This window comes from Corynebacterium sp. MC3 (assembly GCF_900099485.1).
Taxonomy (GTDB): Bacteria; Actinomycetota; Actinomycetes; order Mycobacteriales; family Mycobacteriaceae; genus Corynebacterium; species Corynebacterium pseudogenitalium.
On the sequence record NZ_LT622814.1, the window covers coordinates 55,860 to 166,281 of the forward strand.

Sequence of the window (110,422 nt, forward strand, 5' to 3'; positions counted from 1 at the left end):
TAGGTGATCTCCCGCAGTGGGGCAGCGACGAGTGGGACAGTAAGGCTGGCGAACTCGTCACCAACACGCTCAACTCATTTCCACAGTTCAAGGCGGGTGGGGTAGCACCCCGCACCAGCGGAACCCCCGCCCCACGAACAACAACGATGGCCGAATCCTCACCGCCGATGACCTCGACCGCCTGTACGCACAGGGCAAGTTTGAGGAAATCAACAATGCAGTGGAGGAAGGCCGTATCAGCCGCTAAAAGTTTCCACTAGGAGGAACACACTATGGCAACTCCACAGTCCCACAAGAACTGGGATCCGGTAATCGGCCCGATTGTCGCGTCTGAGCTCATGCAGCCGCTCCGTCAGACCTGGGCATTCGCGCAGGAAGGCGTGACGAACCGCGACTTTGAGGGCGAAATCCGCGGTAAGGGTGACGAGGTTGTTGTCACCAACCTTAGCCGTCCCACCATCCGTAAGTACGACGAGTCCGAAGACACGGTTGTTGAAGACCTTGAGTTCGGCGACCGCAAGTTCAAGATCGACTAGGGCGATTACTTTAACTTCAAGATTCCGCTGGTATCTTCCGTCCAGTCTGCTCTGGACGTGAAGCCGGAGGCAGTCAGCGAGGCAGAGGAAGGCATGTCCGAGCAGGTCGATACCTACATCGGCAAACTCATGAAGGACGGCGTTCGTAAGCAGAACCAGGTGGGCAAGCTTCCGTTGGATATTGATTCCAAGGATTCTTTCTCCGTGCTAGTGAAGTTGCGTAAGAAGTTGAATGCTACCCACGTTCCGAAGACTGACCGTTTCGTGATGGTTGGCCCCGAGATGGAAGCGGCGCTGCTGCACGACGAGCGCCTGGACAAGGCAGTGAACAACAGCAATCTCTTGAACGGTGAGATTGGTCGCCTGCTCGGGTTTCGCATCATTTCCGCGCCGACGGTGCCGACGGTGGCGGGCCGTGAGGTGGTCATTGCGGGCCACCCGATGGCTACCCCGTTCGGCTACCAGATCACGGAGGTGGAGGAATCGTCCATGCTGCCGTTCCGTTTCACCCGTGCGATTACGGGCCTCCAGGTGTACGGCGGTTCCGTGATCCGCCCGGAGGCGCTGGCGACGGCTGAACAGGATGTGGTGGAGCCGACCACGGCGGGTGCTACCGAGTAGACGCTAGCCCGTAGCAGACAGCGAAGGGGGTCAGGGTGTGTGCCTTGGCCCCCTTTACCCATACCTGGATGAAGGGCACACCATGAATAATCCGTATCAGGAAGAACTACTTAACCGTCTCCGTGACCATGAGAACGCGGGGGTGAACGTGAACTGACCCGGCTTATCAACTGGGGTACATCCGCTGTGTTGAAGTACACAGCTGTGCGGGCGCTCACTAAGACGATGATTGAGAAGTGGGTCAGAGTTAAGGCAGCAGGGTGTGTTCGATGCCGTCTAGGATCACATCGATGACGAGGTCGTAGTATTCCTCGGACATCGCTTCTTCTTCATCAGGGTGTGAGAGAGGCTCCAGGTAAGAGTTGACAATACTGGTCAGTCCAACAGATTGAGCCATCATAGGCTCAAGCCTGACAAGCATTTCGTGCAGGTTGTGGCGAGGCTGGATTTGATTGGATGCGCGCAGGTTTCTCGCTCCGATCGTGTGGATGATCGAGTTCGCGATAATTGTGTAGGCCACAGGCGAATTGTCACCAAACCCAGCTTCTTGTAGTTTGGCCCAGGCTCCATCGATCATCGGCAAAAACTGTTCGGTGAACTTGCCCCGCGCGAACCTGTCGGTAATCCCCGGATATGCTAACAATGCGGGGCGTAGATTGTGAGCCATAGCTCGAAACCAGGCTTTCCATTCAAGGTCCGGGTCGGGAACTTCAATCCCGACACATACCCGGTCTACAACAGCATCACAAATGGCTTCCTTGTTTGGAAAATAATGATAAATCACTGAGGGAACCACGCCCAGTTCACGGGCAATGTCCCGTACTGACCATCCCTCAACGCCACTGATCGCGCTTAACTGTACAGCTTGTTTGACAATCAGCTCGCGTGATAGCCCAGCCCTTCGCCCCGTTGGCACAGTGTTCATAAGGTGACCCTAACTTATTCCTTGACCCTTACTAGAACACCATTCTACAATATCCCTAAGTGAAACAGTGTTCTAGTAATGGAGTGTAGTGATGCCCGACCCTCGTAGTAATAAGCCGACACAGAGCTCTATTGATCCAGGAGCGCAAGCGAACCTGGTAGTGGGAATCGTTTTTCTCGCCTTTATGGGGCAAATGATTCTCAATCCGATCATCGCGCCACTGTCACGACAGATGGGATTGCGGGAATGGCATATTGGCGCCACTATCTCTTTGGCAGCGATTGTACTAGCGAGCTTGAGTGCTTATTGGGGGCGAGCTTCCCAACGTGTCGGCGCTAAACGTGTACTCGCTGCCGGGCTTGTGATCGCGATCATCGCTTTGAGCGCCTTCGGTATTGTCTCCTACCTGGGGATGAACCAGGTAGTTGGCGGTGTCGGACTAGTTTTTGGTGTTGTGATCACTCGTGGTTTGCTCTATGGTGGAGGGATTTCAGCGATCGCCCCGACCGCGCAAGCCCACCTGGTCACGCATGCTGCCAGCGAGAACGGGCGGGTAAAAGCACTGGGCATGATTGGAGCGGCTCAAGGGATGGCCTCCATTGTTGGAGGTGTTACTGGAGGTGTGTTAGCCGCTGCTGGTGGCCTGCTCTTGCCCTTGGTGGTCATGCCCGTTGTGATGGTGATTGGTCTGGTTGTTCTCTTGGTGAGTTTCGCACCTCAAAGCCGAGGGCAACTTTTTGCAAAGCCTCAACGGATTCGCTTCACTGATCCGCGTGTAGCTCCCTGGCTAGCAACTGGTCTGGTGATGTTTCTTGTGTTTTCTTCTGTTGCTACGATTTTTGGATTCACTGTCCAAGACCGCTTCGCCCTGTCGGCAACTGCGACCGCAGGTATTTCCGCGATTTACCTGACCATCATGGGCGTGACCATGATCATTGCCCAAGCGGTGATTGCTCCAAAGACAGGGTGGGGAGCAGCGAAGCTTTTACGTACTGGTCTGGCCATTACACTAGTTGCAACTGTGCTCATTTGGCCTACCTCCTCGCACGCTTTACTGGTTGTCGGGTGTATCGTGCTGGGGGTAGGTATGGGACTGGCGATGCCCGGGTATAACACTGGCCCAACCTTGAAGATGAGTGCAGATGAGCAAGGCGCAGTGGCTGGCATCATCAACGCTAATAATGGGTTGGCGTACGCGATTGCCCCGCTGGCTTCGACCGCCCTTTACGGGTGGAACCCGCTGGCACCCTTCGCCGTCTGTATCGCCTTGATTGCAGTGGTCGTCATCTACGCCCACACCGCACCCGCACTACGCCAATAACTATGAGCGTGCCTGAAGTAGCCGTTCCATCACGTTATCCGCAGGAGTCGGCCCCGAGTAGTCCACCAGCGAGTTGGCTTTGACGACGCTCTATGTCAAGTGGTTGTGAGTCAGATTTATGGTTAACAATGCATCATCAATGCACACGGCGTCGGTGCCGTTTTACTTGTCGTGCGGATAACGTGATCGTGACTTTTGCAGGCAACCCAGTCGGTGTTTTTGGTCGCGCGGTAATGAACCGCAAGGATTAGACGCGCCAGAGAGGCAACTCACGCCGGTTGTCAGGTGCGCCTGTGCGAGAAATCGGCACGATGGGATTGTGCGGGTAAGTGTCGAACAGCTTCGGCATCCGGTCGGCTGGGGACAAGCCCAGTTGGCGGTGCAAGTATTGGATAAGGGAGAGCTGCCCGAACACGCGATTCATTCCTTCAGCTACCGGAGCCAGCCTGACGTCATTGTTCAGTTTCGGTTTGATGTCGTAAACGCGGTTGAGCATCCTCGCATGATGAGCTGCGTAGTTGCGCAGAATATTCAAGGATTTCAGCCACGATTCAAGCTGAGGACCGGTTAGGCCGCAGGGTTGGGCAATCCGTTTGCGCACGATATTGGGCGACATGCCGTACAGGTATGACAGCATTCCCCAATCCATGATTTCGACGGCCGCCCAGATGGGTAGAGTCCCGCCATATTTGGATTTGTGGTGGGTGACGAAGTCCTCCTTCGACGCTTTCAATGCCGACTGGTACTTTCTCACCCATACCTCATGCACGCTACGCCCGTCTTTGTTTCGCTGCCGTGCCCGGGCGTTCAAACGTTGAGGATCCAAATAGATCAGCGGGTCAAGGCGGCCCAGTTCGTGACCGAGCTTGGTTCGAATAGCCAACTCCACGCGATCAAGCTCGATGAACACGCTGTGGCGCAATTGTTCGTCAAACCCATAGAGGGCTACCACCAGGTCAAACGATGCTCCGTCAACGAATTCATCTCGGGCGGTGCCGTCGCCTTGGGAGAAACGGCGCATCAGTAGTTCAATCGCGCCAGCAGCAGCTCGGCATGCTCGGGATAAAAAACGAAGACCGGCCCTGGACTCCCACCGAGGCGGGCAGCGGAACCGGTCATGTTGCTTGCAAAGCTACCTAGTTGACGACGGCGAAGCAAGAACACGGGGCACGGAGCCATCGGTACGTTCACACACCAGTGGGCTCTCTGATCCGTCCGGATTCGTCGGTCCTCGGGGGCGTATGTGCGAGAGCCTTCCTCACGCTGTGTCCGGTTTCCCCAATCACCCAGGTGACAGAGTCTGAGGCGTATGCGGGGTCGAAGCGCTGCCTGGCGGCCAGGTTCGAGTTCTTTGACCAACAGGCGTTCGATGCTGGCAGGTTCATCTACGGCACCACCAACCTCGAGACCACCATCCACGACGGCACGAAGCTGCTGGGCGCCTGGCTGGACGAGGCCGACGGGATTGATATGTTCGCTGCGTTGCCATCCTCTCCAGGTTCGCCGGGCGTGTCCTGAAGAATCGTGTGTCGATTTGGAAAAGCCCAGTTCGTGTAGGTCGTGTGAGGGAATGTGGTGTCTTGTGTGAGGGGCGAGTGACAAAGGACGCAATTCTTGGTGGGGGAGGGAGTAAAAGCCCAGTTCGCGAAAAGGGGGTTGCGTCTTTTGTCACTAGCGCGGCGAACGAGGACACTAAATTCCTAGATTTTCGCACGCCGGTTTGGAAAAGCCCGGGTCACGCAAACTGTGTGAGGGAATTTGGTGCGTAGACCCCGCAAAACCACAAAGAACCAGCCCTACGCGTACGGGACGACCATCCCGCCGAACGCCAGCGCAACGGCCGTGAGCACGGCCCAGGCCAGCATCGCCTTGCCGTTGAGCCCGAGGACCGGGATGAGCGCGGTGCCGGTCGCGCCGCTGCGGACCTTCATGATGGCGGCGATCGCCAGGGGGAGCGCTACCAGCCCGACCAGGGCCGGCGCGTACACCAGGGCCAGCAGCACGCTGACTACGAACGGGACGCAGGTCAGGACGGTGAACAGGGTGCGGGCGCGGCTGTCGCCGAGGCGGACCGCGATGGTCTGCTTGCCGGAGGCGGAGTCGGTGGGGATGTCGCGGATGTTGTTGACTAGGTTCACGGATGCGGAGATTGCGCCGATCGCCACGGCGACGAGCAGGCCCTCCCAGGACAGGAAGCCGGTCTGGACGAACTCGGTGCCCATCACGGCGACGAGGCCGAAGAAGATGAAGACGCTGACCTCGCCAAGTCCGATGTATCCGTAGGGGTTGTTGCCGCCGGTGTAGAACCAGGCGGCGGCGATACAGGCCGCGCCGACCAGGATCAGCCACCACGCCCCGGCCAGCACGGACAGGACGATGCCGAGCAGCCCGGCGACTCCGAACGCGACGAAGGCGGCCAGCTTCACGTCTTTCGGCTGGGCAAGCCCGCTGGCGGTGATGCGGAGGGGGCCGGAGCGGTCGTCGTCGGTGCCGCGGATGCCGTCGGAGTAGTCGTTGGCGAAGTTCACGCCGATGATCAGCGCCCACGCCACGAGCAGCGCCAACAGTGCCCGGCCGAGGTTGGCGTGCGCGGTAAAGGCCGCGACGCCGGTGCCGGCGGTGACGGGCGCGAAGGCGTTTGGCCAGGTGTGGGGGCGGGAGGCTTCCCACCACGCGTGCAGGTTGGGTTGTGCGTTCATGCTTTCCATCATGCCCCGTGTCGGGCCTGTCGGCTAAAGTGGTGCGCCATGTGGGTTGATTACGCGGCGCGGCAGGCGGTGGCGCAGATAGGCGCGGCGCTGCGTCTGCCGTCGTTGCAGATGGCGGTACGCTCCGGGCGCCTGGAGTTCCCGGCCACGGGCCACACTGTCATCAGCCTGACTTCGCACGGCACCCGCTTATCGACGGTCCACCACACCCTCGCATCGCTGTTGGTGGGGACTCGCCGCGTGCCCACCATTCTGTGGCTGGACGCGGAGGACTTCGATGCACCCTGGCCCGAGCCGCTGCGGGAGCTCGTGGAGCGCGGCCTGCAGGTGCGACGTTCCGACGGCCACTACGGCCCGCACACCAAGTACTACGGCACGTTCCGGCAGCTCGCGGGCACGGGGACGAGCGTGATCACGGTGGATGATGACGTGTTGTACCCGAGGTGGTTCGTCGAGAAGCTGGTGGTGGATCCGCTGGCAGTCACGGCGTATCGCGCCCACGAGATCGCCCTGCGTGGCGGACAGTTCGCGCCGTATACGCAGTGGCGCAGCGTGCGCACCACCGCGCCGAGCCCACGGCACTTCGCCACCGGCGTATCCGGTGTGGCGTACCCACCCGCGATGGTGGACTTCGTCGCCGCCCAGGGCGACGCATTCCAACGCGCCGCACCCAGCGCAGACGACGTGTGGCTCAACATGTGCGCGGTGCGCTCCGGGCACTTCGTGCGCCAAGTCTTTGACAAACCGAAGGAGTTTCCGCTGGTACCAGGCTCGCAGTCGGTGGCGCTGGTGCGCACAAACCTGCGCGGGGGCAACGACGCCCAGCTCGCCGCAAGCTACAGTGCCGAGGACATCCGTGCCGTGGTCGGGGCGCGCTAGAACAGGTCGCGCACCGCGGACCGGTCCACCTTGCCCGGCCCCAGCAGTGGCAACGCCGCGACGCGCTTGAGCTCCTTCGGCACCTGCCACCGCGGCAGGTCTTGCAGGGCATCCATCACGTCCGGCACCTGTGCCTCGCCCGCAAAAGCGGCGCAAATGCGCTGGCCGAAGCGCTCGTCCGGCACGCCGACCACGCACGCGTCCGCCACGCCGGGCACGCGCAGCAGGAAGCGCTCGAGTACCTCCGGCTGCAGCTTCAGGCCACCCGAATCAATCACATTATCGACGCGCCCTTCGACCGTCAGGTGGCTGTCGACAAGCTGGCCTGCATCTGAGGTGCGGAACCACCCTGGCTCGGCGAAGTCGGGGTGCTCCGGCTGGTTGCGGTAGCCGCGCGCGACCATGGGGCCGCCGAGCCAGATGCGGCCGTCGCGGATGCCCCATCGCGGAGGCGTGTAGGGGGCCGGGGCGACGGGTGGTGGGCGCCCCACAGGAACCGCCGCGGCCGGCAGCGCCGTTCTCTTATACACACCGCCGAGCCAGATGCGGCCGTCGCGGATGCGCACGTTGGCGCCGGCGATGGGCACCCCGTCGTAGACGCAGCCGCCGGAGGTTTCCGAGGAACCGTAGGTGGTGACCACGTTGATGCGCAGCTTGGTCGCCGAGTCCAGCAGTGCCGGATTCGTGGCGGCCCCGCCGACGAGCACCGCGTCGAAGCTGCGCAGCGCGTCGATGCCGGTGAGCGTGGACATCGCCTTGTCCAGCTGCAGCGGGGTCAGCGCTGTGTAGCAGCGGTCCCCAGTCGCCGCGATCTCCGCGGTGCGCGCCGCGAACTCATCCACGAGGAACCCGTGGGTCAGGTCCACAAAGGCGGGCTCGACACCCGCGACCATGCTGCGCACCAACACCTGGATACCCGCGATGAACGCGGCAGGCATCGCTAACAGCCACTGCCCCGGCCCGCCGAGCGCCTGGTGGGTGGCGTCCGCGCTGGCAATCAGGTTCGTCGGGGTCAACAGCGCACCCTTCGGGGTGCCTGTGGACCCGGAGGTCGCCACCACGAGGGCTACGTCGTCCGCGATCGGCTCGCCCACACCCTGCGTGTTACGCAGCAGGTTCGCGCGCGCCGGGTCGTTCGTCGGCACGGGCAGCAGGGCGCGCTGGCCGGTCAGGGCCTCCTCGAGGGCGGGCAGGATCGCGAGCGGGTCGGCGGGGTCAACGGGGAGGAGTTCCAGGAGCTTCGTCACGAAGCGTTAGTCTAGCGCCCCGCCCGCGAGGACCTCGATGGCGTCGTGCCACGCGACGTTGCCGGTGTCGGGGGCGAAGCGGTCCGTCGTCAAGAGGATGCAGCGGGACCCGACGGGAAGGGCGTCGAACGGCGCGAGCTCGCGCGCGAGCGTTGCAGGCTCGGTAACCGTGAGCGCCACCTGGATGTAGAGTGTGCGCTGGCCGTCGTTGGCGATGAAATCAATCTCCCCACCGGGAACCTTACCGGTGGCAACCTGGTACCCACGGCGGCGAAGCTCAAGGTAAACCATGTTTTCCAAGTCGTGGCCGAAGTTGAAAGGGCGAGAGCCCAGCAGCGAGGTGCGCAGGCCCGGGTCGACGAAGTAGAACTTGCCGTTTGTACTCAGCCACCGCTTGCCCTTCGTGTCGTAATCCCGGCACTGATAGATAAGGTGCGCGTCCGCCATCAGTCCGAGGTAGCGGTCCACCGTTTCACTCGACGCCTTGAGCCCCTCGTGCTTGAGGTGGCCCACGATGCGGTGCGTGGACACCGGGTTTCCGGCGTTGTCGAAGAGGAAGCGGGCCACGCGCAGGAAAGCGTCGGTGTCGCGGATCTGGCCACGCAGGGAAATGTCGCGAGTGAAGATGGAATCGAACAGGGAGGAGTTCGCCTGACGAATCACCACCGGGTCCGCGAGCTGTACCGTGGCGGGGAAGCCGCCGATGGTGACCCACTCCTGAAACGCACTGTCAAGGTCAGGGCGCGCATCCGCCGGGTAGCGGAACTCTATGAACTCCGCCAGGGAAAGAGGCAGCATCGGGATCTCGATGTAGCGCCCCGCCAAATACGTCAGCGACTCGCCAACGAAGAGGGAGGCGTTGGAGCCGGTCACACAGATCTCCAGTTGCTCGTTGAGCCGCAGCGAGTTGATCACGCGTGCCCAGTCCTTGAGCTCCTGCACCTCATCGACGTGCAGGTAGCGCAGCCCTTGTGCGAGCCGTTGTGTCACGGCGTCGTGGAAGGCAGCCGGGTCCCGCAGGATGGCGTTGGCCTGGTCCTCGAAGTTGATCACCATGATGGCTTCGTCCGGGGTGCCATGCTCGCGCAGGTGGCGGCGGTATAACTCGAGGAGGGTCGATTTCCCGCAGCGTCGAACGCCGGTGATGATGCGCACGAAGTCGTTATCGGTGACTGCCAGCAGGTTGTCCAGGTACTGCTGTCGCGGGTACAGAGCTCTCATGTGTTTCGAGTATACCTGAAACTATCGCTAAAACCGGCAAGAGTTTCAGGTATACCTGAAACGCGCCGCTACCTTCCCAGCTCGTGGCTGAGCGCCTCGAGTTCCCCGCCACCAGCCATCTGGTGGGTCAGCTCCTCCAGGGTCACGTTCTCCCGGGGCTCGTCGAGTTCCTGGCGGCCCAGCTTCAGGATGGTGAAGTGGTCACCGACCAGGAACGCGTGGTGCGGGTTGTGGGTGACCAGGACGACGGCGATGCCGCGGTCGCGGGCAGCTGCGACGAAGCGCAGGACCACGCCGGACTGCTTCACGCCAAGCGCCGCGGTCGGCTCGTCCAGGATGAGCACGCGGGCGCCGAAGTACACCGCGCGTGCGATGGCCACGACCTGGCGCTGGCCGCCGGAAAGGTTCCCGGCGTCCACCTCGACGTCGGGGATGTCGATGCCCATCTCGAGGAGCTGCTTGGCACAGATCTGCTTCATCTCGGTGTCGCGAAGGACGCCGAAGCGGCCGGTGAGCTCCTGGCCGAGGAAGAAGTTGCGCCACACGCTGAGCTCATCCACGATCGCTAGCGTCTGGTGCACCGTTGCGATGCCGGTGTCGATCGAGTCTCGGGGAGAGGTGAATGTGGTTGGCTGGCCGTCGATAAGCACTTCGCCCGAGGTCGGCTGGTGCAGACCAGCGAGAATCTTGATCAGCGTGGACTTGCCGGCGCCGTTGTCGCCGAGCACGCACGTGACCTCGCCCTCGTTGACGGCGAGGTTCACCCCGCGCAGCGCGTCGAAGCTGCCGTAGGACTTGGTGATGTTTTTCAGTTCAATGACAGCCACTTAGCGCCCCTTGGTGTACTTAGCGAAGGACATGTTCGTAAACACGGCGACCAGCAGTGTTGCGCCGAGGAAGAACTTGAACCAGTCAGGGTTCCAGCCGGCGTAGACGATGCCCTGGTTCGTCAGGCCGAAAATCAGCGCGCCGATCGCGGTGCCCACCGCGGTGCCGCGGCCGCCTGTCATGGCGCAGCCGCCGATGACGGCGGCGATGATGTAGAGGAACTCGTTGCCCACGCCCTGGCCTGCCTGGATGGAGTCGAAGGCGAACAGGGTGTGCATGCCCACGAACCAGGCCGCGAAGCCCACGCCCATGAACAGCAGGATCTTCACGCGGCGCACCGGCACGCCGACGGCGCGCGCGGCGTTCTGGTCCCCGCCGACCGCGGTGATCCAGTTGCCGAACTTCGTGCGGAACAGCACAAACGAGGCAATCGCGACGAGCAGCAGCCACCACAGCACCGTCACGTTCAGCGTCACATTGCCGACGTCAAACGTGCCAGCGAACACCACGTGCGCCGAAGGGAATCCCTCCATGTCGGAGATGATCGGCGTTGCCACCTGGCCGGTGACCAGCTTGGTCACCGCTAGGTTGAGGCCCTGCAGCATCAAAAACGCCGCCAGCGTAATCAGGAAGCTATCGATGCCGGTGCGGGTGACCAGGTAGCCGTTCAGCGCGCCGATCGCCAGCGAGATCCCGAGCGCCATGAACGCGCCAACCCACGAGTTGAGGTGCAGGTTGTAGTTCAGCATCGTCGCGGCCAGCGCGGCCGTGGTCACGGCGACGCCCGAGGAAAGGTCGAACTCGCCGCCGATCATCAGCAGCCCCACCGCGAGCGCCACGATGCCCAGCGTCGAGGACGCGTACAGGGTGGTCGCGAGCGCCTCAAAGGAGCGGAACGCGGGGGCGACGGTCAGGAAGAACGCAAAGATCGCGATGAAGCCCAGCATCGAAGCGAACTCGGGGCGCCGGATGAGCTTGGAAAAGCCAGTGTGCGTTCGTAGCCGGTCATCGCTTGTCGACGCCCCTTCGCTCACTGCCGCGCTCATCGCATGCCCGCCTTCGCTGCCTCGGCGACCTTGTCCACGTTGTCCTTATCTACGAAGCTCGGGCCTGTGTAGACGGGGCGGCCGCCGCCTAGGGTGCCGCCGTTGCGCTTCGCGATCCACAGTGAGTCGACGGCCAGGTAGCCCTGCAGGTACGGCTGCTGGTCGACGGCGAAGGCGACACGGCCGTCGGCGATGGCGTCGACAAGCTCGGCGTTGGTGTCAAACGTGGCGACCTGCGCCTTGGACCCGGACTGCTTCACGGACTCCGTCGCGCGCATCGCCACCGGCGCCTGGAGGGCGAAGACGGTGTCGAAGCTCTTGTCCTGCGACAGTTTCGAGGTGATGGTGGACTGCACGGATGTCAGATCCTGGCCGTTGACGTAGAGCAGTTCGACGTTGCCGTTGAGGCCCTTGCGGACGCCGTCGCAGCGCGCTTCCTGGGAGGAGTTGCCCTGCTCGTGGATGACGCACAGGACGTTCGACTTGCCTTCCTCCTTGAGGCGCTCGCCGGCGGCGTTGCCCGCCACCGACTCGTCCTGGCCGAAGAAGCCGGTCATCCCGTAGTCCTGGTACTTGCCCATACCGGCGTTCAGGCCGACGACGGGGATGCCACGGTCGACAGCGTTGCGCGCTGCGGGGCCGATTGCCTCGGCGTTCGGCATGGTCACGGCGATGCCGTCGACGCCAGCGTCCACCGCCGAGCGCACCAGGTTCGCCTGGTTCGGCGCCTGCGGGTCGGAGGAGTAGCGCAGCTCGATGTTGTCCTTCTTCGCCGCGTCCTCCGCGCCCTTGCGCACGAGGTCCCAGTAGGTGTCGCCCGGCGCACCGTGCGTGACCATGGCCACCACGTACCTCGGCGTATCGACGCCACCAGCGGTCCCTTCAGTGTTCTCGGAGCGGGGTGCGCCGCCTGTTGAGGAGCACCCAACAAGCAACGCCGCAGCCATCAGCGCTGCGGCAAAAAATGTAGTCCGTGTCTTAGCCATTTTATGAGTGTGATCCACCGCACCATGTTTGTCAAGGCTAGAACACCCCCGCGATCAATAACATCGCAGGCAGTGACAGGAACGTGGTGAGGAAGACGGTGTCCCGGCAGATCACCTCCCCCGAGCGGTACGTCGCCGCGTAGTTGTACACGTTCTGCGCCGTCGGCAGCGCGCACAGGATGAGGGCCGCGTACATATCGGAGCCGGTCAGGCCCAGAAGCGACGCCACTACCCACGCTACGGCCGGCATGCCGATCAGCTTGAGGATGGTAGCGGTGGTCGTCGCCAAGCGCTGGCTCTGCAGCACCTTCTCCCCGGTGAGCGAGGCGCCGAAGCTCATCAGAATCATGGGGATGGACGCGCCACCCAGAATCTGCAGCGGGGCGAGCACCGGCTCCGGCACCGTCCACGACGACGCCGACACCGCAAACCCCGCAAACGCCGCAACCACCACCGGCGCCTTCAACCCCGCGATGACCGACTTCAGTAGCCCCGACGCCCCACGGTCCAAGCCAGCGATCACGATGGGGGAGAGCACCGCCATCTGCAACACCAGCGCCGGAATCACGTACGTCGGATCCCCCAGCACATAGGTGGCGATGGGCAATCCGATATTGACCGAGTTGTAATAACTCGACGACGCCGCCCCCGCCATCGTCTCCGCAGCATCCTGCTTGAACCACACCGCACTGATCGCCCAATAAATCAGCATCGTGGTCACCGTCGCGATCGCGATCACCAGGATCACCGGGGAGAAGAACGCATCCGTGTCCGAGACCGCCACCGACGAAAAAATCAACGACGGCGTTGCCACATGAAACGCGATGCGGTTGAGCTGCAGCCGCTGCTCACCCGGGCCGATCACCTTCTTCTGGGCAAGCCACCAGCCCGCCGCGATCACGGTGAAGATGATGGCGAAACCAGTCAGAACGTCAAGCATGCCGACTGAGTGTAGTGGCTACGCGCCTGTGAAACTGGCGCCTAGTCCATCTGAAGGACGGTGCGCAGTTCCGCGAAGGGAGCCGGGCAGATTTCGTGCGTGACGGTTCGGCCTGTTCGGGACTTTTTGAGTAGTCCGGCTTCGGCAAGCTTCTTGAGGTGGTGGGAGACCGTCGGTTGGCTGAGCCCGGAATACTCGGTAAGCGCGGTCACGCTCATCGGCTCGCACCCTTCTGCGGCGAGGCGGGAGAGGAGGCGCAGCCGGGCGGGATCTGCCAGCACTTTGAACAGGGCCGCGTAGCGCTCGGCGTCTTCTGGGGGGAGTGGGCCGGAGCCGAGTGAGCAGCAGTCTGGGGCGGGGGATTGTTCGTGCATGACTTCTACCTTCTCATATTGACAGCGGTCTATGCGGCCCTCTATTTTCACATATTGATAATTATCGATATGTGAGGTGATTAGATGACCAACCCAGAGCCGACCCCCGTTCGAATGTCGTTCCTCGACAGATTTCTACCAGTGTGGATCATCTTGGCGATGGCATTCGGTCTGCTGCTGGGCCGCGCCGTTCCAGGACTCCGCAGCACGCTTGAGCGTTTTGAAGTCGGCGGTATTTCGCTGCCGATCGCGCTGGGCCTTTTGGTGATGATGTACCCGCCGCTGGCCAAAGTCCGCTACGACAAGACCCGCGAGATCGCCACCGACAAACGGCTCATGACCGTCTCCATCATCTTGAACTGGATCGTCGGCCCCGCGTTCATGTTCGCCCTGGCCTGGCTGTTTCTGCCGGACCAGCCAGAGCTACGCACAGGCCTCATCATCGTCGGACTGGCGCGCTGCATCGCCATGGTGCTGGTGTGGTCCGACCTGTCCTGCGCCGACCGGGAAGCCACGGCCGTCCTGGTCGCCATCAACTCAGTATTCCAGGTGCTCATGTTCGGCGTGCTCGGATGGTTCTACCTGCAGATCCTGCCGAGCTGGCTGGGCCTGGAGACCACCTCTGTGGAGTTCTCCTTCTTCTCCATCGTCACCGCGGTACTGGTGTTTCTCGGTATCCCGCTACTTGCCGGAGTGCTCTCCCGCATCATCGGTGAGCGAGTGAAGGGCCGTGCGTGGTACGAAGAGACTTTCCTGCCAGCGGTTTCCCCGCTTGCGCTCGTGGGGTTGCTGTACACGATCGTGCTGCTGTTCTCCCTGCAAGGCGATCAGATTACATCCCAACCGTGGACCGTTGCTCGAGTCGCCCTGCCACTGCTGGGGTACTTCGTGGGCATGTTCCTGATCGCCCTGGTGGTGTCGAAGGCGTCGGGGATGGGCTACGCCCAATCCGCCTCCGTGTCCTTTACCGCCGCGGGCAACAACTTCGAGTTGGCCATCGCGGTGGCGATCGGCACGTTTGGCGCCACCTCGGCTCAAGCGCTGGCAGGTACGATCGGTCCGCTCATCGAAATCCCCGTCCTCGTCGGACTTGTCTACCTCATGCGCGGCATCGGGCAGAGACTCTTCCCAGGCGATCCCACCCTGCCAGCTGCAAGGAGCCGTTCATGAACCCCAGTGTCTTGTTCGTCTGCGTCAGCAACGGCGGTAAATCACAAATGGCGGCGGCGCTTGCGCGACACTACGCAGGCGACCAGGTCAGCGTCTTCTCCGCTGGCACGAAACCGGGCACGAAGCTGAACCAAGAATCCGTCGCCGCAATTGCAGAACTCGGTGCCGACATGTCGCGCGGCACACCAAAACCCATCGACCCAGAACTGCTGCGCACAGTCGACCGAGTAGTAATAATTGGCGACGCCGCCCAGCTCAGCATGCCAGCCGACGCCGCCGGCACCCTGGAACGCTGGCACACCGACGAGCCGTCCACCCGTGGCATCGAAGGCATGGAACGGATGCGCCTCGTACGCGACGATATCGACGCCCGCGTGCGCGCCCTCCTGCGCGAGCTGCATCGCACGCTTTGAATCCCACGCTTTGAGCGGTTTGGGGCGCTACGCGCGGGCCCGGCGGGCGAGTGTATTACCTAGCGACTGGATGGCCTGCACCACGATGATCAGGATGATCACGGTGGTGAGCATTGCTACGGAGTCGAACTGCTGGTAGCCGTAGGCAATCGCAAGGTCGCCCACGCCGCCACCGCCAATCGTTCCGGCCATCGCGGTCGCGGAGATGAGACCCACGGTTGCCGTCGTGATCGCGAGGATGATGGAGGATTTCGCCTCCGGCAGGAGGAAGTGGCGGATGGTCTGCCACATGTTCGCCCCCATCGATTCGGCGGCCTCGGTGATACCGGGGTTGACCTCGAGCAGGGACTGCTCGATGAGGCGGGCGATGAACGGGGCGATGTACAGGGTGAGCGGTACCAGCGCGGCCGTCGTGCCTATTGAGGTGCCCACAATAGAGCGGGTGAACGGCGAAATCGCGACGAGCAAGATGATGAACGGCAGGGAACGGATGATGTTGACCACCACGTTGAGCACCCCGTACACCAGCCGGTTCGGGCGCAGACCGCCCGGGCGGGTGATTACCAGCGCCAGCGCCAGCGGAATGCCAACCAGAGCGCCAATGAACAGCGCGACCCCCACCATGTACACGGTCTCCCCGAAGGAGTCGAGGTACATCGACGGAGTCACGCGCGAGCCCGTGAGGTCGCGCCACCAGGAGTTCAGCGGTTCCATTTACGCCTCCACCTCATTCACAGTCACACCTTCCAGGCTCGACAGCCACGCCACCGCGCCGTCCGTCTCGCCGCCACGCAGGCCGACGATGGTGGTGCCCACGGTGGTTGCCGCAAGCTCAGTACTTGACGACGCCAGCAGCCGCGCATCCACACCAAACTTGCCAACGAGCTGCGTGAACACCTCTTGAGCAGCCCCGCCCGTGTGGACGAGCTGCACCACGCGGTCAAACCTTCCTTCGCGGATAGTCTCGCGCACATGCTCAGGGACCTCGCGCTGGATGACCGTCTCCACGAACCGTTGCGTCAACGGGTGCTGCGGGTCGGCGAACACCTCGGCGACGGGGCCCGACTCCACCAGGTGCCCCTCGGACAGCACCGCGACCTCGTCCGCGAGGCGTGCCACCACGTCCATCTGGTGCGTGATCAGGAGGATTGTCACGCCCAGCTCCGAGTTGATCTTGCGGAGCAGCTCCAGGATTTGTGTTGTGGTGAGCGGATCCAGGGCGGACGTGGGCTCGTCGCAAAGCAAAATACTCGGATTGGTCACAAGCGCACGAGCGATGCCGACGCGCTGCCGCTGACCGCCCGAAAGCTGGCGCGGCTTGTGACTTGCGCGGTCGGCCAGCCCCACCATTTCGAGGGCCTCCGCGACACGGCGCTGGATCTCCGCCTTCGGCGTCTTCGATAGCAACAGGGGCGTGGCTACATTCTCCGCAACCGTCTTGGTCTCCAGAAGGTTGTAGTTCTGGAACACCATCGACACCTTGCGCCGCAGGTCACGCAGCTGCTTAGCGTTCAGCTTCGCGGGCTCCTCGCCGAGTACCGACACCGAGCCCGACGTCGGCACCTCCAGCCCATTGACGGTACGAATCAGCGTGGACTTGCCAGCACCAGACGTCCCCACCACGCCGGAAATCCCGCCCGCGGGTACCGCGAACGAGATGTCCTCGAGTGCAGTAAAGCTTGTGTCCCCGGTGTCGAACACCTTGGTCACACCGTCGAATATGACGGCGTTGCCGCTGCCGGTTGCGATGGTCATGCGAGCCTTTCTAGCGCTTTGTCTACTTCAGAGAATCCGGAAGGAACCAGTAGTTGTTCTCGTTGTGCTCGTCGAAGTACTGCTTGAACTCCTCCGAGCGGTACGCGTCCGCGACCGCCTTCGCCCACGGCTGATCCTTCTTGTCCTCGGTGGTCACCGCTACAAGAATCAGCTCCGGACGCAGCGTCTCCTGGAACACCTGCAACTTCGGGTCCAACCCGGCGGAATACGACATGGAGCCAGGAATCACCGCCCAGTCAAAGTCCGGCAGCGTGCGCGACAGGTTGCCCGAATCAATGGAGATAATCTCCAGGTTGTGGGGGTTGTCCTTAATATCCGACTCCGCGACCAGCGTCGCATCCGGGTCCTGCAATGTGATCCAGCCAGCATCCACTAGCAGGTGCAGCGCGCGGGACTTGTTCGACCCATCCAGCGGGATGCCAACCTTGTGGCCGTCGGCAACCTCGGTGAGCTGCGTGTACTTATCGGAGTACAAGCCGGCCGGTACCGTCGGCACCTCAGTAATGGAGGCGAGGTTGCCGCCCTTCTCCTCATTAAAGACGTTCAGCCAGGCAGTGTGCTGGTCAACGTTCAAGTCCGCGGACCCCTCGTTGAGCGCAGTATCTGCCTGGGTCAGGTCAGTAAACGACTGGTACTCCACCTCGTAGCCCTGTCCCTCCAAGATGGGGCCGACCGCATCCGTGAACAGCTCCGAATACGGGCCAGGCGAAGTAGCGACGCGGATGGTGTCCAGGTCCCCGTCCGGGGCTGCGGTGGTGTCGGTGGAATCGCCGGAGCAGGCAGTCAGACCCAGGGCGAGGGCGGCTGCCGCGGTGATGGCAGTGAGTTTCTTCAGCACGATGTTTCCTTTCAAGTTGTTTTAAGCTGTACCGAAGAATAAACCAATCGGTTTGTGATTGCAAGACTGGTCGGTCTAGTTTGTTAGGGTGTTGTGTGGTCAGGGTGGTCTGGTTCGGGTTTGCGCTGCGTTGGGTGAGGTGGGGTTGGGGTGCGGGGTGGTTGGCTGCTGTGGGTTGGCTGGTGGCTGCAGGTTGGCCAAGCGCCTAAAAGTGAGCAATAGGATTGTAGTAATCCCCGTTTCGCTCAAATTTTCGAGGATTACTACAATCCACCTACTACAGTTTGGAACTTCGGAGGTCTGCGCCGCTGTTTTCGGGCGCGCGGCATGGTGGCGAGCGCGTTCCTAGAGCTGCGGTAAACGTGCAGCTCACGGGTGGCGTACCCGTTTCTGCAACGATTTCGCACCCGCTTTTGCAACGGTTTTATACCCGCTTTTGCAATTTGCGGACTGTGAGTGGCGGCGCGGACGCGCTTCTTTGTGGAAGCGGCTGGTCTCGACCGTAAGGAAGGGGGTGAGATGAATGCCTCAAGCTGATTTCGGTCACCAGCCGGACAAGCCTAACTGAATATCAGACACGCACAAGGCCTGGCGCTCTATCCCCGCAACTTGCTGATTAGCGCCATCACACCCGAGACCCCCGCCGTCAGCATTCCAACCAATGTTGCCAGAGCGAGCATCCCGGCGATGAGGGACTCGGCCTCCGGGTCGAACGTTTCCATGCACAGCCCGAAGAGTACAAACGACACCACGGTGATGATCACCGACCGCTTGAATACCTTCCCGGACTTGGAGCGTCGCTTCGGGGCAGCAGCAGGCGTGACTAGCGCGGGATCGTACGGTGCCGATTGAGCGGGGACCGGTGCGTGCAGCGGGGCATACGCTGCGGCAAGCAGCTCCTCCGGTGTCAGTTCATTGGTGGCAGGCCGAGGCTTGGCGGCTGCAGGGCGTGGCTCCGGGGCAGGCTGCGCGGGCAGCTCAGCGGGTTCCGGAGTGACCTCCTCAACAACCGCCGCCTCCACCTCAACCGGTTCCTCGAGTCCGTCGACGGCGAGGTCCACCACCATCTCCACGAGCTGGCTGCACCGCTTCGGGCCGACCCCGTGCAGGTCAAGTAGGTCGTAGGCGCTGGCGTTGAGCATCTCCGGGTGCTCGAGGCTCCACATGGCGAGGTAGCGGTCGATGCCGCGTCCGGTCGCTTCGGGGACGTGGTGGGGTTTGAGGTTGTCAGCGATCTCGTGCAGTGGGCGGTCCGGGTGTTGTTCGATCCACGCGGCGGCGATGCGCGCACTCGACGCGCCAACAGCGTGCGACTGCTCGGCGGTCAGCCAAGAGAACTGCTCCGGGGCTGAAACAGGCGCAGCGGCATCAGGGGCAGCAACCGGTGCGTCCTCGGTCGAATCCTCCATGGCCTTCAGTAACTGGGCGAAGTGGGTCTCGCTGATGATCGGCACGTTGTTCTCGCGTGCTTGCTTCGCCTTCCCGCTCATCGAGTCCGGATTCGCCGCAACAAGGACGGCGCACGTGCGGGTCACGCCGCCGACGTCGAGGCCGGCGGCGGTGGCGCGGTCGGTCCATACGTCGCGCGGGATGTCGAGGGCCCCGGTGAACGCGACGCGGTCGCCTGGGCGCAGGCTGAAGGTGGCGGGGGTGGGGCCGGAGGTGGGCTCGTCGAGAAGCGAGCGCACGAGCTGCGCATCGACGTTGAGCGCCTCGGCGATGTCGAGCAGCGTGGCGCGTTCCTCGTCGGTGATGACGCCGTCGGCCCAGGCTTCGACGGCGAGCTGGCGCGTGAACTCCTCGTTGATGGCGTCGACGTCGTCGGCGCTGAGGCCCGCGGCGATGGCGGTGGATTCGAGGCGGCGCATCTCGGTGCGGGAGATGGAACGGTCCACAAGTGCGCAGGTCAGCTCGGTGCGGTAGTCGGCTTCGTTCTTGGTGGTGGCCGTCGGCAAGGTGCGCGAAAGCTGCCCCGCCCAGGAGGGCTCGCCGCCGCGGGGGAGGCACGGGGCCTCGGCTGCGGGGGAGGTGAACGTCGCCGACGGATACTTCTCGACGTCCACTCCGTTGCCCACGCACAAGTAACGGAGGAGCTCGGCGGTCGCCTCGGCGTCCGCGAGCGCCGAGTGCGCAAACCGGTTCCGAATCCTCGCGATATCCAGCGCTTCACTTAACTTGCCCACGCCCATGTACTGCTTCGTCAACCGCATCGTGTCCAGCCACTCGCACAAGCCGTCCTCCGCGCCGGCGCGCGCGAACTCGTTGGTCAGGAAGCGGTGCTCAAACGACGCATTGTGCGCCACCAGCGTGCGGCCATTGAGCAGCGAGCCCAGGTACGGAGCGACGTCGCAAAATAATGGTGCATCCACCGCATCGGTCGCCGTGATCTTATGGATGTAACTATTCGGAATGTCGCGCTCCGGCTGGATCAGGGTCTCCCACGTGCGCTCTACCGTGAAATCGGGGCGCAGCAGCACCACGCCGATCTCCACAATGCGGTCCTGGTTGCTCAGCCCTGTCGTCTCCAAATCGACGACCGCAAACCCATTCCGGCCCATTCCTGCTCCTTTGTCCATCCGTGTTGGGGGCGTCATTCAATATAAGGCACGCCTCCGACACCGCGGGGCGGAGTCGGTCGGATGTTCGATGGAACCGGCGGGGGAGTTGTGGTCGCCGCGTAACGCCCGGCACCGTCTGTGCCGATTACATGGGCATGAAGAAGATCATCGCATCGGCCGTCGCTGCGGCGACCGCCTTCACCGCCCTCGCCACGACCCCGGCCCACGCCGCCCACCTCGCCCGCACTGACAGTGGCCAGTGCCGCGTCGTCCTCAACGACGCCGAGCGCGGCCCTGCCTGGCAGGCCGAACGCATCGCAAAAACGCTCACGCACGGCATGTACGCCACGGCCGTCGCTGAAGCATTCGAGGCAACCTTCGAGGGGCTCAAACCACTTGGCGACGCCCACCTCGACCAACCAGCCATCATCTCCTACCAGCAACTCCGCTTGGAAGGGCAGGAGCCCGGCGAGCGTCCCGACTACGACGCCGCCCGCGCCGCCACTAAGGAAAAGCTGGCCAAGCTGGGCCTGGTTTCCACCGACGCCGACTTCTACCTGGACATGAAGCAGGGCGCCCAGATCCCGTTTTCGCCAGCGGGCAAGGCGCTGCAGGGATCGGCGCGCTGGTACATCGGTATCGACGGCTCCGTGCCGGAGGTGACCAGCCTCGGGGAGGACTACGTATTTGGCCGCACCGGCGACAACACTGCTCGGTTCCTGAACCACGTCCAGGACTGGAAGCGCGCTGCGCTTGCCTCGAACATGTCCGACACTTACTTTGCCAAGGCCACCGACTCACTCGAGTCCCGGTACTACTACCTGCTTAAGCAGGCGCAACAGTGCAGCGACAACCCACCGCTCATCTTCAGCACCCAGAACGCAGACCTGCCAGCCCCGCCGGTACTGAAGAACACCCTGCCGGGCCAACCAGCCGACCCTTCCGCGCCGGAAACGCCAACCCCGGAGCAGCCCACGCCGAAGCAGGAGCAGACTCAGAACTTTGACGCCAAGCTCGGCCAGATCATCGGCATCATCGCTGCGGTTCTGGCAGCTCTGGGCGGGTTGTTCGCGCTGCTCAAGAACGCCGGCATCAATGTGCCGGAGCTTCCGAAGATTCCCGGGCTGACAAAGTAGATCTCCTCCCCTGGGAGGAGGCGCGTGTTCGGTGTTGCCGATAGGCTTACGGCCATGCGCTACAAACCGGGTGACCTTGTGCTCGCGGTCGCCGTTGCCATCTTGGCGGCGGTGTACACCGCGAGTGCGTTTACCCAACCCACACATGCGGCCAGTTGGGGCCAAGCCGTACTGTCGTGGGGCTTCGTCGCGGTGTGCGTGGTGCTCACGAGCAAACCCAAGTTCTCCTCGATTGCCCTTATCACGCTGAATGTTGCCTGGTCTGTGATGTGGCTGGCCGCGCCGGTCAACCTTGGCTTTTCCCCGTGGGTGTTGGCGGTCCCGGTGGTGACCTTTATTGCCGGGCGGTTTACAGGGAAGCGCTTCGCGCTAGTTGTTCTCGCTGCCGCGTGCGGGTGGGCGCTGCTGTCACCGTTCATGTGGACGTGGGACGACAACTTCGTGTTGTTCTACCGGCATGGGGCTGATCTGGGGATCACGCTTGCACTGCATTGGGGCGCGTGCACGGTGGGGTACTTGCTCGGGGCGAATTTGGCGGCTGAGGAGGCGGAGCGGCGTCGAGAAGCGAACGCGAAAGAGCAGCGCCTCGCGGCAGCGCGCGAGGAGGAACGCCGCGCCATTGCCCGCGATATCCATGACCTGCTCGGCCACTCCCTGACCCTGATCAAGGCGCAGGCCAATGCCGGGTTGGCGGCCGGGCAGGAGCGGGAGGCGCTGCAGCAGATCAACGAGGCCGCCGGGCAGTCGTTGTCGGAGATTCGCCTGCTTGTGCGCGGCCTGCGTGAGAGCGATCATGCGTTTTCGCCGAGGGCGGGGATCCCTGACCTGCCGTCGTTGGTGCAGCGCTACCGCGACGCCGGCCTGGAAGTGTCGCTGGAAGCACCAGCAGTGGATGTCTCCCCGGTGACCTCGCTTGCTACATATCGCATCGTGGCGGAGGCACTGGCAAACGCGGCGCGCCACCAAGTCGATCCTGCTGTGACGGTTCGGATCGCACCGGGCGAGACCGTGGTGGTAGAAGTCGTTTCTACAGGCCAGATTCGACCCCAACCAGGCACCGGCGTCGGGCTGGAGGGGCTGCGTGAACGCGCGGCGAGCGCCGGTGGCACGCTGAAGACATGGCAGTCAGGGGAGACATTTACCGTACGGGCGGAGTTGGCAGCATGATCCGCCTGCTCCTTGCCGACGACCAACCGCTCCTCCTCAGCGCCCTCCGCACCATCTTGGACGCCCAGGACGACATCACCGTCGTCGCCACCGCCGCCGACGGCGCCGAGGCCGTGGAGCAAACCCGCGCCCACCGCATCGACGTGGCGGTGCTGGACATCCGCATGCCAGTACTCGACGGCATCACCGCCGCCCGCACCATCATGGAAATGGGCCCACGCGTGATCATGCTGACCACCTTCGACGACGACACCTTGATCCATGCGGCTATCGACGCCGGCGTGCACGGCTTTCTTCTCAAAGACGCCGAACCCGACGTCCTGGCCAACGCCGTGCGCGCTGTCGCCCGCGGCGAATCGGTTCTGGCCCCCGGGGTCACAGGCCGCGTGATGGAATGGGTCCGCGACGGTGCGGGCACCCAAGAATCCGCCGCCGCGCTGGAGGCGCTGACGCAACGCGAACACGACGTGCTCGCAGAAATTGGCCGCGGCGCCACGAACGCTGAAATCGCCGCCACACTGTTTATTGCAGAGACCACGGTGAAAACGCACGTCTCCAACCTGCTTGCCAAACTCGGCGCGCGCGACAGGGTGGCGCTTGCCTTGATCGCCCAGCGCGCCGAGATCTCCTCCTAGAGGAGGAGGCAGTGTGGTCCCGTCGGCCGATGTGGTGGCCTTGCTCAGCGACGACCATGAATGCCATGACTGATACGCAACTCGCTTGCCGCGGCGTGGCTGTGTCCTTCGGGGACCACCACGTACTTCGCGACGTGTCGTTGACCACCACCCCGGGCCGAGTCCACGCGCTGCTCGGCCCCAACGGCGCGGGTAAATCGACGCTGATGTCGGTGATGCTCGGCCTGATCAAACCTGATGCCGGCGAGGTGACACTGATGGGGCAGCCGTTCGCCCGCGAGGCGCTGCGCCATGTCGGCGCCTCCATCAACGACCCTGCTTTTTACAGCCACCTCAGCGCCCGCAACAACCTCCGCGTCCACACCACGCTGCTGGGCCTTCCCGACAGCGAAGCCGACCGGGTTCTCGAACTGGTTGGCCTCCAAACCGCGGGAAAGAAGAAAGCCGGCAGTTTCTCCACCGGCATGAAGGGACGCCTCGCCCTCGCTCAGGCGCTGCTCGGCGAGCCAGAGGTGCTCATTCTCGACGAACCACAAAACGGTCTCGACCCCGAAGGCATTGCCCACCTGCGCGACTACCTCCGCGAATACGCACGTGCCGGGCGCACCGTCCTGGTCAGTTCCCACCAACTCGGCGAAGTGCTGCACATGGCCGACGACGCCACAGTCATCGCAGGCGGCAGCGTCCGCTTCGCAGGCGAGCTCGCGGAACTGGGTCCAAACCTAGAAGAGTCGTTCTTTCGGCTCACCTCCGGTGGTGAACGATGAACCTCCTACACGCCGAATGGATCCGTGCTCGCGGCTCCATACTGTGGTGGCTCGCTGGGGCAGGTTTGCTGGTCGGTGTGCTGCTGACGTTGTTCGCCCTGGCCGGAAATGTGGAAACCGCCACGAACCTGCTCTACCCGCAAGGCCTGTTGGTCACCGGCATGGCTGCGCCTGCCGCCGCACTGTTCGCAGGCTTGGCCGAGACCCGCGAGCGTGACGCCCGAGGCGGGGGCACTTGGTGGCGGCCGGTCTCACGGGTGCGAACGCGAGCCGCCCGCATCGCCGTGGTGTGGCTGGCGCTGGCCGTGTTCGTTGCCCTTGACTTTGTCGTACCGGTTGCCGCCGGCCTCGTATTCAACCTGGACAACACAGCCCCGATCGCACTCGTCGGCCTATTTGTGTGGCTGGGCATGCTCGGCCCCGCAGGCCTTGCCGCCGCTGCCACGCGACGCATCGGGATGCTGCCGACCATCATCCTCGGCTTTTTCTTCACCATCGAGCTTGGCTACTTCGCCGAACGCGACTGGTGGTGGGCCAACCCCGGCGCCTGGCCAATTCGGTTGGTGCTGCCGACCATGGGCCTGCACTTCAACCTGCTGCCCCTCGACGCCACGGATCCGATGGCGGGGGAGTCTCCTGTGCTTGCCCTCATCCTCACGCTGGTGCTCGCAGCAATTGGCTTTGTAGTGGCCGCCCTCGTACCACCGCGCACCCGACCTATATTGCGCCGCCGCCGAGTCCACCACGTCACCGCACCGCTGGCCACTTCTCCGGCGACGCCACGCACCGAAGCCACCGGATACGTGGCTGCGGTGAAGGGGGTTGCGATGGCGGCGAGGGTGTCGTCGATACGCGTCTTGCTCCTGCTCACCGCCCTGGTGCTGCTGTTCTCGCTGGCATATCCGGTGGATGTGCGTGAGGCGATGTTCACCTACATCATCCTGCCGATAGGGGCGGGCGTGCTTCCCACACTGGTGTGGCCGAAACTGCGTCCCGCCTGGGCGCTCATGCAGGTCGAACACCCACACGTCCGCGCCGCATTGGCCACGTGGTGCGTTGGAATCGTCGCCCTCGTGTGCGCGTTCGGAGCGGCCGTGGTTGGCGACGCACGCTTCGGACTCCTCGCGTTCCTCGCAGGCAGCGTATTGGCCCTCACCGCACTTGCCATCACCGTCCGCTTCGGCGTGGCGTGGACGCTGGCCACGACGATCCTGGTCACAATCGTCTCCGTCACGATCGGCGGGGATGTCCTCGCGCAATCTGCGTTATGGATCCTCGCCGTCCCCGCATGGCCAGCTACGGCCACCGGTGCACGAGTGTGGGTTGCGGCTGCGGTGGGGCTGGTGCTGCTGGCGGTGGTTGTAGTGCTGCTGATGCGGACGCTGCGCGGGATGCGCCCAGTACGACGCTAACGCGCCGGGGTGAGGCGTCCGTCGGCCGTGTAGCGACCATCGGGGGAGTTGTAGAAGGCGTGGGCGTGGTTGTCGTCGATAAGCAAGTGCCACGTGCCGCCGTTATCGCAGGTGCCCGGTACGTGACGTTTCATGGCACCACGCTACTGAAAACCCAGAAGCCGATATCGTCTTTTAGGCTGTCCGGCACGGGTTGGCAGGGGTCGGCAGGGTGGCGGCATGGATCGGCAAGGTGCGTTCCTGACAGATCACGGCGGAATCTGTCAGCGCTCCAGGTGGCCAGAGGGGCGACGACAAAATAGTTCCCGGGGCCGGGCGGGGAACTATTTTCGGGTGGAGGGCGGCCGGGCCGAGCCGGCAGCCGAGCCGGCAACCGACCCGCTGACCCGCCGACCCGCCGGCCCGGCAAAGAACCGCCAAAACCTAGTAGTAGAACGGGAAGTCGTCCCAACGGGGCTCGCGTTTTTCCAGGAAGGAGTCGCGGCCTTCGACGGCCTCGTCGGTCATGTAGGCGAGGCGGGTTGCTTCACCGGCGAAGACTTGTTGGCCCATGAGGCCGTCGTCGACAAGGTTGAAGGCGAATTTGAGCATGCGCTGTGCGGTGGGGGACTTGCCGTTGATTTCGCGGGCGACCTGGATGGCCTCCTCTTCCAAGGAAGCGTGCGGGGCGACGATGTTGACGGCGCCCATGCGCTGCATCTCCTCGGCAGAGTAGGTGCGGCCGAGGAAGAAGATCTCGCGGGCGAACTTTTGACCCACCATCTTGGCCAGGTAGGCGGAGCCGTAGCCGGCGTCGAAGGAGCCGACGTCGGCGTCGGTTTGTTTGAACCTGGCCTCCTCGCGGGAGGCGATGGTCAGGTCGCACACGACGTGGAGTGAGTGGCCGCCGCCGGCTGCCCAGCCGCTCACCACCGCGATGACCACCTTGGGCATGGTGCGGATGAGGCGCTGGACCTCAAGGATGTGCAGGCGTCCGCCCTCGGCTTTCACACGTGCGGTATCGACGGTGTCGGCGGTGTCGCCGCCCGCGTACTGGTAGCCGGAGCGGCCACGGATGCGCTGGTCGCCGCCGGAGCAGAACGCCCAGCCGCCGTCCTTCTCAGAAGGCCCGTTGCCGGTTAGCAGCACCACGCCGACAGAAGGGTCGCGCCGGGCGTGGTCGAGTGCTCGGTAGAGTTCGTCGACGGTGTGGGGGCGGAACGCGTTGCGTACTTCGGGGCGGTCGAAGGCGATGCGGACGATGCCGTCGGCGCGCGTGGTCCCTACGTGTCGGTGATAGGTGATGTCGGTGAAGTCAAAACCTTCGACCTCGCGCCATTGGGTTGGGTCGAATGGTTGCGCAGTGGAATAGCTCATGGCTTTGTAGTCTACGGTGCCGACGGCAGCTCGGGGCACCCCCACAAGGAGGCAACCTCTGTGTAAGGCATTGCTTACCTAATGGGCTCGGAGTTAAATCAAACGTATGAGTCTGATAACGAAAACTGCCGAGGGCACCCTTGCCCGCACCCCCGTCGGCGACAGCGCCGTTATCGCGGCGCTTGACACTACCCCTACCGTCGCGCGTCGCCTGCAGGAGCTTGGTCTTCGCCCAGGCCAGCGCGTGAGCATTATGCAGTCCACGGCTGGTGGTGGCCGCGTGATCAAGGTGGCAACCTCCCGCTACGCCCTCAGCGCTGACGCGCTGCGTGGCATCAAGGTGAGCGTGGCATAGCCATGGCCGATTTCACCCAGGTTCCGTCGTGTTGCGGGCCGCACGCAGATACCGCCGTCAAGGGCGAGCCCACCATCGCGCTGATCGGAGCTCCGAACGCCGGCAAGTCCACCTTGTTTAATGCGCTGACTGGCGCGAACGTGAAGATGGGCAACTGGCCTGGCACCTCCGTGGAGATTTCTCGCGGCGTGTGGGCGGGTTCCTATAACGTGATTGATTTTCCTGGCGCCTACTCGCTGGATCCGCAGAGCCCTGACGAGGAGCTCACTCGCGAGCTGCTGCTGGAGCGTTGCCCGGCGGAGCGTCCGGATGCGGTGGTGGTCGTCGTTGATGCGGCGAACCTTGCGCGTGGTTTGTATATGGTGGCGCAGCTCGCGGAGACGCCGTACCGCATCGTGGTTGCGTTGACCAAGATGGATGTGGCCCGCGCGGAGGGCATTGCGGTGGATGCGGCGGCGCTGCAGAACGCGCTTGGGTTGCCCGTGGTCGCGGTCGATCCGCGTAAGAGGGATGTGCGCGGTCTGCGCGAAGTTATCGACGCCCAGCTCGCCGAACCAGCGGGCACCCTGCGCCCAGTGGCTACCACTGACGACTTCGAGCTTGCCGACGCCCGCTTCGCCTGGGTCGACGCCGCCGTCGAAGTTGCTGCGACCGACACCGGCCACCAGCAAACCTTCACCGAGCGCCTGGACCGTTTCGCGCTGCACCCGGTGCTTGGCCCCTTGATGTTCTTGGTGGCGATGTGGCTGGTCTTCGAGATCACAACCACGGTGGCGAAGCCGCTACAGGATGGCCTGGAGGCATTCTTCGGCGGCCCGGTCTCTGATGCGGCGCTCGCGGTGCTGCCGGATATCGGCTGGCTGCGAGGGCTGGTCGTCGACGGCCTCATTAACGGCGTGGGCATGGTGCTCACGTTCGCGCCGCTGATGGCGCTGATGTTCCTGTGTCTCGCTGTGCTGGAGGATTCTGGTTATATGGCGCGCGCGGCCGTCGTCGCGGATCGTGTGATGCGTGCGATGGGCTTGCCTGGTAAAGCGTTCATCCCGCTCATTGTTGGCTTCGGCTGTAACGTGCCGGCGATTTCGGCGACGCGCGTGATGGGGGATCCGCGCCACCGCCTGATGACGGCCCTCTTGGTGCCGTTCGCGTCCTGCAGTGCGCGCCTGACGGTGTACGTCATGCTGGCTGCGACGTTCTTCCCGGATCACGCGGGCACCGTCGTCTTCGCGATGTACGTCATTTCTATCCTGCTTGTCGTGCTGACGGGCTTCGCGTTGCGCAAGGTGTTGTGGTCCACGATGGGCACCGAGCCCCTGGTCATCGACCTGCCGGTGTACCAGCTGCCGGGCGCGCGCCTGGCGCTGTCGGTGATGTGGGCGCGCTTGCGTGGCTTCCTTGAGACCGCGGGCAAGATCATCGTGGCGACCGTCGTCGTGGTGTGGGCGCTGCAGTCCACCCCGGTGACCTCCGAGGCAGAGTTCGGCGAGGTTGCCCCGCAGGAGTCGGTGTACGGCACTGTCTCTGACGCGATCGCCCCTGTCTTCGCGCCTGCAGGCTTCGACTCCTGGTCCCTGGCTGGCCCGCTGATCACCGGCTTCGTGGCCAAGGAGGCCGTCATTTCCAGCTGGGCGCAGACCTACGCGCTGGAGGAGCCCGAGGAGGGCGACGGCAACTCGCCGTTGAGTCAGGCGATCCGCGAAGACTTCAACCAGGCCTCCGGCGGGCACACGATACCTGCAGTGTGGGCGTACATGCTCTTCCTGCTGGCGTACACCCCGTGCGTGGCCACGCTTGCTGCGCAGCGCCGGGAGATCGGCCTGAAGTGGACGCTGTTCGGCGTCATGTTGCAGATGGCGATGGCGTGGGGCCTGGCCGTCGTGGCGTTCCAGCTGTTGAAGGTGTTCTTCTAATGAGCGGCGGGCCGATGTCGGCGGTGCTCGGCGCGCTGCGCGAAGGCTGCGTGAGCCGCGAGGAAATTGCGCGCTGCACCAACCTGTCACCCATGACTATCGACGCCGTCATGGCCCACCTCGAGGCCACCGGCGAAGTGCAGCGCCGCGCCCTCAACGACTCCTGCGCAGGCGGCTGCGGTGGCTGTTCCTCGCGGGGTGCGTGCTCGATCCAGCAGGGGCCCGTCGCGCTGGTGCTCGGCCGGCGCTAGCCTGGCCCTATGCCTTCTTTATTGCCTTCCGTTGACGAGATCCTTGAGCGCTCCCACGTTGTAGCCCTGCCCATGGTAGTGAAGTTCCGCGGGATCACCACCCGTGAGGCCCTGCTTATCGACGGCCCCTCCGGCTGGGGCGAGTTTTCTCCCTTTGTGGAGTACGGCCCTGAGGAGTCCGCGCAGTGGCTGCGCTCCGGTTTGGAGGCCGCGTTCGATGGTCTGCCGGAGGCTTCCGGCCCGGTGCCGGTGAACGGCACGGTGCCCGCGGTGGACGCCGCCCAGGTGGAGGAGGTGTTGGAGCGTTTCCCGGGGATCGGGACGTTCAAGATTAAGGTGGCCGAGGCTGGCCAGACGCTCGCCGACGATGTTGCGCGCGTCGAGCGGGTGCGCGAGCTGCGTCCCGACGCGACCCTGCGCGTGGACGCGAACCGGGGGTGGAGCGTCGAGGAGGCGGTGCGCGCCGCCGACGCGTTGGGGGAGCTGGAGTACATCGAGCAGCCCTGCGGGAGCGCGGAGGAGCTCGCGGAGGTGCGTGCGCGGGTGCGTACGCCGATCGCGGCGGACGAATCGATACGCCGGGCGGCTGACCCGCTGCGTGTCGCCGAGCTGGGCGCGGCGGATGTTGCCGTGTTGAAGGTTGCGCCGCTCGGGGGAGTGCGCCGCCTGCTGGCGCTGAAGCGGGACCTGGGGATGGATGTGACGGTGGCCAGCGCCCTGGACACCGCGGTGGGGATGTACGCGGGGCTGGTAGCGGCGCAGTGCGCGGATTCGCGTGCAGCGGGATTGGCTACGCAGCGGCTGTTCGTAGAGGACGTCGCGAAGCCGCGGCCGCTTGTAGACGGCTGCCTCGAAGCCACCCCTGTTACCCCCGATCCGGCGCGTCTGCACGAGTTGCGGGCTCCCGCGGAACGTCGCGACTGGTGGTTTCAGCGCGTTCGGGACTGCATGGACACCATGCGGGGGTAAAAACGTGCCCGGGCGGGGGTGGAAATGTTTGATTAATCTGTGCATTCTTGCGACATTTGATGTGTGAGGGCGTAACGTCTCCCACGCGAGGGTGTGAAAGATCACCTTTTTAGCTGTTGTGTGAATCCTGTTCGAAAGGATCGAAAATGTCGACTCCCGTGATGCACGAATCGTCCGCGCTCTCCGACGGCGAGCTTGCCAAGTCGCCCGAACCGGGTGAGTGGCGTCGCCAACTCATTGGTTTGATCGCAGGTGTGCTGCTTGCGCTGCTGGTGTACTACATCTTCCCGGGCAGCGCTGCCGAAACAGTGCAGCAGTCCTCGGGCGCCGACCCTGAAACGACCTACGACGCCGACGTAATGCGCGTCGTCGCCGCTACCACCGTGCTCATGGCGGCGTGGTGGATGACGGAGGCGATCCCGCTGGCGGCAACCGCCTTGCTACCGATAGCGATCTTCCCGGTGATGGGCGTGGCAAAGTTCAGCGCGGTCTCCGGGCCGTACGCGTCGTCCACGATTTTCCTCTTCATGGGTGGCTTCCTGATGGCCCTCGGGTTGCAGCGTTGGAATCTGCACCGCAGGCTCGCGCTGGTGGTCGTGCGCATTGTGGGTACCAGCCCGAAGCGCATCATCTTGGGCTTCATGCTGGCCACTGGCTTCATGTCCATGTGGGTATCCAACACCGCGACCGCGGTGGTCATGCTCCCGATTGGTGTTTCCGTGTTGACCCTGACCGCTGACTCCGTTGGCGGCATGCAGAACCAGAAGAAGTTCGCTACCTCGCTCATGCTGGCAATCGCGTACTCCGCGTCGACTGGCTCGCTCGGCACTCTGATCGGTACCCCGCCGAACGCCCTGCTGGCTGGCTACATGAAGGAAGCACACGACATCACGATCGGCTTCGGCCAGTGGATGCTCGTCGGTATGCCGATGGCGATCCTGCTGACCGTGATCGCCTGGTTTGTCCTGATTAACGTGTTCAAGCCTGAGATCGACCGGATCCCCGGTGGCAAGGAGCTCATCGATGAGGAGTACCGCAAGCTGGGCGCATGGACCTTCCCGCAGGTGGCCGTCGGCATCATCTTCCTGATCGCGGCACTCGCTTGGATCTTCATCCCGCTTGGTATCAAGCAGTTCGGTTGGGAGTTCCCGTACAACGACGCCATCGTCGGCATCATTGCCGGCCTGCTGATGTTCATCGTGCCGGGCACGAAGGAAGGCAAGCGCCTGATGGACTGGGAGACCGCGAACGAGATGCCGTGGGACGTCCTGCTGCTGTTCGGTGGTGGCCTGTCCCTGTCCGCGATGTTCACCTCCACCGGCCTGTCCCTCTGGATCGGTGAAGCCGCAAAGGGCCTCGCTGTGCTGCCGACGATCCTGCTCATCATGGCTGTCGCCGCACTGGTGCTGGGCCTGACCGAGCTGACCTCGAACACGGCGACCGCCGCCACCTTCCTCCCGATCATGGGCGGTGTCGCGGTTGGTATCGGCCTGACCGAGGCGACCGAGATGAACATCTTGCTGCTGGCCATCCCGGTGGCGCTGTCCGCAACCTGTGCGTTCATGCTCCCGGTGGCAACGCCGCCGAACGCGATCGCGTACTCCTCGGGCTACGTCACTATGAGCGAGATGCTCAAGGGCGGCCTGTGGCTGAACATCATCTCCCTCGGCCTGATCACCGTGGTGACCTACTTCCTGGCGGTGCCGGTGTTTGGTTTGGTGCTCTAGCGGTACGCTAGCAGCATGGATAACCAGCAACGTCCAAAGCAGTACTTCCCGGACCCGGAGCATCAAACGCAGTACTACGAGCCGGAAGCCTATTACGAACCCCAGTCCTATTACGAGCCGGAGCCGCAGCGCTCCAACGGGCTCGCAATTGGGCTGGGCATTGCCCTTGCTATCGCACTGTGCGCTGGCACGGTGCTGTTCTTCCTGTGGCGCAGCGCCGCAGCCGAGGCGGACAAGCCGCCGGTGACCTCCACGGTGACCGAGACTGCCGTGTCTACGGAGACGGTCACGGAGACCACGACGAAGCGGCCGAAGTTGCTGCCGGACCGGGGGCGCGGGGAGAGCGGGGAGACCGTGGCACCGACCGAGCCAGCCGTCGAGGTGCCGACCGAGCTTCGCGGCCTTTTCGACGACATCGTCTCCGGTGCAGAGAGCGCCCTGCAAGGACAGTAAGGTAGGTGGCCATGAACTCGATGGATATTGCCCGCCAGGTCGCCGAGTCGCTCTCGCAGCACGTCACGGACGTGGTGATGTGCCCAGGTTCGCGCAACTCGCCGCTGGCGTACGCGCTGCTCGCACGCAGGGACATCACCGTCCACATGCGTATCGACGAACGCTCCGCCTCCTTCACCGCCCTCGGCCTGGCGCGCGTGCAGCGCCGCCACGTTGGCGTAGTGATGACGTCCGGCACCGCGGTTGCCAACACGCTTCCGGCCATGGTGGAGGCGCACATGGCGCACGTGCCGTTGGCCGTTATCAGCGCCGACCGGCCCGAGTGGATGGTCGGCACTGGGGCCTCCCAGACGATTTGGCAGCAGGGCATCTTCGGCCACTACGCCAAGACGCAGCAGGTCACCAGTGTGGAGGAGGCCCGCGCGCTGGACTTCGGCGCAGCCCAGGTGCACGTCAACGTGGCCCTGGACACCCCGCTGGTGCCCGACGCCCTGCCGGAGCCGGTGGGGAAGTCGCGCCGGGTTGGTCCGGGTCGCCTGGCCACGAAGCCCGCGTGGAGTGACCACGGCGCCGTCGACGTCGACCTGACGAAGGACACGCTGGTTATCGCCGGCGACGAGGCCTGGGACGTTCCCGGGCTGGAGCACGTGCCCACCATCGCGGAGCCCACCGCGCCGACACCGTTCCACCAGGTGCACCCGCTGGCCGCGCGCTTCTTTGCGCAGAGCGAGGTCTCGATTAGCCACGACGGCGGCGATTTCGCAGCGTCGACGAAGCCGGAGCAGGTCATCGTGGTGGGACACCCGACCCTGCACCGCGACGTGATGGCGTTGCTCGCCGACCCGGACATCACCGTGATCGGCATTTCGCGCACGGAGACGTTCACGGGCAATCCGCAGCTGCGCGGTTCGCGAGTCAACGCGACCGGCCAGCCGCGCCAGCAGTGGATCACTATCTGCGAGGCCGCGGGCGGCGTCGGCGCGAACACGGTGCGCGACGCTCTCGCCGACGCCGACTACGGGTTCACCGGCATGCACGTCGCCGCCGCCGTGTGCGACACCCTCGGGGTCGGGGACACGCTGGTGTTGGGGGCCTCCAACCCGGTCCGGGACGCCTCCTTCGTCGGCATGCCGTTCGACGGCGTGCCGACCTTCTCCCCGCGCGGCGCCGCGGGCATCGACGGCACGGTCTCCCAGGCAATCGGCATTGCCCTTGCCACGCAGCGCCTGCACCCGGACGAGATCCGCGCCCCGCGCACCGTCGCGCTCATGGGGGACCTCACCTTCCTCCACGACGCCGGCGGGCTGCTCATCGGGCCCGACGAGCCACGCCCCGGCAACCTCACCATCGTGGTCGCCAACGACGACGGCGGTGGCATCTTCGAAACGCTCGAGGTCGGGGCGGAGTCCGTCCGGGACGACTTTGAGAAGGCGTTTGGTACGAGGCACGAAGTGGACGTCGAAAAGCTGGCGGAGGCCTACGGAGCCGACTACCGCCGTGCCGAAACCCTTGCCGAGCTGCACGAGGTGCTGCTTGAGCTGGAGGCGCAGCCCAGCCCGATCACCGTCGTGGAAGCGCGCACCACACGGGCCACCCGGCGAGCGCTCGCGCAGCGGCTGCAAAAGTGATCCGCTGGAAGCGTCGAGCCCAGCAGCTCGTGCTGGCGCTGTACACGTGCGCGATGCTCGGCTGCCTCGCGATGGTCGCAGGGCCCGCCATCAACGACTGGCGCATCGCCCGCGACCCCGGCCGCGGCCTCGCCACCGTGACTGGCGTGAGCAAGATCCGCACCGCCGTGGAGTATCAGGATGACCGCGGGCGCACCCACTCGCCGGCGACCGGTCTGCTGTACCCAACCGGGCTCAGCGAGGGTCAGCAGGTGTGGGTGACGTACTCGCGCACCGACCCCGACCTGGTCAAGGTTGAGGGCCGCGGTTGGACGCTGTCGCTGATCCCTGCGCTGTCCGTCGCCGTGGTGGCAACGCTTGTGGCTGCCGCGGCCTGGAAGGGCGTGGGGCGCTTCGTGCGCGAGGACAGCGAGGGGGTGGCGTAGCGGATGCGCGTGGCCATCGTTGCCGAGTCCTTCCTGCCGAACGTCAACGGGGTGACCAATTCCGTGTTGCGCGTGCTCGACCACCTTCGCGAGTACGGCCACGACGCCCTCGTGATCGCCCCCGGGGCGCGCGAACACCAGGAGGAAATCCCCGACTACCGGGGCTTCCGCGTGGTGCGCGTGCCTACCGTGCGCGTGCCGATGGTTAACTCGCTGCCCATCGGGGTTCCCACCAGTGCCGTGCGTGCCGCGCTCACTTCCTTTCAGCCGGATGTGGTGCACCTGGCCAGCCCGTTCGTGCTCGGGGCGGCCGGCGCGTTCGCCGCGCGCCAGCTGAAGGTACCCGCGGTAGCGCTCTACCAAACCGATGTGGCCGGGTTCGCCACGAAGTACCACCTCCCGGCGCTGGCGAAGCTTTCGTGGGACTGGACGCGGCGCCTCCACAACGCCTGCCAGCTCACGCTCGCGCCGTCGTCGGCAGCGGTGGAGCAGCTGCGCAGGCACGGCATCGAGCGCGTCCACACGTGGGGCCGAGGTGTCGACGCCACCCTCTACCACCCCCGCCGCCGCAGCGAGGAGCTGCGCCGCACTTGGGACCCGAGCGGGCGCAAACGCATCGTCGGGTTCGTCGGCCGCCTCGCCGCCGAGAAGAGCGTGCACCGCCTCGCACCACTCTGTGGCCGCGAGGACCTGCAAGTGGTGATCGTCGGCGGCGGCCCCGAGGCCGACGAGCTGCGCGCCGTATTGCCGGGCACGGTGTTCTGCGGCCCGCTCACCGGCGAGGAGCTCGCCCGCGCCTACGCCAGCTTCGACGTCTTCGTGCACCCCGGCGAGTTTGAAACCTTCTGCCAAACCATCCAAGAAGCCCAGGCCAGCGGGGTGCCCACCATCGCGCCGCGCGCCGGCGGGCCCATCGATCTCATCGCCGAGGGCACCAACGGCCTCCTTCTCGACGTCCCCACGTTCACCACCGAACTGCCCCACGCCGTCGCGTGGTGCCTCGACGAGACCAGGTGGCAGGACCTTCGGGTCGCGGCCCGCGAGTCCACTTCCGGCAAAACGTGGGAGGCGCTGTGCCAGCAACTCGTCGAGTATTACGAACAGGCACAGCGCGCGCTACAGTAGAGCGTTATGGCCAAGGCAGATCTGGAGAAGAAGCCCTTCGACGTAGCGGGCATGTTTGACGGCGTCGGCGAGAAGTACGACATCACCAACACCGTGTTGTCCTTTGGGCTGGACAAGTACTGGCGCAGGCGCGCCCGCGAGCGCCTCAACCTAAAGCCGGGGGAGAAGGTGCTCGACCTCGCCGCAGGCACCGCCGTGTCCACCGTGGAGTTGGCGAAGTCCGGCGCGTGGGTCGTCGCCTGCGACTTCTCCCAGGGAATGCTGGCCGCCGGCCGCGACCGCGACGTGCCCAAGGTCGTCGGCGACGCGATGCACCTGCCGTTCGCCGACAACACCTTCGACGCCGTGACCATCTCCTACGGCCTGCGCAACGTCTACGACTTCGAGGCGGGCCTGCGCGAAATGGCGCGCGTGACCAAGCCCGGCGGGCGCCTTCTGGTCAACGAATTTTCGACGCCCATCGTCCCCGGCTTCCGCACCCTGTACAAGCAGTACCTGCCGGTGGCGCTGCCGCTGCTGGCGAAGGTGTTCTCCTCCAACGCAGAAGCCTACGAGTACCTCGCCGAGTCCATCCGGGCGTGGCCGCACCAAGAAGAGCTGGCCGCCGCCATCAACCACAACGGGTGGGCAGGCGCCGGCTGGCAGGACCTCTCGCTCGGCATTGTGGCGCTGCACAGCGCCGTGAAACCTACAACGTAGCGTCCCACAGCGGCGCGTTCACCGGCACCGCGCGTCCGGCCGCGCGCCACGCACGCGAAATCAGGTCCGTGTCTTCTTCGGTGACCAGGTTGCCCATCAGGCGTGCCGCCGCCGGCATCAGGTGGCGTCCTGCCACCCCGCGCAGCGCCAGCGGGCGTGTAAAAGAGACCGGCATCAGGTGGCGTCCTGCCACCCCGCGCAGCGCCAGCGGGCCCGCCACCGGCAAGAACTGCGGGTAGGTAAGCAGGCGGGCCGCCGTGCGCGCCAACGCGAACGCCCGGCCATACGCCTCCCGCAGGATGAGCGGCCACGCCAGCGTGCAGTCCTTGCCCTCCTGCAGCAGTTCCACCGCCATGACGGCGGTCTCCATGCCGTAGTCGATGCCCTCGCCATTGAGCGGGTTCACGCACGCCGCCGCATCCCCGATGAGCACCCAGTTCGGACCCGCCACGTTCGAGACTGCCCCGCCCATCGGGAGCAGGGCGCTGGTGACCTGCTGCGGCTCGCCCAAGGCCCAGGTGTCACGCTGCTGGTCCGCGTACTGGTGGAGCAGCTTCTTCGTGTTCACGCGCGCCGGGCGGGCATCCGTGGACAGGGCGCCGCAGCCGAGGTTCACCGTGCCGTCGCCGAGCGGAAAGATCCAGCCGTAGCCGGGCTGGATGGTGCCGGTGTCGTCGCGAAGCTCCACGTGCGAGTGTATCCACGGCTCCCCGGACAGGGGGGAGGTGCAGTAGGAACGCGCCGCGATACCGAAGACCTCGCCCTTGTGCCACGTACGGCCCAACAGCTTGCCGAACGTCGAACGAACCCCATCCGCCACGATCACCCAGCGGGTGCGCACCTCGCCGCGCGCGGTGTGCACGGACTCGATCAGGCCGTCCGCTCCGAACGCCACGTCCGTTGCTGGGCAGTCCTGCCACACAGTGGCACCCGCGGCCTCGGCCTCCGCGACCAGCGCGGCATCGAAGGTTGCGCGCGGGCTCGCGGAGCCCTCCGTGCCGTAGACGCCGTCCGGCCACGGAGCCGTCACGTCACCCCCGTACCCGTGCAGTCGAAGGCCCTTGTTGCGGTAGGCGGGCAGCACGTGGTCCAGGCCCAGGCGGCGCAGCGTATGTACCGCGCGTGGGGTCAGGCCGTCGCCGCAGGTTTTGTCGCGGCCGGGCGAAGCGGCGTCGAGAAGCAGAGTAGAAAACCCAGCTCTCTGGGCGGCAATGGCCGCCGTGGCCCCCGACGGGCCCGCGCCCACAACTACGCAATCAACAAACTCAGTCACGAGTCCACATTGTGCCAGATAGCGCAGACACACCCCATTACTGCAAAAAATGGAGGGTGTGGACTACGGTTAGTGATGTTAACCGCGCGCAGCACATGCCCCGGGCATGGCGCAATGAGTACTTTAACCTGCAAGGACATCATCGATGACCAACGGCATAACACCGTCACCACGCCATGGATTTCGCATGGACCTAGGCGACGACGCCCTCACCGAGCGTGTTACGAAGGGCATGGGCGACGTTGAAACGCTGCTCAGGGAACGCCTCCAACAAGGTGAAGCGTTCATTACCGACAAAGTGATGCACCTAGCAGTCGCTGGCGGCAAACGCTTCCGTCCCCTCGTGGCGCTGCTCTGCAGCGAGTTCGGCCCCAACCCGGGCGCCACTAACGTCATCAAAGGCGCCACCACCACCGAGATGGTGCACCTGGCCACCCTCTACCACGACGACGTCATGGACGAAGCCGAGAAGCGCCGCGGCGTCGACTCCGCCAACATGCGGTGGAACAACACCGTCGCCATCCTTGCTGGCGACATCCTGTTCGCACACGCCTCCCGCCTCATGAGCGAAATCGATACCGACACCGTCGCCCACTTCGCCGACACCTTCCAGGGCCTGGTCACCGGCCAAATGCGCGAGACCGTCGGCGCCCAGGGGGAGGACCCAGTCGAGCACTACCTCAAAGTTATCGACGGCAAAACCGCCGTCCTCATCGCGTCCGCGGCCTACCTCGGCTCGCTGCACTCCGGGGCGTCGCGCGACATCGTCGAGAGCTGCTCCCGAATGGGCAGCGCCATCGGCATGATCTTCCAGATCGTCGACGACATCATCGACATCTACTCCGACAGCGCCCAGTCCGGGAAAACCCCAGGCACCGACCTTCGCGAAGGCGTGTTTACCCTGCCCGTGCTGTACGCGCTCGAAGAGGACTCGCCCGCGGCAGAGGAGCTTCGTAGCCTCCTCACTGGCCCACTCGAAAACGACGCCGACGTCGAACGGGCCATCACTCTGCTCGGCCAGACGCAAGGGCGCCAACGCTCCCTCGCCACCGTGCGCGAGTACCTCGACATCGTCGAGCGCGAACTCGACTTCCTTCCCGACGGCCCCGCAAACCAAGCACTGCGGCAGGTCTCCGTGTACGCTATCGAACGCGTCGGATAGCGGTGGGATATGCCCTCTGTGCACGCGATTTGCCTTATCGCGGGTGCGTTGATGTAAAGTAGTCCACGCACTTACGGTGCATGCCAGGTTGTCCGAGTGGCCAAAGGAAGCGGACTGTAAATCCGCCGGCGTACGCCTTCAGAAGTTCGAATCTTCTACCTGGCACCGCAAGCCCGTCTCTCACAGAACGTGAGGGGCGGGCATTTTTCATGTTGTAGTGACGCGTTATAGCGTGCACGAAGAAGGCGTCGAAAAGCTATTGCTACCTGGCGATTTGCGTTCAATGATAGAACCGGGTTAGTCTTTCAAAGGCTTCAACGGAGCGGACACACCAAAACGGTGAGTTCACAACATAGAGGCTGTGCCCCCTTAGCTCAGTCGGCAGAGCGTTTCCATGGTAAGGAAAAGGTCGTCAGTTCGATTCTGACAGGGGGCTCTGTTGTTTGTACAGTCCTTGTGGCGGCAAGCACATGGCGGTGTAGCTCAGTGGTAGAGCAAGCGACTCATAATCGCTGTGTCGCGAGTTCAATTCTCGCCATCGCTACTCACCTCAAAACGGGAAACGCGTTTCCCGTGGTAGGGTTAGGAGCACTGTTCACAGTGTCCTAGGGGCGTGGCGCAATTGGTAGCGCAACGGTCTCCAAAACCGTAGGTTGCAGGTTCGAGTCCTGTCGCCCCTGCCAAAACTTGTAGTTAGAGGAGTTCTTTTGACTAATCCGCAAGAACACAACCCAGCACAGCCCACTGGCAAGCGCCAGCTGCGCGGGGTCTCCTCTGTTTCATCCGCTTCCTACGAAGCGAAGCACACCCCTGCAAAGCCTGAAGAGGACCGCGAAGAGTCCCTCGGCGGCGGCCCAGGCGCGTTCCCGGGCGAAGTCGTCCAGGAAATGCGCAAAGTCATCTGGCCAACCGGAAACCAGATGCTCAACTACACCCTCGTGGTATTCGCGTTCCTCATCGTGCTCACCGCACTCGTGTGGGGGACCGACCGCCTCGGCACCATGTTGATGCAATGGGTATTCATCCGCTAACATGAACAACAAGTGATTGTCCCGCCACCTCAACACCGAGGTACGGCGGGATTAGTTTTTGCCACACCAAGGAGAAACACCATGACCACCGAGCCGGAAAACCTGGAAAACCTGGAAAACGCCGACATCGAAGCAACTGAGCAGGAAACCGAACTGCAAGCCGAAGAGGAAATGGTCGCCGAAGGCGGCGCCGTCACCGAGGCCACCGATCCGGAGTTAGAAGAGGCCACTGCAGAGGCAGAAGAGGCCGTTGAGGCCGTCGAGGAGCCGGTGCAGGAGGGCGACCTCACCGCGGCCGAGTCGCCGCTCGCTGAGGGCGCTGAGGGCGCCGAGGTTTCGCAGGCTTCGGGTGCTTCGGAGGCTGACGATGACTCCGAGTACCGCGCGCGCCTGCGCAAGTACGTCCGTGAGCTGAAGAAGCTGCCGGGCCAGTGGTACATCATCCAGTCCTACTCCGGCTACGAAAACAAGGTGAAGACCAACCTCGACATGCGTATCCAGACGCTCGAGGTGGAGGACTCCATTTACGACGTGGTCGTGCCGATCGAGCAGGCTATCGAGAACAAGGACGGCAAGAAGAAGCTCGTCAAGCGCAAGCTGCTGCCGGGCTACGTCCTGGTCCGCATGGACATGAACGACGCTGCGTGGTCCGTCGTGCGCGAGACCCCGGGCGTAACCAGCTTCGTGGGCAACGAGGGCAATGCTACTCCGGTCAAGCACCGCGACGTGGCGAAGTTCCTGATGCCGAAGGCTGAGCCAGCCACCGGCGAGGACACCAAGCCGAACGCAGAGGGCGAGACCGTCGTCGCGATGCCGGAGGAAGCAGCGCCGAAGAAGATCGACCACGATTACAAGGTCGGCGAAGCCGTCACCATCCTGTCCGGTGCCCTGGCGTCCGTATCCGCCACGATTTCGGAGATCGACGAGGAGACCGGCAAGATCCAGGCGCTCGTGTCCATCTTCGGCCGCGAAACACCAGTCGAGCTCACCGCTGACCAGATCGAACGCATCATGTAACCGTTTGCGTTTGAGCCTAGTGGGGGCGTAAGGTTGAACGTCGCGTGTGCCGTAAGGCCCGCGACGTTTTTTCGTTCTCCCCGGTGGCTCCGTCAAGCGGGGCATCCGGAAGTGTTCCTGCCGTCATCGTGGCAGGTGGCACTGTACCAAGGAATTGAGGTAATTCGATGGCTAAGAAGAAGGTCACTGGCCTGATCAAACTGCAGATCGAGGCTGGCATGGCAAACCCGGCTCCGCCGGTTGGTCCTGCGCTGGGTGCACACGGCGTGAACATCGTTGAGTTCACCAAGGCATACAACGCTGCAACCGAGTCCATGCGCGGCAACATCATCCCGGTTGAAATCACCGTGTATGAAGACCGCTCCTTTGACTTCATCCTGAAGTCCCCACCGGCTGCGTCCCTGCTGTTGAAGGCAGCTGGTCTGAAGAAGGGCTCCGGCGTCCCGCACACCCAGAAGGTTGGCTCTGTCACCTGGGATCAGTGCAAGGAAATCGCCGAGACCAAGAAGAAGGATCTCAACGCCCGCGACATCGAGGCTGGCGCCGCGATCATCGCTGGTACCGCCCGCTCGATGGGCATCACGGTCGAGAAGTAATTCTCACCGTCTGTGGGAGCGCCGGCCAGGCGCGTACCACATTTCCTGACAACACCATTTTCTGAAAGGAAATCAACATGGCTAAGAAGTCCAAGCGCTACAACGAGACGCTGGCAAAGGTCGACCGCGACGCGTTCTACCACCCGCTCGACGCCGTCAAGCTGGCACAGGAGACCTCCTCCAAGAACTACGACGCCACCATCGACGTCGCAATGCGTCTGTCCGTCGACCCTCGCAAGGCTGACCAGCTGGTCCGCGGCACTGTCAACCTGCCACACGGCACCGGTAAGACCGTCCGCGTCGCTGTGTTCGCAGAGGGCGAGAACGCAACCAAGGCTGAGGCTGCAGGCGCTGACATCGTCGGAACCGACGCACTGATCGAGCAGATCAACGCCGGCAACATCGACTTCGACGTCGCAATCGCGACCCCGGACCAGATGGCGAAGGTTGGCCGCGTCGCTCGCGTCCTGGGCCCACGTGGCCTCATGCCGAACCCGAAGACCGGCACCGTCACCACCGACGTCGCGAAGGCGATCGAGGAGACCAAGGGCGGCAAGATCGCGTTCCGCGTGGACAAGGCTTCGAACCTGCACGCGCTGATCGGTAAGGCTTCCTTCACCGCTGAGCAGCTCGCTGAGAACTATGGCGCTCTGCTCGACGAGGTGCTGCGCCTCAAGCCGGCATCCGCGAAGGGTATCTACATCAAGAAGATCACCGTCTCCGCAACGCAGGGCCCTGGCGTCCCAGTGGACACCAACGTTGTGAAGGACTTCGCTAAGAAGGCGTAAGCTTCGGCGTTTTACTACGCAAAACACCCCAGTCGATTCGTCGACTGGGGTGTTTTCTACTCTTGCGTCTTGGTTACTGTTTGGGGCGCGGCACCGAGTAGGTGAAGGTGAACTTCGACAGAATGGCGCCTGTGACCTCAGAGTGTGTCTCCACGTCCGCAACGATGATGGTGCGACCCGCCCTCACGATGGAGGCGGTAGCGATTGCGTCACCCTCCTTGGTGTTGGACACCACGTTGCCAGCTACCGAGACAGCGAGCGGGAATACGCCTTCTGGTACCTGCTGCATCGCCAGCCAGGTGCCGCACAAGTCGGCTTGGCCGAACAGCGCCGGGGCAGAGAACATGCCGGCCGGCTGGGCGATCGCCTTGTGCAGCGGCATACCGAGCTTGACCTGGTCCTTGTTGCCGTCGATGGCGTAAACGCGCAAGGTTTGTGCCACGTCTTGGACGCCGCCGTCCTCGCGGTAGAAGTGCGCCCAGCGCTTCTGGAACTCGTTAAGTTCGGCCATTTATTTCAACTCCAGTCCGTCGATATCCATGGATTGGTTGGTGACCCAGTCGGGTTCAGCAACCAGGAGGGAGAACTCTTGGCCATCACGCTGGGTGACGTCCAAGACGTACCGCAGCCCGGCCTCCTCCGCAGCGATGACGCCGTCGGTGTCGCCGACAGGCACAGGCACAATGACGCGCCGGCACTCCGGCTGCTGTTTGAACACCTCAGCCACGGTCTCTTTGATTTCCGCGGTAGTCCCGAGGTCCACCACGGTGTCCGTGGTGCCGTACGGGTACGTGTGCTTCAGCGGCGATTTGGTGATGTTGCGGTAGTCGAGCATCGTTTCCGCCTCCTTACTTCTGCGCGTCGGGCTGATTTTGCGATGATACGACGGACTGGCTGGCAGTCTCGGGATTCTCGCCGAACATCGCGCGCACTTCCTGGCGTAGCTGGATCTTGTTGATCTTGCCTGCCGGGTTGCGTGGGATTTCATCTACGTGCACAACGCGGGTTGGCAGCTTGTAACGTGCCAGGTAGTTCGCACAGTGGTCGCGGACTTCTTCCAAAGTGAGTTCCTTGCCGTCCTTGACCTGCAGGACGGCGACGACGGCTTCACCCCAGCGCTCGTCGGGGATACCGATGACGGAGTTAGCCAGGATGTCGTCGTGTTCGGCGAGGACGCGCTCCACCTCGGCGGGGTAGACGTTCTCTCCGCCGGAAATGATCAGGTCCTTGAGGCGGTCGACGATGAAGAAGTATCCGTCCTCGTCGAAGTAGCCAATGTCACCGGAGTGGAACCAGCCACCGGTGTACGCCTTCTGGGTTGCTTCAGGGTTGTTCCAGTAGCCGACGGCAACGTTTGGGCCCTTCACCCACATCTCGCCGGGAACGCCTGGTTCCTTGATGTGCTGCCCGGTTTCGGTGTCCATCAGTTTGACTTCGGTGTGCGCCATGGGGATGCCACAGGAGCCGAGCTTTTCCATGGTCCTGGCCGGTGGGAGGTAGGTGGCAAATGGGGAGGTCTCGGTGAGGCCCCACGCCTGCTGGACGACGGAGTCCTTCTGCTCCCAGTACGTGCGGATCAGCCGTGGTGGCACCGGGGCGCCTGCGCAGATGATGACGCGGAGGCTAGAAAGGTCGGAGTCGGCGAACTCGTCGTGCTGTGCCATTGCCTCGAGCTGTGCCGGCACGAGGAACGCCGAACCGATCTTGTACTGGGCGACGTCCTTGAAGATGCGGGCTGGGTCGAAGGTACGGTGCACCACAACCGAGTTGCCGCGGCCGAAGGCGCGCACCGCGAAGGAGTTCAGCGCGCCGACGTGGAACAGCGGGGCGGACGCGAGCGTCGCGTCGCCGATGCGGCTGTCGATCGCTGTGTCCACGTTGATCTGGTTCCACCACAGGTTGCCGAACGTGATCTGGGCGCCCTTCGGCAGGCCAGTCGTGCCGGATGTGAACAGCAGCAGCGCCAAGTCAGACATGGTGCGTGGCGTCGGCTTTTCCACCGCCACGGTTTCGTACTCGGAGCTTTGCGAGGTCCGCGACCAGTACAGCGGGATATCGCTCTCTGGTGGGGCGGCTTCGTCGTCATCGACAACGAGGACATGGTGGCGCTCCACGCCGTAGATGCGCTTTGCCTCGTCGAGGAACGTGCCCTCCACGATGATGCTGTTCGGGCTGCCCATCGCCAGCAGCTGCGAGACTTCGCCCGCAGCCAGGCGGAAGTTCACAGGCATGAACACTGCGCCGATCCACCAGGACGCGAACATGCCATACATGAAGGAGCTGGAGTTCATACCGAAGTAAGCGACGCGATCGCCCGGATTCACGCCAGCTTCCTTCAGCTGGGCCGCCCAGCGGACTACGGTGTCACGGAACTCACCGTAATTGATTTCTTGGCCTTCGTAGGCCATCGCCAAGCGTTCTGGCTGCCAGTCAGCGTGGCGCTGTACTTGGAAGCAAGGGCTGACGTCGAGAGTGTTTGCGTCGTGCTCAACACCGCGAATTAACATAGGTTGTCGCCTCCGGCAGTCTTAGCGAAACCGCGAGCCGCGATTCCGCCATCAATCTTGATCACTTCGCCGGTGATGTTCGCGCCGTCTTTCCTGGACGCCAACAGCACGTACGGCCCGGTGAATGCATAGGGGTCAGTAGAAATGTCGTGGAGTGGTAGGTATGGGTTGCCGCCGTCGCCGCGCTTGTCCATGATGTCGGAGAACTTCCGGTCATCCAGGCCAGCGGACGCGGGGCCGGATAGGTTCGTGCGCATGCCGCCAACGCCGACACCGTTGACACGGATTTTCGGGGCGAGCTCGTACGCCAGCTCAAGCATCATGCCTTCGGCACCGTGCTTGCTTGCGGTGTAGACCGGCCCGCCGCCGGCCGCGTAGGTCGATGCGTTGGACAGCGTGAAGATCAGCGAACCGTTCGACGCTAGCAAGTGACGCCACGTAGCTTCCGCGGTGAGCAGGTAGCCCTTGAGGTTGACGTTCATGACGTCGTCAAAAATGGCGCTCATCTCTTCGCCGTTGAGACGGGTGATGGAACGGTTGTAGTCCCAGATGCCAGCGTTTGCGATGACGGTGTCCAGGGATCCGAACTCCGCCACGGCAGCGTCGACGGCTTTGTGCAGCGAGTGTGTGTCGGTCACGTCCGCCTCGAGCGGCAGGACGTGCTCGCGGCCGATCTCGTCGGCGACGCTTTCGCATCGCTCGAGCGAGATGTCCACAACTGCTACGCGCGCACCTTCTTCAACGAAGCGCTTCGCCAGCGCTGCCCCAAGTCCGGAGCCACCACCAGTAATAAGTACGTGTTGTCCTTGTAGCATGTCGGCCCTTAGAAGAAGGTAGAGATGTTCTTGGAGTTCAGAACGTTGATGTCGAGCAGGATGCGGCGGTCAAAGACCTTCCACTTCGGGCCGTCCTCACCGTCCTTCGCGGGGCGAAGCAGGTCGGTGCGGGTGCCCACAAACTGGTCCTGCTCGCGCTCGAGGCGAGTGCGCCAGACGTAGAAGTTGGTGCGGACCTCGAGCGCCTCGACGGCGTCGGCGCCTTCACCGACGGTGACGTGCCGTGCGATCAGGTTCGTGATCAGGTGGCGCGTACGTGACGGCGGGTCTTCAGCCCACGCCATGCCGGAGTCGAAGCGACGGATGCGCCACGCTAGCGAGTCGTAGGTTTCGTCGTAGAAGGCCGGGCCGTCCTCGTCCGAAATGGAGAGGGCCTGCTCGCGGCGGAGGCGGTTCGTGCGGGTTGGTGCCCAGTAGAAGAGGTCTTCGTCGAAGTGGGTCAGCCAGTCGACGTAGCGTCCCTCATCGAGGAGGGCGGCTTCGTCGTAGTACATGTTTTGGAGATCGAAGTAGGTGGTTTGGTCCACTCGCTCCCCGGGGGTCACGTCGTCGCGACGTAGAAAGTCAGTCACGAGTCCATTCCTTTCTTGTAGCTATCGAGCAAGTTTCTTCAGAGGAATCGATGCGTCAGCCAGCTTGTCCTTATCGACGGCAATACCGCGGTCGATGATGCGACGTGCCGCACGAACAGCCATCGAATCTTCGATTGCTGCCGCGCCAACCAGGGCGCCGTTCTCGTCGAGGCGCAACGCGACGGCCGGGCGACCCTCCGCGTCATTGCGGATGATGGTTTCGCCAGGGATAGTCATATCGCCGGTACCCTCAACGTGGACGCCGTAGCGGTCGGACCAGAACCAGGACGCGGAAAGTTTCGGAGACGGGCCGTCGATAATTGAGGCGGCGGCTGTCTTTGCTTCCTGGATTGCGGAGTCCCAGTGCTCGTGGCGGCGAAGTAGCGTGCCATCCTCGAGGCGGGTGCGGGCGCAGTCGCCCACAGCCCAGATGGAGGAGTTCGACGTGCGCTGCTGCTCATCCACCAGGATGCCGTTATCGGTCTCCAGACCAGCGGATTCGGCGAGGACCGTCTCCGGGATGATGCCGATACACAGCAACACAGCGTCAACCGTGACGGCGTCGTGGCCGTCGAGGCCGATGTGGAACCTGCCGTCAGACTCCTCGATGCTGGAGGTCATCGCGTTGATGAACTCCACGCCGTTTTCCGCGTGCATGTCGTGGAGGCGCTGCGCCAGCTCAGGACCGACAGCAGGGACCAGGGATACCGGCGCAGGGTCGATGAGTACCACGTCCGCGCCCAGCTTGCGTGCAGAGGACGCGACCTCTGCACCAACAAGGCCAGCGCCAATGATGCCGAGTTTCTTGCCTGGGCCGATCAGCGAACGCAGCTTATCCGCGTCCTCAGTAGTGCGCAGCACCACGACGTTGTCGCTATCGAAGCCCGGCGCACTGCCGCGGCGAGCAGTACCACCAGTGGCGATCACGAGGTTGTCGTACGCAACCTCCTCACCGCCCTCCAGCACCAGCTTCTTCGATTGCGCCTCAACGCGCTCAACGGTGGCTTGCTTCAGCACAATGTTGTTTTCCTCGAGCCATTCCGCCGGGCGGAACTCAATCTCAGCGCGCGTCTTCTCGTTGGTCAGGTAGTCCTTGGACAGCGGTGGGCGGTCGTACGGAACACCAAGCGGATCAATGATCGTGATCTCGCCGGTGTAGCCGTTCCTGCGCAGCTCATCAGCGACGGTAAAGCCGCCGATTCCGCCGCCTACGATCGTCGTGCTGCTCACTTGTCGGCTCCTTCAGCAGGCACGCCTGGGTAGAGCCAGACTTCTTCGCCACGCAGCTCAACCTTGTGCGTGTTGGTGTCTTCGGTCGCTGGCATGCACTGCACCGCGCCAGTCTTCATGCAGAACTGGCTGGAGTGCACCGGGCACTCAACCATTGTGCCGTCGACCCAGCCGTCAGACAGGTGAGCGATTTCGTGGGTACAAATATCGTCGAGGGCGTACACTTCATCGTCTTCGGTGCGGAAGAGTGCAATCGGCTTGTCGTATCCCGACATTTCCTCCGTGACCAGGAAGCCTTCCTCCTGCTCGAGATCGTCCAGGTCAGCAACTTTTACTGGTTCAGCCATGGTAATTCGGTTCCTTTCGAGGGTGTGTTTGGTTTACTTCTCGTGCCAAGCTGGGGTCGACATCAGTTCGCGCCAACGGCGGTATAGCGCGCGACCAGCAGCGTCTGAATACAGTTCGGATGTAGTGCCGGGGAACCCTTCGCGTTCGCCGACCGTGGCCATACCCATCTGGTAGTTCAGCGGGGTGTTGCCAACCATGAAGCCATGCGCGATGGACTGGCACTCAGACCAGTTCTCGCCGTCGTCCTGCTCGAAGATGCCCGACGGGCCAAAAGTGCGCAGGTTGTACAGGCGCTGCGCGCGAGCCACATCCTCCGGCATCGAACGGTCCAGGACAGTCCACGCCCAAACTTCCATCTTGTTTGGGCCCTTCGGATGCCAGACGCGGATCGAGCCATTGACCGGAAGGTAGGAGAAGTTCGGGAACACGGTTGCGTGGCCGTTCGTCATCGGGCCCATCACCTGCTCAGGGGAGAGGCGCTCGCGCAGGAAGTCGTAGTCGTAGTACTCGTGGACCGGCTGGGCGTCGAAACGGTTCTTCGGGTGGACTGGGAAGCCCGCGCCGTTGCCGTGGTCGTCGTGGTACTGCACACCGGTGCGCTCCGCGATCTCCTTCTTCGGGCCCTTGCCCGACGGGGACATCACCATCAGCGCAGAGGCATGCGACATGTTGACGTGGTACCAGTCAGTAGCGAACTGCTCCGCTGCCAACTTCCAGTTGCCGTCGAGCACCCACTTAGTGACGCCACCAACGACATAGGTGCCTTCAGGGTCGCGATCCATGAACGCGTCGATGTACCAGCGCATATCACCAAGCACATCCTCGAGCGGCTCGGCGTTCTCGTCCCAGTTCGCGAAGATGAGGCCCTTGTAGGACTCCACGCGAGGCACCGTGACCAGCGGCCAGTCGTCCTGGGAGAAGTTCTCGTCGTACTGCTCCTTGCCAGGAAGGTTGACGAGGTTACCGTCGAGGTCGTACGCCCAGCCGTGGTACGTACAGGTAAACATCTTCGTGCGGCCCTGGTCGGCGCGGCACACGCGGGCACCGCGGTGACGGCAGCTGTTGAGCAGCACGCGGATTTCGCGCTTCTTGTTCATCGTCGCGATGACCGGGTCTTCGCCCATGTACGTCTGGAAGAAATCGCCCGGTTTCTGGAACTGCGACTCGTGGGCGATAAACAGCCAGGAACGGGCAAAAATACGCGACATTTCCTGCTTGTAGACGGCCTCGTCCGTAAAGACTCGACGATCTACCAGGCCACCTTCAGGGTCGACCATGCCACTGACGTCGATGCACTGATCCAATTCTGGCGGCCGCTGTAAGCCGGACTTTGGTGGCGTTGCCATAGGTAACTCCTTCGCACCTAGTGATAGAAAGCACAATTACTTCTGAAGCGTTCTTTGCTTCACACAATTCTTAAGCTACATGGGGGCAGTTATGTTCGCGTATGTGTTCCAGTGAATAGAACAGAATCTGTGGAACGGGGTAGGGAACGAGGGTAGTCCAGGCATTCTTGCTTTTGAGTATGTGGTTTAGTGTTCCAAAACCCGGAACGAGGGTGCGGAGTGTGATGCGCTACTTCTACAGTCAGATGTGACAGCTGATAAACCCAGCCCCGGAGGAGGCCACCATGAGCGTAAAACTTATTGCGCTGTCCCACAGCCCGCTGCTCGGCATCAACGAGCCAAAACCAGAGGTGAACGAGGCGCTGCAAGACGCATTCGCAAAAGCCCGCAAAGCCGCGGAAGAATATGACCCAGATCTGGTCATCGTCTTCACGCCGGACCACTTCAACGGGTTCTTCTACACCCTGATGCCCCCGTTCTGTGTAGGCCTACAAGCAGAATCGATGGGTGACTACCTCACTACGCCTGGCCCATTCGACGTGCCCGAGTCAGCCGCAGAAGAGCTCGCGCAATTCGTTATCGACCAGGACGTCGACATGGCCATCTCCCGTCAGATGGTTCTCGACCACGGCGGCGCACAGCCTGTCGAGCTGCTCTTCGGCTCCCTGACCGCCAAGCCAGTCATCCCGATCTTCGTCAACGGAGTCGCCCGACCGTTCACCGCGATGCAGCGCATCCGTGTGATGGGGGAGGCCGTCGGCAAGTGGGCGAAGGCCCAGGACAAGAAGGTGCTGATGGTTGCCTCCGGTGGCCTGTCCCACGACCCGCCGCTTCCACGCTGGGCATCCGCAACCGACGCACAGAAGCACTTCATGCTCCACGGCCACCCGGACCAGGCCGACCGCGACGCTCGTGAAGCTCGCGTCATCGCCGCCGGCAAAGAAGGTGCCGCAAACGCAGGAATCATCGACATCAACCCAGAGTGGGACGAAAAGTTCATGGCGGACTGCATCTCCGGCGAATCGACGCGATTCGACGCCTACGACGCCGACACCATGGACGACGAAGCCGGTCACTCCTCGCACGAGGTGCGTACCTGGGTTGCGGCGTTTTCCGCGCTGACCGCCGCCAACGGTGGAGTCAACGCCGAGTTCACGTTCTACCGCCCAATCCCAGAGTTCGTCGCAGGCTTCGGCCTGGTCATCGCATCATAGGAGAGACAGATAGATGAGTAGCCGTGAGGACTCCCTGCGTACCATCGCAAACGACCTGCTCGCCGCGTACCCGTCCTGCGAGCCGATCGCGCCACCGCGCACCGTCGTCGCCGACCTTGATATCGCCGACGCCTACGCAATCCAACAGATCCAGGAAAAAGACTTCGTTGCCCGCGGACACAAAGTTATCGGGCGCAAGGTTGGTCTGACCTCACTCGCAATGCAGCAGCAGCTGGGGGTCGATAGCCCAGACTTCGGGTTTTTTACCGACGCCGACCTCTACGAAGCCGGCACCGACATTGCAGTCGACCGCTTCATCTCCCCGAAGGTCGAACCGGAACTCGCGTTCGTGCTCGGGAAGGACCTTGAACCGGGCGCGACACTCGAAGAGGCCCGCAAGGCTGTCAAGTCCGCGCACCTTGCCGTCGAAATCATCGACTCACGAGTCCGTGACTGGGACATCCGCCTTGTCGACACCATCGCCGACAACGCTTCGTTCGGCGCCATCGTGTGGGACCCGACCCCGCTCGATCTCGACCTGGAGGAAGCTGCAACAGTCCACGCGACGATGACGCTCGACGGCGAAGTTGTCGGAGAGGGCGTCGGCAAGGATGTGATGGGCGACCCGTTGCTCCCACTGCCGTGGCTCGCAGGCATTCTCGACGAGCAAGGCACCGCCCTGCGCGCCGGTGACATCGTGCTTACCGGTAGCTTCTGCGGCGCAGTCGCTTTCAAAGCAGGCCAACACCTCGCAGTATCCTACGGCCCATACGGGGCCATCGACGTCCGGTTTAAATAGGTTTGGAGCACCACAATGCAAAAGAAAATGACAGCAGCCATCGTCGGATCGGGCAACATCGGCTCCGACCTGATGATGAAGCTTTTGAACAACGAATCCAACATTGATCTGCGCTACATGGTCGGCGTCGATCCCGAATCGGAAGGCCTCAAGCGTGCGCGCGAAAACGGCATCGCGGCCTCCCACGAAGGCGTCGACTGGCTCCTGCAACAGGATCCGCTTCCAGACCTCGTCTTTGAAGCAACCTCGGCGGGCGCACACGCAGCAAACGCACCGCGCTACCGCGAAGCAGGCATCCGCGCCATCGACCTCACCCCGGCGGCCGTCGGCCCATTCTTCTGCCCATCGGTCAACCTGGATGAGCTCGAAACCGTCGACAATGTGAACATGATTACCTGTGGCGGTCAGGCCACCACCCCGATTGTCGCGGCAGTATCCCGCATCGTAGACGTCGAATACGCGGAGATCGTTGCGTCGATCTCCTCGAAGTCTGCGGGTCCCGGCACTCGCGCTAACGTCGACGAGTTCCTCGAAACCACTGCCGCCGCCCTCGAACAACTCGCTGGCGCGAAACACGCAAAAGCCATCATCATCCTCAACCCCGTCGAGCCACCAATGATGATGCGCAACACCGTCTACTGTGCCCTTCCTCCAGAAGCCGCGGCTCCTGGCGAACTGCAAGACCAGATCGCCGCGTCCATCAAAGAAATGGCAGCGAAGGTGCAGCAGTATGTACCGGGCTACCGCCTCACCGCGGATCCACAGTTCGAAGAAGCCCGCGACGACTGGAACGGACTCGGTCGTGTTTCCGTCCTCATCGAAGTAGAAGGGGCAGGCGACTTCTTGCCGGACTACGCCGGCAACCTCGACATCATCACATCGGCAGCAATTGCCACCGCAAACAAGTACGCCGAGCTCGTGTCGGCGCAGAAGCAAGGAGCATAGTATGAACACGGTTGCGAGCGATGTCATCGATGGCATCCCGACACACAAAATCCGCCTCAACGACACGACCCTGCGTGACGGATCCCACGCCGTACGCCACCAGTACACCAAAGACCAGGTGAAAAAGATCGCCCGCGCGCTTGACGACGCCGGCGTCGAAATGATCGAGGTCACTCACGGCGACGGGCTTGGCGGGTCTTCCTTCAACTACGGCTTCTCCCACACCCGCGACATCGAACTCATCGAAGCCGCAGTCGAAGAAGTCAAGAATGCGAAGATTGCCGCACTGATGCTTCCAGGCCTGGGTACCGTAAAGGACCTCAAAGAAGCAAAGAGTGCGGGCGCATCCATCGTGCGCGTTGCCACTCACTGCACCGAGGCAGATATTTCGATCCAGCACTTCCAGGCAGCACGGGAGCTTGGTTTTGAGACCGGTGGCTTCCTGATGCTTTCACACCGCATCCCACCAGCAGAGCTTGCGAAGCAGGCCCGCATCATGGTCGATGCCGGCTGTCAGTGCGTCTTCGTGGTCGACTCCGCCGGCTACCTGGTGATGAACCAGGCCGCGGACCGCGTCAAGGCAGTCGTTGAAGAGATTGGCGACGACGCACAGGTCGGCTTCCACGGACACCAGAACCTCGGTTTCGGGGTTGCAAACTCGTTGCTCGCTGTAGTCAATGGTGCTCGCCAAATTGACGGCACCCTGTATGGGCTTGGTGCTGGCGCCGGTAACGCACCGATCGAGGTGTTAGCCACGGTGTTCAACCGCACCGGCATTGACATCGGCAATGTTGATCAAGCCAAGCTTCGTGACGCCGCTGAAGACGTCCTGAAGCCAATGGTCGAGCGTCTCCCAATGATGGACCGCGGCTCCATCGTCCAGGGTGAGTTTGGCGTTTACAACTCCTTCTTGCTCCACGCGCAGCGCGCCGCGGAACGCTATGGTGTGCCTGCAGCGACCATCCTGGAAGAAGTCGGTCGCCGTGGTTACGTCGGTGGTCAGGAAGACATGATTATCGACGTCGCAATCGACCTGGCAAAGCAGAAGTAGCGAAGTAGAGCGCGTATGCGGGTTTATCCCGCGTGCTTCGCTCTCCACGCACGAGTCCCGGATCCACAAATCTTTTTGAGGACCGGGATTACTGTTTTGGGCCGAAAGTCTTCTGCGGGAAAGGAAACGCTCATCGCGGCAATCGGTACGCCCTCGGTGCCGAAAATCGGGCAGGCGACGCAGCATAGACCTTCCGAAATTTCCTCAAGGTCGTAGGCGATACCTTCATCGCGGATCTTTTTCAACGTTTCACGCAGCTCATCCGGGTCTGAGATCGTGTGCGGAGTCCATGGTGCGAGCCCCTCACGGATGATGCGCTCGGTCAGCGTTTCGTCGTACGCCATAATTGCTTTGCCAATGCCAGTCGCGTAAGCGGGAATGAGGCCGCCAATGCGCGACGGCGCTGTCACACCACGGACGGAAAAGAGCTTGTTCGCGTAACGAACGTTCGTCCCTTCAACATGTCCAAGGTGGACGGTGTGTCGAGTGCGCTCAAAAAGCGCTGCCAAAAATGGTGTGAGCAACTCTGATACCTGAGCGGTTTGCTCGGAATACACCTCCGGTGTTGACGCCATTCCGAGCGCCGGGTTGAGCCGATAGAGCTCGTTCGCTTTGAGGACGGCATCATTTTCCACCAGCTTGTTAAGGAGGCGGTGCGTCGTCGACTTTGGAAGATCGACGCGCCGGGCTAACTCTGAAACGCCAACCCCGTTGACGTCTTCGCTCTTGAACGCTTTCAGAATGCCGAATGCCTTGTCGATGGAGTTTGGTTTTGCGTCTTGAACCATAGGATCAGTGTAACCGGATAGTGTCTATCGTGTGCCACGGACTGGAACACTCCGGCGTGTGTGTGTGGGTTCGTCGCTATGTTGGCTGTATGACTGAAATTTCCATTCCTGATTACAAGACTGACGAATTCTTCGGGCTCGAGGACAAGTGGCTGGAGACGGCACCCGGCGAGCTCACTCACTACCACGATCTCGGCGAGGGCGAACCAGTACTGTTCCTCCACGGCTCCGGCACGGGCGTGACTGCAGCCGCGAACTGGTGGCTGAACCTTCCGACCATCTCCGAGAACGCACGATGCATCGCGATTGACTCCATTGGTTACGGCCAGACTGTCGTAGCTGAGGGCACCAAGTACGGTATCCGCGAGTGGGTTGAGCACGCAATCCGTGTGCTGGATGCCCTGGGAATTGAAAAGACCTGGATTGTTGGTAACTCGCTCGGTGGCTGGGTTGGCTTCCAGATGATCATCGACCACCCGGAGCGTGTGAAGGGCATCATCTCCATGGGCACCGGTGGGGCGAAGTTGACCGGCGCGCTGAAGGGTCATTCGAACCCGAAGCTGACCGAAGAAGGTATCCGCAACACGCTCGAGCAGTTCGTGGTGGATAAGTCGCTGATCACCGATGAGCTCGTGTCGCTGCGCTACCAGTCCGCGCTGAACGATACGGCGTCTGATCGCCTACAGGAGGTTGTGCAGGCGCGTGACCGTGACCGTACCGAGCTTCCACTCGACTTCGACGTGCTGTCGAAGGTCGAGATCCCGGTTCTGCTAGTGCACGGCATGCAAGACGTCGTGATTACGCCGCAGCGCACGTGGGACCTGGTGAACACAATTCCGTCCGCTGACGCTCACCTTTTCGCACAGTGTGGCCACTGGTCGCAGGTTGAGAAGGCTGATGAGTTCAATGAGGTCATCGTGAACTGGATTAAGCGTCAGTTCTAGTCAGCAGCTTTTCGACGCCCACTTCGGCCCCGTCGTGGTGGGCGTTTTGCTATGTGTACAACATTTTCATCGCACCAGGTCGGTGGACTGGGTTTGGGGCGGAGTAGCCGCGTGGTGAGTGCCAGAGCGGTTGTGCGTCCACAATTTCGATGCGACCTCGGCGTGCTCGTTGGGGGTCGTCGTCGTTGACGCGATTGTGGTAGCGGCACAATGGCGACAGGTTGTTGATGTTCGTTTCCCCGCCGTGTTGCCATGCAGTGATGTGGTGGATTTCGCAGGCGTCGGCTGCATGGCGGCATCCAGGCACTGGGCAGCCGGGGGTAACGGCGCGGGCCAGAGCGCGCTGCTTGTCATTTGCGAGGCGTTGTGTCCGGTAGAGGTTGACTGCCCCGTGCTGTGGGTGGAAGACGGCGGCTTCGAGCTCGTTCTCGGTGGTGGCGACGTGGCTGTTTAGGTATTCGGCGCCTGTCATGGTGGTGCCATCGGTCAGGGTGAGGGTGGTCTCGTCGCCGTGGCCGCGCTGTATTTGGATCCACTGGGGGAGTGGAATGAGCAAGAGAGGTCGGGGGACTGCGTGGGGGACGGAACGGCCGTCGCCACGTATGATGTCGAGGAATCTGCGCAGCATGTGTTTCGTGGGTGGCGTCTTGGGGTCCATGTCTTGGGTGAGGGCGTGTTCAAGGTCGGCGAGGTCGCGCTCGTTGGTGGTGAGCGTCATGGTGCGGCGCCCATTGCGGGAAGGCGAAAATGTGAGGCGGTCGTTTTGGTGCTTGGTGTTGTTCGGAAGAAGTGCTTTTGCGCGTTCGCTGAGCTTTTTGTATGTGCCCTTGGTATCGAGGAGTACGAGGCGCAGTTTGGTGCGTGTTCGCGCGGACTTGATGGGGCGTAAGCGCCGTTCGATCATAGCGAGTTGGTCGAGTGAGAAGCCGTAGCGTCGAGCCTTTTCGGTAGCGAGTCGCTGTTTTTGTCGGGATTTTGTGGGCCCGAAGTAGATGTCGTGGAGCTGGCGCCAGGCGCGGGCTCGTGTTGGATCGACGCCTGCTTCGATGGCGGCTTCGTAATCGAAGCCGTCCAGTACGTCGAGTGCCTGCGTGGACATGGATTCTAGGAATGTCTTGAAGTTCATAACCTGAACATATGTGGTTGCAGAACGCCTGGGAAAGGCTTTTCACGCTACCTGTGGATAACTTCTTCTTGTGTGGCGTTTTCTGAAGTGCCCTGTGGATAACGTATGACTTGCATGCGAACGCTAATGATAATAATGTTCATTAGGTGAAATTTTCTGTCATCAAGATTCTGCGAGCGCTCGCCGCGACATTACTGCTCCTTTCCATGTCGACGCCTGCTTTCGCGGCGGAATGCCACCCGACACTGCACCCGATGGTGAAAGACGACCGCACTGTTCCGGCCGAGTGGCGCGATCCCGCAGAGCTCGTTTTTGGGCTGGGTGATGCAGCAAAGCAGCAGCTCTCCAATCCAGTTGGGCCAATTCCGGCCGGTACCGCGTGGATGATCGGTGCAACTCAGCAAGCCGGTGTGCCATGGCTTGGAGCGAATACGCAGCATCCGTCGCTGCTTGAGCACACTTCTGGGGATGTGGCCTGGGAGATTACAAATTTTGATGGACCTGGTGCCATGTTTGTGTTCACGCAGGGTGGGCTCGGTCAGGTCGTGGGCGAGGAGTGGTTCCGTGGCGTGGATGGGCAGGCGCAGGGCAGCCATACCATTCCTGCGAATTCACATGTGCATCCAAACTGGATGTTCAGTGCTCCGGGGACTTACACGGTGACAGTTCGTCAAAGCGCGACGACGAGTAATGGCGAGCCGGTGAGCGGGGAGGCGACGCTCACCTTTGACATTGGCGGCGCCGGTAACGCGAACGATGGTCACTTCGACTTTGGCTCCGTCTTTGACGGGGAGGGCGAGTGCGCGCAGCCAGTGGCGGCGAGCAACGCGAATCCAGCGCCTGATCAGGGAGAGACTCAGTTGCAATCACAAGATCACCAGCAGCAGGATGTTGCTCCCGCGCAACGCGGTGGGGCCCTTGCAGAAACGGGTACGACAGTGATGACGTTGCCGGTGGCTGTGCTCGGCTTGGGCGTGTTTGTCTTTGGTGCGGGTTGGTTGTGTTTGGATGCGTCGTTGCGCCGTCGTGTCGCCGCAGCGTGGGGTTTCGGTGGCCACCGGTGATCCAGTTTTTTCAACGAGCCGCTGTGCTGATGTGCGTGGCGCTGCTCGGGGCGTGTAGCGCACCGGAAGGGCAGTCGGTGGGAGAGGGGAAGGCGTCGGTGGTGGCGTCGACACCTATTTTGGCGGATGCGGTTCAAAACGTTGCAGGTGATGTGGCTGATGTGCACACGCTGATGGCGCGTGGGGTTGATCCGCACAGCTACGAACCGAGCTTGCATGCCACACGCGACATCGCGTATGCGGATGCCATTTTTACCAACGGACTGTTGTTGGAGCCACAGTCTTTAACGAATACGATTGCGGCGACCGTGCGTGACACGACTCCGGTCGTGGCACTTGCGCAGGAGGCGCAACGGTACGGGTTTGCGCCGATTCCGCTTGTGGAGGACGCGAGCCTAGATGCGGTGTGGCTCGGGTTGCGGGTGGATACGGGCCAACAGCTCCCGACGACGGGAGTCGCGGACTTACACCTTGTAGATGTTGACGGCCCCGGTGCCACTTTCGCGTTCATCCTGGGAACCTTCGGCACCCCGGAGGTGGTGTTCAACTCTCACGACGGGCTGGATAGCCGTGACGTAAAGACCCTGCCGGTTGACGCGCATACTCACTTGAGCTGGGCATTTTCCAAGCCAGGCGTGTACAAGCTGAGGTTTGAATCGCATATTCGCGATGCCGTCGGTGCACCTGAGCGCGCAAGTGTGGAGTCGACGGTGACGGTCGTTGTGGGGCAGGATCCCGCGCGGGTAACGCCGGGGTTGCACGCGGTGGAGAAGGGGCACGTCGACATTACAACAGAGCTTGATGGGCAAGGTGCGGCTCACCTCGTGCTCAACTCGGATGACGATGGCCGCATGGATCCAGTGAACGTAGCCGTCACAGTGCCGAATACAACCCTGCAGCCGATCCCTCCGGAGCGCCCCTTCCGATTCCTCGGTACGCCGGGGGAGGAAACCTACCTGCTCCCGCAGGCGGTGCTGGGCAATCACGTGCATGGTGAGCTGGACCCGCATGTGTGGCACGACGTTCGGGCGATGAAAGCGATCGTTCAGGTAATCCGTGACGAGTTGGCTGCGGTGGATCCGCGCCACGCGGAAATCTACCAGGCAAACGCCCGCGACTACCTGCAAAAACTGGACGCAGCGGATGAAATGATGCACGAGTCTGTCTCCGCGGTTCCGGAGGAACAACGCAACCTGGTGACTACACACCATGGATACGCCTACCTCGCGCGGGCATATGGAATGCGAGTTGCAGGTTTTGTCACGCCAAACCCCAGCGTGGAGCCGAGCCCGCGTGATGTCATCGCGTTCACCCGCACACTGGAGAATCTGCACGTGCCCGCGGTCTTCCTGGAACCACAGTTGGCGGGGCGCAGCACAGTGCTGACAGAAACCGCCGCCCGGCTTGGCATAGAGGTATGCCCAATCTGGGGCGACACATTGGATCCTCCGGGGTCTGGGCCAGCCGATACCTATATACACCTTGTGGAGGCGAATGCTGCGTCGATACGCAGGTGCCTCGGACGAAATGAGAAATGAGCGAACAATGAAACTTCGAATTACCCCACTGATGGTTGCTGCGATGATCGTGGCAACTCCTGCGATCGCGAATGCGCAGGCCGCCAACAACGATCCTGCGTTACAACAGGTGGTCAGCGCAGATGAGGCGATTGCGCCAGCCGGTGAGCACACAGTTATTGACGCCGGTCACGTCGACCTAGGCGCGACATTCAACGGGGATACCCTTGAATTTCTCGCTCGCGACGACACACAGCAACCGCCCGTATGGCGTCACCTCGACGACGTGGTGTTCCGCGTGACCGATGCCGCGAAGCAAACCCTCCCCGACGGCGACGACTTCGCCTTCACCGGCGCAAAGCCAGGTGCAGACGTCTGGGTGATCCCACAGACTGAGGTTGCCGGGGTGCCGTGGCTGGGGTGGAACACGCAGGCCGCGAGCCTGCTCGAACACTCCGGAAACGGCGTGAGCCTGGAGTTCGGCGGACACGAAGGGCCAGGCGAGTTCTCCCTGTTCCTGCAACCGGGCGGGTTCCACGCACCACAGTTGCTGTGGACGACTACTGAGCCGGGTGTGCAGCCAATGTGGGTGGAGCCGAACACGCATACCCACGCCAATTGGGTCTTCACCGAGCCGGGAGTGCACCTGGTCGGGGTGCGAGCAGTGGTGAAGGATGACGCTGGCACCGTTCACACGGACGAGCAGTTGGTGCGCGTGGCTGTAGGCGACGGGACGGACGTAGCGGCGGCGCAGTCCGCGCAGTTCAACGGGCCGTGGCGCGAGGGTGCTGCGTCGGAAGAACAGGCAGATAGCCAGAGCACGCTGAATGCGGGGCTGATCGCTGGTGGGGTGATCGGTGTGTTGGTGCTCGCGCTGGTGGCGCTTCTAGTGGCGCGTTCTCGGAAGGAGCGTCGCGCGTGAGCACGCAACCGCTTATAGAGGTGCGAGGCTTGCGCGCCGGGTACCCGGGCCGCCCGGTGTTTGAGGGCGTTGATCTTCTTGTGCCTGCGGGGCAGTTCGTCGCGCTGCTCGGCCCGAACGGGGCGGGGAAGACCACGCTGATGCGTGCAACGCTCGGCCTGATTCCCGGCGCAGCCGGAACGGTGCGGGTAGGGGAGTGTACGGGCCACGCGGTGCGCAAAGTGGTGGGGTACGTCCCGCAGCGTCACGACGTCGCCTGGGATTTCCCGATCGATGTCGCGTCCGCTGTCATGAACGCCACGCTTGACCTGCGCCCGTGGTACGCGCGGCCTAAGGCGGAGCACCACGAAGCTGTGGCGGAAGCACTCGAAGCTGTGAACCTCCAAGACCTGGCACACCGGCCGATCGCGGCGCTTTCCGGAGGGCAGCGCCAACGCGTATTGGTGGCGCGCGCCCTGGTGCGTCGTCCAGGCGCGCTGTTCCTCGACGAGCCGTTCACCGGCCTCGATATCCCGTCTACTGAGCAGCTGCTAGCGCTGTTTCGTCAGCTGGCTTCCCGCGGAATCGCGATCGTGATGTCCACGCACAACATCGTGGAGGCTGTTGACTCTTGTGATCGCCTCCTGCTGTTCCGCGGTGGCATCGGCGCGGACGGGGCTCCCGCTGATCTTGACGACGCCCGCCCCTGGATGGACACGTTCGACGTCGGCCCGGATTCGCCATGGCTGGCGGCGCTGCAAACACATGTGAAAGAGGTATCCCGTGCTTGAGATCGGGTTTCTGCAATTCTTGGCTGACGTGGCCAACCCACACCTGGCGTTCTTGCCGCGCGCGTTGACGGCGGCGGTGTTGGCGTCCGTGTTGTGCGCGGTCGTTGGGTGTTTTGTGGTGCTGCGCGGTATGGCGTTTATCGGGGATGCGGTGGCACACGCCGTGTTTCCGGGCGTTGCGTTGGCGTTCGCGCTGCAGGTGTCGGTGCTGCTCGGTGGGGCCGTTGCCGGGTTGATCGTGGCGGTGTTGATTGCAGTGCTATCGCAACGGCGTGCGCTGAAAGAGGACGCGGTGATTGGCATTGTGTTTGCGGCCGCGTTCGCGCTTGGCCTGGTGATTATTTCGCGTGTTGAGGGCTACACAGCGTCGCTGAGTTCGTTCTTGTTTGGTTCGCTGACAGGTGTGAGTGAGCGCGACCTTATAGTCAGTGCTGCGACGTGTGCTGTCATTGTGTCGCTGGTGGTGGTGTTACGGCCGTGGCTGACCGCGGTGGCGCTCGACCGAGAGACGGCGCGCGCGATGAACGTGCGCGTCGCGCTCCTGGACTTGGTGTTGTACCTGTGTGTGACGGCCGCGGTGGTGGTTTCGGTGCAGACGATCGGCAACATTCTGGTGTTGGCACTGTTGGTTACCCCGGCGTCCGCCGCGCGACTGTTTACAGACAACCTGGAGACCATGATGATCCTCGCCGCGCTGATTGGCGTGGTAGGCAGCGTGGTTGGTGTATGGCTGGCGTGGTCGTTTGACTCGCCGACCGGCGCAACGATTGTACTGTGTGTGACTACCATCTTCGGTGCGAGTTGGCTCTTCGCTAGGAAAGGGGTGCGGGCATGATCCGCAGACTCATCCTTGTGGTTGCGCTGATCGCGTTTACTGTCACCCCGGCGCACGCGACCACGCCTGCCGGGCATCAACCCGGTGACCCGGGGCATGGCGTCGTCCTCCCGGAGGACCTTGACCACCCCTGTGCCGGGCGTAAGTTGCTCTACCACTCCCACAATGACGCGCTGTACGGCACCCGGTTCGACGGCCAGCTGTCCATTGGTGCGGTTGACGGTCAGCAGGTCACCGACCAGCGCGACGTCTGCTTCCGTCTGCCTCTCGACGCTGACGCCGACGGCAATGACGTCTCCCGCCTCACCATCCCGGATGATGGTTCCCTCGATTTTCTGGGCGCTCCGGGCAGTCAGGTGTGGCTCGCGCCCCAGCACGCGGATTTTACCGATGATTGGCGCCCCATCTGGTCCGGCATCGGTGCATTTGACCCGGCGCACGAGCTGCCGGGTGCTGTGCCAAGCAACTTCAAAGACGACATGATGTACTTCGACCTGCTGGGCATCGATGGTCCGGGTGATGTGCAGATCTTCTTTAAGAACGCCGCCTCGCCGGCCGAGCGCCTCTTCAATAGCGCTGACGAACAGATGCGCACCGTCGAGTATGAGGTTGGCGCGCACGGCCATTTCAACTGGACGTTTACGAAGCCCGGCGTTTATAAGCTGCGTTGGCAGGGTCGCGCCGAGCTGACCAACGGTGAGACCGAGTACACCGGCTGGACCGACCAGTACTGGCTGGTTGGCACCGACGCGGACGTCGGTTTGCCGGAGGGCACCACGACGGGACTTCGCACCCCCGCACTATCGACGCCCACTCCGTCACCGACGCAACCGCCAACACCAACACCAACAGCACCAGTGACAACCGCGGCACCGGCACCCGCACCCGCACCCGCTGCGAAGCACTGCGCCGCGCTGCGCACCCGCCCGGAGGCGTTCATCGCGAACGGGCATATGGACATGGGGCCCGTCGATACGGGGGAGGCCGCGCTCATCGACGACCGCGACCCCAACAACCCCGCGCGACACTCCAGCGGCACCTTCCTCTTCGAGGTTCCCGACCGCGCGCGCCAGGACATCCCTGCGACGCTGCGCGACACGTTCCCCAACCGTCCCGAGCGCATGTGGGTGTTGCCGCAGTCGCAGAAGGCGGACCTGCCATGGCTCGGGTTCTCGACAACCCACCACCCAGCCCCCGCCACCGTCCGCATTACTGCTGTCGCCGGACCCGGCCGTATGTACACCTGGCACGAGGGTCTGCAGGGCGCGAAGCTCGAGCTGGACTCCGGCGACAAGTCCCGCACGCTGAGCTACCCGGCGAACGCCCATGACCACCAGGCATTCGGATTCACCGAGCCTGGACTTTACGCCGTGACTTTCGCGTTTGACTCCGCGGAGCTCGTTGCGGTCTTCGCGGTCGGCGACGCCGCCATCGCGACGGCCCGCGAACAGCACGCGAGCGGGTATCGTGAGCTGGACTCGTGCGGCTCCAATGCAGCGACCAGCGACACGTGGATGGGTGCATTGGCGAAGGGGATCCGCTCAATCGACGAGGAGTTGAGCAAGTTCGGCCACAAGCTACGGCCAGTAGCAACGACTGCGCCGTCAAAGCCAGTGCCACCGCGCACTGTAATAAGTACTGTGCGTGCGACGGAAGCGAAGGCCGCGACCAAGCAGGCGCCACCAAAGCAGGCGACAGCGCAGAAACCGGCGCAGAAGTCCACAACAACGTCGGCACCGAAGCAGAAGGCGGCAACGGCGACAGGGGCGAAGCCGACGTCGACAAGAAGGGCGATCCCGGATGCTCCGATACAGGCTGGTGGCGGTGGCATCGTCTCATCTTTCGACCAGGGAGCAGCGCAGGAGGAACCCGCAACGGGCGTGACTGCCAGCGGTTTCTGGGGCGGGCTCATCCTCGGTGTTGGCTTGATGGCGCTGCTGGGGGGCATTGCGTTGTTCGTGGTGGCGGCGCGGATGTTGCGCGGAGTTGCGCGCACGCAAGAAGACGTGTAGGGTTCCACAACGAAGTTTGAACGGGTAATACCCGAGCTCAAGTTTCACCGAAGACCGTCGGTCGCCCTTCGGGGCCGAAGGTACCCCTCTCCAGGGGTCGACCCACGCAGGAGGAACGTGGCCTACCTTTCTAATGGTGCCTCGTGCTTCTGCACGGGGCACTTTTTGTGTCCCGGGCGGATTGAAGGACATGAAGTTATTGGAAGGAGGCGTGTGTAATGGCAAATCCGAAGAATGAGCGCGAGCTTGCTGTGTTGAAGGAGAAGTTTGACGCTGCTAGCTCCATCGTGCTGACGGAGTACCGTGGCCTGACCGTTGGTCAGCTGCAGACTCTTCGTGGCGATCTCGGCTTCGATGTCGAATACCACGTCGCCAAGAACACCCTCATCAAGATCGCTGCGAACGAGCACGGCATCGAGGGTCTCGACGAGCTTCTGACCGGCCCGACCGCTATCGCTTTCATTAAGGGCGAGGCTGTCGACGCTGCTAAGGTCATGAAGAAGTTCTCCAAGGATCACGACGCGTTCGTGATCAAGGGTGGCTACATGGATGGCGCTGCCATCGACGCCGCTCAGGTTGATGCCATCGCTGAGATGGACAACCGCGAGACCACGCTTGCAAAGCTCGCTGGCGCATTCCAGGGTTCTTTGGCAAAGGCTGCTGGGCTGTTCGAGGCTCCGGCATCCAAGACGGCTCGCCTTGTCGCTGCGCTGCAGGACAAGCAGAACGACGCCGCATAACACACTTACAAACTTGGGCTAACCGCCCACCAATAGAAAGGAAGCCACCATGGCTAAGCTGTCTAAGGACGAGCTCATTGAGCAGTTCAAGGAAATGACCCTCATCGAGCTTTCCGAGTTCCTGAAGGAATTCGAGGAGGTCTTCGACGTTACCGCTGCTGCACCAGTTGCTGTTGCTGCTGCTCCGGGCGCTGCTGGCGGCGACGCTGCTGCTGCAGAGGAGAAGGACGAGTTCGACGTTGTTCTCGAGGACGCTGGCGCCAAGAAGATCGGTGTCATCAAGGTTGTCCGCGAGCTCGTTCCGGGCCTGGGCCTGAAGGACGCCAAGGAAATGGTCGAGGGTGCTCCAAAGGCTATCCTCGAGGGCGCAAACAAGGACGATGCAGAGGCTGCAAAGGCCAAGCTGGAAGAGGCTGGCGCAAAGGTTACCCTCAAGTAATCTCGCAGGCTGCATAGCTTTTCGACGAACACCCCGTTGCCACGTACTGTGACTGGCGGGGTGTTTCGCGTTGTGTGCTAAGATTTCGCACCATGCTGCCCAAATCCAGGATCATTGCTTCGTTGTTGGCGGGCCTCGGTATTGCGTTGTTGGTTGGCGGTCTGCTGGCCCCGCGTGTGCTGAACTCGGGCGCGAAGCTACCGCTGGACCTTGGGGCGGTAACGCTGACAATGGCCGATTCTGACGGCACCCGCGAGGGCGAGCCGTCCCCGGTGGTGCACCAGCTGCACATGGAGGTGCAGAATCCGGCGGGCAAGGACTCTGCCAGCGTGCGCGTGGGGGACACGTTGCGTGCGGGGGACGCGGGTACGGACTTTGAAAACCTTGTCGGCGCGAGCACGTGGACGTATACCTTGAACCGTGAAACCGGTGAGGCGCAGGGACCGGCAAAGGTCCAGCTTGTGATGGCGATGCCGGCCGTCGATGTCCCGGTGGAGGGGTCGTGGCTGAAGTTGCCATCGCCGGTGAAGCAGGAGACGTCCCAGGTGTTCGACCCGGTGTTGCGTGGGGCTGCTCCCGCGGAGTTCGTCGCAGAGGAATCGGTTGCTGGGCGCACGGTGCTGCGGTTCCGGCAGGTCATTGCGCCAACGAACGTGGCGCAGCGGTACGCGGATATGCGAAACACGTTGACCGTCGAAGGGGAAGAAGGTGAGCCGGTCCGCACGTTCTATACGCATAGCGCGCAGCGCGAGTTGTTGGTTGATCAGATCACCGGCGTGGTCGTGGGGATGCAGGAGCGCGTCAACGACTATTATGCTGACGTGGACGGCAATGAGGTCCAGGGCATTGTTTCCTACGACGCCGCGATGGACGAGCAGCAGACGGCCGAGCTCATCTCGCTTCTCGACGGCGCCTACGGACCTTCCACGCAGCAAGCCTTCACATGGGGCGTGCTCGGTTTGGGTGGTGCGCTGACCTTGATTGGTCTGGTTGGCGCGTTGTGGCCGCGTCGGCGTTAGCGTCGCGCCTGCGTTTAGTGCTAAGCTTCCCCGCGACGGCATTGAATCGGGGGATTGTTGCTGCCCTTTACAACATTGGGTGCATTGTGTAAACTCATTCGGTGCACTGGAAGCCGTCTCCAGTCCGCTATGTCAACCTTGCTTTGTTGGCGTCGAGAATTTTCGAAGCGCTGACTTGACAAGGTGATTTTGCTGTCTCTGGGGGCGGGTATTCCGAAGCAGACCGAATGCTAATCTACCCAGCGGAAACGCCGATTTTTACAGAGCCAGAGTAGAGATCGGCGTCCGCCTTAGGTGCTGGAAGGACCCAACTTGGCAGTCTCAAACCAGACCATGTCAATGGCTGAAATTCCCGGGGCTCCCGAACGTTATTCGTTCGCGAAGATCGCAGAGCCGATCGCTGTCCCGGGTCTTCTTGATGTACAGCTTGAATCTTTCGCGTGGCTTGTTGGTACGCAGGAGTGGCGTGAGCGTGAGCAGGAAGCTCGCGGCGCCGACGCGCGTATCACGAGTGGCTTGGAGGACATTCTCGAAGAGATTTCTCCAATCCAGGACTACTCGGGCAACATGAGCCTGACGCTGTCCGAGCCGCGCTTCGAAGATGTCAAGGACACGATCGACGAGTGTAAAGAAAAAGATATTAACTACTCCGCGCCGTTGTATGTGACGGCGGAGTTCATCAACAATGAAACCCAGGAGATTAAGTCTCAGACGGTGTTCATTGGTGATTTCCCGCTGATGACGGACAAGGGCACCTTCATCGTCAACGGCACTGAGCGTGTTGTTGTTTCGCAGTTGGTGCGTTCGCCGGGCGTGTACTTCGACGAGACGATTGATAAGTCGACGGAGCGGCCGCTGCACGCGGTGAAGGTGATCCCTTCGCGCGGTGCGTGGTTGGAGTTTGACGTCGATAAGCGTGACACGGTTGGTGTGCGTATTGACCGTAAGCGTCGTCAGCCAGTGACGGTGCTGCTGAAGGCGCTTGGTTGGACGACGGAGCAGATCACGGAGCGCTTCGGCTTCTCCGAGATCATGATGTCCACCCTCGAGAATGACGGTGTGGCGAACACCGACGAGGCGCTGCTGGAGATTTACTGCAAGCAGCGCCCGGGCGAGCAGCCGACGCGCGACCTCGCGCAGTCCCTGCTGGAGAACTCGTTCTTCAAGGCGAAGCGCTACGACCTGGCACGAGTTGGCCGTTACAAGATCAACCGCAAGCTCGGTCTTGGCGGCGACCACGACGGCCTGATGACGCTGACCGAGGAAGACATCGCGACGACCCTCGAGTACCTGGTGCGCCTGCATGCAGGTGAGCACGAGATGACTTCCCCAGAGGGCGAGGTCATTTCGATCAACACGGACGACATTGACCACTTTGGTAACCGTCGTCTGCGCACGGTAGGCGAGCTGATCCAGAACCAGGTCCGCGTTGGTCTGTCCCGCATGGAGCGCGTTGTGCGCGAGCGCATGACGACGCAGGACGCGGAGTCCATCACGCCGACCTCGCTGATTAACGTCCGCCCGGTTTCCGCGGCGATCCGCGAGTTCTTCGGCACCTCGCAGCTGTCGCAGTTCATGGACCAGAACAACTCTCTGTCTGGTCTGACGCACAAGCGTCGTCTGTCGGCGCTGGGCCCTGGTGGTCTGTCGCGTGAGCGCGCCGGCATTGAAGTCCGAGACGTGCACCCGTCGCACTACGGCCGCATGTGCCCGATTGAGACGCCGGAAGGCCCGAACATTGGTCTGATCGGTGCGTTGGCTTCCTACGCACGCGTCAACGCGTTCGGCTTCATTGAGACGCCGTACCAGAAGGTCGAAGACGGCAAGCTGACTGATACGGTCCACTACCTGACCGCGGACGAAGAGGACCGCTACGCAATTGCGCAGGCGGCCACCCCGATGGATAAGGACGGCAACCTAACTGGTGAGCGTATTGAGGTCCGCCTGAAGGACGGCGACATCGGCGTCGTTGGCCCGAAGGGCGTGGATTACCTCGACATTTCCCCACGCCAGATGGTGTCCGTGGCAACGGCGATGATTCCGTTCCTCGAGCACGATGACGCGAACCGTGCCCTCATGGGTGCGAACATGCAGAAGCAGGCTGTGCCGCTGCTGCGTTCTGAGGCCGCGTACGTGGCCACCGGTATGGAGCAGCGTGCTGCGTACGATGCTGGCGACACGATTATTTCAGCGAAGGCCGGCGTCGTCACGAATGTGACGGGTGACTTCATCACCGTCATGGATGACGAAGGCATCCAGGACACCTACATGCTGCGCACGTTCGAGCGCACGAACCAGGGCACCTGCTACAACCAGGTTCCGATCGTTGACCATGGTCAGCGTGTTGAGGCTGGCCAGGTGCTGGCTGACGGTCCTGGCACCAAGAACGGTGAGATGGCGCTCGGCCGCAACCTCCTGGTTGCGTTCATGCCGTGGGAAGGCCACAACTACGAGGACGCGATCATCCTGAACCAGCGCGTGGTTGAGGACGACATTCTGACCTCCGTGCACATCGAAGAGCACGAGATCGACGCCCGCGACACCAAACTGGGTGCAGAGGAAATTACCCGCGAGATCCCGAACGTGTCCGAGGACGTGCTGAAGGACCTCGACGAGCGTGGCATTATCCGCATCGGTGCGGACGTGCGTGACGGTGACATCCTGGTCGGTAAGGTCACCCCGAAGGGTGAGACCGAGCTGACTCCGGAGGAGCGTCTGCTGCGCGCCATCTTCGGTGAGAAGGCCCGCGAGGTCCGCGACACCTCCCTGAAGGTGCCGCACGGTGAGACCGGTAAGGTCATCGCGGTTCGTCGCTTCTCCCGCGAGGACGACGACGATCTGTCCCCAGGCGTCAACGAGATGATTCGCGTCTATGTTGCGCAGAAGCGCAAGATCCAGGACGGCGACAAGATGGCTGGCCGCCACGGCAACAAGGGTGTCGTGGGCAAGATTCTGCCGCAGGAAGACATGCCGTTCATGGAGGATGGCACCCCGGTGGACATCATTCTGAACACCCACGGTGTGCCGCGTCGTATGAACATTGGCCAGGTCCTTGAGGTACACCTCGGTTGGTTGGCGAAGGCTGGTTGGACGGTCAACCCGGACGATCCTGCGAACGCTAAGCTGCTCGAGACGCTGCCTGAGCATCTGTACGACGTCCCGCCGGAGTCGCTCACCGCGACCCCAGTGTTTGACGGCGCGACGAACGAGGAGATCGCTGGTCTGCTGGCGAATTCCAAGCCGAACCGCGACGGTGACGTCATGGTCGATGAGAACGGCAAGACCACGCTGTTCGACGGCCGCTCCGGCGAGCCATTCAAGTACCCGATTTCCGTCGGCTACATGTACATGCTCAAGCTGCACCACCTGGTTGACGAGAAGATTCACGCTCGCTCCACTGGTCCGTACTCCATGATTACCCAGCAGCCGCTCGGCGGTAAGGCCCAGTTCGGTGGCCAGCGCTTCGGTGAGATGGAGGTGTGGGCGATGCAGGCATACGGTGCCGCCTACACGCTGCAGGAACTGCTGACGATTAAGTCGGATGACGTGGTTGGCCGCGTGAAGGTGTACGAGGCCATTGTGAAGGGCGAGAACATCCCTGACCCGGGTATTCCGGAGTCGTTCAAGGTGTTGCTCAAGGAGCTGCAGTCGCTGTGCCTGAACGTTGAAGTCCTTTCGACGGACGGCACCCCGATGGAGCTCGACGGCGATGATGACGACTTTGATCAGGCCGGTTCCTCCCTTGGCATCAACCTGTCACGTGACGAGGGCTCCGCGGCGGATACCGCCTAAGCCAGGAACGAACGAAAGAATCTATCCAACTGCAATCCTCCCCGTCGTTGGGGAGGTGAAAGGGAATTTACGTGTTTGACGTAAACCTCTTCGACGAGCTTCGCATCGGCCTGGCTACTGCTGACGACATCCGTCGTTGGTCGCATGGTGAGGTCAAGAAGCCCGAAACGATTAACTACCGCACGTTGAAGCCGGAAAAGGACGGCCTGTTCTGCGAACGCATCTTCGGTCCTACCCGTGACTGGGAGTGTGCGTGTGGCAAGTACAAGCGTGTCCGCTACAAGGGCATCATTTGTGAGCGTTGTGGCGTCGAGGTCACTAAGTCGAAGGTTCGCCGTGAGCGCATGGGCCACATTGAGCTGGCCGCACCGGTGACCCACATTTGGTACTTCAAGGGCGTCCCATCGCGCCTGGGCTACCTGCTGGATCTTGCTCCGAAGGATCTGGAGCGCATCATTTACTTCGCCGCGAACATCATCACCAGTGTTGATGAGGAGGCGCGTCACAACGACATGTCGACGCTCGAGGCGGAGATGCTGCTCGAGAAGAAGGAAGTCGAGCAGGACGCGAATGCCGAGATTGCGGAGCGTGCGCAGAAGCTGGAGGAGGACCTCGCTGAGCTCGAGGCTGCCGGTGCGACTGCTGCTGCCCGCAAGAAGGTGCAGAACGCTGCTGACAAGGAGATGCAGCACATCCGCGAGGCCGGCGAGCGCGAGGTTGAGCGCCTCGACGAAATTTGGTCCACCTTCCAGAAGCTTGCTCCGAAGCAGATGATTATCGACGAGTTCCTCTACGAAGAGCTCGTGGACCGCTACGAGGACTACTTCACTGGCGGCATGGGTGCTGAGGCGATCCAGACGCTGATCCGCAACTTCGACCTCGAAGCTGAGGCGGAGGAGCTGCGCACCATCATCGCTGAGGGCAAGGGCCAGAAGAAGGTCCGCGCACTGAAGCGCCTGAAGGTCGTGGCTGCGTTCCAGCGTTCCGGCAATGATCCTGCCGGCATGATCCTGGACGCGATCCCGGTGATCCCACCGGAGCTGCGTCCAATGGTGCAGCTGGACGGCGGCCGTTTCGCCACCTCGGACCTGAATGACCTGTACCGTCGCGTGATTAACCGCAACAACCGTTTGAAGCGCATGATTGACCTGGGTGCCCCAGAGATCATCGTGAACAACGAGAAGCGCATGCTGCAAGAGTCTGTCGACGCCCTCTTCGACAACGGCCGTCGAGGCCGCCCTGTCACGGGCCCAGGCAACCGTCCGCTGAAGTCCCTGTCTGACCTGCTGAAGGGTAAGCAGGGTCGCTTCCGCCAGAACCTGCTGGGTAAGCGTGTGGACTACTCTGGCCGTTCGGTCATTATTGTTGGTCCGCAGCTGAAGATGCACGAGTGTGGTCTGCCGAAGCTGATGGCGCTCGAGCTGTTCAAGCCGTTCGTGATGAAGCGCCTCGTGGACAATGAGTACGCGCAGAACATTAAGTCGGCGAAGCGCATGGTGGAGCGCCAGCGCCCTGAGGTGTGGGACGTCCTCGAAGAGGCGATTTCCGAGCACCCGGTGCTGCTGAACCGTGCGCCAACCCTGCACCGTCTTGGCATTCAGGCGTTCGAGCCGAAGCTGGTCGAGGGTAAAGCAATCCAGCTGCACCCGCTGGCCTGTGAGGCGTTCAACGCTGACTTCGACGGTGACCAGATGGCAGTCCACCTGCCACTGTCCGCGGAGGCGCAGGCAGAGGCCCGCATCCTGATGCTGTCCTCGAACAACATCCTGTCCCCGGCATCCGGCAAGCCACTGGCGATGCCTCGCCTGGACATGGTGACCGGCCTGTACTTCCTGACCATGGAAAAGGGCGAGGACGAGATCGGCGGCGAGGGTCGTTTCACCCCAGCCGACGAGAACGGCCCAGCCAAGGGCGTGTACTCCTCCTACCGTGAGGCCATCATGGCCTACGACCTGGGCGTACTTGGCCTGCAGGCACCGATCAAGGTGCGCATCGACCACCTGCGTCCGACGATTGAGATTGAAGCTGAGCAGTTCCCAGACGGCTGGTCGAAGGGCCAGGCTTGGATGATGGAGACCACCCTTGGTCGCATCATGTTCAACGAGCTGCTTCCGTTCAACTTCCCGTACCAGGAAGGCGCGATGGTCCGTAAGGGCGGCGGCGCTGGCAAGGTGCTGTTGGGCGACATCATCCAGTCGATGGTGGAGAAGTACCCAATGATTACCGTTGCCCAGACGCTGGACAAGCTGAAGGACGCCGGTTTCTACTGGGCGACCCGTTCCGGCGTGACCATCTCCATGTCCGACGTGTTGGTGCTTCCGAACAAGACGGAAATCCTCGAGCAGTACGAGCAGCGCGCCGAAGAGATCGAGCGCAAGTACTGGGAGAAGGGTGCCCTGACCGAGGAGAACCGCTACGACCGTCTCGTGGAGCTGTGGCAGGACGCCACCAACCAGGTCGGTGAAGCAGTTGAGGCGCTGTACCCGGATGACAACCCGATTCCGATGATCGTGAAGTCTGGTGCTGCCGGTAACATGCGTCAGATCTGGACCCTGGCCGGCATGAAGGGCATGGTCGTGAACTCGCGCGGTGAGTACATCACCCGCCCGATCAAGACCTCCTTCCGCGAAGGCCTGACAGTGATGGAGTACTTCAACAACTCCCACGGTTCCCGAAAGGGCCTGGCGGATACGGCACTGCGTACCGCAGACTCCGGCTACCTGACCCGCCGTCTTGTCGACGTCGCCCAGGACGTCATCGTCCGCGAGCACGACTGCGGCACCCGCCAGGGAGTCAAGGTTCCAGTTGCGCAGCTTGCCGGTGAGAAGTTCGTCCGCGACGAGTTCGTCGAGACCTCCGTCGCTGGCCGAGTACTGGCATCCGACGCGAAGGACGCCGAGGGCAACGTTGTGCTCGAAGCCGACGCTGAGCTTTCGGAAGAGCGTATCGACGCCCTCGTCGCCGCCGGTGTCGAAGAAGTCAAGGTCCGCTCCGTCCTGACCTGCCAGACCCCAACCGGCGTCTGCGCGAAGTGCTACGGCAAGTCCATGGCATCCGGCAAGCTTGTCGACATCGGTGAAGCCGTCGGTATCGTGGCTGCACAGTCGATTGGTGAGCCTGGTACCCAGCTGACCATGCGTACCTTCCACCAGGGTGGTGTCGGTGGCGACATTACCGGTGGTTTGCCACGTGTTCAGGAGCTGTTCGAGGCCCGCGTGCCGAAGAACTGCGCCCCGATCGCATCCGTGGCCGGCACCGTCACCCTCGAGGACGAAGGCAACTTCTGGACGCTCACCATCCACCCGGATGACGGCTCCGACGTTGTGGTCTACGAGAAGCTGTCGAAGCGCCAGGGCCTCGCACAGGTCCGCCGCCCGATGGAGTCCAACCCGAACGCGATGATCGAGCGCTCCCTGCGTGAAGGCGACCACGTTAACGTGGGCGACCGCCTCCTGCGCGGCGCTGCTGACCCGCACGACGTGCTCGAGGTCCTCGGCCGCCGTGGTGTGGAGAAGCACCTCATCGACGAAGTGCAGGCCGTGTACCGCACCCAGGGTGTGTCCATCCACGACAAGCACATCGAGATCATCATCCGCCAGATGCTGCGACGCGGCACCGTCATCGACTCGGGTACCACCGAGTTCCTGCCGGGTACACTTGTGGATCTGTCGGAGGCACGCCAGGTCAACGCTGCAGCTGTTGCAGATGGTGGCGAGCCAGCAGAGATGCGCTCCGAGATCATGGGTATCACCAAGGCCTCCCTGGCAACCGAGTCCTGGCTGTCCGCCGCTTCGTTCCAGGAGACCACGCGTGTGCTCACGGACGCTGCTATTAACAAGCGTTCTGACCAGCTGATCGGTCTGAAGGAGAACGTGATCATCGGTAAGTTGATCCCGGCTGGTACCGGTATCTCGCGCTACCGCAACATCACGGTCAAGCCGACGGAAGCCGCCCGCTCCGCCGCCTACTCGATCCCGTCCTTCGGCGACGGCATCTACGGCGACGAGGCATACGGCGACTACACCGGCGCCTCCGTCCCACTGGAGGAATACGGGTACGACCAGATCTAGTGACTCTGGCTTATAGCTAGGTCTGCTACCCCAGCACCAGCGCCCCGCCCCCTGAACCCAGGGAGGCGGGGCGCTTTGCCTTAGTCGCTGTACACGCCGTGGGCGTCAACTCCGCGAGCCCACTGCAATACCAGCGCGTGGCCCCGCTGTGCGGCGGCGTCCTGCAGCTGGTCGATGTTTTGCTCGATGACGGACCCCGGCCACAACGTAGTACGCAGCTGCAGTTCCATGCCATGTTCGCGGGCCGCGGCGCACACGATGTCGAGGCTTTCCCACATCCGTGCGGCCACCACGCTGGTGACACCAGCGACCGAGGGTAAGTGCGCGGGAAGCGCCTTGACGTCGAACCCGATCCAGTCGGGGCGGGTAGTCGAGTCAGCGAGAATGGAACCCAGCCTCGCGGGGACATAGCCACTCGTGTGTAGCCCGACGGGAAACCCGATCTCATGAGCCGCGGCAATCGCTTCGCCGAGACCTGCGCATGCGAGTGGTTCGCCGCCGGAAATGACGAGGGCGTCAATAAGTCCGTGTCGAGCCCGCAGTAAGTCGAGCACTTCCGAGAAATCGTGGGGAGCAGGAGTAAATTCCTGCAAGCTAGGGTTGTGGCAGTAGCTGCAGCGCAGTGGGCAGCCTTGTGTGAATGCCGTGACCGTGAGACGGCCGGGCCAGTCGGTGGCGGAGAACGGAATGATCCCCGCCACCGGCAGGTTAGGCGAAGGCTTCTGCGAAGTAGTGACGCTCAGCGAACTCACCCTTCTTCCCAGTGTTGAAGCTTTGCACGGGCCGGAAGTAGCCCATTACGCGCGTCCACATTTCGGTGGCGCTTCCGCAGTGCGGGCATTCGGGGTGCTCGCCGGAGATGTAGCCGTGGTTTGCGCAGATGGAGAACGTCGGCGTGATAGTGATGTACGGCAGGCGGAAGGTTTCTAGGCTGCGTCGTACGAGCTTGGCGGTTGCTTCGCCACTGGACATTGCTGCGCCCATGTACAGGTGAAGCACCGTGCCGCCGGTGTACTTCGTTTGCAGGTCCTCCTGGGCGGCGAGCGCCGCGAACGGATCTGGAGTGTGCGCAACAGGCAGCTGGGAGGAGTTGGTGTAGTACGGCTGCTCCTCGGTACCTGCCTGGATGATGCCGGGATAGCGGGCACGGTCCTCGCGTGCGAAGCGGTACGTTGCGCCTTCCGCGGGGGACGCTTCTAGGTTGTAGAGGTGCCCTGTACGTTCCTGAGCTTCCGTGATGCGGGCATTGATGTGGTCGAGCAGGCGCGCCACAAGTGCATGGCCTTGGGGGTCGGTGATGTCGTAGGCGTCGTGCGTGAAGTTGCGTACCATTTCGTTGCAGCCATTGACCCCGATGGTGGTGAAGTGGTTGTCAAACCCCGGTAACCACCGTTTCGTGTACGGGTATAGCCCCTTATCGAAGCAATCTTGCACAAACGCGCGACGCCGCTCCAGCGTATCGACAGCCACCTCGATCAACTCGTCAACCCTGCGCAGTAGTGCAGCCTCATTGTTGGGGAAGAGGTACCCGAGGCGTGCGCAGTTCAGGGTGACTACGCCAATGGAGCCAGTGAGCTCCGCGGAACCGAACAGGCCGTTTCCGCGCTTGAGTAGCTCACGCAGGTCGAGTTGGAGGCGGCAGCACATCGAGCGGATCATGCCTGGGTCCAAATCCGAGTTGAGGAAATTTTGGAAGTAGGGGAGGCCGTACTTGCCAGTCATGTCGAACACGGCTTTCGCGTTTGGCGAGCCCCAGTCGAAGTCCTTGGTGATGTTGTACGTCGGGATGGGGAAGGTAAATGGTCGGCCGTCGGCGTCGCCTTGGGACATAACCTCAATGAACGCGCGGTTGATCATGTCCATCTCTTCTTGGAGCTCGCCGTAAGTGAAGTCGACAGGGTCTCCACCGATGAACGGAGTCTGCTCAGCGAGGTCCTGAGGGCACGTCCAGTCAAATGTAAGGTTTGTGAACGGAGTCTGCGTCCCCCAACGCGAGGGAACGTTGAGGTTGAAGACGAACTCCTGCATGTGTTGCAAGACGTCCTCGTAGGTGAGCGAGTCCAGCCGTACGAATGGTGCCATGTAGGTATCGAAGCTGGAGAACGCCTGCGCGCCAGCCCATTCGTTCTGCAGTGTGCCGAGGAAGTTCACTACTTGTCCGCACGCGGAGGAGAAATGTTTTGGTGGCAGAGAAGATATCGTGCCAGGTACCCCTCCGAACCCTTCTTCAAGGAGCTGCCTCAATGACCACCCTGCGCAGTACCCGGAGAGCATGTCGAGATCGTGGATGTGGAGGTCGCCGTTGCGGTGGGCATTGCCGGCGACGTTGGAAAACACTTCGTCCAGCCAGTAGTTGGCGGTGATTTTGCCGGCGGAGTTGAGAATCATTCCGCCGAGCGAGTAGTCCTGGTTGGCGTTTGCGTTGATGCGCCAGTCAGCGCGGTGGAGGTATTCGTTGATGGTGGCTTGGGGGTCGACGTTGTTGGCGGCCATGCTGCTTCCTTTCTCTCGGTTCGTAACTAACGTAGCTGTAATTCCATTGGTCGTATTTAGTAGATATGGACACAAAGAATCACTGAGGTACAACATGTGGTAGCTGTGGAGATGTGCACCCTTGGTGGACGTCGGGCGATAGGTGTAGGTGTAGTAGCGCCTCTATAAACCCTCAGTACACCCTCGAACGGGGGCATCTACTGTGGAGGAAGTTTCGATTTTGCGAAGGTGGGGTAGCTCGTGATACTCTGTCGGACGGTTCACCACCTCAAGGTGAAGTGTCTGATCGTTTTCGCATAAACGTGGCGGAGCGTTCTGGACGTGCGGCAGGGCCCCGGGAAAGAGCCCTCATTTTTGCATGTTCAGGCGATTGTCCGCCTCAGCGTAAAAATTAGAAGGAAAATCTATGCCAACTATCCAGCAGCTGGTCCGCAAGGGCCGCCACGACAAGCGTGGCAAGGTAGCAACTGCAGCGCTGAAGGGTTCCCCGCAGCGTCGTGGCGTGTGCACCCGCGTGTACACCACCACGCCGAAGAAGCCGAACTCGGCGCTTCGTAAAGTTGCTCGTGTTCGTCTGACCTCCGGTATTGAGGTCTCCGCATACATCCCAGGTGAGGGCCACAACCTCCAGGAGCACTCCATGGTGCTTGTCCGTGGTGGTCGTGTGAAGGACCTCCCGGGTGTTCGCTACAAGATTATTCGTGGTTCCTTGGATACCCAGGGTGTCAAGGATCGTAAGCAGGCTCGTTCCCGCTACGGCGCAAAGAAGGGACAGTAATCAGAAATGCGTAAGCAGCAAGCTCCGAAGCGTCCCATCGTTAAGGACCCGGTATACAACTCTGAACTCGTGACCCAGCTGGTCAACAAGGTGCTTCTCGACGGCAAGAAGTCCACCGCTGAGCGCATCGTCTACGGTGCACTCGAGATCTGCCGTGAAAAGACCGGCACCGATCCGGTTGGCACCTTGGAAAAGGCACTCGGCAACATCCGTCCTGACCTTGAGGTTCGCTCCCGTCGTGTCGGTGGCGCTACCTACCAGGTTCCAGTCGAGGTGAAGCCAGTTCGTGCAACCACTCTGGCTCTGCGCTGGATGGTCACCTTCACGCGCCAGCGACGTGAGAACTCGATGATCGAGCGTCTCGCTAACGAGATCCTGGACGCATCCAACGGCTTGGGTGCATCCGTGAAGCGTCGCGAGGACGTCCACAAGATGGCCGAGGCAAACCGCGCGTTTGCTCACTACCGCTGGTAGTCGCCGGTAGGTCATATATGAGACAAAACGCCCGGACCATGCTGACACGGACAACGTGTGCACAATTGCATACGTGGTTACCCACCAATGTGGGTGCACGTGCGGCGTCCGGGTTTTTGTTTTGAAGTGACTTACAGGCTGGCTCTGCCCATCTTGGGCAAACAGTGGCACAATGAACTAGGTAAATATTCGCCAAGACGTGTGCAGCACGTCGACGACTTTTAAGTTGGGGTAAATAACGTGGCACAAGAAGTGCTTAAGGATCTGCACAAGGTCCGCAACATCGGCATCATGGCGCACATCGATGCTGGTAAGACCACCACGACAGAGCGCATTCTGTTCTACACCGGTATTAACCGCAAGGTCGGCGAGACCCACGACGGTGGCGCAACCACCGACTGGATGGAGCAGGAGAAAGAGCGCGGCATCACCATTACGTCCGCAGCAGTGACCTGCTTCTGGAATAACAACCAGATCAACATCATCGATACGCCGGGTCACGTGGACTTCACCGTTGAGGTTGAGCGTTCCCTGCGCGTGCTCGATGGCGCAGTTGCTGTGTTCGACGGCAAGGAAGGCGTTGAGCCGCAGTCCGAGCAGGTCTGGCGTCAGGCTGCAAAGTACGACGTTCCGCGTATCTGCTTCGTCAACAAGATGGACAAGCTGGGCGCTGACTTCTACTACACCGTTGGCACGATCGTCGATCGTCTCGGCGCGAAGCCGTTGGTAATGCAGCTTCCGATCGGTGCTGAGGATGACTTTGACGGCGTCGTTGACCTTCTCGAGATGAAGGCAATGCTGTGGCCGGGCAAGGTCGAGACCGGCACCCCTGCGCAGATCACCGAGATCCCGGACGATCTGAAGGAAAAGGCTGAGGAGTACCGTGAGAAGCTCGTCGAGACCGTTGCTGAGTCCGACGAAGAGCTCATGGAGAAGTACTTCGGCGGCGAAGAGCTCACGATCGAGGAGCTCAAGGCTGGCATCCGTAAGCTGACCGTTAATTCGGAAGTTTACCCAGTGTTCTGTGGTACTGCGTACCGCAACAAGGGTGTCGAGCCTGTGCTGGACGCCATCGTCGATTACCTGCCTTCTCCGCTGGATATCGGCGAGGTTCACGGCACCTCCGTCGACGGTGAGGAAGACCTCACGCGTAAGCCTTCCGTTGATGAGCCGTTCTCTGCACTGGCGTTCAAGATTGCTGTGCACCCGTTCTTCGGCAAGCTGACTTACGTGCGCGTGTACTCGGGCCAGGCTATCCCGGGCGAGAACATGATGAACTCCACCAAGCAGCAGCGTGAGCGCGTGGGCAAGCTCTTCCAGATGCACGCGAACAAGGAGAACCCGGTTGAGCACGCTGACGCCGGCAACATCTACGCGTTCATTGGCTTGAAGCACACCACTACTGGTGACACCCTGTGCAACCCTGATCACCCGATCATCCTCGAGTCCATGGACTTCCCGGATCCGGTTATTCAGGTTGCTATTGAGCCAAAGACCAAGGCTGACCAGGAGAAGCTGGGCACCGCTATTCAGAAGCTTGCTGAAGAGGACCCAACCTTCACCGTTCACCTGGATGAGGAGACCGGCCAGACCGTTATCGGCGGCATGGGCGAGCTCCACCTCGACGTCCTCGTTGACCGCATGAAGCGCGAGTTCAAGGTCGAGGCGAACATTGGTTCTCCACAGGTTGCGTACCGCGAGACCATCCGCAAGAAGGTGCAGTCCCTGGACTACACCCACAAGAAGCAGACTGGTGGTTCCGGTCAGTTCGCAAAGGTTATCGTTTCCATCGAGCCTTACAACCCGGATCCAGAGACCCTGGAAGAGGGCGAGAGCGCAACCTACCTGTTCGTCAACGAGGTCACCGGTGGTCGCGTGCCGAAGGAGTACATCCCTTCCGTGGATGCCGGTATCCAGGACGCGATGCAGTACGGCTACCTCGCTGGCTACCCGCTGGTCAACATCAAGGCAACCCTCGAAGACGGCGCTTACCACGAGGTTGACTCCTCCGAAATGGCCTTCAAGATGGCCGGTTCGCAGGTGCTCAAGGAGGCCGTCGCTAAGGCGAAGCCAGTGCTGCTCGAGCCGCTGATGGCTGTTGAGGTTGTCACGCCTGAGGAGTACATGGGTGACGTCATCGGTGACCTGAACTCCCGTCGTGGCCAGGTCAACTCGATGGACGACCGCTCTGGCGCCAAGGTTGTCAAGGCTGTTGTTCCGCTGTCGCAGATGTTCGGCTACGTTGGTGACCTGCGCTCCAAGACGCAGGGTCGCGCGAACTACACCATGGTGTTTGACTCCTACGGTGAAGTTCCGTCCAACGTCGCTCAGGAAATCATCGACGCCCGCAACGGTAACTAATCGCTGCTCCCTGCTTCTCGACGGCCTGCTCACGTGCCAGTGAGCGTGACCGGTAGAAGGAAGCGGGGATGGCCGCTAGTAGCGGTCGCGCTGGAATCGCCACAAGATTGAAGTGGTGGTTTGAGTCGGCCGTTACTCGCGACGAATGATCCCGGAACTTTCGGTCTGACGGTTTGAAAATCAGACTGGGAATCTCTAGGATCAGGTAACTGGCACATTGTGAATGAGCCGACGCCTTTTCGAAGGCAAAGGCAAATGTAAACCACGTGGCTGCGAAGGTCGTAGCCACCATGAAGTCCTAGGAGGACATACAGTGGCAAAGGCAAAGTTCGAACGTACAAAGCCGCACGTCAACATCGGTACCATTGGTCACGTCGACCACGGTAAGACGACCACCACGGCTGCTATCACCAAGGTGCTCGCTGACAAGTACCCGGAGGAGAACAAGTCCTTCGCGTACGACGCGATTGACAAGGCGCCGGAAGAGCGCGAGCGCGGCATTACCATTAACATTTCCCACGTCGAGTACAACACTCCTAAGCGTCACTACGCACACGTGGATGCTCCAGGCCACGCTGACTACATCAAGAACATGATCACCGGTGCTGCTCAGATGGACGGCGCAATCCTCGTGGTTGCTGCTACCGACGGCCCGATGCCTCAGACCCGCGAGCACGTTCTGCTTGCTCGCCAGGTTGGCGTTCCTTACATCCTCGTTGCCCTGAACAAGTGCGACATGGTCGACGATGAGGAAATCATCGAGCTCGTCGAAATGGAAGTTCGTGAGCTTCTCGCAGAGCAGGATTACGACGAAGAGGCTCCAATCGTTCACATCTCCGCTCTGAAGGCTCTTGAGGGCGAGGAGAAGTGGGTTGACTCCATCGTTGAGCTCATGGAAGCTTGCGACAACTCCATTCCGGACCCAGTTCGCGAGACCGACCGTGACTTCCTGATGCCGATCGAGGACATCTTCACCATTTCCGGCCGCGGTACCGTTGTTACCGGCCGTGTTGAGCGTGGCGTCCTGAACCTCAACGACGAAGTTGAGATCATCGGTATCCGCGAGAAGTCCACGAAGACCACCGTCACCTCCATCGAGATGTTCAACAAGCTTCTCGACACCGCTGAGGCTGGCGACAACGCAGCTCTGCTGCTCCGTGGCCTGAAGCGTGAGGACGTTGAGCGTGGTCAGGTTGTCATCAAGCCGGGCGCTTACACCCCTCACTCCAAGTTCGAGGGCTCCGTCTACGTCCTGTCCAAGGACGAGGGTGGCCGTCACACGCCATTCTTCGACAACTACCGTCCTCAGTTCTACTTCCGCACCACCGACGTTACCGGTGTTGTGCACCTGCCTGAGGGCACCGAGATGGTCATGCCTGGCGACAACGTCGACATGTCCGTCGAGCTGATCCACCCAGTCGCTATGGACGAGGGCCTGCGCTTCGCTATCCGCGAGGGCTCCCGTACCGTCGGCGCTGGCCGCGTCACCAAGATCCTCGGCTAATTCAGTCCGATAACGTGACGTAAAGGTCACTCCCCATCGGGGAGTGACCTTTTTCATGCCTACAGTGCGTTGGGAAGGCAATGGTTCTAGGACCACTATGTCCTGCAACTGGTCACCGTGCTGTTACTTCAGTGCATTGGGCACCGCCGACTTAAGGGACATTTTGTGTGTAACTAGCCGCGTCCAGCCCACCCCTTTCTCACGGCTAGACCGGGGTTCCACTGACGTTCATTGCCAGTATTGAATTCTTTCAGTCGCCCATTCAGCGCACCGCGGTGTGCAAGATCGTCTCTCGCCCCGCAGGCTGTATGGCAGCTCGCTTAATGGCATACCCCAACGCCTTGCTTCCCGGTCCTGTTCGTGCCCTGGCCAGTATCGTGCGCGCCCAGGGCTTTGCTCGTGTCCCTGGCAGTATGCGATCGCCCAACGCGTAGGGAGACCGGTTCTTGTTCCCTAGAGCCACCAATCTCGCTGCGCTACCCGCAGACTCGATACATCCCACAAGTCAGACGTCATCCGGCGTTCAATTCTCAAGACTGGCGAATGGAACTGTTTTGAAAACCATATCGGGAGTCCGGGAAGCCGAATAGATTTATACACACAAAATGTCCCTTAAGCCGCACCGTCTGGACACGAAAAGCTCCCCACCTGTTGGTGGGGAGCATTCGCGTGAGTCCTTTTAGGCGCTAACCTGGTCGAAGTGCAGCTTCCACAGGGTATCCACGTTCATTGTGTGGTTTGCCATTCGGAAGTCCTGATCGGCGCGCTCGAGAACGTCAACGACTTCGTCCAGCGAGAATGCTGGGTTGGCAATCGCAACGAATTCAACGGTCGGCCTGGTCTCGACCATCGCAACTTTGGCGTCGGCAGAGTTGATGATGGGGTCCATAGCCAAGTGGTGGCATGCGGCTTCGGCGACGCGTTTGACGTTGATTTCGGTTGTGCCATGCTCGGCGTCGGCTGCGGTGATGGCGCGGGTGGAGAACCCGCGGCTGCGAATATTTGCGATAATGGCCCACAGCCCGATAATTACCAGCACAACCGCACCGACGATCAACGCGGTGTTGTACCAGGAACGGTAGGGCAGGTTGCCGATCACCACTGGATCCACTTGCTGGATCCATTGGCTGACGTAGGGGATGTCCCAGAAGTATGCGAGTGGAACGAACCCGATGCAGAGCAACAAAACTCCGAGGATGAAGACGAGTATGCGGTCAAAGAACGCAAGTGTCTTGGTCATTTACTTCGCCTCCTGTTCAGCAACTGGTGCTGGCGCTTCGGTCTTGATGGTGATGGCGGGTACCTGCTCCAGACGCTGGAACTCACCAACGAGAGTTTCGTGCGCTTGCTGCTCTACCTCGGGGCGTTGCGTGTCGGTCTGCATTGTGAGTGTGACCTTCTTCCGGTCAGCCTTGGTGCGTGCATGATTAGCTCCGAACTGGGATGTTGCAAGGAATGTTGACTTCCGTGCGATGTCCACTGGTCGTGTCCAGATCGAAACTGGGGACTGCACGCGAAGGTGCGTCTTCTGGCGAGGTTTGAGCGATGCAACCACAAGCGCGAGCCCTACGAGCATCACAATGATGCCAACTGCGACGCCCACCCACGTGATGTCAATGAGATTCAACGTCAACTGGTCGTAGAGCTCGGGGAGCCACTCCGGTTGGTTGCTAGTTTCCTGGAGTCGCACCCAAGCGTCGTGCCCGGTAACAACGGCGCCCCCGAGGAACGCCAGGCCGGCGAGCACGGTGATCCAGCGTGCAACTGGGCTAGCTTTCGGTGCGGCAGCCGGGTGCGGGCCTACTGGGGCGACGGGTGTATTAGGTTCGGTCATAGTACTTCACCGCCGGTTTGATCGTAATTTCACGAAGCGGCTGAGGTTGCGGTGCCGATACTGTCGTCGGTGCCGCTGTGCGCTTCACGCGAATGGGCTTGAGCGGCGCAGGTTGCGGAACGCTCGGGCTATATACGCGCTGTTGGTGTGTTTGCACGCCAAGCAGCCGGGCAGGCTCCGGCGTTTGTGGACGGAAAACCCGCGTGGGCTGTGCTTCGAAGCCCTTGGTACGCACGGGGTACGGAGTCGGCGCGGCAATGGATTTCACAGAGACTGGCTCTGGAGCGTGGGTGTCCGTCAGGTCGTCGACAAGCGAGCGAGCGACGATATCGTGCAACGGTTCCGGCTCCTTCGTCGTCGGGGACTCCACGTCCAAAGGCTTGACCTTCAGCGGAGTCGGGATGATGAACGACTGGTGGTTTGCAACGTCGTCCCACGAGACGGGTTCACCGGCGTTCGCGGTGACGTTTGCCACCTCGATATTGACGCTGGAGACGTCAAGCCCAGTCAAGGTCCGGATGTGCGAGATGATCGTTGAACGCACCGCGTCCGTGATGGCAGCAATGGGGGCAGGGTAAGTAGTAGCGATCTCGGCTTCGACGGCCGCGGTGCCTGAAACTCGGTCCAGGCGGACATCGATTTGGGGAAAGCTGCGGCCTGCCAAACCTGCAAGCTTTGCGTCCATTTCGATCGTGCCGGGCACTGACGAAGCCGCCACCTCAGCAATCTGCGCGATGACGCGCTCACTGAGATGGAATTGGTTCGACGCCATTAGCTACGACCCTTGCCCGAGCTGGTGCTCAGGATTTCTGCGAGGTCCAGCTTGCCATCAAGCTGGGCGCCGACGACACCACCAATGACGGAGAAGAGAACGAGCCAAAGTAGCCCGAGTCCGCCGCCAAAGGTGACGAAGAAAGCAACGATAATGCCGATAATGACACCGGTTAACGCTTTGTTAGATAAAAGATTCATTGTTCACCACTTACTTGTAGTTGTGGGTACGCAACGCGGACGCCCTAACGGGCGTTCCTATTCGGCGTCGGCGACAACAACGTCGACGAAATCGACATCGGTGGCGCGCAGGGTAGCGGTGCGTACGTCGTCGGCGACGGAGTGAATGTCCCGTTCGCTCGAAACGTCGTAAATAAAGTTGACTTCAAGGCCGCGGAGGTTGGGGTCTGAGGATCGCGTCGCGGGTTTGAGCCCTTCGATCCGCTCGCCGGGTAGCAGGAGGGCAACTTCACCGAAGAACCCGCCATGCATACCCGCAACGCCGGGGACAGCCAAAATGGCGTCCCGGGCGGCTTCGGCCACCTCGCGGCTAACGGAGGTGTACGCCATAACTACTGAGCCAGCGCCTGGTTAGCGTTGTAGGCGGCCTCGTTGGACTCCTCGTTGTCCTGCTCCGGCAGGTGGACGTCGTGAACAGTGACGTCGACGCGGTCAACGATAAGGCCGGTCATGCGGGTCACAGCAACAGTGATGTTCTCGCGGATGGCGTTTGCGAGCTCGTGGATGGCGACGCCGTACTCCGCAATAATTGCAACAGCGACGGAAGCGTGGCCGTCCTCGACAACGACATCGACGCCCTGCTGAACATTGGTGGAGGAGGTCAGCGACTCGCGAACAGCACCCCACATGCGTGCAGCGCCACCGCCCAGGTTGTAAACTCCGGAAACTTCGCGGGCGGCGATGCCGGCGATCTTGCCGACGACGTTGTCGTCGATCATCGTGGTGCCGTGCTCAGTCTCAAGGTTGGAGTTGCGGGTGCGAACCTGCTCTGTCTCCTTTGCCTCGGTGGTGGCAGGAGTGTTCTCGGTTGCATTGTGGTCGGCCATGGAAAATCCCTTCGTCTATATATTGGGTAAAGAAAAGTACGACGGACAGACGCCCGTGTAAACACCCAGGGTACACAGCAACCAGCTAGCTTGCCTGAATCGATGCAAAAATTTCCGAATGGATATCACTCTGCAACCAAACTGAAATGTTCGGAGAAGGGGTTGCACTTCTTGCAAGAACGTGTTTTAATACTCGGGTTGCCTCGACATGATGGCCGCAAGGTTGTGATGGTGGGGTAAACATGACACCTTCCAAAGAAGGTTTTTATCTAGGTTAACTAGGTGAGAAACCGGAGAAGGGACATGGCAAATAAACAGCGGCAGTACGCAAGGGTCACGCACCCTTCCGAGTCTGACACCCCGATGCACGTGTGCACCGAGGCGGAAGCACTGAAGTAAGCGCGCAGTTTATTGTCGCGTTACTCACCTTCCGGAAGTGTCAAACAGTCAATGAAAACGACACTGGCGTTGAGCCATGGGCCCAGCCCGGACAACGTTATAGAGAAACTAGAAGCTACAACCCCACCGCTTCGTTCAGAATGTGGGGATGCGAGGAAGAGGTAAGCGTGGCGGGACAGAAGATCCGCATCAGGCTGAAGGCCTACGACCACGAAGCGATCGACGCATCTGCGAAGAAGATCGTTGAGACGGTCACCCGCACGGGTGCCCGCGTCGTTGGACCGGTGCCGTTGCCCACAGAGAAGAACGTGTACGCCGTTATTCGTTCTCCCCACAAGTACAAGGACTCTCGCGAGCACTTTGAGATGCGCACGCACAAGCGTCTCATCGACATTCTCGATCCGACGCCGAAGACGGTTGACGCGCTCATGCGTATCGACCTTCCTGCAAGCGTTGACGTGAACATCCAGTAATCACTAGAGATCCGACAACCTGTAAGTAGTGGAGAACTAATACATGTCTGATAACCAGATCAAGGGCATTCTGGGCACCAAGCTCGGCATGACCCAGATCTTCGACGACGAGAACCGTGTTATCCCGGTTACCGTCGTTGAGGCTGGGCCGTGCGTGGTCACCCAGATCCGTACACCAGAGACTGATGGCTACTCCGCCATCCAGATTGCTTACGGCGACATCGATCCCCGTAAGACGAACAAGCCAGAGGCTGGCCACTTCAAGAAGGCTGGCGTCACCCCACGTCGCTACGTAGCTGAAATCCGCATGGATGACACCTCTGCGTACGAACTCGGCCAAGAGATCACCGTCAATCTGTTTGACGGCGACGTCTTCGTCGACGTTGCTGGCACCACCAAGGGCCACGGCTTCGCTGGCGCAATGAAGCGTCACGGCTTCGCGGGCCAGGGTGCAGCACACGGTAACCAGGCTGCTCACCGTCGCGTTGGTGGCATTGGTGGCGCGTCTACGCCGGGTCGCGTGTTCAAGGGCAAGCGCATGGCTGGCCGTATGGGCGGTAACCGCGTTACTACCCAGAACCTGAAGATTCAACGCATCGACGGCGACAACAACCTCCTCCTCATCAAGGGTGCTATCCCTGGTGCGAAGGGTTCTGTTGTTACCGTCAAGACCGCAGTGAAGGGCGGTGCTCACGCATGACGAACCTGACGTTGAACGTCCACACCGCAGACGGAAAGACCAACGGTTCCGTTGAGCTTCCGGCAGAACTTTTTAACCGTGAAGCTTCCATTCCCCTGATGCACCAGGTTGTGACAGCTCAGCTGGCAGCCGCTCGTCAGGGCACTCACGCCACCAAGACCCGCGGCATGGTCCGCGGTGGTGGTAAGAAGCCATTCCGCCAGAAGGGCACCGGTCGCGCTCGTCAGGGCTCGATCCGCGCGCCACACTTCACCGGCGGTGGCATTGTCCACGGTCCGCAGCCGCGTTCTTACGCGCAGCGCACCCCAAAGAAGATGATCAAGGCTGCACTTGCTGGTGCACTCACTGATCGTGTTCGCAACGAGCGCATCCACCTCATTGAGGAGCTTGTTCCGGGCCAGAAGCCTTCGACCAAGTCTGCTCGTGCGTTCATTGAGCGTCTGACTGACCGTAAGTCGGTGCTGCTCGTGATCGGCCGTGAGGATGTTAACTCCCGTCTGTCCGCAAGGAACCTGCCGGGCGTCACCATTCTTGAGCCGGCGCAGCTGAACACCTACGACGTGCTGAACGCCGATGACGTTGTGTTCTCGGTTGAGGCGCTGCACACCTTCATCAACCGTGGCAAGGCTGAAGCTGCGGAGGAGGAGAAGTAAATGGCTAAGATCGTGAATTCCCGCGACATCATCATCGCGCCGGTCCTCTCTGAGAAGACCTACGCGCTGATGGAGCAGAACACCTACACGTTTTTTGTAGCGAAGTCTGCTAACAAGACCCAGATCAAGATTGCCGTGGAAGAGATTTTCGGCGTCGACGTCGCTTCGGTGAACACCGTGAACCGTGAGGGCAAGCGCAAGCGTTCCCGCACTGGTTTCGGTAAGCGCAAGGACACCAAGCGCGCCTACGTTACTCTCCGCGAGGGCAGCGATCCCATCGACATCTTCGGCGGCGCAGCCGTCTAAGTGACTCGATAGAAAAGGACAAAATATGGCTATTCGTAAGTACAAGCCGACAACCCCGGGTCGCCGTGCCAGCTCTGTTTCGGAGTTCGAGGAGCTTACCCGCTCCACTCCGGAAAAGTCGCTGCTGCGCCCGCTCCCGAAGAAGGGTGGCCGCAACACGCACGGCCACATCACCACTCGTCACCGTGGTGGCGGCCACAAGCGTCGCTACCGCGTGATTGACTTCCGTCGTTCGGACAAAGACGGCGTGCTGGCAAAGGTTGCTCACATCGAGTACGACCCGAACCGCACCGCTAACATTGCTTTGCTCCACTACTACGACGGTGAGAAGCGCTACATCATCGCTCCGAAGGGCCTGAAGCAGGGTGCCGTCGTTGAGGCTGGTCCTAACGCCGACATCAAGGTTGGTAACAACCTCCCACTTCGTAACATCCCGACCGGTACGACGATCCACGCTGTTGAGCTCAAGCCTGGTGCAGGTGCCAAGCTTGCTCGTTCCGCAGGCGCTTCTATTCAGCTGCTCGGTAAGGAAGGTTCCTACGCAGTGCTGCGTATGCCGTCCTCCGAAATTCGCCGCGTGGACATCCGCTGCCGCGCAACCGTTGGTGAGGTCGGCAACGCTGACCAGATCAACATCCGCTGGGGCAAGGCTGGCCGTATGCGTTGGAAGGGCTGGCGCCCAACGGTCCGCGGTGTTGTCATGAACCCTGTGGATCACCCACACGGTGGTGGTGAAGGTAAGACTTCCGGTGGTCGTCACCCAGTGTCCCCATGGGGCAAGAAGGAAGTTCGCACCCGCAACCCAAACCGTTACTCAAACAACATGATCGTGCGACGCCGTCGCTCGAAGAACAAGAAGCGTTAAGAGGAGGTAGTAAGACATGCCACGTAGCCTAAAGAAAGGCCCGTTCGTCGATGAGCACCTCCTCAACAAGGTGGACGCTCAGAACGATGCAGGCACCAAGCAGGTAATCAAGACCTGGTCTCGCCGTTCGACCATTCTCCCAGATTTCATCGGACACACTTTCGCCGTCCACGACGGCCGCAAGCACGTCCCGGTGTTTGTCGACGAGTCCATGGTCGGCCACAAGCTCGGCGAGTTTGCACCAACCAAGACCTTTAAGGGTCACGTCAAGGAACAGAAGGGACGTCGATAAGCAATGGCTGACACCATCACCACTGCATCCGCGACGGCCAAGTTCGTTCGTGTTTCCCCGATGAAGGCGCGCCGCGTGCTCGCCCTCGTCCATGGGAAGTCCGTCTCCGAGGCTCTCGCAGTCCTGAAGTACGCACCACAGGGTGCTGCGAAGGACGTCGCCAAGGTTGTTGCATCTGCAGCCGCCAACGCTGAAAACAACTTCGGTTTGGACCCGCGTACGCTGGTCGTCTCCGAGTGCTGGGCAAACGAAGGTCCGACCATGCGTCGCTTCCAGCCACGCGCTCAGGGTCGCGCATTCCAGATCCGGAAGCGCACCTCGCACATCACCGTAGTTGTCGAGTCCAAGGAAGGGGCGAAGTAATGGGCCAGAAGATTCACCCACACGGCCTGCGCCTGGGTATCACGTCCGACTGGAAGTCCCACTGGTACGCCGACAAGAACTACGCTGATTACGTCGCAGAAGACATCAAGATCCGCGAGTTCCTGTCCAAGGGCCTCGAGCGCGCCGGTATCTCCGACGTTGTCATCGAGCGCACCCGTGACCGCGTCCGCGTCGACATTCACACTGCCCGCCCGGGCATCGTGATTGGCCGTCGTGGCGCTGAGGCTGACCGCATCCGCCGTGAGCTCGAGAAGCTCACCGGCAAGATGGTTGCGCTGAACATCCTCGAGGTCAAGAACGTCGACGCCGACGCAACGCTCGTTGCTCAGTCCATCGCTGAGCAGCTGGTCAACCGCGTTGCGTTCCGTCGTGCGATGCGCAAGGCAATCCAGTCCGCTATGCGTAACCCACAGGTCAAGGGCATCAAGGTCATGACCTCGGGTCGTCTCGGCGGCGCTGAGATGTCCCGCGTCGAGCGCTACCACGAAGGCCGTGTGCCACTGCACACCCTTCGTGCTGAGATCGACTACGGCATCGCAGAAGCACACACGACCTTCGGCGTCATCGGCGTCAAGGTTTGGATCTACAAGGGCGACGTCGTCGGTGGCGTGCGCGAGTCCGAGCTCAACGCTCCGTCGAACGAGCGTCGTGGCCGTGGCGATCGCCGCCCACGCCGTGGTGGCCAGCGCCGCCAGCGTGCAGAGCAGAAGCAGGAGGGCTAATCAATGCTTATTCCTAAGCGTGTGAAGTACCGCCGCCAGCACCGCCCGACTCGTTCTGGCGTGTCCAAGGGTGGCAACACGATCAACTTCGGTGATTACGCTCTGCAGGCTCTCGAGCCGGCGTACATCACCAACCGTCAGATTGAGGCGGCTCGTATTGCGATCAACCGCCACGTCAAGCGTGGTGGCAAGGTCTGGATCAACATCTTCCCGGACCGTCCGTTGACGCAGAAGCCTCTCGGTGTTCGTATGGGTTCCGGTAAGGGCCCTGTCGAGAAGTGGGTCGCTAACGTAAAGCCGGGACGTATTCTCTTTGAGATGTCCTACCCGAACGACGCAACCGCTATCGAGGCACTGCGCCGCGCAGGCGCGAAGCTGCCTTGCAAGGTTCGCATCATCAAGAAGGAGGACCAGTTCTAATGGCAAACGGTACCCCCGCATCCGAGTTCCGCGAGCTCAACGACGAAGAGCTGCGCGCTCGTCTGTCCGAGGCAAAGGAAGAGCTGTTTAACCTGCGCTTCCAGCTTGCTACCGGCCAGCTGACCAACAACCGCCGCATCTCCACCGTGAAGCGCGACATTGCACGTATCTACACCGTGCTGCGCGAGCGCGAGCTCGGCCTGTCCGTTGTTCCGGGAGCTGAGGCTTAATCATGAGTGAGGCAAACGTGAACGAACAGACCAACGAGAAGCGTGTTCAGAAGAACCGCCGCGGCTACGTCGTCTCCGACAAGATGGACAAGACCATCGTTGTCGAGGTCGAGGACCGCAAGTCCCACGCGCTGTACGGCAAGATCGTCCGTACCACCAAGCGTGTGAAGGCACACGACGAGGAGAACACCGCCGGTGTTGGCGACCTCGTCCGCATCCAGGAGACGCGTCCGCTGTCCAAGGACAAGCACTTCCGTCTCGTGGAGATCATTGAGAAGGCACGCTAAACCCATCCGGTAGAGGCGTCCGACTCAAGGACAACAGAGCACCACCCCCAAGTTTCGCTGCGAGGGGGTGGTGCTTTTTTGCGTTTCGGTACACTTTCTGGTGTTCGATACAACCAATTTGAAGGAGTCCATGATGGGTACTGGTAAGTTTTGCGTCACCGTTGCACACGCGAAGGATAATGAGGACCTGGCGACGCTCGGCTTCGTCGTCGCCAATGCTGCTGTTGGTTCCGCGCAGGACACGATGGTGTTCCTGTCCTCCGAGGGCGCTCGTCTGGCTGTGAAGGGCTACGCAGACGACATTCATGAGGAGGGATTCGCGCCGATCAAGGAACTCATCGAGAGCTTTGTCGCGGCAGAGGGCAAGCTGTACGTGTGTGCGCCTTGTGCGAAGAAGCGCGGCTTCGGGGAAGAGGATCTTATCGACGGCGCCACCATCGTCGGCGGCGCAAAGCTGGTTGAGTTCCTGGCAGACGGCACCCCAAGCGTTTCCTACTAAGGCAACGATGTCTCAGTCCGAGAATCTGCACCCGTACGCCCCAGACGCCAGCTTCGACGGTGGCGATCTGGACTGCGGTAACGGGTTGCTGTTATTGATCCGAAAGAACATCGATCCGCTCGAGTCTGGCCAGCTGCTGGAGATCATCTCCTACGACCCCACAGTCAAGGTGGACCTGCCTTCCTGGTGTAACTTGACTGGCAACGACCTGGTCAACGTGGTTGAGGAGCCAGAGCACAAGCGGTGGCGCTTCCTTGTGTCGAAGGGGGCGTTCACGAAGCCCGTGGAGGTTGCTGATATCCCGGCCGCTCCCGAGGCTGTGCGCCCGAAAAAGAAGAAGGGGCCGCGCAAGCGCCCGCAGATGCCGGTGACGCAGGAGGTCGTGGAGCCGACGATCGCCAAGGAACTGCCTGAGCCAGCTCCCGCGCCGGAGATTCCGGCGGGATCTGTGCTGACGATGGGCTCTTGGCCACGGTCTCCGTGGTTGTTGGATGCGCTGCACCGCCACCTCGAAGAGCGGATGGATGAAGGCACGTTCCAGGCCACAGCCGACGACGCAGTGCGCCTTGTGCTTGCGGCGCAGGAGCGGGCCGGAGTGGACGTCGTCACGGATGGTGAAATGCGACGCGACAACTACTCGAGCTTCGTCGCGGGGCGTCTGCAGAACTGCCAGCTGATCCCGATTACAGACCTGCTGCCGTACGTGGATGACCCTGAGGAGTTCGAGCGCGAGCTTCGCGCGTTGGACGTCCCGGCGGGCGAGGTGCGCCACCCGGCGGTCTTTGGCCCGCTTGGTCGCGATAAGCCACTGGTTGCGCACGAGGTTGAGTTTGTGCAGCAGCTTACCGACCGCCCGGTGAAGGTGTGCCTGCCAGGGCCGTACCTGCTCACGCGCACGATGTGGATGGAGTGTGTCTCCGACCGCGCGTACGAGAACCGCGAGGAGATGTCGAAAGACATCGTTCGCGTGCTACGCGAGGAGCTCCACGAATTGCTGGCGAAGGGAACGTCGCTGGTGCAGATCGATGAGCCGGTGCTTACTGAAGTCGTGTACGGGCAGGCAGGCGGGGGCGGCCGCACGTTTATGTGTGGCGCGCTCGACGGCCTGGAGGGCACGGTGGATGAGGAGCTGGAGTTCGCGAAGTCGTTGCTCGATGAGCTCACTGAGGGGCTGCCGAAGGAGCGGTTGGCGTTGCACGTGTGCCGCGGCAACTGGACCACGGATGAGTCCGCGGCGTTGACGGGCGATTACGCTCCGTTCGTTGAGCTGTTCGCCTCGCTGAACGTGGGTATGTTGTCCATGGAGTTGGCGACGCCACGTGCCGGCGATATCCGAGCCCTCGAGGGAATCCGCGACGACCAGCGCATCTGCGTTGGCGTGCTGAACCAAAAGCTCCAGGAGCTGGAGCCGGTCGAAGCAGTGGAGGAGCGCATCGAGCGCGCCCTGGACACGTTCGGAGCTGACCGAGTGGTCTTCTCGACGGACTGCGGTTTTGCAACGTTTGCGGATAACCCAATCGTGGCCGCGAACTTGGCTGAGCAGCAGCTCGCGCTCATTGTGCAGGCCCGCGACAACGTGATGGCACGCCGCAATGCATGAGGATCATTACTGGGACGCCCAGGACATCGCGTGCGGTGATGTCCTGGTGCGCCTCTTCCTCTTGTTCCGCGACCAGATCAAGGACGGGGAAGTGCTGCACTTGCGGTCCACGAACGAGGCGATCGATATCGATATTCGTGCCTGGTGCGGCCTGACTGGCAACACGTTGCTGCGCGCGGATCACCCGGAGTTTTATATCCGTAAAACTTCTGATTGATGTGAAACTTCGGCTATCCTTAGCGCTGTGAATAAAGGACTGCGCCGAACGAACCATGTCGTTTCCCGGACCCTTGCCACCGTGGGGCTCGGGCTTTGTATTCTTGCCTCTACCGCTGCGTGCGGGTTTGGGGGCGGTCAGCCGGTCATGGCAGCTGATACGACAGAGCTCGCTCCTCGTGATGTTGCTGCCAAAGTGCCGGTCACCGCGACGGTGGAGGCTGCCACGGTGACCGCGTTGACGACGCACCTGACCGGCCCGGTCACAGCCCTGAACGTGAAGGTGGGACAGCGTGTCGAGGCGGGCCAGGTCGTCGCGGTCCTGGATACGTCGGGGGTCCAGCGTGAGATTGATACGCAGCGGGCACAGCAGATTTCGGCGGATGTCGCGGCGCAGAACCAGCTTGAGCAGGCCCAACAGGCCTACCAGCAGTCGAGCGACGCGATGCAGCGTGGCCTGAACCCACAGGTGACGCAGGCGGAAGCGGCGCTTCGCCAGGCTGATGGCCAGCTGCAGGAGGCTACCGCGGTCTTTGAGCAACGCAAGAAGGCAGTTGCGGCGGGCCTGGACAGCACGCTGCTCACGCAGGCGCAGGGCGTGGACTCGGCGCGTCGTGACGCGCTGACGGCGGCCCTGGAGTCTGTGCGCGGCAACCACAGCATCTTCCAATCTGGGATGGCGCAAGACGATGCTGTGCAGCCGTTGCTGAGCAAACTGGAGGCTGACGAGCGTTTCCGCGGCGCGAAGCACAACCTTTCTGCGGCGCAAAAGGCGTACGACGCCGCCCTCAACGACACCGACGCGGATCTTGCGGCGAAGCAGCGCGCGGTTGCCCAGGCATTTGATGCGAAGGCGGAGGCAGCGGTCGGGCTCGAGGTGGCGAAGCTTGCGGCCCAGCAGCAGCTCGACTCCCAGGCGGCAGCGGTGCAGCAGGCGCAGCGTGGTGTGCAGGCGGCGCAGGCCGCGGCGGGCCAGTCAATCGCGCAGCTTGAGGTCGATGTGGCGTCGGGTCAGGTGCGTGCCCCGATCGCGGGTGTGGTCGCGGAGGTTGCGGTGAAGCAGGGGCAGACGCCGACGGGTTATCTGCTCTCTGTGGCGGACCCGAACCGGCTGGTGCTGCGTGCGAACGTGAAGGAGTTGGACTCGGCGAAGATGCAGCCGGGCGACGCCGTCTCGTTCACCACGCCTGGCACCGGCGCGAAGAAGTTTAAGGGCCGTGTGCTGGATGTTTCATCGGTTGCGGAAACGCAGCCCGCGGCGGATGGGGCGTCGGCGCAGGCGGCGCGCCCGGAGTTCCCCGTGGAGATCGAGGTTCTGGGTGATACCGAGGGTCTGAAGATCGGCGGCACGGCCAAGGCGCAGATCACCACGGAGTCCGCGAAGGACGCGCTCGCTGTGCCGCGGGAGGCCGTCGTCGATGAGAACGGTAGCTACTCGGTGTACGCGCTTCGCCCGAAGGATGACGGGGACAAGTTCGAGGTAGTGAAGACGCCGGTCAAGGTTGGGCTGGTGTCGGACTCGGATGTGGTCGTAGAGGGCGTCGAAAAGGGGACGCGGGTGCTGAACAAGCCTGCCGAGTACCGCGAACGCGTCGGTGCCACTGTGACCTTGGTTGAGGAGCAGGAGTGAACCCGCGCGAATCTGTCAGACTCGCTACGGTGAGCCTGCGGGCGAACAAGATGCGCTCGGCGCTGACGCTGCTTGGGGTGATCATTGGCATCGCCTCGGTGATTGCGATTATGACGCTGGGTAAGGCGATGCAGCAGCAGACGCTGGACAGCCTGGAGCAGTTCGGCATTCACGACGTCCACCTCGAAGTCAAGCCCCGCCAGGAGGATGACAGCGAGGCCGCCCGCTACATGTTCCAAGAAATTGACGACGCCTCGAAGCTCACCCCCGACATGATCGAGGACCTGCGCGCCGACCTCGGGGCGCAGGCGAAGGGTATCGCGTTTGAGTTGGATAGCTCGACAGCTCAGGCGACACGCGGGCTGGCGCACGGCACCACGATGGTGAGTTTTGTCAACGCTGACCAGCTGGAGATGCAGAACCTGCCGCTGACCGCCGGGCGATTTCTGACCCAAGACGACATTGAGGCGAACCGCGCCGTGGCGGTGGTCTCGCCGGAGGTTGTGGAGCAGCTGTTCAATAACGACCCTGATTCGGCGATCGGGCAGGAAGTCGAGCTGGACATCGGCGGGCAGTACGCTTCGGTGCAGGTGGTCGGCGCGTACGGGCACTTTGAGAAGCAAGGCGTGCTGGTCGGGGACTTTTCGCAGTCGATGATGGCGGTGCCGTACACGGTGCAGCCGGACATGATGCGCACACCGGTGCCTGGCGTAGACAACGTGAGTGTGCGCGTCGCCGATGGCGCCGACACCGATCAAGTGGCCAAGGACGTCCAGGCGTGGGCGGACCGTGCCTATGAGGACGACCCCGATTACAAGGGGAAAGTGGCCGACATGAAGCGTGACATCGATCAGCTCAACCAGACGTTGACCATGATGAGCGTGGTGGTCTCCGCAATCGGCGGGATCTCGCTGCTGGTGGGCGGCATCGGCGTGATGAACATCATGCTAATCACCGTGACGGAACGCACCCGCGAGATCGGCGTGCGTATGGCGCTCGGGGCGACGAGGCGGATGATCCGCATGCAGTTCGTCACTGAGGCGATGATCGTCTGCCTGATCGGCGGCGTGTTCGGCGTGGTCGTGGGCGCGGGCTTCGGCATGCTCGGTGCGCTCCTGCTCAACGCCTTCGTGCTGCCACCGATCACGGCAGTGCTACTCTCACTGGTATTCGCGCTGCTGATTGGCCTGTTCTTCGGCTACTACCCGGCAAACCGCGCATCGAGAATGAACCCGATCGAAGCCCTGCGCTACGAATAGCAACAACGTTTGGAGTGACACATATGGCAGCCACCGTGCTGACCACGGAAAACACGCGCCGGTACAAGCCCGAGCCGTCAGTGGCGACAGCGCTGAAGACACCGCGCATCCTGACGAAAGAGGTCCTCGCCGGGCTAGTTGTGGCGCTGGCGCTGATCCCGGAGGCGATCAGCTTCTCCATCATCGCCGGGGTGGACCCGAAGATCGGGCTGTACTCCTCCTTCATCATGGCGATGGTGATCGCGATTACGGGCGGGCGACCCGCCATGATTGCGGCCGCCACGGGTGCGGTCGCGCTGGTCATCGCGCCGCTGGTGCGGGACTACGGCTACGACTACATGGTGGCGGCCATCATGCTCGCCGGGGTGTTTCAGATTCTGTTGGCGGTTGCTGGCGTCGCAACGCTGATGCGGTTCTTGCCGCGAAGCGTGATGATTGGCTTCGTCAACGCGCTGGCGATTCTCATCTTTGTGGCGCAGCTGCCCGAAATCATCGGCATTCACTGGGCGGTGTACCCGCTGCTGGCGCTGGCCATCGTGATCATGGTGGTGATGCCGAAGTTCACGCAGGCGATCCCGGCGCCGCTTGTGGCGATCCTCGTGGTGACGCTCATCGCGGTCGCAACGAATGCGCCGGTCCCGACGGTCGGGGACCGCGGCGAGCTGCCGAGCAGCCTGCCCGAATTCTTCATCCCGCACGTGCCGCTGACCTGGGAGACGCTTCGGATCATTGCACCGTACTCGCTCGGCGTGGCGCTTGTCGGGCTGATGGAGTCGCTGATGACCGCGAAGCTGATCGACGAAGTCACGGACACGCACTCCAACAAGACTCGCGAGAGCTGGGGGCAGGGCGTCGCGAACATTGTCACCGGCCTGTTCGGCGGGATGGGTGGCTGCGCCATGATCGGCCAGTCCATGATCAACGTGAAGGTCTCGGGGGCTCGCACCCGTATTTCCACCTTCCTGGCGGGCGCGTTCCTGCTGATTTTGATGCTCGCGTTCGGCGAGTACGTCGCCATGATCCCGATGGCTGCGCTGGTTGCCGTGATGGTGATGGTGTCGGTGGGCACGTTCGACTGGCACTCGGTGATGCCGAGCACGCTGCGCAAGCTGCCGGCTTCGGAAACCGTCACGATGCTGATCACGGTTGCAGTGGTGCTGGCGACGAACAACCTGGCTATCGGCGTCGTGGTGGGTGTGCTTGTGGCGTCGGTAATCTTTGTGCGAAACGTCGCCCACCTGGTGGAAGTGACCCGCGAAGTTGTCGACGGCGTGGCTCACTACGTGGTGTCCGGCCAGCTGCTGTTTGCCTCCTCCAACGACCTGACCACTCTGTTCATGTACTCGGAGGACCCCGACGAAGTGGTCGTGGACCTGCACCGCGCGCACGTGTGGGACGCGTCGACGGTCGCGGCGCTCGACAGCATTGAACAAAAATACGAGGAGCGCGGCAAGCACGTGCGCTTCATCGGCATGAACCCGAGTACCACGGAGTTTCACGGCAAGCTCACGGGCTCGCTGGGATAGGGTTCGGCGGCGTCACTTTTTCAGGAACTACGCCGCGTGTAAAATTCGCCCCATGTGTGGAATCGTTGGATACATAGGTGGCGAGCGTGCACGCGAGCACGACGCCCTCACCGTCATTATTGATGGGCTTCGCAGGCTCGAATACCGCGGTTATGACTCGGCCGGGGTAGCAGTCATGCAGGGCGACACCATCGCGTGCAGGAAGAAGGCAGGCAAGGTCGCGGACCTAGAGCAGGCCATCGCAGAGGCGCCGCTTGCGCCTTCCAACCTGGGCATCGGGCACACCCGGTGGGCAACCCACGGCGGGCCTACCGACGCCAACGCCCACCCCCACGTCGTCGGCGACGGCGCACTGGCCGTGGTGCACAACGGCATCATCGAGAACTTCGCGGCACTTCGTGCTGAGCTGAGCGAGAAGGGCTACACGTTCCGCTCCGAAACTGACACCGAGGTGGCAGCCACGCTGCTGCTGGACATCTTCAATACTGAGGCGAACAAGGACCTCACCGAGGCAATGCGCCTGACCGCCCTGCGACTCGAGGGCGCGTTCACGCTGCTGGCCATCGAGCAGGAATTCCCGGACCGTATCGTTGCGGCGCGCTGGAACTCACCGCTGGTGATCGGCCTGGGCGAGGGTGAGAACTTCCTCAGCTCTGACGTCTCCGGCTTCATCGAGTTCACCCGCGACGCGGTGGAGATGGACAACGGGCAGATCGTCACCCTGACCGCTGACAACTACGACATCATTGACTTCGAAGGCAACCACGCCGAGGGCAGCCCGTTCCGCGTCGAGTGGGACGTCACCGCCGCAGAAAAGGGTGGGTTTGATTCCTTCATGGCGAAGGAGATCCACGACCAACCGGCTGCCGTTCGCGACACGCTGTACGGCCGCTTCGACGCCGAGGGCAAGCTCACGCTCGACGAACTACGTATCGACGAGTCCGTGCTGCGCAGCGTCGACAAGATCATCATCGTGGCCTGCGGTACCGCTGCGTACGCGGGGCACGTGGCGAAGTACGCGATTGAGCACTGGTGCCGCATCCCGACGGAGGTCGAGCTGGCGCACGAGTTCCGCTACCGCGACCCGATCGTCACCCCGAACACCCTGGTCGTAGCAATTTCGCAGTCCGGCGAGACCATGGACACCCTCATGGCTGTACGCCACGCGCGCGAGCAGGGCGCGAAGGTCATCGCGATCTGCAACACGGTCGGCTCCTCCATCCCGCGTGAGGCCGACGCCTCCCTGTACACCTACGCCGGCCCAGAGATCGCAGTGGCGTCGACGAAGGCGTTCATCTCCCAGATCGTGGCGTCCTACCTGTTGGCGCTGTACCTGGCGCAGGTTCGCGGCAACAAGTTCACCGACGAAATCCAGACCATCATTGCTGAGCTGGAGGAGATGCCGGAGAAGATCCAGTGGATCCTGGACAACGAGGCAGAAATCCAGGAACTTGGCCGCGAGCTCGCCGACGCGAAGTCGGTGCTCTTCCTCGGCCGCCACGTCGGCTTCCCAGTCGCGCTCGAGGGTGCACTGAAGCTCAAGGAGGTCGCCTACCTGCACTCCGAGGGCTTCGCCGCAGGCGAGCTCAAGCACGGCCCGATCGCGCTGGTTGAGGAAGGGCAGCCGGTGTTCGTCATCGTGCCGTCGAAGCGTTCGCGCCACAACCTGCACGCCAAGGTTGTCTCCAACATCCAGGAAGTCCGCGCGCGTGGTGCCGTCACCATCGTGATCGCGGAGGAGGGCGACGAAGACGTGAACCGCTTCGCCAACCACGTGATCCGCATCCCGCAGTCGGCCGGCCTCATGCAGCCCCTCTTGTCGACGATCCCGCTGCAGATCTTCGCCTGCACCGTTGCGCAAGCACGTGGCTTGAACGTGGACCAGCCACGCAACCTGGCGAAGTCCGTCACGGTGGAGTAGCGCGCTAGAGTGGCCGCATGAAGAAGTTTGGGTTCCTTTCATTCGGCCACCACGCACCACCCGGGCGCCAGGGGATGACCGCGCGCGAGGCGCTACAGGACACCGTGGAGCTCGCGCGCCAGGCGGACGCGATTGGTGTCAACGGCGCCTACGTGCGAGTGCACCACTTCGCGCCGCAGTTCGCGTCTCCGATTGCCCTGCTTGGCGCGATGGCGTCGGCGACGAAGCACATTGAGGTGGGCACCGGCGTCGTCGATATGCGCTACGCCAACCCGCTGCAGCTCGCGGAGGACGTCGCCGCGCTCGATTTGCTAAGCGACGGCCGCCTCGCCTTCGGCGTCTCCCGCGGGTCACCGGAGCCTGCCGATAGAGGGTGGCGCGCTTTCGGCTACGAGTCAGAGGCCGCGAACGGTTCTGACCTGGCGCGTGCACATTTCCAGCGTTTCATTTCCGCGCTGCGCGGGGACCCGATGGCGCTCGCCGCATCCCTTGAGGAGCAGTACCCGCAGATGTACCCGCCTGCCAGCCCGCTTGCGGTGTTGCCACACTCCGAGGGGGCGGCGCGCCGGGTGTGGTGGGGCGCAGGTACCTTCGCCAGCGCCGAGCAGGCTGCCCGCGACGGCGTGAACCTGATGAGCTCCACGCTGATTTCGGAAGCCGACGGCCGCAGCCTCGGCGAGCTGCAGGCGGAACAGATTCAGCACTACCGGAAGGCGTGGGCGGCCGCGGGCCACGACTGGGAGCCGCGCGTTTCTGTTTCTCGTTCTATCTTTCCGATCGTGGACGAGGACACCGAGCGGCTCTTCGGACTGCTGGATACCGAGGAACAGATCGGACAGATTGAGCGTGGTGTGTACACCACGTTTGGCAAGACGTACGCCGCAGAGGCCGACCAGCTTATCGAGGAGCTCGGTAATGACCCAGCAATCCAGGCCTCGGACACGCTGATGCTCACCGTTCCGAACCAGGCCGGGGTGGACGTGTGCATGCAGATCCTGCGCGGGTTCGCCGAGCACGTCGCGCCGGCGCTTGGGTGGGAGCCAGCGTACGCGGCTTCCTAATCCAGCTCGTGGGCGAAGGGGGTGTCTGCGCCGGTGCGCGACACCGTGATCGCGGCCGCGCGGGTGGCGAACGTGAGGATCTCGCGCCACTCCTCCTCGTCCAGGGCGAGCAGGCCGTCGCGGTCCAGGCCGCGGGCGTCGAACTGGTGGACCAGCGCCGCCATCACTGTGTCGCCGGCCCCAATCGTGTCCGCGACCGTGACCTTCGGTGACGGGACCGTGACCGTGCCGAACGGCGCGCGTACCCGCAGGCCGTCGGCGCCGAGCGTGGTCACCACGACTGGCACGTGGGAGGTGTCACCGAGGAACTCGACTTCCTCGTCGGAGAGTTTGAGCACCGTTACGGAATCGAGCAGCCCCCGCAGGAACAGGCGGTGTTTCGCGGAGGCGAACGCCGGGCGGATATTCGGGTCCAGGCAGACGATTGCGCCGTGCTTTGCCGACTCAGAGGCGGCCTCCGCGTAGCGCAGCGACGCGGGCTCTAGCGCCAGGGACAGGGTCCCAAACACCGCGTAGCCCTCCTGCACCGGGACCGGCTGTGCGAAGCGGTCGGCGGTGCCGTCGACGTAGAACGTGTACGTTGCCGAGCCGTTCTCAGCCAGGGCGGTGACAGCAAGGGTGGTGGGCTCGTCGCCGCGGCCGCAGTTGGTGAGGTCCACGTGGGCGTCGAGAAGCGATTGGGCGAGTGCCTCCCCGAAGTTGTCACGAGACAACCGTGACTGGAAGGAGACGTCTGCGCCGAGTCGGCCCAGAGCTCGGGCCACATTGAACGGGCCGCCACCGAGCGCGGGCACCAGCGGCGCGAGCGGGGAACGGTCCTGGGGGACAAGGTCAACGAGGGCTTCGCCGTACACAGTGATCATGGTTCCACCGTAGACTAAGTCGCATGACGTACCGGCCAACATTTCACCTGTCCCCGCCGCAAGGGCGCCTCAACGACCCGAACGGCGTCACGTTCATCGGCGACCAACTCCACGTGTTTTACCAGCATGATCCGTGCTTTCCGCACGCTGCGAAGCGCACCGGTTGGGGCCACGCCGTCACCACAATTGGGGGTGAGGAGGGCCTGGGCCAGTGGCGCCACCTTCCGGACGCGCTGTATCCGGACTTCCCGTACGACACGCACGGGTGCTACTCCGGGTCCTCCGTGGTCCACGACGGTGAGGTCATGCTGTTTTACACCGGCAACGTGAAGGAGGATGGGCGCCGCCTGACCACGCAGAACCTGGTCCGCGTTGAGGACTTGGAGGGCCCGATGGGCGGTGTGTACCACCGTGCGCCGGAGAATCCGCTCATTGACGGCCCAGCCCTCGGCTTTACCGCCCACTACCGGGACCCGCACGTCACTCAGAATGAGGACGGCTCCTGGCGCATGGTGCTCGGTGCGCAGCGTGAGGAGGAGCGCGGCGCGGTGGTGCTCTACGAGTCACCGGACCTGGTGAACTGGTCGTTTGCTGGCGCGCTGCAGTTCGAGGGGCTGGACCCGCGCGTTGAGGCCGCCTACATGTGGGAGTGCCCGAACCTGCTGCGGATGCGTGACCACGCGACGGGGCAGTGGCGCGAGGTGCTGGTGCTGTGCCCGCAGTACCCGGGCTCGGACGAGTGCGGCTACGTCGTGGGCACGCTGGATGGGCTGTGGTTCCGCGTGGAGTCGCAGTTCCGCCCGTTGGACTTTGGGCATCAGTTTTACGCGCCGCAGATGGTCGCCGAGGACGATGGCGATGCGCTGTTGCTCGGTTGGATGGGACTGCCTGCCCGCGATGACACCCCAACGCTTCAGGCAGAGGGCTGGGTGCATCAGCTGACGTTGCCTCGCAGGCTCCAACTTGTCGACGGCCAGCTTCGCACCGAACTCCTTCTCCCAACCGATCCCGCGGGGATGGTCGTGCACCGCGAAGTTCTCAGGGGACAGCCGTGGGAGGCCGACCTGGTCGACGATGCCGGTGGCGTTGGTGCTCACGTGGCGTGGCGGCCTGGCGAGGCCGGGCGTGGAATGCTGAGCGTGACGGTCGGTGGTGATGAGCGCAGTGCCGAGTGCGCGCAGGGCGAGCTCGTGGTGTGCGCTGACGGCGCCGCCCTCGAAGTTGTCGCTGGGGGCGGGGAGGTGGCGTTTTCCTCGGCGGTGTTCGGTACCGGCGGAGCCCCTTGGATGGCCGTGGAGGTACGTGAAATCGGCCACAACCGGGGGTAATCGGACGCAAGTAAGCTGATTTATGCCCGTATAGATGTTTGACTGTGTGGGAAGAGAAAGGATTCCCACATGGACCACAAAGAAGTAGCCCGGCGGGTCCTCGCCGGGGTAGGGGGCGAGGAAAACATCGTTGGCGTCGCCCACTGCGCGACGCGACTGCGTTTCGTGCTTAAGGACGTCGACAAGGTTGCGCAGGATACGCTGGAGAACGACCCTGATTTGAAGGGCACGTTCGCAACCGGCGGCATGTTCCAGATCATCGTCGGCCCCGGTGACGTGGACATTGTCTTTGATCAGCTCAACGGCATGACCAGCAAGAGCATTGCTGTCTCCACGGAAGACCTGAAGGAAGTAGCGGCGAACCAGGGCAACTGGTTTACGCGCTTCATTAAGGTCTTTTCTGACATCTTCGTGCCGCTGATCCCAATCCTGGTTGGCGGCGGTCTGCTCATGGCGCTCAACAACGTCCTGACCGCCGAGGGGTTGTTCGGGGAGAACTCCCTGGTGGGGATGTTCCCGCAGATCCAGGGTCTGACGGAGATCATCAATGTGCTGGCCTCCGCACCGTTCGCGTTCCTGCCGGTGCTGGTGGGGTACTCCGCGACGAAGCGCTTCGGTGGCAACGAATACCTCGGCGCCGGCATGGGCATGGCGATGGTGCACCCGGCGTTGGTCAACGGCTACGACGTGGCGAACTCCGTAGCCGACGGCACGATGCCGTTCTGGGACCTGTTCGGCCTGCCTGTCGCGCAGGCGGGTTACCAGGGTGCGGTGCTGCCGGTGCTGGCGGTCGCATGGATCTTGGCAACGATCGAGAAGTGGTTCCACAAGCGTCTGAAGGGTACGGCGGACTTCCTGATTACTCCGCTGGCAACCCTGCTGATTACGGGCTTCATTACCTTCATCGCCGTCGGCCCGTTTGTCCGCTGGCTCGGTGACCTGCTGATTGTCGGCCTCTCCAGCCTGTACGACTTCGGTGGCCCAATCGGTGGCCTGCTCTTCGGTCTGGTGTACTCGCCGATCGTGATCACTGGCCTGCACCAGTCCTTCCCGCCAATCGAGCTCGAGCTGTTTAATCAGGGCGGCTCCTTCATCTTCCCGACGGCCTCCATGGCGAACATCGCGCAAGGCGCAGTGGCCCTTGCCGTGTACTTCCTGGCGCGCAACGCAAAGCTCAAAGGTCTAGCTGGTTCCTCGGGCATCTCGGCCGTATTTGGTATCACGGAACCCGCCATCTTCGGCGTCAACCTGCGCCTCCGCTGGCCCTTCTTTATCGGCCTCGGCGCGGCCGGTATTGGTGCAATGCTGATTGCGATCTTTGATGTCAAGGCAGTTGCGCTTGGTGCGGCGGGCTTTATCGGCGTGGTCTCCATCCGCGCGAATGACATGGTGACCTTCCTGATCCTCGGCGTCATTACGTTCGTGATCGCCTTCGTGGCGGCCTACGGGTACGGGCGCTACCTGGTGGGCAAGCATGGCAGCATCGATCCGGACGCAACCGAGGATCCAGCCGCCGATGCCGCTGCCGAGCAAGCGCTGCTCGAGGCGTCCGACGAGGCGCTCCACGTCGTGGCGCCTCTCGAGGGCAACGCCGTGCCGCTTGCGACGGTCAGTGACCCGATGTTTGCCCAGGGCAAGCTGGGGAACGGCGTGGCAATCGTGCCGACGGTTGGGGAGCTGCGCGCACCCGTCGCCGGTACGGTTGCGGTCACGTTCCCGTCCGGCCACGCCTACGCAATCCGCGCCAAGGGGACCGATGGCAAGAACGTGGACATTCTCATGCACATCGGCTTCGACACCGTGAACCTCAAGGGCGAGCACTTCACTGCACACGTGAAGAAAGGTGACGTCGTAGAAGCAGGCCAGCTCCTCGCGACGTTCGATATCGATGCCATCCGCGACGCAGGATACGAAGTGACGACTCCGGTCGTTGTCTCGAATACGAAGCGGGTAGGGGAGATTGGGGCGTCGAGAAGCCTTCCTGCAGACACGAAGTTTGGCGATGCCCTCTTCTTCGTCGAGCCGAAAAAGATAGCTGAAGAAGCAAAATAAAAGTTTTTTAGAAAACTGGCAACAACCTTAAATTGGTCTGTTAATCTGTTGGTGTCTTGTTCAGCGCGCTAGCTCACAAGGGTCTAGCGGACATCACAGGAGGAAAACTATGAAACTTCGTCGCATTCTCGCCGCAGGCCTCGTGGCTTCCGCTCTTGCAGTGGGCGCACCGGTCGCACAGGCAGCACAGCCAGCGCCAGAACCGCTGGCAGGTGTCCTGCACGAGCTGAAGCGCCTCGGTGGCTACCAGGCACAGAACCTGATCCTCGTGCCTGCACTGCTGTCCTCTTTGGGCTTCCTGACGAACATCGCGACGTCTTCGCAGCGCGTCTAAATCCCACCCATTCACCCGAGACCATAGAGAGAGAACGTAAGAATGAAACTTCGTAACGCAATTGCAGTTGCCGCTTCTGTTGTTGTCCTGTCTGGCGTTGTTGCTACCGATGCAAGTGCTGCACAGTACCCAGAGCCGCTGAACAACGTCATGAACGAGCTGCGCAACTTCGCTGGCCCGCAGGGTCCGAACCTGCTGCTGGTTCCGGCTGTGCTTTCGTCCATCGGTGTCGTCAACATGGCCGTTGTGGTCATCCTGTCGATCGTTGCTGCGGCAACCGGCGTGGGCATCGCTGCTTCGAGCTAAGTGCTCACCGAGCAATAACGAACGCCCCCTTCCCTTCGCGGGAACGGGGCGTTTTCTTTCTGCTTGGGGGTTAGCGGCGTGTCGCCAGCGGGGTTGCCGGGGTGCCGCCCTTGTTTAGCCAAGCATAGACGCCGCCCATGATGAGGCCACCACCGATGTAGTTGCCGACCCACACGATGAGCCAGTTCATCAGGCCATTCGTCAGTGTGAACCCGGCGAAGTGCTCGGCGCCGATGCCGTAGCCCGCCAGGGAGAAGACGACGAAGCTGGCGATGGAGTGCTCGTACCCCATTGCGGCGAATGCGGGAACGATCAGCATGATGGCGAGGAACTTCGCGGTGAAGTCCTTGCCAGCCTGGATGGCGAGCAGCACGCCGATGTTGACCACGATGTTGGCGAAAATGCCTTCCATGAACAGCAAGCTGTCCGGCTTCGCGAGCTTGGTCTCAACGGTCGCGGCGAGGAAGCTGTCCATCCCGATCGGCTGGAACGCCGTGGCGTGGACCAGGAATACCGCGGTGATGAGGACGCCGAGCAGGTTGAAGATGGTGCAGGTGGAGACCATCAGGAAGCCCTTGAGCCAGGGGAGGCGCCCGGAGGCGCTGCCGTAGGTCATGAACATCATGTTGCCGGTTGCGAGTTCCGCACCCAGGACAACGATGACGTACAGCGAGAGGCAGAAGATAGCTGCGAACACGAAGCGGCCGTAGCCGGGGGCGCTGCTTTCTACTTGGGTGGAGGCGACGGTGGCGAAGGCCGTCATGATCGTCAAAAACATGCCGGCGAGCATGGAGCGTACCGCGAACTTGGGGAGTTCGTAGGTGTAGAGGTACGACTTGAAGCCGATTGAATCCGCAAGTGTGCCATCGAAGTTCATAGGTATGACCATACCAAAGGTCAGAACCGGGCACGAATCCACACAACCAAAAGTCATGGTTTGCGGGCGCGCATGTTCCGTGCTTTAATGTTCCAGTTGTCCTTTGCTGCGTGTTTGCTCTGCGCGTTTCCGAGCTGAGCATGTACGCCTGCGGTACCGAAGGTGCCGTCGACAAGCGAAAAGACATCGAAGACATTGACCACGTGCGTATAGGACGGAAATCTAACGCACATCGACCCAGGTCAGGAGACCAATAGTGATTCAGAAGGAATCGCGCCTGAAGGTCGCCGACAACACCGGTGCACGTGAAATCCTGTGCATCCGTGTCCTCGGCGGATCCGTTCGGCGCTTCGCCGGCATCGGCGATACGATCGTCGCCACTGTGAAGGAAGCTGCCCCAGGCGGCAACGTTAAGGAAGGCGAAGTCGTTAAGGCTGTCATCGTTCGCGCGAAGAAGGAGACCCGTCGTCCGGACGGCTCCTACATTGCGTTCGACGAGAACGCTGCAGTGCTGATCAAGAACGACACCGAGCCACGCGGCACCCGTATCTTCGGCCCAGTTGCTCGCGAGCTGCGCGACAAGAAGTTCATGAAGATCGTTTCTCTCGCACCGGAGGTGATCTAGGGATGAAAATCAAAAAGGGCGATATGGTCCAGGTCATCTCTGGCAAGGATAAGGGCGCGCAGGGCAAGGTTATTGAGGCATACCCGAAGCGTCAGCGCGTTCTCGTTGAAGGCGTGAACCGCATGAAGAAGCACGTCGCGAACTCCTACAACGAGCGCGGCGCAGAGTCCGGCGGCATTGTCACCCAGGAAGCTCCGATCCACGTCTCCAACGTGATGGTCCTGGATTCCGACGGCAAGCCGACGCGCGTGGGCTACCGTTTCGACGAAAACGGCAAGAAGGTCCGCGTTGCAAAGTCGAACGGGAAGGACATCTAAGCATGGCTGAGAACTACACCCCTCGTCTGAAGACCCAGTACAAAGAGGACATCCGTACCAAGCTCAACGATGAGTTCAAGTACGACAACGTCATGCAGATCCCAGGTCTGACCAAGATTGTTGTCAACATGGGTGTCGGCGACGCTGCACGTGACTCCAAGGTCATCAACGGCGCACTCGAGGACCTCGCCGCGATCACCGGCCAGAAGCCACAGCTTCGCCGCGCGAAGAAGTCCATCGCTAACTTCAAGCTCCGTGAAGGCATGCCGATCGGCGCGAAGGTCACCCTCCGCGGCGACCGCATGTGGGAGTTCCTGGACCGCCTGCTGACGGTTGCTCTGCCACGTATTCGTGACTTCCGTGGCCTCAGCGACAAGCAGTTCGACGGTGCAGGCAACTACACCTTCGGCCTGACCGAACAGACGATGTTCTACGAAATCGACATCGACAAGATCGATCGCGTCCGCGGTATGGACATCACTGTCGTCACCACCGCAACGAACGACGACGAGGGCCGCGCACTCCTGCGCCACCTCGGCTTCCCGTTCGCTGACAAGGATGGCAAGATGCAGCGCGCATAACGCGTCACTGCTTTTCGACGAACACCCCTGCGACCCAACCACCGGGTTGCGGGGGTGTACGTCTTTTGGGGGAACCTGCAGAGCACACCCGAATAGTACGCATGTACTGTTTTTGGGAAACGTTCGATAGACTGACTCCTTGCAACAATCTCTCAGGTGAATTTGAGGAGGCCACGATGGCTTTGCAGGAAATGGTCCACGCAGGGGCCAAAAAGAAAGAGCAGCTTCTCGATAATGAGATGCCACGGTTTTTCGTCCGCGCGATTCTCGCCGGCATTTACCTGACCGCTGGTACGGCGTTCGCCGCGGTGGCGGGAAATGCGGTCAATGAATACGCACCGGGGCTCGGCTCGGTTGTGTTCGCCTTGCTGTTCGGGCTTGGCCTGTTCGCGATCGTCATCCTCAACGCGGAGCTTGCAACGGGCGACATGATGTTTGCGTCCTGGGCGGCGACGGACAAGGTGTTCAGCTGGGGCAAGGGTATTTGGCTCGTCGTTGTGGTGACGGTGGCGAACCTGATCGGTGCGATCATTTTCGCGGCTGTGATGAGCCAGTCGGCTAAGTTCGGCTCGATGGATAACAGCCACCTGATTGTCACTCTGGTCGAGGGCAAGTTGGCGAAGCCGTTCTTCGGCGCACTGCTTGAGGCGATCTTCGCGAACTTCATTGTCAACATGGCGATTGTTGGTGCGCTGCTGGCGAAGGAGTTCATCTCCAAGTTCGTCGTGATCCTGCCACTGATCGCTATCTTCGTTGGCCTGGGCCTCGAGCACGTTATTGCGAACTTCTCGCTGTTCTCCCTGGCGTTCCTGTCCAGCACGCCACCTGAGGGATTCACCGCCGCTGCAATCCTGAGCAACTGGGTTGCTGTGTGGATCGGCAACTTCATCGGCGGTGGCCTGTGCATCGGCGGTGTCTACGCTTGGTTGAACAAGACGAAGACGGTGTACAAGGACTAGTCGCTGAGCTCCCCGGAGTACAGATTGAAGCGCTCGCCGCGCACAAAGCCGGCGAGCGCCATTTTTGTTTTGCGGGCCAGCTCGACGGCGAGCGAGGATGCCGCCGAGACCGCCACCATTGCCGGGAAACCGGCCATTGCTGCTTTCTGCACAAGTTCGAATGACGCGCGGGAGCTGACAACCAGGATCAGGTCGCTGGCTGGCAGGAGCCCTTCGAGTAGTAGGTGGCCAATGACTTTGTCGGTCGCGTTGTGGCGGCCGATGTCCTCGCGGATTACTACAGGTTCGCCGTCAAAGGTAAACGCGCCGGCCGCGTGGATGCCGCCTGTCTTACGGAACTGCTTTTGGCCGGTTGCAAGGGCGTCGGGTAATCGCATCACCAGGTCCGGGTCCAAGCGGACGGGAGTGATTGGCGCGGGCACCTTGCCCATGATGTCGTCGATCGACTGCGTGCCGCACACGCCGCATGCGCTCGTGGTAGTGGTCAGGCGAATGAACTGCGGTGCAGCGGGGGAGGCCGCGGGCCCGAGGTCGATGTCGAGCGTGTTGTACGTGTTTTCGCCGTTCGGCCCGACCGCACCCGCGCAGTAGCGCGCGGAACGAACGTCCTCTGCGCTGCTGATCAGTCCCTCCGCGAACATCCAGCCGTGTGCCAGCTCGACGTCGTGGCCGGGGGTCCGCATCGTGGTGGTTAGCGTGTCGCCGGTGGCGCGGATCGCCAGCGGCTCTTCCACGGTGACGGTATCGGCGCGGGTATCGCGCGCGAAGCCGCTGTCGGTGCGGGTGACTTTCGTGACGGCGAAGCGTCGATTAATCCTGCTCATACGTTTCCAGGAGCTTCGCTACCTTGGCAAGCGCCGCGCGCGTCGTTGCTGCGTCTGCATCAGTATCGCCCTGGAGCGCCGCACCGGTTGCGACGCCTACGACGAACGCCGTCGTTGGAGCCGCCGGGCGCGACGGGCCGTTGTGCGCGACGTCCGCTGTCATCTTCAGAATGTCGCCGACCAGCGAGCGCGTGAGATCCGGGGAAACGCCGAGCGTTCGGGAGACCTCTTCGAGCCACTCGTGTGTTGATTGCAAACCTTCGTTGTTAGCCATGTGTGCCACCTTAGTCGTCGTTCTTGTTGATGAGCCACGCGCTCGCAGCCGTGACCATCGCTTCGGCGCCGCGGTCGAGCGTCGGCTGGAGGTTGGGCGCGAACGCTGCGCTGTGATTGCCCGGCGCATGCGGGTAGCTGGCGAAGCCGCCGAGGCCCCAGAACGTGTACGGCACGCCGAGCGCGTCCGGGATGATCGAGAAGTCCTCGCTGGCAGGGACCTGCGCCAACGTCTGCGCTTCATCACCGAATCGCGCCTCGAAGGCGTTGCGTACCCGCTGCGTTACTGCGGCATCGTTGCTGGTGAGCGGGTAGGCGTCGTAGTACTCGAACTCGGGCAGCTGCGGGCTACGCGCTGCCTCGCACTCAGCGCGCACGATGCGTTCGATGGCCTCCTTGAGGTGCGCGCTCGTCGCCTCCGAATAGGCGCGGGTATTGATCAGCAGCTCCGCGCTATCCGGGATGACGTTGGATTTTGCTCCCGAATGGATCGCGCCGACCGTCAGCACCGCGGTTTCGGAAGCAGCAATCTCTCGGGAGACTACGGTGTGCAGCCTCGTCACAATTGTCGACGCCAACAAGACCGCATCGACGCCCATCTCAGGCATGGATCCGTGCGAACCCACTCCGTGTACTGTGACCTTCACCGAGAACGCCTGGGAGAGCACCGGGCCCGGCCGGGTCCCCACATGGCCCAACGGCAGCGTGCCGAGCACGTGTTGGCCCAAGTACACGTCGGGGTGGGGGATCGCGTCGGCGATACCGTGCTCAACCATCGAACGTGCGCCGGAGGCTGTTTCCTCGCCGGGCTGGAATACGCCCACCAGCGTGCCGGACCAAGCGTCGCGGCAAGTGTTGAACGCGATGACAGCCGCGAGCACCGAGCAAATATGGAAGTCGTGCCCACACGCGTGGGACACCGGCACCTCCTGCCCAGTCGCAGCATCGACTTGGGTCTGCGTGCAGGCGTAGTCCTTGCCGGAGTCCTCCTTGATTGGGAGGCCGTCAGTATCACCGCGCAAGGCGACGACGGGCCCGAGGCCGTTTTCGATGGTGGCGACGACGCCAGTTTCGCCCAATACCGAATATGGGATCCCGGCTGCCTCGAGTTCCTGAACGATGCGCTGTGAGGTTTGGGTTTCCTGCATCGAGAGTTCAGCGTGTTGGTGGAACCAGCGGTAGAGCTCCTCGCGGTGCGTGCAG

At 62.1% G+C, this 110,422-nt stretch carries 114 protein-coding genes, 4 tRNA genes and 1 pseudogene (2 of these 119 only partly in view); 79 read left to right on the forward strand and 40 right to left on the reverse strand.

The genetic code is table 11. The annotated features are described in order from the left end of the window. The 3 genes in view from BQ4436_RS04965 to BQ4436_RS04975 are tightly spaced (at most 57 nt apart) and all read left to right on the forward strand, a layout consistent with a single transcriptional unit that may run on beyond the window. Window positions 1-260, forward strand: the 3' end of a protein-coding gene (locus tag BQ4436_RS04965; protein ID WP_070975727.1) for a hypothetical protein. The gene continues 481 nt to the left of window position 1, outside the view; the window shows 260 of its 741 coding nt (coding positions 482-741); the start codon falls outside the window, past its left edge; it ends in the stop codon at window positions 258-260. Between the two features lie 12 nt (window positions 261-272). Continuing rightward, window positions 273-536: a hypothetical protein gene (locus BQ4436_RS04970; protein WP_070975729.1), complete on the forward strand. Its 264-nt coding sequence runs from the start codon at window positions 273-275 to the stop codon at window positions 534-536. Between the two features lie 57 nt (window positions 537-593). Beyond that, window positions 594-1,157 (forward strand): hypothetical protein, encoded by a 564-nt coding sequence (locus tag BQ4436_RS04975; RefSeq protein ID WP_143000823.1) that lies wholly within the window; start codon window positions 594-596, stop codon window positions 1,155-1,157. A 247-nt stretch (window positions 1,158-1,404) separates the two neighbouring features. On the opposite strand, the gene BQ4436_RS12330 is transcribed toward BQ4436_RS04975, so the two are convergent. Continuing rightward, window positions 1,405-2,082, reverse strand: a complete 678-nt coding sequence (locus BQ4436_RS12330) for a TetR/AcrR family transcriptional regulator (RefSeq protein WP_070614954.1) — start codon at window positions 2,080-2,082, stop codon at window positions 1,405-1,407. A 91-nt stretch (window positions 2,083-2,173) separates the two neighbouring features. Between BQ4436_RS12330 and BQ4436_RS04985 the strand changes: the two genes are divergently transcribed. After that, window positions 2,174-3,403 carry an MFS transporter gene (locus tag BQ4436_RS04985; RefSeq protein WP_070495012.1) on the forward strand — a complete coding sequence of 410 codons (1,230 nt, stop codon included), beginning with the start codon at window positions 2,174-2,176 and terminating at the stop codon, window positions 3,401-3,403. Window positions 3,404-3,650: 247 nt separating this feature from the next. On the opposite strand, the pseudogene BQ4436_RS04990 reads toward BQ4436_RS04985, so the two are convergent. Continuing rightward, window positions 3,651-4,522 (reverse strand): annotated as a pseudogene (locus tag BQ4436_RS04990) (Abi family protein). A gap of 171 nt (window positions 4,523-4,693) precedes the next feature. Between BQ4436_RS04990 and BQ4436_RS04995 the strand changes: the two are divergent. Beyond that, window positions 4,694-4,921, forward strand: coding sequence for a hypothetical protein (locus BQ4436_RS04995; protein ID WP_255366131.1), 228 nt, complete (start codon window positions 4,694-4,696; stop codon window positions 4,919-4,921). Between the two features lie 278 nt (window positions 4,922-5,199). On the opposite strand, the gene BQ4436_RS05000 is transcribed toward BQ4436_RS04995, so the two are convergent. After that, complete coding sequence (locus BQ4436_RS05000; RefSeq protein ID WP_143000824.1) at window positions 5,200-6,102, reverse strand: 1,4-dihydroxy-2-naphthoate polyprenyltransferase; 903 nt, start codon at window positions 6,100-6,102, stop codon at window positions 5,200-5,202. Window positions 6,103-6,150: 48 nt separating this feature from the next. Between BQ4436_RS05000 and BQ4436_RS05005 the strand changes: the two genes are divergently transcribed. Continuing rightward, on the forward strand, window positions 6,151-6,990 hold the full coding sequence (locus BQ4436_RS05005) for a glycosyltransferase (RefSeq protein WP_070975736.1): 840 nt from the start codon (window positions 6,151-6,153) through the stop codon (window positions 6,988-6,990). Here the strand turns inward: BQ4436_RS05005 and BQ4436_RS05010 are convergent. From BQ4436_RS05010 to BQ4436_RS05040, 7 genes are all read right to left on the reverse strand, one after another. Continuing rightward, on the reverse strand, window positions 6,987-8,237 hold the full coding sequence (locus BQ4436_RS05010; protein WP_070975738.1) for an AMP-binding protein: 1,251 nt from the start codon (window positions 8,235-8,237) through the stop codon (window positions 6,987-6,989). The two genes, BQ4436_RS05005 and BQ4436_RS05010, sit on opposite strands and share 4 nt — an antisense overlap. Window positions 8,238-8,243: 6 nt before the next feature. Beyond that, window positions 8,244-9,458: an ATP-binding protein gene (locus BQ4436_RS05015; protein ID WP_070975740.1), complete on the reverse strand. Its 1,215-nt coding sequence runs from the start codon at window positions 9,456-9,458 to the stop codon at window positions 8,244-8,246. 68 nt (window positions 9,459-9,526) lie between these two features. After that, the gene (locus tag BQ4436_RS05020) at window positions 9,527-10,285 is read right to left on the reverse strand and encodes an ATP-binding cassette domain-containing protein (protein WP_070975742.1); all 759 of its coding nucleotides are present in this window, start codon (window positions 10,283-10,285) and stop codon (window positions 9,527-9,529) included. Continuing rightward, the gene (locus BQ4436_RS05025) at window positions 10,286-11,332 is read right to left on the reverse strand and encodes an ABC transporter permease (protein WP_070975743.1); all 1,047 of its coding nucleotides are present in this window, start codon (window positions 11,330-11,332) and stop codon (window positions 10,286-10,288) included. It lies immediately after the preceding gene. Next, complete coding sequence (locus BQ4436_RS05030; protein WP_070975745.1) at window positions 11,329-12,318, reverse strand: substrate-binding domain-containing protein; 990 nt, start codon at window positions 12,316-12,318, stop codon at window positions 11,329-11,331. Before BQ4436_RS05030 ends, BQ4436_RS05025 begins: the two co-directional genes overlap by 4 nt. A gap of 37 nt (window positions 12,319-12,355) precedes the next feature. Beyond that, window positions 12,356-13,258: an AEC family transporter gene (locus BQ4436_RS05035; RefSeq protein WP_070975747.1), complete on the reverse strand. Its 903-nt coding sequence runs from the start codon at window positions 13,256-13,258 to the stop codon at window positions 12,356-12,358. Between the two features lie 41 nt (window positions 13,259-13,299). Then, window positions 13,300-13,632: an ArsR/SmtB family transcription factor gene (locus tag BQ4436_RS05040; protein ID WP_070477452.1), complete on the reverse strand. Its 333-nt coding sequence runs from the start codon at window positions 13,630-13,632 to the stop codon at window positions 13,300-13,302. A gap of 84 nt (window positions 13,633-13,716) precedes the next feature. On the opposite strand from BQ4436_RS05040, the gene arsB reads away from it, so the two are divergent. Both arsB and BQ4436_RS05050 read left to right on the forward strand, forming a co-directional pair. Further along, entirely contained in the window at window positions 13,717-14,802 is a 1,086-nt protein-coding gene (arsB, locus tag BQ4436_RS05045) for an ACR3 family arsenite efflux transporter (protein ID WP_070363167.1), read from the forward strand. Continuing rightward, on the forward strand, window positions 14,799-15,215 hold the full coding sequence (locus tag BQ4436_RS05050; RefSeq protein WP_070975749.1) for an arsenate-mycothiol transferase ArsC: 417 nt from the start codon (window positions 14,799-14,801) through the stop codon (window positions 15,213-15,215). The genes arsB and BQ4436_RS05050 overlap by 4 nt, the downstream gene beginning before the upstream one ends. 27 nt (window positions 15,216-15,242) lie before the next feature. Here BQ4436_RS05050 and BQ4436_RS05055 read toward each other — a convergent pair whose 3' ends face one another. The 4 genes from BQ4436_RS05055 to BQ4436_RS05070 form a co-directional block, all read right to left on the reverse strand. Then, entirely contained in the window at window positions 15,243-15,929 is a 687-nt protein-coding gene (locus tag BQ4436_RS05055) for a methionine ABC transporter permease (RefSeq protein ID WP_070975750.1), read from the reverse strand. After that, complete coding sequence (locus BQ4436_RS05060; RefSeq protein ID WP_070975752.1) at window positions 15,930-16,970, reverse strand: methionine ABC transporter ATP-binding protein; 1,041 nt, start codon at window positions 16,968-16,970, stop codon at window positions 15,930-15,932. It abuts the gene before it with no gap. A 22-nt stretch (window positions 16,971-16,992) separates the two neighbouring features. Then, window positions 16,993-17,829: a MetQ/NlpA family ABC transporter substrate-binding protein gene (locus tag BQ4436_RS05065; RefSeq protein ID WP_070975754.1), complete on the reverse strand. Its 837-nt coding sequence runs from the start codon at window positions 17,827-17,829 to the stop codon at window positions 16,993-16,995. Between the two features lie 596 nt (window positions 17,830-18,425). Next, window positions 18,426-20,387: an exonuclease domain-containing protein gene (locus tag BQ4436_RS05070; RefSeq protein ID WP_070975756.1), complete on the reverse strand. Its 1,962-nt coding sequence runs from the start codon at window positions 20,385-20,387 to the stop codon at window positions 18,426-18,428. A 155-nt stretch (window positions 20,388-20,542) separates the two neighbouring features. Between BQ4436_RS05070 and BQ4436_RS05075 the strand changes: the two genes are divergently transcribed. The 5 genes from BQ4436_RS05075 (at window position 20,543) to BQ4436_RS05095 (ending at window position 25,504) form a co-directional block, all read left to right on the forward strand. Further along, window positions 20,543-21,523: a hypothetical protein gene (locus BQ4436_RS05075; protein ID WP_143000825.1), complete on the forward strand. Its 981-nt coding sequence runs from the start codon at window positions 20,543-20,545 to the stop codon at window positions 21,521-21,523. A gap of 54 nt (window positions 21,524-21,577) precedes the next feature. Then, window positions 21,578-22,690 (forward strand): sensor histidine kinase, encoded by a 1,113-nt coding sequence (locus tag BQ4436_RS05080; protein WP_070975760.1) that lies wholly within the window; start codon window positions 21,578-21,580, stop codon window positions 22,688-22,690. Continuing rightward, window positions 22,687-23,325, forward strand: coding sequence for a response regulator (locus BQ4436_RS05085; protein ID WP_070975761.1), 639 nt, complete (start codon window positions 22,687-22,689; stop codon window positions 23,323-23,325). The genes BQ4436_RS05080 and BQ4436_RS05085 overlap by 4 nt, the downstream gene beginning before the upstream one ends. Before the next feature lie 65 nt (window positions 23,326-23,390). Next, complete coding sequence (locus BQ4436_RS05090) at window positions 23,391-24,092, forward strand: ATP-binding cassette domain-containing protein (RefSeq protein ID WP_070976024.1); 702 nt, start codon at window positions 23,391-23,393, stop codon at window positions 24,090-24,092. Further along, the gene (locus BQ4436_RS05095) at window positions 24,089-25,504 is read left to right on the forward strand and encodes an ABC-2 family transporter permease (RefSeq protein ID WP_070975763.1); all 1,416 of its coding nucleotides are present in this window, start codon (window positions 24,089-24,091) and stop codon (window positions 25,502-25,504) included. The genes BQ4436_RS05090 and BQ4436_RS05095 overlap by 4 nt, the downstream gene beginning before the upstream one ends. On the opposite strand, the gene BQ4436_RS12230 is transcribed toward BQ4436_RS05095, so the two are convergent. Then, window positions 25,501-25,638 carry a hypothetical protein gene (locus tag BQ4436_RS12230; protein ID WP_176754817.1) on the reverse strand — a complete coding sequence of 46 codons (138 nt, stop codon included), beginning with the start codon at window positions 25,636-25,638 and terminating at the stop codon, window positions 25,501-25,503. The two genes, BQ4436_RS05095 and BQ4436_RS12230, sit on opposite strands and share 4 nt — an antisense overlap. Before the next feature lie 289 nt (window positions 25,639-25,927). Continuing rightward, on the reverse strand, window positions 25,928-26,860 hold the full coding sequence (locus BQ4436_RS05100; protein WP_070976026.1) for a 1,4-dihydroxy-2-naphthoyl-CoA synthase: 933 nt from the start codon (window positions 26,858-26,860) through the stop codon (window positions 25,928-25,930). A 106-nt stretch (window positions 26,861-26,966) separates the two neighbouring features. On the opposite strand from BQ4436_RS05100, the gene BQ4436_RS05105 reads away from it, so the two are divergent. The 10 genes from BQ4436_RS05105 to BQ4436_RS05150 all read left to right on the forward strand — a co-directional run bounded on the left by BQ4436_RS05105 (window position 26,967) and on the right by BQ4436_RS05150 (window position 36,402). Beyond that, window positions 26,967-27,215, forward strand: a complete 249-nt coding sequence (locus BQ4436_RS05105) for a FeoA family protein (RefSeq protein WP_083329454.1) — start codon at window positions 26,967-26,969, stop codon at window positions 27,213-27,215. A gap of 2 nt (window positions 27,216-27,217) precedes the next feature. Then, complete coding sequence (gene feoB / locus BQ4436_RS05110; protein ID WP_070975765.1) at window positions 27,218-29,125, forward strand: ferrous iron transport protein B; 1,908 nt, start codon at window positions 27,218-27,220, stop codon at window positions 29,123-29,125. Then, entirely contained in the window at window positions 29,125-29,376 is a 252-nt protein-coding gene (locus BQ4436_RS05115; RefSeq protein ID WP_070975766.1) for a FeoC-like transcriptional regulator, read from the forward strand. The genes feoB and BQ4436_RS05115 overlap by 1 nt, the downstream gene beginning before the upstream one ends. A gap of 9 nt (window positions 29,377-29,385) precedes the next feature. Then, complete coding sequence (locus BQ4436_RS05120; RefSeq protein WP_070975768.1) at window positions 29,386-30,345, forward strand: o-succinylbenzoate synthase; 960 nt, start codon at window positions 29,386-29,388, stop codon at window positions 30,343-30,345. Window positions 30,346-30,491: 146 nt separating this feature from the next. Then, window positions 30,492-32,072 carry an SLC13 family permease gene (locus tag BQ4436_RS05125; RefSeq protein WP_070975769.1) on the forward strand — a complete coding sequence of 527 codons (1,581 nt, stop codon included), beginning with the start codon at window positions 30,492-30,494 and terminating at the stop codon, window positions 32,070-32,072. 15 nt (window positions 32,073-32,087) lie between these two features. Beyond that, complete coding sequence (locus BQ4436_RS05130; protein WP_070477489.1) at window positions 32,088-32,525, forward strand: hypothetical protein; 438 nt, start codon at window positions 32,088-32,090, stop codon at window positions 32,523-32,525. Window positions 32,526-32,536: 11 nt separating this feature from the next. Then, a complete protein-coding gene (menD, locus tag BQ4436_RS05135; RefSeq protein ID WP_070975770.1) occupies window positions 32,537-34,153 on the forward strand; it encodes a 2-succinyl-5-enolpyruvyl-6-hydroxy-3-cyclohexene-1-carboxylic-acid synthase in 1,617 nt (538 codons plus the stop codon). Then, window positions 34,153-34,578: a DUF3592 domain-containing protein gene (locus BQ4436_RS05140; protein ID WP_369822035.1), complete on the forward strand. Its 426-nt coding sequence runs from the start codon at window positions 34,153-34,155 to the stop codon at window positions 34,576-34,578. The genes menD and BQ4436_RS05140 overlap by 1 nt, the downstream gene beginning before the upstream one ends. Before the next feature lie 3 nt (window positions 34,579-34,581). After that, window positions 34,582-35,703: a glycosyltransferase family 4 protein gene (locus BQ4436_RS05145; protein ID WP_083290806.1), complete on the forward strand. Its 1,122-nt coding sequence runs from the start codon at window positions 34,582-34,584 to the stop codon at window positions 35,701-35,703. A gap of 6 nt (window positions 35,704-35,709) precedes the next feature. Then, window positions 35,710-36,402 carry a demethylmenaquinone methyltransferase gene (locus BQ4436_RS05150; protein WP_070363148.1) on the forward strand — a complete coding sequence of 231 codons (693 nt, stop codon included), beginning with the start codon at window positions 35,710-35,712 and terminating at the stop codon, window positions 36,400-36,402. Here the strand turns inward: BQ4436_RS05150 and BQ4436_RS05155 are convergent. Beyond that, a complete protein-coding gene (locus BQ4436_RS05155) occupies window positions 36,392-37,675 on the reverse strand; it encodes a geranylgeranyl reductase family protein (RefSeq protein WP_070975771.1) in 1,284 nt (427 codons plus the stop codon). The genes BQ4436_RS05150 and BQ4436_RS05155 overlap by 11 nt on opposite strands. A 145-nt stretch (window positions 37,676-37,820) precedes the next feature. Between BQ4436_RS05155 and BQ4436_RS05160 the strand changes: the two genes are divergently transcribed. The 9 genes from BQ4436_RS05160 to rplA all read left to right on the forward strand — a co-directional run bounded on the left by BQ4436_RS05160 (window position 37,821) and on the right by rplA (window position 42,269). Then, window positions 37,821-38,837 (forward strand): polyprenyl synthetase family protein, encoded by a 1,017-nt coding sequence (locus BQ4436_RS05160; RefSeq protein ID WP_070363146.1) that lies wholly within the window; start codon window positions 37,821-37,823, stop codon window positions 38,835-38,837. An 82-nt stretch (window positions 38,838-38,919) separates the two neighbouring features. Beyond that, window positions 38,920-39,002 (forward strand) — tRNA-Tyr (locus BQ4436_RS05165). 198 nt (window positions 39,003-39,200) lie between these two features. Beyond that, window positions 39,201-39,273 (forward strand) — tRNA-Thr (locus tag BQ4436_RS05170). A 36-nt stretch (window positions 39,274-39,309) separates the two neighbouring features. Beyond that, window positions 39,310-39,381: transfer RNA gene (locus tag BQ4436_RS05175), tRNA-Met, on the forward strand. A 63-nt stretch (window positions 39,382-39,444) separates the two neighbouring features. Next, a tRNA-Trp gene (locus tag BQ4436_RS05180) sits at window positions 39,445-39,520 on the forward strand. A gap of 24 nt (window positions 39,521-39,544) precedes the next feature. Then, entirely contained in the window at window positions 39,545-39,868 is a 324-nt protein-coding gene (gene secE, locus BQ4436_RS05185; protein ID WP_070477497.1) for a preprotein translocase subunit SecE, read from the forward strand. Between the two features lie 81 nt (window positions 39,869-39,949). Beyond that, a complete protein-coding gene (gene nusG, locus BQ4436_RS05190) occupies window positions 39,950-40,885 on the forward strand; it encodes a transcription termination/antitermination protein NusG (protein WP_143000826.1) in 936 nt (311 codons plus the stop codon). A 167-nt stretch (window positions 40,886-41,052) separates the two neighbouring features. Further along, window positions 41,053-41,481, forward strand: coding sequence for a 50S ribosomal protein L11 (rplK, locus tag BQ4436_RS05195; protein WP_070363143.1), 429 nt, complete (start codon window positions 41,053-41,055; stop codon window positions 41,479-41,481). 77 nt (window positions 41,482-41,558) lie between these two features. Continuing rightward, window positions 41,559-42,269: a 50S ribosomal protein L1 gene (gene rplA, locus BQ4436_RS05200; protein ID WP_070975772.1), complete on the forward strand. Its 711-nt coding sequence runs from the start codon at window positions 41,559-41,561 to the stop codon at window positions 42,267-42,269. A gap of 73 nt (window positions 42,270-42,342) precedes the next feature. On the opposite strand, the gene BQ4436_RS05205 is transcribed toward rplA, so the two are convergent. From BQ4436_RS05205 to BQ4436_RS05240, 8 genes are read right to left on the reverse strand one after another with little or no spacing between them, the layout of a single operon-like run. Continuing rightward, entirely contained in the window at window positions 42,343-42,780 is a 438-nt protein-coding gene (locus BQ4436_RS05205; protein WP_070363141.1) for a PaaI family thioesterase, read from the reverse strand. After that, entirely contained in the window at window positions 42,781-43,104 is a 324-nt protein-coding gene (locus BQ4436_RS05210) for a hypothetical protein (protein WP_070363140.1), read from the reverse strand. It lies immediately after the preceding gene. Window positions 43,105-43,117: 13 nt separating this feature from the next. Continuing rightward, window positions 43,118-44,776, reverse strand: coding sequence for an acyl-CoA synthetase (locus BQ4436_RS05215; protein WP_070363139.1), 1,659 nt, complete (start codon window positions 44,774-44,776; stop codon window positions 43,118-43,120). Next, window positions 44,770-45,591 carry an SDR family NAD(P)-dependent oxidoreductase gene (locus tag BQ4436_RS05220; protein WP_070477503.1) on the reverse strand — a complete coding sequence of 274 codons (822 nt, stop codon included), beginning with the start codon at window positions 45,589-45,591 and terminating at the stop codon, window positions 44,770-44,772. The genes BQ4436_RS05215 and BQ4436_RS05220 overlap by 7 nt, the downstream gene beginning before the upstream one ends. Window positions 45,592-45,599: 8 nt before the next feature. Continuing rightward, a complete protein-coding gene (locus BQ4436_RS05225) occupies window positions 45,600-46,184 on the reverse strand; it encodes an aromatic-ring-hydroxylating dioxygenase subunit beta (RefSeq protein ID WP_070363137.1) in 585 nt (194 codons plus the stop codon). Window positions 46,185-46,205: 21 nt separating this feature from the next. Then, on the reverse strand, window positions 46,206-47,414 hold the full coding sequence (locus BQ4436_RS05230) for an NAD(P)/FAD-dependent oxidoreductase (protein ID WP_070975773.1): 1,209 nt from the start codon (window positions 47,412-47,414) through the stop codon (window positions 46,206-46,208). Next, window positions 47,411-47,761, reverse strand: a complete 351-nt coding sequence (locus BQ4436_RS05235) for a non-heme iron oxygenase ferredoxin subunit (RefSeq protein ID WP_070363135.1) — start codon at window positions 47,759-47,761, stop codon at window positions 47,411-47,413. Before BQ4436_RS05235 ends, BQ4436_RS05230 begins: the two co-directional genes overlap by 4 nt. Window positions 47,762-47,794: 33 nt before the next feature. Further along, on the reverse strand, window positions 47,795-49,108 hold the full coding sequence (locus tag BQ4436_RS05240) for an aromatic ring-hydroxylating dioxygenase subunit alpha (protein ID WP_070975774.1): 1,314 nt from the start codon (window positions 49,106-49,108) through the stop codon (window positions 47,795-47,797). A 284-nt stretch (window positions 49,109-49,392) separates the two neighbouring features. On the opposite strand from BQ4436_RS05240, the gene BQ4436_RS05245 reads away from it, so the two are divergent. From BQ4436_RS05245 to dmpG, 4 genes are read left to right on the forward strand one after another with little or no spacing between them, the layout of a single operon-like run. Beyond that, entirely contained in the window at window positions 49,393-50,322 is a 930-nt protein-coding gene (locus BQ4436_RS05245) for a 3-carboxyethylcatechol 2,3-dioxygenase (protein WP_070363133.1), read from the forward strand. Between the two features lie 13 nt (window positions 50,323-50,335). Continuing rightward, window positions 50,336-51,121 carry a 2-keto-4-pentenoate hydratase gene (locus BQ4436_RS05250; protein WP_070975776.1) on the forward strand — a complete coding sequence of 262 codons (786 nt, stop codon included), beginning with the start codon at window positions 50,336-50,338 and terminating at the stop codon, window positions 51,119-51,121. Between the two features lie 15 nt (window positions 51,122-51,136). Continuing rightward, on the forward strand, window positions 51,137-52,066 hold the full coding sequence (locus BQ4436_RS05255) for an acetaldehyde dehydrogenase (acetylating) (RefSeq protein ID WP_070363131.1): 930 nt from the start codon (window positions 51,137-51,139) through the stop codon (window positions 52,064-52,066). Window position 52,067: 1 nt separating this feature from the next. Continuing rightward, window positions 52,068-53,117, forward strand: a complete 1,050-nt coding sequence (dmpG, locus tag BQ4436_RS05260) for a 4-hydroxy-2-oxovalerate aldolase (RefSeq protein WP_070363130.1) — start codon at window positions 52,068-52,070, stop codon at window positions 53,115-53,117. A gap of 23 nt (window positions 53,118-53,140) precedes the next feature. Here dmpG and BQ4436_RS05265 read toward each other — a convergent pair whose 3' ends face one another. Beyond that, window positions 53,141-53,905: an IclR family transcriptional regulator gene (locus BQ4436_RS05265; protein ID WP_070975778.1), complete on the reverse strand. Its 765-nt coding sequence runs from the start codon at window positions 53,903-53,905 to the stop codon at window positions 53,141-53,143. 89 nt (window positions 53,906-53,994) lie between these two features. On the opposite strand from BQ4436_RS05265, the gene BQ4436_RS05270 reads away from it, so the two are divergent. Next, entirely contained in the window at window positions 53,995-54,849 is an 855-nt protein-coding gene (locus BQ4436_RS05270) for an alpha/beta fold hydrolase (protein WP_070976029.1), read from the forward strand. Between the two features lie 49 nt (window positions 54,850-54,898). Here BQ4436_RS05270 and BQ4436_RS05275 read toward each other — a convergent pair whose 3' ends face one another. Then, a complete protein-coding gene (locus BQ4436_RS05275) occupies window positions 54,899-55,975 on the reverse strand; it encodes an HNH endonuclease signature motif containing protein (protein WP_070477514.1) in 1,077 nt (358 codons plus the stop codon). A gap of 146 nt (window positions 55,976-56,121) precedes the next feature. Between BQ4436_RS05275 and BQ4436_RS05280 the strand changes: the two genes are divergently transcribed. The 11 genes from BQ4436_RS05280 to BQ4436_RS05330 all read left to right on the forward strand — a co-directional run bounded on the left by BQ4436_RS05280 (window position 56,122) and on the right by BQ4436_RS05330 (window position 73,155). Then, on the forward strand, window positions 56,122-57,039 hold the full coding sequence (locus tag BQ4436_RS05280; RefSeq protein ID WP_070975779.1) for a TIGR03773 family transporter-associated surface protein: 918 nt from the start codon (window positions 56,122-56,124) through the stop codon (window positions 57,037-57,039). After that, window positions 57,036-58,577, forward strand: a complete 1,542-nt coding sequence (locus BQ4436_RS05285) for an anchored repeat ABC transporter, substrate-binding protein (protein ID WP_255366133.1) — start codon at window positions 57,036-57,038, stop codon at window positions 58,575-58,577. The genes BQ4436_RS05280 and BQ4436_RS05285 overlap by 4 nt, the downstream gene beginning before the upstream one ends. Window positions 58,578-58,584: 7 nt before the next feature. Continuing rightward, window positions 58,585-59,478 (forward strand): choice-of-anchor M domain-containing protein, encoded by an 894-nt coding sequence (locus BQ4436_RS05290; protein ID WP_070975781.1) that lies wholly within the window; start codon window positions 58,585-58,587, stop codon window positions 59,476-59,478. Next, entirely contained in the window at window positions 59,475-60,248 is a 774-nt protein-coding gene (locus tag BQ4436_RS05295) for an anchored repeat-type ABC transporter ATP-binding subunit (RefSeq protein WP_070477520.1), read from the forward strand. The genes BQ4436_RS05290 and BQ4436_RS05295 overlap by 4 nt, the downstream gene beginning before the upstream one ends. Beyond that, complete coding sequence (locus BQ4436_RS05300; RefSeq protein WP_070477522.1) at window positions 60,241-61,083, forward strand: anchored repeat-type ABC transporter permease subunit; 843 nt, start codon at window positions 60,241-60,243, stop codon at window positions 61,081-61,083. Before BQ4436_RS05295 ends, BQ4436_RS05300 begins: the two co-directional genes overlap by 8 nt. Beyond that, entirely contained in the window at window positions 61,080-63,095 is a 2,016-nt protein-coding gene (locus BQ4436_RS05305) for a choice-of-anchor M domain-containing protein (protein WP_070975782.1), read from the forward strand. Before BQ4436_RS05300 ends, BQ4436_RS05305 begins: the two co-directional genes overlap by 4 nt. A gap of 218 nt (window positions 63,096-63,313) precedes the next feature. After that, window positions 63,314-63,835, forward strand: a complete 522-nt coding sequence (rplJ, locus tag BQ4436_RS05310) for a 50S ribosomal protein L10 (RefSeq protein ID WP_070363122.1) — start codon at window positions 63,314-63,316, stop codon at window positions 63,833-63,835. Between the two features lie 49 nt (window positions 63,836-63,884). Further along, complete coding sequence (rplL, locus tag BQ4436_RS05315; protein ID WP_070363121.1) at window positions 63,885-64,274, forward strand: 50S ribosomal protein L7/L12; 390 nt, start codon at window positions 63,885-63,887, stop codon at window positions 64,272-64,274. Between the two features lie 92 nt (window positions 64,275-64,366). Further along, a complete protein-coding gene (locus BQ4436_RS05320; RefSeq protein ID WP_070975784.1) occupies window positions 64,367-65,293 on the forward strand; it encodes a cell envelope lipid trafficking protein PgfA in 927 nt (308 codons plus the stop codon). A 294-nt stretch (window positions 65,294-65,587) separates the two neighbouring features. Next, window positions 65,588-69,085: a DNA-directed RNA polymerase subunit beta gene (locus BQ4436_RS05325; RefSeq protein ID WP_070975786.1), complete on the forward strand. Its 3,498-nt coding sequence runs from the start codon at window positions 65,588-65,590 to the stop codon at window positions 69,083-69,085. Between the two features lie 71 nt (window positions 69,086-69,156). Further along, window positions 69,157-73,155, forward strand: a complete 3,999-nt coding sequence (locus BQ4436_RS05330) for a DNA-directed RNA polymerase subunit beta' (RefSeq protein ID WP_070477529.1) — start codon at window positions 69,157-69,159, stop codon at window positions 73,153-73,155. Window positions 73,156-73,235: 80 nt separating this feature from the next. Here BQ4436_RS05330 and BQ4436_RS05335 read toward each other — a convergent pair whose 3' ends face one another. Both BQ4436_RS05335 and BQ4436_RS05340 read right to left on the reverse strand, forming a co-directional pair. After that, complete coding sequence (locus BQ4436_RS05335) at window positions 73,236-73,898, reverse strand: anaerobic ribonucleoside-triphosphate reductase activating protein (RefSeq protein ID WP_083290831.1); 663 nt, start codon at window positions 73,896-73,898, stop codon at window positions 73,236-73,238. Beyond that, entirely contained in the window at window positions 73,864-75,648 is a 1,785-nt protein-coding gene (locus BQ4436_RS05340) for a ribonucleoside triphosphate reductase (RefSeq protein ID WP_070975788.1), read from the reverse strand. Before BQ4436_RS05340 ends, BQ4436_RS05335 begins: the two co-directional genes overlap by 35 nt. A 406-nt stretch (window positions 75,649-76,054) precedes the next feature. Between BQ4436_RS05340 and rpsL the strand changes: the two genes are divergently transcribed. The 4 genes from rpsL to tuf all read left to right on the forward strand — a co-directional run bounded on the left by rpsL (window position 76,055) and on the right by tuf (window position 80,765). Beyond that, window positions 76,055-76,426: a 30S ribosomal protein S12 gene (gene rpsL, locus BQ4436_RS05345; RefSeq protein WP_070363116.1), complete on the forward strand. Its 372-nt coding sequence runs from the start codon at window positions 76,055-76,057 to the stop codon at window positions 76,424-76,426. Window positions 76,427-76,432: 6 nt separating this feature from the next. After that, the gene (rpsG, locus tag BQ4436_RS05350; RefSeq protein ID WP_070363115.1) at window positions 76,433-76,900 is read left to right on the forward strand and encodes a 30S ribosomal protein S7; all 468 of its coding nucleotides are present in this window, start codon (window positions 76,433-76,435) and stop codon (window positions 76,898-76,900) included. 240 nt (window positions 76,901-77,140) lie between these two features. After that, window positions 77,141-79,261, forward strand: coding sequence for an elongation factor G (gene fusA, locus BQ4436_RS05355; RefSeq protein ID WP_070363114.1), 2,121 nt, complete (start codon window positions 77,141-77,143; stop codon window positions 79,259-79,261). Window positions 79,262-79,574: 313 nt separating this feature from the next. After that, window positions 79,575-80,765: an elongation factor Tu gene (gene tuf, locus BQ4436_RS05360; RefSeq protein ID WP_070363113.1), complete on the forward strand. Its 1,191-nt coding sequence runs from the start codon at window positions 79,575-79,577 to the stop codon at window positions 80,763-80,765. Between the two features lie 679 nt (window positions 80,766-81,444). Here tuf and BQ4436_RS05365 read toward each other — a convergent pair. The 6 genes from BQ4436_RS05365 to BQ4436_RS05390 are packed head-to-tail and all read right to left on the reverse strand — an operon-like array spanning window position 81,445 to window position 84,437. Then, a complete protein-coding gene (locus BQ4436_RS05365) occupies window positions 81,445-82,005 on the reverse strand; it encodes an Asp23/Gls24 family envelope stress response protein (protein WP_070363112.1) in 561 nt (186 codons plus the stop codon). Further along, entirely contained in the window at window positions 82,006-82,599 is a 594-nt protein-coding gene (locus tag BQ4436_RS05370; protein WP_070975789.1) for a hypothetical protein, read from the reverse strand. After that, window positions 82,586-83,371 carry an Asp23/Gls24 family envelope stress response protein gene (locus BQ4436_RS05375; protein WP_070975791.1) on the reverse strand — a complete coding sequence of 262 codons (786 nt, stop codon included), beginning with the start codon at window positions 83,369-83,371 and terminating at the stop codon, window positions 82,586-82,588. The genes BQ4436_RS05370 and BQ4436_RS05375 overlap by 14 nt, the downstream gene beginning before the upstream one ends. Then, window positions 83,371-83,571 carry a hypothetical protein gene (locus tag BQ4436_RS05380; RefSeq protein WP_070363109.1) on the reverse strand — a complete coding sequence of 67 codons (201 nt, stop codon included), beginning with the start codon at window positions 83,569-83,571 and terminating at the stop codon, window positions 83,371-83,373. The genes BQ4436_RS05375 and BQ4436_RS05380 overlap by 1 nt, the downstream gene beginning before the upstream one ends. A gap of 57 nt (window positions 83,572-83,628) precedes the next feature. Next, window positions 83,629-83,940, reverse strand: a complete 312-nt coding sequence (locus tag BQ4436_RS05385; protein ID WP_070363108.1) for a hypothetical protein — start codon at window positions 83,938-83,940, stop codon at window positions 83,629-83,631. Between the two features lie 2 nt (window positions 83,941-83,942). Further along, window positions 83,943-84,437, reverse strand: coding sequence for an Asp23/Gls24 family envelope stress response protein (locus BQ4436_RS05390; protein WP_070363107.1), 495 nt, complete (start codon window positions 84,435-84,437; stop codon window positions 83,943-83,945). A 566-nt stretch (window positions 84,438-85,003) separates the two neighbouring features. Here BQ4436_RS05390 and rpsJ point away from each other — a divergent pair. From rpsJ to BQ4436_RS05485, 19 genes are all read left to right on the forward strand, one after another. Further along, on the forward strand, window positions 85,004-85,309 hold the full coding sequence (gene rpsJ / locus BQ4436_RS05395) for a 30S ribosomal protein S10 (protein ID WP_003848085.1): 306 nt from the start codon (window positions 85,004-85,006) through the stop codon (window positions 85,307-85,309). Between the two features lie 43 nt (window positions 85,310-85,352). Then, a complete protein-coding gene (rplC, locus tag BQ4436_RS05400; protein WP_070363106.1) occupies window positions 85,353-86,009 on the forward strand; it encodes a 50S ribosomal protein L3 in 657 nt (218 codons plus the stop codon). Beyond that, window positions 86,006-86,662 carry a 50S ribosomal protein L4 gene (gene rplD / locus BQ4436_RS05405; protein ID WP_070975793.1) on the forward strand — a complete coding sequence of 219 codons (657 nt, stop codon included), beginning with the start codon at window positions 86,006-86,008 and terminating at the stop codon, window positions 86,660-86,662. The genes rplC and rplD overlap by 4 nt, the downstream gene beginning before the upstream one ends. Next, a complete protein-coding gene (gene rplW, locus BQ4436_RS05410; RefSeq protein ID WP_070363104.1) occupies window positions 86,663-86,968 on the forward strand; it encodes a 50S ribosomal protein L23 in 306 nt (101 codons plus the stop codon). Between the two features lie 25 nt (window positions 86,969-86,993). Beyond that, the gene (gene rplB / locus BQ4436_RS05415) at window positions 86,994-87,833 is read left to right on the forward strand and encodes a 50S ribosomal protein L2 (protein ID WP_070363103.1); all 840 of its coding nucleotides are present in this window, start codon (window positions 86,994-86,996) and stop codon (window positions 87,831-87,833) included. Between the two features lie 16 nt (window positions 87,834-87,849). After that, on the forward strand, window positions 87,850-88,125 hold the full coding sequence (rpsS, locus tag BQ4436_RS05420) for a 30S ribosomal protein S19 (RefSeq protein ID WP_070363102.1): 276 nt from the start codon (window positions 87,850-87,852) through the stop codon (window positions 88,123-88,125). Between the two features lie 3 nt (window positions 88,126-88,128). Then, entirely contained in the window at window positions 88,129-88,488 is a 360-nt protein-coding gene (rplV, locus tag BQ4436_RS05425) for a 50S ribosomal protein L22 (protein WP_070975794.1), read from the forward strand. Then, window positions 88,488-89,231 carry a 30S ribosomal protein S3 gene (rpsC, locus tag BQ4436_RS05430; RefSeq protein ID WP_070363100.1) on the forward strand — a complete coding sequence of 248 codons (744 nt, stop codon included), beginning with the start codon at window positions 88,488-88,490 and terminating at the stop codon, window positions 89,229-89,231. Before rplV ends, rpsC begins: the two co-directional genes overlap by 1 nt. A gap of 3 nt (window positions 89,232-89,234) precedes the next feature. After that, window positions 89,235-89,651, forward strand: coding sequence for a 50S ribosomal protein L16 (rplP, locus tag BQ4436_RS05435; protein WP_070363099.1), 417 nt, complete (start codon window positions 89,235-89,237; stop codon window positions 89,649-89,651). Continuing rightward, window positions 89,651-89,881, forward strand: coding sequence for a 50S ribosomal protein L29 (gene rpmC / locus BQ4436_RS05440; protein WP_070363098.1), 231 nt, complete (start codon window positions 89,651-89,653; stop codon window positions 89,879-89,881). Before rplP ends, rpmC begins: the two co-directional genes overlap by 1 nt. A 2-nt stretch (window positions 89,882-89,883) precedes the next feature. Then, the gene (gene rpsQ / locus BQ4436_RS05445) at window positions 89,884-90,168 is read left to right on the forward strand and encodes a 30S ribosomal protein S17 (protein WP_070363097.1); all 285 of its coding nucleotides are present in this window, start codon (window positions 89,884-89,886) and stop codon (window positions 90,166-90,168) included. Window positions 90,169-90,268: 100 nt separating this feature from the next. Beyond that, on the forward strand, window positions 90,269-90,667 hold the full coding sequence (locus BQ4436_RS05450) for a DsrE family protein (protein ID WP_218117850.1): 399 nt from the start codon (window positions 90,269-90,271) through the stop codon (window positions 90,665-90,667). A 7-nt stretch (window positions 90,668-90,674) separates the two neighbouring features. After that, entirely contained in the window at window positions 90,675-92,267 is a 1,593-nt protein-coding gene (locus tag BQ4436_RS05455; RefSeq protein ID WP_070363095.1) for a sulfurtransferase TusA family protein, read from the forward strand. Next, window positions 92,260-92,484: a sulfurtransferase TusA family protein gene (locus tag BQ4436_RS05460; RefSeq protein WP_070363094.1), complete on the forward strand. Its 225-nt coding sequence runs from the start codon at window positions 92,260-92,262 to the stop codon at window positions 92,482-92,484. The genes BQ4436_RS05455 and BQ4436_RS05460 overlap by 8 nt, the downstream gene beginning before the upstream one ends. A gap of 27 nt (window positions 92,485-92,511) precedes the next feature. Continuing rightward, window positions 92,512-94,113 carry an HlyD family efflux transporter periplasmic adaptor subunit gene (locus BQ4436_RS05465; protein ID WP_143000827.1) on the forward strand — a complete coding sequence of 534 codons (1,602 nt, stop codon included), beginning with the start codon at window positions 92,512-92,514 and terminating at the stop codon, window positions 94,111-94,113. Further along, entirely contained in the window at window positions 94,110-95,372 is a 1,263-nt protein-coding gene (locus BQ4436_RS05470; RefSeq protein WP_070975796.1) for an ABC transporter permease, read from the forward strand. The genes BQ4436_RS05465 and BQ4436_RS05470 overlap by 4 nt, the downstream gene beginning before the upstream one ends. Before the next feature lie 23 nt (window positions 95,373-95,395). Then, a complete protein-coding gene (locus BQ4436_RS05475) occupies window positions 95,396-96,898 on the forward strand; it encodes a SulP family inorganic anion transporter (protein WP_070363091.1) in 1,503 nt (500 codons plus the stop codon). Between the two features lie 52 nt (window positions 96,899-96,950). Further along, window positions 96,951-98,819, forward strand: coding sequence for a glutamine--fructose-6-phosphate transaminase (isomerizing) (glmS, locus tag BQ4436_RS05480; protein ID WP_070363090.1), 1,869 nt, complete (start codon window positions 96,951-96,953; stop codon window positions 98,817-98,819). A gap of 17 nt (window positions 98,820-98,836) precedes the next feature. Beyond that, window positions 98,837-99,880: an LLM class flavin-dependent oxidoreductase gene (locus BQ4436_RS05485; RefSeq protein WP_070363089.1), complete on the forward strand. Its 1,044-nt coding sequence runs from the start codon at window positions 98,837-98,839 to the stop codon at window positions 99,878-99,880. On the opposite strand, the gene BQ4436_RS05490 is transcribed toward BQ4436_RS05485, so the two are convergent. Further along, entirely contained in the window at window positions 99,877-100,743 is an 867-nt protein-coding gene (locus BQ4436_RS05490; RefSeq protein WP_070363088.1) for a carbohydrate kinase family protein, read from the reverse strand. The two genes, BQ4436_RS05485 and BQ4436_RS05490, sit on opposite strands and share 4 nt — an antisense overlap. A gap of 23 nt (window positions 100,744-100,766) precedes the next feature. On the opposite strand from BQ4436_RS05490, the gene BQ4436_RS05495 reads away from it, so the two are divergent. The 4 genes from BQ4436_RS05495 (at window position 100,767) to BQ4436_RS05510 (ending at window position 104,763) form a co-directional block, all read left to right on the forward strand. Next, complete coding sequence (locus BQ4436_RS05495; protein ID WP_070975798.1) at window positions 100,767-102,071, forward strand: glycoside hydrolase family 32 protein; 1,305 nt, start codon at window positions 100,767-100,769, stop codon at window positions 102,069-102,071. A gap of 69 nt (window positions 102,072-102,140) precedes the next feature. Then, a complete protein-coding gene (locus BQ4436_RS05500) occupies window positions 102,141-104,123 on the forward strand; it encodes a sucrose-specific PTS transporter subunit IIBC (RefSeq protein ID WP_070477552.1) in 1,983 nt (660 codons plus the stop codon). Between the two features lie 109 nt (window positions 104,124-104,232). Then, on the forward strand, window positions 104,233-104,457 hold the full coding sequence (locus tag BQ4436_RS05505; RefSeq protein WP_070363085.1) for a hypothetical protein: 225 nt from the start codon (window positions 104,233-104,235) through the stop codon (window positions 104,455-104,457). 42 nt (window positions 104,458-104,499) lie between these two features. Next, entirely contained in the window at window positions 104,500-104,763 is a 264-nt protein-coding gene (locus tag BQ4436_RS05510) for a hypothetical protein (RefSeq protein ID WP_070363084.1), read from the forward strand. 70 nt (window positions 104,764-104,833) lie between these two features. Here BQ4436_RS05510 and BQ4436_RS05515 read toward each other — a convergent pair whose 3' ends face one another. Then, window positions 104,834-105,640 carry a formate/nitrite transporter family protein gene (locus tag BQ4436_RS05515; RefSeq protein ID WP_070363587.1) on the reverse strand — a complete coding sequence of 269 codons (807 nt, stop codon included), beginning with the start codon at window positions 105,638-105,640 and terminating at the stop codon, window positions 104,834-104,836. A gap of 256 nt (window positions 105,641-105,896) precedes the next feature. Here BQ4436_RS05515 and rplN point away from each other — a divergent pair, with 256 nt between their 5' ends. The 4 genes from rplN to BQ4436_RS05535 all read left to right on the forward strand — a co-directional run bounded on the left by rplN (window position 105,897) and on the right by BQ4436_RS05535 (window position 108,122). After that, window positions 105,897-106,265, forward strand: a complete 369-nt coding sequence (gene rplN / locus BQ4436_RS05520; RefSeq protein WP_070363083.1) for a 50S ribosomal protein L14 — start codon at window positions 105,897-105,899, stop codon at window positions 106,263-106,265. Between the two features lie 2 nt (window positions 106,266-106,267). Further along, complete coding sequence (gene rplX / locus BQ4436_RS05525) at window positions 106,268-106,582, forward strand: 50S ribosomal protein L24 (RefSeq protein WP_070363082.1); 315 nt, start codon at window positions 106,268-106,270, stop codon at window positions 106,580-106,582. A gap of 2 nt (window positions 106,583-106,584) precedes the next feature. Then, window positions 106,585-107,163 (forward strand): 50S ribosomal protein L5, encoded by a 579-nt coding sequence (gene rplE / locus BQ4436_RS05530; protein ID WP_070363081.1) that lies wholly within the window; start codon window positions 106,585-106,587, stop codon window positions 107,161-107,163. A gap of 176 nt (window positions 107,164-107,339) precedes the next feature. Then, complete coding sequence (locus tag BQ4436_RS05535) at window positions 107,340-108,122, forward strand: formate/nitrite transporter family protein (RefSeq protein ID WP_070363080.1); 783 nt, start codon at window positions 107,340-107,342, stop codon at window positions 108,120-108,122. Here the strand turns inward: BQ4436_RS05535 and fdhD are convergent. The 3 genes in view from fdhD to BQ4436_RS05550 are tightly spaced (at most 10 nt apart) and all read right to left on the reverse strand, a layout consistent with a single transcriptional unit that may run on beyond the window. Then, window positions 108,119-108,946: a formate dehydrogenase accessory sulfurtransferase FdhD gene (gene fdhD, locus BQ4436_RS05540; RefSeq protein ID WP_070975799.1), complete on the reverse strand. Its 828-nt coding sequence runs from the start codon at window positions 108,944-108,946 to the stop codon at window positions 108,119-108,121. The genes BQ4436_RS05535 and fdhD overlap by 4 nt on opposite strands. Continuing rightward, entirely contained in the window at window positions 108,933-109,220 is a 288-nt protein-coding gene (locus BQ4436_RS05545) for a DUF6457 domain-containing protein (protein WP_070976034.1), read from the reverse strand. Before BQ4436_RS05545 ends, fdhD begins: the two co-directional genes overlap by 14 nt. A 10-nt stretch (window positions 109,221-109,230) precedes the next feature. After that, window positions 109,231-110,422, reverse strand: partial view of an amidohydrolase gene (locus tag BQ4436_RS05550; protein WP_070976036.1) — the 3' portion only. 41 nt of this gene lie beyond the right edge of the window; only the last 1,192 of its 1,233 coding nucleotides appear in the window; its start codon lies beyond the right edge, outside the window — the gene reads right to left on this strand; it ends in the stop codon at window positions 109,231-109,233.

What these genes read in the sequence shown, in the direction of transcription:
- BQ4436_RS05485 (WP_070363089.1), top strand. Translation starts at nt 98,837, where the DNA reads ATGAAGAAGTTTGGGTTCCTTTCATTCGGCCACCACGCACCACCCGGG.
- nusG (WP_143000826.1), top strand. Translation starts at nt 39,950, where the DNA reads ATGACCACCGAGCCGGAAAACCTGGAAAACCTGGAAAACGCCGACATC.
- BQ4436_RS04985 (WP_070495012.1), top strand. Translation starts at nt 2,174, where the DNA reads ATGCCCGACCCTCGTAGTAATAAGCCGACACAGAGCTCTATTGATCCA.
- BQ4436_RS05490 (WP_070363088.1), bottom strand. Translation starts at nt 100,743, where the DNA reads ATGATCACTGTGTACGGCGAAGCCCTCGTTGACCTTGTCCCCCAGGAC.
- BQ4436_RS05250 (WP_070975776.1), top strand. Translation starts at nt 50,336, where the DNA reads ATGAGTAGCCGTGAGGACTCCCTGCGTACCATCGCAAACGACCTGCTC.
- rplV (WP_070975794.1), top strand. Translation starts at nt 88,129, where the DNA reads ATGGCTGACACCATCACCACTGCATCCGCGACGGCCAAGTTCGTTCGT.
- BQ4436_RS05130 (WP_070477489.1), top strand. Translation starts at nt 32,088, where the DNA reads ATGGATAACCAGCAACGTCCAAAGCAGTACTTCCCGGACCCGGAGCAT.
- BQ4436_RS05380 (WP_070363109.1), bottom strand. Translation starts at nt 83,571, where the DNA reads ATGAATCTTTTATCTAACAAAGCGTTAACCGGTGTCATTATCGGCATT.
- BQ4436_RS05455 (WP_070363095.1), top strand. Translation starts at nt 90,675, where the DNA reads ATGTCTCAGTCCGAGAATCTGCACCCGTACGCCCCAGACGCCAGCTTC.
- BQ4436_RS05120 (WP_070975768.1), top strand. Translation starts at nt 29,386, where the DNA reads ATGCCTTCTTTATTGCCTTCCGTTGACGAGATCCTTGAGCGCTCCCAC.
- BQ4436_RS05160 (WP_070363146.1), top strand. Translation starts at nt 37,821, where the DNA reads ATGACCAACGGCATAACACCGTCACCACGCCATGGATTTCGCATGGAC.
- rplK (WP_070363143.1), top strand. Translation starts at nt 41,053, where the DNA reads ATGGCTAAGAAGAAGGTCACTGGCCTGATCAAACTGCAGATCGAGGCT.
- rplB (WP_070363103.1), top strand. Translation starts at nt 86,994, where the DNA reads ATGGCTATTCGTAAGTACAAGCCGACAACCCCGGGTCGCCGTGCCAGC.
- BQ4436_RS05505 (WP_070363085.1), top strand. Translation starts at nt 104,233, where the DNA reads ATGAAACTTCGTCGCATTCTCGCCGCAGGCCTCGTGGCTTCCGCTCTT.
- BQ4436_RS05015 (WP_070975740.1), bottom strand. Translation starts at nt 9,458, where the DNA reads ATGAGAGCTCTGTACCCGCGACAGCAGTACCTGGACAACCTGCTGGCA.
- BQ4436_RS05145 (WP_083290806.1), top strand. Translation starts at nt 34,582, where the DNA reads ATGCGCGTGGCCATCGTTGCCGAGTCCTTCCTGCCGAACGTCAACGGG.
- BQ4436_RS05375 (WP_070975791.1), bottom strand. Translation starts at nt 83,371, where the DNA reads ATGGCGTCGAACCAATTCCATCTCAGTGAGCGCGTCATCGCGCAGATT.
- BQ4436_RS05025 (WP_070975743.1), bottom strand. Translation starts at nt 11,332, where the DNA reads ATGAGCGCGGCAGTGAGCGAAGGGGCGTCGACAAGCGATGACCGGCTA.
- BQ4436_RS05105 (WP_083329454.1), top strand. Translation starts at nt 26,967, where the DNA reads ATGAGTCTGATAACGAAAACTGCCGAGGGCACCCTTGCCCGCACCCCC.
- BQ4436_RS05535 (WP_070363080.1), top strand. Translation starts at nt 107,340, where the DNA reads ATGGCTTTGCAGGAAATGGTCCACGCAGGGGCCAAAAAGAAAGAGCAG.
- BQ4436_RS05545 (WP_070976034.1), bottom strand. Translation starts at nt 109,220, where the DNA reads ATGGCTAACAACGAAGGTTTGCAATCAACACACGAGTGGCTCGAAGAG.
- BQ4436_RS05040 (WP_070477452.1), bottom strand. Translation starts at nt 13,632, where the DNA reads ATGCACGAACAATCCCCCGCCCCAGACTGCTGCTCACTCGGCTCCGGC.
- rplW (WP_070363104.1), top strand. Translation starts at nt 86,663, where the DNA reads ATGGCTAAGATCGTGAATTCCCGCGACATCATCATCGCGCCGGTCCTC.
- BQ4436_RS05265 (WP_070975778.1), bottom strand. Translation starts at nt 53,905, where the DNA reads ATGGTTCAAGACGCAAAACCAAACTCCATCGACAAGGCATTCGGCATT.
- BQ4436_RS05205 (WP_070363141.1), bottom strand. Translation starts at nt 42,780, where the DNA reads ATGGCCGAACTTAACGAGTTCCAGAAGCGCTGGGCGCACTTCTACCGC.
- rpmC (WP_070363098.1), top strand. Translation starts at nt 89,651, where the DNA reads ATGGCAAACGGTACCCCCGCATCCGAGTTCCGCGAGCTCAACGACGAA.
- BQ4436_RS05275 (WP_070477514.1), bottom strand. Translation starts at nt 55,975, where the DNA reads ATGAACTTCAAGACATTCCTAGAATCCATGTCCACGCAGGCACTCGAC.
- BQ4436_RS05500 (WP_070477552.1), top strand. Translation starts at nt 102,141, where the DNA reads ATGGACCACAAAGAAGTAGCCCGGCGGGTCCTCGCCGGGGTAGGGGGC.
- BQ4436_RS05460 (WP_070363094.1), top strand. Translation starts at nt 92,260, where the DNA reads ATGCATGAGGATCATTACTGGGACGCCCAGGACATCGCGTGCGGTGAT.
- BQ4436_RS05305 (WP_070975782.1), top strand. Translation starts at nt 61,080, where the DNA reads ATGATCCGCAGACTCATCCTTGTGGTTGCGCTGATCGCGTTTACTGTC.
- BQ4436_RS05075 (WP_143000825.1), top strand. Translation starts at nt 20,543, where the DNA reads ATGAAGAAGATCATCGCATCGGCCGTCGCTGCGGCGACCGCCTTCACC.
- BQ4436_RS05125 (WP_070975769.1), top strand. Translation starts at nt 30,492, where the DNA reads ATGTCGACTCCCGTGATGCACGAATCGTCCGCGCTCTCCGACGGCGAG.
- BQ4436_RS05515 (WP_070363587.1), bottom strand. Translation starts at nt 105,640, where the DNA reads ATGAACTTCGATGGCACACTTGCGGATTCAATCGGCTTCAAGTCGTAC.
- fdhD (WP_070975799.1), bottom strand. Translation starts at nt 108,946, where the DNA reads ATGAGCAGGATTAATCGACGCTTCGCCGTCACGAAAGTCACCCGCACC.
- BQ4436_RS05115 (WP_070975766.1), top strand. Translation starts at nt 29,125, where the DNA reads ATGAGCGGCGGGCCGATGTCGGCGGTGCTCGGCGCGCTGCGCGAAGGC.
- BQ4436_RS05030 (WP_070975745.1), bottom strand. Translation starts at nt 12,318, where the DNA reads ATGGCTAAGACACGGACTACATTTTTTGCCGCAGCGCTGATGGCTGCG.
- BQ4436_RS05150 (WP_070363148.1), top strand. Translation starts at nt 35,710, where the DNA reads ATGGCCAAGGCAGATCTGGAGAAGAAGCCCTTCGACGTAGCGGGCATG.
- BQ4436_RS05290 (WP_070975781.1), top strand. Translation starts at nt 58,585, where the DNA reads ATGAAACTTCGAATTACCCCACTGATGGTTGCTGCGATGATCGTGGCA.
- arsB (WP_070363167.1), top strand. Translation starts at nt 13,717, where the DNA reads ATGACCAACCCAGAGCCGACCCCCGTTCGAATGTCGTTCCTCGACAGA.
- rpsL (WP_070363116.1), top strand. Translation starts at nt 76,055, where the DNA reads ATGCCAACTATCCAGCAGCTGGTCCGCAAGGGCCGCCACGACAAGCGT.
- BQ4436_RS05495 (WP_070975798.1), top strand. Translation starts at nt 100,767, where the DNA reads ATGACGTACCGGCCAACATTTCACCTGTCCCCGCCGCAAGGGCGCCTC.
- rplX (WP_070363082.1), top strand. Translation starts at nt 106,268, where the DNA reads ATGAAAATCAAAAAGGGCGATATGGTCCAGGTCATCTCTGGCAAGGAT.
- BQ4436_RS05005 (WP_070975736.1), top strand. Translation starts at nt 6,151, where the DNA reads ATGTGGGTTGATTACGCGGCGCGGCAGGCGGTGGCGCAGATAGGCGCG.
- BQ4436_RS05385 (WP_070363108.1), bottom strand. Translation starts at nt 83,940, where the DNA reads ATGGCGTACACCTCCGTTAGCCGCGAGGTGGCCGAAGCCGCCCGGGAC.
- rplD (WP_070975793.1), top strand. Translation starts at nt 86,006, where the DNA reads ATGACGAACCTGACGTTGAACGTCCACACCGCAGACGGAAAGACCAAC.
- BQ4436_RS05055 (WP_070975750.1), bottom strand. Translation starts at nt 15,929, where the DNA reads ATGGAACCGCTGAACTCCTGGTGGCGCGACCTCACGGGCTCGCGCGTG.
- BQ4436_RS05035 (WP_070975747.1), bottom strand. Translation starts at nt 13,258, where the DNA reads ATGCTTGACGTTCTGACTGGTTTCGCCATCATCTTCACCGTGATCGCG.
- dmpG (WP_070363130.1), top strand. Translation starts at nt 52,068, where the DNA reads ATGAACACGGTTGCGAGCGATGTCATCGATGGCATCCCGACACACAAA.
- BQ4436_RS05060 (WP_070975752.1), bottom strand. Translation starts at nt 16,970, where the DNA reads ATGACCATCGCAACCGGCAGCGGCAACGCCGTCATATTCGACGGTGTG.
- rpsS (WP_070363102.1), top strand. Translation starts at nt 87,850, where the DNA reads ATGCCACGTAGCCTAAAGAAAGGCCCGTTCGTCGATGAGCACCTCCTC.
- BQ4436_RS05070 (WP_070975756.1), bottom strand. Translation starts at nt 20,387, where the DNA reads ATGGGCCGGAATGGGTTTGCGGTCGTCGATTTGGAGACGACAGGGCTG.
- BQ4436_RS05235 (WP_070363135.1), bottom strand. Translation starts at nt 47,761, where the DNA reads ATGGCTGAACCAGTAAAAGTTGCTGACCTGGACGATCTCGAGCAGGAG.
- menD (WP_070975770.1), top strand. Translation starts at nt 32,537, where the DNA reads ATGAACTCGATGGATATTGCCCGCCAGGTCGCCGAGTCGCTCTCGCAG.
- rpsG (WP_070363115.1), top strand. Translation starts at nt 76,433, where the DNA reads ATGCGTAAGCAGCAAGCTCCGAAGCGTCCCATCGTTAAGGACCCGGTA.
- BQ4436_RS05510 (WP_070363084.1), top strand. Translation starts at nt 104,500, where the DNA reads ATGAAACTTCGTAACGCAATTGCAGTTGCCGCTTCTGTTGTTGTCCTG.
- BQ4436_RS05255 (WP_070363131.1), top strand. Translation starts at nt 51,137, where the DNA reads ATGCAAAAGAAAATGACAGCAGCCATCGTCGGATCGGGCAACATCGGC.
- rplJ (WP_070363122.1), top strand. Translation starts at nt 63,314, where the DNA reads ATGGCAAATCCGAAGAATGAGCGCGAGCTTGCTGTGTTGAAGGAGAAG.
- BQ4436_RS05370 (WP_070975789.1), bottom strand. Translation starts at nt 82,599, where the DNA reads ATGACCGAACCTAATACACCCGTCGCCCCAGTAGGCCCGCACCCGGCT.
- BQ4436_RS05000 (WP_143000824.1), bottom strand. Translation starts at nt 6,102, where the DNA reads ATGAACGCACAACCCAACCTGCACGCGTGGTGGGAAGCCTCCCGCCCC.
- BQ4436_RS05210 (WP_070363140.1), bottom strand. Translation starts at nt 43,104, where the DNA reads ATGCTCGACTACCGCAACATCACCAAATCGCCGCTGAAGCACACGTAC.
- rplC (WP_070363106.1), top strand. Translation starts at nt 85,353, where the DNA reads ATGTCTGATAACCAGATCAAGGGCATTCTGGGCACCAAGCTCGGCATG.
- BQ4436_RS12230 (WP_176754817.1), bottom strand. Translation starts at nt 25,638, where the DNA reads ATGAAACGTCACGTACCGGGCACCTGCGATAACGGCGGCACGTGGCAC.
- BQ4436_RS05080 (WP_070975760.1), top strand. Translation starts at nt 21,578, where the DNA reads ATGCGCTACAAACCGGGTGACCTTGTGCTCGCGGTCGCCGTTGCCATC.
- BQ4436_RS05340 (WP_070975788.1), bottom strand. Translation starts at nt 75,648, where the DNA reads ATGGCCGCCAACAACGTCGACCCCCAAGCCACCATCAACGAATACCTC.
- BQ4436_RS12330 (WP_070614954.1), bottom strand. Translation starts at nt 2,082, where the DNA reads ATGAACACTGTGCCAACGGGGCGAAGGGCTGGGCTATCACGCGAGCTG.
- BQ4436_RS05220 (WP_070477503.1), bottom strand. Translation starts at nt 45,591, where the DNA reads ATGCTACAAGGACAACACGTACTTATTACTGGTGGTGGCTCCGGACTT.
- BQ4436_RS05240 (WP_070975774.1), bottom strand. Translation starts at nt 49,108, where the DNA reads ATGGCAACGCCACCAAAGTCCGGCTTACAGCGGCCGCCAGAATTGGAT.
- rplL (WP_070363121.1), top strand. Translation starts at nt 63,885, where the DNA reads ATGGCTAAGCTGTCTAAGGACGAGCTCATTGAGCAGTTCAAGGAAATG.
- BQ4436_RS05100 (WP_070976026.1), bottom strand. Translation starts at nt 26,860, where the DNA reads ATGAGCTATTCCACTGCGCAACCATTCGACCCAACCCAATGGCGCGAG.
- rplP (WP_070363099.1), top strand. Translation starts at nt 89,235, where the DNA reads ATGCTTATTCCTAAGCGTGTGAAGTACCGCCGCCAGCACCGCCCGACT.
- BQ4436_RS05095 (WP_070975763.1), top strand. Translation starts at nt 24,089, where the DNA reads ATGAACCTCCTACACGCCGAATGGATCCGTGCTCGCGGCTCCATACTG.
- BQ4436_RS05270 (WP_070976029.1), top strand. Translation starts at nt 53,995, where the DNA reads ATGACTGAAATTTCCATTCCTGATTACAAGACTGACGAATTCTTCGGG.
- BQ4436_RS05085 (WP_070975761.1), top strand. Translation starts at nt 22,687, where the DNA reads ATGATCCGCCTGCTCCTTGCCGACGACCAACCGCTCCTCCTCAGCGCC.
- rpsQ (WP_070363097.1), top strand. Translation starts at nt 89,884, where the DNA reads ATGAGTGAGGCAAACGTGAACGAACAGACCAACGAGAAGCGTGTTCAG.
- rplE (WP_070363081.1), top strand. Translation starts at nt 106,585, where the DNA reads ATGGCTGAGAACTACACCCCTCGTCTGAAGACCCAGTACAAAGAGGAC.
- BQ4436_RS05320 (WP_070975784.1), top strand. Translation starts at nt 64,367, where the DNA reads ATGCTGCCCAAATCCAGGATCATTGCTTCGTTGTTGGCGGGCCTCGGT.
- BQ4436_RS05365 (WP_070363112.1), bottom strand. Translation starts at nt 82,005, where the DNA reads ATGACCAAGACACTTGCGTTCTTTGACCGCATACTCGTCTTCATCCTC.
- BQ4436_RS05390 (WP_070363107.1), bottom strand. Translation starts at nt 84,437, where the DNA reads ATGGCCGACCACAATGCAACCGAGAACACTCCTGCCACCACCGAGGCA.
- BQ4436_RS05245 (WP_070363133.1), top strand. Translation starts at nt 49,393, where the DNA reads ATGAGCGTAAAACTTATTGCGCTGTCCCACAGCCCGCTGCTCGGCATC.
- BQ4436_RS05215 (WP_070363139.1), bottom strand. Translation starts at nt 44,776, where the DNA reads ATGTTAATTCGCGGTGTTGAGCACGACGCAAACACTCTCGACGTCAGC.
- BQ4436_RS04970 (WP_070975729.1), top strand. Translation starts at nt 273, where the DNA reads ATGGCAACTCCACAGTCCCACAAGAACTGGGATCCGGTAATCGGCCCG.
- rpsC (WP_070363100.1), top strand. Translation starts at nt 88,488, where the DNA reads ATGGGCCAGAAGATTCACCCACACGGCCTGCGCCTGGGTATCACGTCC.
- rplA (WP_070975772.1), top strand. Translation starts at nt 41,559, where the DNA reads ATGGCTAAGAAGTCCAAGCGCTACAACGAGACGCTGGCAAAGGTCGAC.
- glmS (WP_070363090.1), top strand. Translation starts at nt 96,951, where the DNA reads ATGTGTGGAATCGTTGGATACATAGGTGGCGAGCGTGCACGCGAGCAC.
- BQ4436_RS05050 (WP_070975749.1), top strand. Translation starts at nt 14,799, where the DNA reads ATGAACCCCAGTGTCTTGTTCGTCTGCGTCAGCAACGGCGGTAAATCA.
- BQ4436_RS05090 (WP_070976024.1), top strand. Translation starts at nt 23,391, where the DNA reads ATGACTGATACGCAACTCGCTTGCCGCGGCGTGGCTGTGTCCTTCGGG.
- BQ4436_RS05475 (WP_070363091.1), top strand. Translation starts at nt 95,396, where the DNA reads ATGGCAGCCACCGTGCTGACCACGGAAAACACGCGCCGGTACAAGCCC.
- feoB (WP_070975765.1), top strand. Translation starts at nt 27,218, where the DNA reads ATGGCCGATTTCACCCAGGTTCCGTCGTGTTGCGGGCCGCACGCAGAT.